This is a genomic window from Marseilla massiliensis (assembly GCF_016899955.1).
Lineage (GTDB): Bacteria > Bacteroidota > Bacteroidia > Bacteroidales > Bacteroidaceae > Prevotella > Prevotella intestinigallinarum.
In genome coordinates, this window is record NZ_JACJJL010000016.1 from 1 (window position 1) to 96,215 (window position 96,215).

The window sequence follows — 96,215 nt, forward strand, 5'->3', positions numbered from 1 at the left end:
CGTCTCTTGCCAAGAGAAACACAACAACAGTTGGCATCCGGCTCTCCGGCAGCCACGGCAAGGCATGAAAAACCAAAATGAACAAGATGGCGACACAGGCCCACCCTCTGCCTGCCGCGAGCCATTCCGCCATGAGGCAGCCACCACACACAATTGCCACCGCTGCTTCTGCAACAATCAGCCTGCACTTGCCGCATGCCATGGCAAGCGTGCACCAAGCGTCCGAAAGCGCACTGCCCTCACGGCGGCAAGGCGCACTGATGAAACCCGCCGGCCACAACCCACGAGCAATGATGAAGATAGAAAAAGACAATGGTGTGCATCGACCGAAATCAATGCACACCATTGCAAACCGAGCCCCGCCCCGACGACACAACGGCGAGGGGGCCGCGGCAAACACAGTCAGTAGACCCGCGGGCCGAAAATGGTGGTCCCGACGCGCACCATGGTGCTCCGGCACTCAACGGCAATGTGGTAATCATGGCTCATGCCCCACGACCGCTCGCAGAAAGCGTCGTCCGACGGGAAATAAGCCTGCTTCACCTCGTCGAAGAAGTCGGCTGCCTTGGTGAACTCGTCGCGCAGCTGACGCTCGTCGTCAACAAACGAGGCCATCATCATCAGGCCGCATATCCGCACATTGGCCAGCCCGCGCCATTCGCCGTCGGCCAGCAAGCTGCGGCAGGCATCGAGCGTAAGGCCATACTTGGTGGCCTCTTCGGCTATGTGAAGCTCGAGCAACACGTCGATGACGCGGCCGCAACGGGCTGCCTGCTTGTTGATTTCCTTAAGCAGCTTGAGCGAGTCGACCGACTCGACCATAGATATGTACGGAGCGATATACTTCACCTTGTTAGTCTGCAAGTGGCCGATGAAATGCCAGCAGATGTCTTTCGGCAGCGCCTCATACTTCCTGGCGAGCTCCTGCTCGTGGCTCTCGCCGAAGATGCGCTGCCCCTCGGCGTAAGCCGCCTCGATATAGTCAGCAGGGTGAAACTTGCTGATGGCCACCAGCCTGACTCCCTCGGGCAGGCTGTCTCTCACCTCGCGCAGGTGTCGCTTCACGTCGTAGTCCATGTCACTGCTGCTCATATTCCGGCTTGTCGTCGGCCTCTTTCTTCTTATACTCAAACACATCCATCAGCTGCGTCTCGGCAACCGAAGCTATGACATAGTCAATCATGGTGCCCCCCATGACCTCGTCTATATTGCGCACGGCAGCGTTGAGCGTGCCCGCGTTGACCAGATAGTTTACGTTTGAGCGCTTTTCCTTGTCGGTCTTCTCGTCGATAGTGATAAACTGCAGCTTCGTCTTATACCATCGGTCGGCCGAATCGTCGTCGCTGAAGAATATCTCCTTGTATGCCGCCTTCTTTATGTCGGCCACCTCAAACTCGCCGCTTATGTAAGCCGACATCTCTTCCATGATGCGCTGCTCGGCCTCGGTGAAGCTCAGCGCGTCTACGGTATAGGTCTCTGTCACTTTCTTCTGCATTCCGTCCTCCATGGTCTTTTCGTAACGGATCTTGCACTCAAACCATTCTGCTGTTCTACTTCTCATATATATATTTGTAAATCAATGTCTTGTCAAGGGCCAACTGGCGCGCTAACGCAACCCGAAAGCCGTAACGGCTTACAAAAGTAACGCATTTAATCGAAAGCAGGGCATGGAGCGGGGAAAAATATGTTAAGGCGCAGTTCTATATTCCATGCCGGACGGACTGAGGCTGCCATGGCCACGAGGCGCCAAGCCACAGCAAGCCCGACACTCATTATCTTAATGCACACAGGCAACCGGGCATTGCCACTATAGGCGCCGACGCCTTGCATGACGCCCGTTTCGCCAAGGCCGGCGGCACAAGCCCGCCCCACTGATGCCAACCGACGCCCCGAACATCATAGGCCCGCGGCAACCTCTGCCGCCACGCCACACAAGGCTCTTCGCCCCGGGGCGCAAAGTAGCTGAGTGCCAGCGGGTTGCCCACACAGGCCGTTCGGCAGCACGAAACGGGTCGTTCGGCATTGCAAAACGGCCCGTATGACGCTGCAAAACGGCCCGTACGACAGAGGCGCCGCCGGCAGTCCGCTGCGCCACACATATGGGCGACATGGGCTGACAAGCGCCCACAGCCCGCCCAAGGGGCTGCTGCGCCACCGGCCGGCAGCCGCCGGGCCGGGGCAAAGGCACCGCCGCAAGGCAAGCTAACTATTTTTATCATTTTGTCCGAAGAAAGTTTTTATTATTCCAATTAATAATATTACCTTTGCATTTAGTTTCTATTTCACAAGAAAGGACAAACAAAATGCCTGACATTTCAATCCGAGGGCTCGAGATGCCCGAGTCGCCCATCAGGAAGCTGGCGCCTCTGGCAGCACAAGCCAAGAGCCGCGGCATCAAGGTATACCACCTTAACATAGGCCAGCCCGACCTGCCCACGCCGCAAGTGGGGCTCGATGCGCTGAAGCATATCGACAGAGACATATTGGAGTACTCGCCGTCGCAAGGCTACCTGAGCTACCGCCAGAAGCTGGTGGGATACTACAAGAAGTACAACATCAACGTGAGCCCCGACGACATAATCATCACTTCGGGGGGCAGCGAGGCTGTGCTCTTCGCGTTCATGTCGTGCCTCAACCCGGGCGACGAGATAATAGTGCCCGAGCCCGCCTATGCCAACTACATGGCATTCGCCATCTCGGCAGGGGCAAGGATACGCACCATCGCCACCACGATAGAAGAAGGTTTCTCGCTGCCAAAGGTCGAGAAGTTTGAAGAACTGATAAACGACCGCACGCGGGCCATAATGATTTGCAACCCGAACAACCCTACGGGCTACCTCTATACGCGCCGCGAGATGAACCAGATACGCGACTTGGTGAAGAAATACGACCTATACCTGTTTTCCGACGAGGTTTACCGCGAATACATTTACACCGGCTCGCCCTACATAAGCGCATGCCATCTGGAAGGCATCGAGAACAACGTGATTCTAATCGACTCAGTGTCGAAGCGCTATTCTGAATGCGGCATACGCATAGGGGCGCTCATAACAAAGAACGAGGCCGTAAGGCGCGCGGTGATGAAGTTCTGCCAGGCACGCCTGTCGCCGCCGCTCATTGGCCAGATAGTGGCCGAAGCATCGCTCGACGCGCCCGAAGAATACTACCGCAACGTCTACGACGAGTATGTAGAGAGGCGCAAGTGCCTTATCGACGGGCTCAACCGCATACCGGGGGTTTACTCGCCCATACCCATGGGCGCATTCTACACTGTGGCCAAGCTGCCAGTAGACGACAGCGAGAAATTCTGCCGATGGTGCCTCACCGACTTCAACTATGAGGGCGAGACGGTGATGATGGCCCCGGCGAGCGGGTTCTACACCACACCCGGAGCCGGCATAAACCAGGTGAGGATAGCCTACGTGCTGAAGAAAGACGACCTGACACGGGCGCTCACCGTGCTGAGAAAAGCCCTCGAAGCCTACCCCGGACGGGAGGATAAAGAACTATAAAACAAATCTGTGACATGACACTGGGAAAGCTGAACCTGCCGCTGTTCTTGGCAAGGAGGATTTACAAAGACAAAGGCGACAAGTATAAGGTGAGCCGGCCGGCCATCCGCATAGCCACCATCGGGGTGGCCATAGGACTGGCCGTGATGGTGGTGACGGTGTCGGTGGTGCTGGGTTTCAAGCACACCATACGCGACAAGGTGGTTGGCTTCGGCAGCCACATACAGGTGGAGAACTTCCTCGCGCTGCAAAGCACCGACCCCTACCCCATCTGCGTGGACGACAGCCTGATGCGGGTGCTGCGGTCAACCGATGGCGTGAAGCACGTTGAACGCTTCGCGCTGACGCAGGGCATACTGAAAACCGACAGCGACTTTCTCGGCATGACGTTCAAGGGCGTGGGCCCCGAATACGACTTCACGTTCATAAGGCAAAACCTCGTGGCTGGCGACATACCTGAGTTCAGCGACCAAAGCAGCCACTACAAGCTGCTCGTGTCGCAGATGACGGCCGACAAGCTGAAGCTCGCCGTGGGCGACAAGGTGTATGCCTACTTCATCAGCAACAACGACGTGAGGGCCAGGCGATTTACCGTCAGCGGCATATACCAGACCAACCTCACGCTGTTCGACCAGAGCCTGTGCTTCACCGACCTTTATACGGCGGTCAGGCTCAACAACTGGCTCGACGGCCAATGCACAGGGGCAGAAATCACAGTGGCCGACTTCGGCAGGCTCGAAGAGACGGCGGCAAACGTGGTTGAGCGCGTAAACAGGACGCCCGACAAGTATGGCGACATACTGACATCGCAGACAATAGACGAGGCTTACCCGCAGATTTTCTCCTGGCTCGACCTGCTCGACATCAACGTGTGGATAATACTGGCACTCATGGTTTGCGTTGCCGGATTCACGATGATATCTGGACTGCTCATCATCATACTCGAACGCACGCAAATGATTGGCACGCTCAAGGCCCTCGGGGCGCGCAACAGCACAGTGAGGCACACGTTCCTGTGGTTTGCCGCGTTCATAATAGGGCGCGGACTGCTGTTCGGCAACATCATAGGCATAGGCATTGTGCTGCTTCAGGAATACACCGGGGTGGTTAGCCTCGACCCGACCTCATATTACGTGAGCACGGCACCGATGGAGCTAAACGTGCCATTCATCGTGCTTCTCAACGTGGCGACACTGCTCATCAGCCTGTTCGTGCTTATAGCACCAAGCTACCTGATATCGCATATCCACCCCGCCAAATCCATGAGGTACGAGTAAATAAGTGCACAGTTTATTTTGAGATGTGCAGGAAATGCCTTACCTTTGCACAAAATAATTTCTTTTGTGCAATGAAAACATTCCAAAGCTTCAATTCATATATTGAGAAAAGCATTGTAGACAACTGGTATAAAGATGCCCTTACCGACTATAAGGGCATCACACTTCAGTACCACGACGTGGCCCGCAAGATAGAAAAGCTGCACATCCTCTTTGAAAACAGCGGGGTGAAACGCGGCGACAAGATTGCCATCTGCGGGCGAAACAGCGCCAACTGGGCCGTCGCCTTCTTCGCAACGCTGACTTACGGCGCCGTGGCCGTGCCCATCGTGCATGAATTCAACGCCGAACAGATACACAACATAGTCAATCACAGCGAATCGAAACTGATGTTTGTCGGCGACGTAGTGGCCAAGACAATCACTCCCAAGGAGATGCCTGCACTCGAAGGCATCATCAACATACCCGACTATTCGCTCATGGAGTCGCGCTCCGAGCAGCTCACGTTTGCCCGCGAGCACCTTAACGAACTGTTCGGAAAGAAATATCCCAACGCTTTCAGGGCCAAACACATCAATTACCACCACGACAGCGCCGAAGAACTGGCACTGATCAACTACACCAGCGGCACCACCGGATTCTCCAAGGGGGTGATGCTTCCATACAGAGCGCTGTGGGGCAACCTCGACTTCTGCCTCGACGCAATAGGCAGCCACGTGGCTCCCGGCTCGCGCACACTTAGCATCCTGCCAATGGCACACATGTACGGAATGGCTGTCGAGTTCATCTTCCCATTCTGCCACGGCTGCCATCTATTCTTCCTCACAAGGCTTCCGTCGCCCGCCATCATTGCCCAGGCTTTCGCAGACATAAAGCCGGCCATCGTCATATCCGTGCCGCTGATCATCGACAAGATTATACGCAAGGCCATATTCCCCAAAGTACAGAACAACAAGATGAGGCTTCTGCTCAACATGCCGGTAATAAGCAAGAAGGTGAAGCAGAAGATTTGCGAGCAGGTGCTGGGCGTATTCGGAGGCAACGCATACGAAGTGGTGGTCGGAGGAGCCGCGCTCAACCAGGAAATAGAGTCGTTCCTGACAAGCATCGATTTCCCCATCACTACGGGATACGGCGCTACCGAATGCGCACCGCTGATCACGTTCAGCGACCACAACGACTTCGCGCCGGGCAGCTGCGGCACGCCCGTGGCACACATGGAGGTGAAAATAGACAGCCCCGACCCTGAAAACGTGCCGGGCGAAATCATCACCAGGGGCACAAACGTGATGCTGGGATACTACAAGAACGAAGAGGCCACACGCGAGGCGCTCGACAAAGACGGATGGTATCACACCGGCGACCTGGCCACGATGAGCAAAGACGGGCACGTATTCATCCGCGGACGCATAAAGAACATGCTGCTTGGCGCCAACGGACAGAACGTTTACCCCGAAGAAATAGAAGACAAGCTCAACTCGATGACCATGGTCAACGAGAGCCTCGTGCTGCAACAGGGCGACAAACTGTTCGCACTGGTCTACCCCAACATGGAAGAGGCCCACTCAATGGGCTTCAACAACGAAGACCTGGAAAGCATAATGGAGCAAAACAGGCAGGAACTCAATGCCATAATGCCCGCTTATTGCAAGCTCTCTGCAATCAGGCTGCACCCTGAAGAGTTTGAGAAAACACCCAAGAAGAGCATAAAGCGGTATCTATACAAGGACATAGAATTGTGACAAACCTAAGCACAAATGGAACAAGCACAGAACTTCAACGCAATCATAGAGAAAGCCATAGTCGACAACTGGGACCTCGATGCACTCACAGACTATAAGGGTGTGACACTGCAATTCCACGACGTGGCACGCAAGATAGAAAAGCTGCACATACTGTTTGAGAACGGCGGCGTGGCCAAAGGCGACAAGATAGCCCTCTGCGGGCGCAACTGCTCGCACTGGGCAGTGGCTTTCCTTGCAACGCTGACCTACGGGGCAGTGGCCGTGCCCATCCTTCATGAGTTCACGGCAGAGCAAATCCACAACATCGTAAACCACAGTGAAGCCAAGTTTCTGTTCGTTGGCGATGTGGTGGCAACCGTCATCGACGAGGCCAAAATGCCCATGCTGGAAGGCATCATCAACATACCCGACTATTCACTGGCAGTGTCGAGGACAGAGAAACTGACGTATGCGCGCGAGCACCTCAACGAGATGTTCGGCAAGAAATACCCGAAATACTTCCGGAAAAACCACGTTAGCTACTACCGCGAGAAGGATGGCGAAGAGCTGGCGATGATAAATTACACCAGCGGAACGACGGGATTCTCAAAGGGAGTGATGGTTCCCTACCGCGCGATATGGAGCAACTACGACTTCGCCGAGGCCGCATTGGGCGACATTGTGAAGCATGGCGACAACACAATAAGCATCCTGCCCATGGCACACATGTACGGCATGGCCTTCGAATTCCTCTTCGAGTTCCTTCACGGCTGCCATATCTACTACCTGACGAGGGTTCCCAGCCCGGCAATCATAGCCCAGGCGTTCACCGACATAAAGCCCGCCATCATCATCTCCGTACCCCTCATCATCGAGAAAATCATCCGCAAAAAGGTGTTCCCGAAGATTCAGAACAACAAGATGAGGCTTCTGCTCAACATGCCGGTAATAAACAAGAAGGTGTTGCAGAAGATTTGCGAGCATGTGACGGATGCTTTCGGAGGCCGGTTCTACGAAATCATCATCGGCGGAGCTGCGCTCAACCAGGAAATAGAGTCGTTCCTGAAGCGCATCAACTTCCCGTATACAGTGGGATATGGCTCGACAGAATGCGCGCCAATAATCTGTTACGCCGACTACAAGACATTCGCGCCGGGCAGTTGCGGGCGCGCCGCCTTGCACATGGAGGTGAAGATTGACAGCCCCGACCCCGAGAACGTGCCCGGAGAGATACTGGCAAGAGGAATGAACGTGATGCTCGGGTATTACAAAAACGAGGAAGCCACACGCCAGACCATCGACAGCGAGGGCTGGTATCACACGGGCGACCTTGGCACAATGGACAGGCAAGGCAACGTCTACATAAAAGGCCGCTCCAAGAACATGCTGCTCGGCTCCAACGGACAGAACATATACCCGGAGGAAATAGAAGACAAGCTCAACTCAATGGCCATGGTTGTTGAAAGCATCGTGGTGCAGAGAGGCGACAAGCTCGTAGGCCTTGTCTTCCCGGATTACGAAGAAGCCAAGGAGATGGGGCTCAACGGCGACGACCTGAAAGACGTGATGGAGGGCAACCGCACGGAACTCAACCAGACGCTGCCGGCCTATGCCAAGATTGCGGAGATTGAATTGGTTGAGACCGAGTTTGAGAAGACGCCCAAAAAGAGCATCAAACGATTCTTGTACAAATAAGCACAAACACAATACGGCGCCAATGATGCAATGTCATTGGCGCCGTAATTGCTTGTGTCAGAAACGCAACACTATTGTCTTGAAATAGTCTTTCAGCACGCCCCCGTACCTATTTTGAGAGTCGCTGACAAGCAACAGCACCCGCTCGCCGCCGGCAAGGCGCGGTCCGAGGCACATGCCCTCATAGTTGGCAAGGTTGTACTTGAAAAGCGACAGGCGTGTCTTGAACTCCAGCAGCTTTGCCTTGGGCAACAGGCATCCCCGAAGGCTGTCGGCAGGACTGACCACAAACAACTTGACATTGACCCAAGAGCTGAGCTTTGATGGCGATACGAAAAACTCGCGCTCCATCACCAGGAGCCTGCCATCGTCGAGAGCACACAGCTCACTGACCCCCATTGCATAATCAGACGGCTTCCTGCCGACCTCGGGCACGTCCATCTCGTAGTAGAAAAACGGCCCCGGCTTCAGGCTGTCGTCGAAACACTGAAGGCGCAGGCGGTTGCGGACAGGGGCTTCATACCCCGCCTGCCGTCCGTCGCACGGCAGAGTGCTCTCCGTGGAAAGCCAAAACCTACGGGTCGAGGTATTGTATGTCAACGCCTCGATACCGTATCTCGACCCGGCCGTGGCATACACCTCGGGCAACGCCAGCTGCTGTCCGGTCAGCAGTCCGGCCGAATCGTATTCCAACACCCTGTTGTCTTTCTCGCCACTGACATACACCCTGCCGCGTCGGGGCTCATAGGCTATGCCCTCCTGGTCGCGGTTGGGCGTGCCGGAGGAGCGGAAGCCCTTGTTGCTTACGCCCCTCACCTTACCGCTGACCGAATCGATGTCGATGTCGAACACATAGAAGCCGTCGCCCGCCGACTTGTCGCTCACCACGGCATAACGGCTGCCTCCGAGCCATGCCACGCCGCTGTAGTTGCCTGCCGGCACCGACGAGCCAAACGACCGCTGCCTGTTGACCCTTACGACTTCGATGCCGGCTGAGCCACTGTCGGGTGACTCAGCCGACTCGACGCTTGCGGGCAACAGCGCCAATGCTGCGATTGGAAGATGCGCCATACTGCCCATGGGACATCACTTTTTGAACGGACGTATTACAAAAGCGAAGTCATAGTCGCCGTAAGGCAAGCGATACTGGCGCAGAGGCTGTGCCCCCCAGCTGTTGACACAGCCCAGTCCGGCCTGGCGCTGCTGTATGTGAACCTGCGTAAGCGGTCTTGCCACCAAGTCGCCGCTGTGGTGCCCCCACACGTGCACCTTCTCCGGGCCGTCGTCAATGTCGCCGACAAGATAGTTGAGCGCGCTGCACTCCATCGGCGCATCAGACTCGAAGCTGAGTCCGCGGCCTGTCTCGGCGTCGTATACGGCAAAGAAGCGTACGTCGGTATGGTTGCCGCTCTCCTGCGGGCGGATATAGGGATAATACTGGCTTGCCACGGTTGTGTCGGCAACGATGATGAACTGGCTGCTCTTTCTGTCTGAGTAGTTCTCCACAGGGCCACGGCCATGATACATCACCCGCGAGTAACTGCCGGGCATCTGCAGCTGCATGCCATAGCGGAACATGTCTGCCACCTTGGCGCTGTCGTCGGCGTCGAGCTTCTGGCGCACCGTTATCTCGCCCTCAGCAGAAAGCCTGTATGTCATGGTAAGCCTTGACTTCACGTCTGGCATGGCAAAGACAGCCACCACACGGACATCGCCGTTGCCGGCCTCAGCCACGTCGAAGCTCACCAGCCTCATCTGCGGGCTGCGCCACACGGCAAGCTTCCGCTGCAGGTTGGCACCGTAATCATTGTCGGTGGGGGCACGCCAGAACTCGGGTTCCACCGAGCGGCGGTCTGCCAGCATGGGCTTTCCGTCGACGTCGATATAGTCTATCCAACCCGTATGCTTGCCTATCGTCATGCTCACCCCGCCGGCACTGAGGCGCACACAGGCCTCGGTCTCGGTCTTGCTCACCTTGCCTGCCGCGCCGGCCTCGGCCTTCTTGCCACCGGCAGTAGCGGCGCCGTCCACCGAGGCAAAGCCGTAGGGCCTTACAACAAACTGCTGCCGGGCAACGACCTGCCCCCTGTCGACGAGCAGACTGTCGTATTTAGATGTGAAAATAAAGTTGGCCACAAGCTCGTCTGACGGATATTTCGACTTGAACTTGCCCACGGCGTCGCGCAAACCGCTGCAAACAAACGACTTGCCCGACTGCGGGGCAATGCCGTCGACACTCACGTCGAAGCTCACCGAGTCGACCTCGCGCCCCAACCTCATCAGCACGATGCGCAGTGAAACGTCGTCGAGCGACTTGAAGAAGTTTTCGTTGAACACCTCAAACTCTCCGCGGTCAACACCCTTGTCCGTCACCCAGATGTTCTGGTAGAAATACTGCACCTCGTAAGCGTGGGGGTTAAGCCTGCGGTCGGGGGCGATGATGCCGTTGCAGTTGAAGTTGTAATCGCTTGGGGCATAGCGGCCATAGTCGCCTCCGTAGGTAAATATCTCACGCCCGGTAAGGGGGCTCTTGTCTCTCAGGCCCTGGTCAACGAAGTCCCAGATGTATCCTCCCTGGTACTTCGGGCAGCGCCTTATCATGTCCCAATATTCCTTGAATCCCCCCATCGAGTTTCCCATGGCATGGGCATACTCACACTGTATGAGCGGACGTGGGTTGTCGCCTCCTGCATATTTCTCGCAGTGGGCGTAGTCGTAGTACATCGGGCAGAAGATGTCGGTCTTGCCGTTCTGCCCGGCCTGCTCATACTGCACGGGGCGGGTGTTGTCGGCCGCCTTCACCCAGTCGTATGCCTTCTCGAAGTTTGGCCCGTAGCCGGCCTCGTTGCCAAGGCTCCACACAATGATTGACGGGTGGTTTCTGAACGACTTCACGTTGGCCTCGTTGCGCTCAAGGTGCATCTGCTCGAAATCGGCACGCTTGGCAAGCGTCTCCTTGCCGTAACCCATGCCGTGCGACTCAATGTTTGCCTCTGCCGTCACATAGAGCCCGTAGCGGTCGCACAGGTCGTACCAGCGCGGGTCGTCGGGATAATGGCACGTGCGCACGGCATTGACATTGAGGCGCTTCATTATCTTTATGTCTTCCACCATGCGCTCCACGCTCACCACATAGCCCCCGTCGGGATCCATCTCGTGGCGGTTGACACCCTTGATGAGCACGGGCTTGCCATTGACGAGCAACTGGCCGCCGCTGATCTCGATGTGGCGGAAGCCCACCTTCTGCTCGACGGCCTCAATCACACTGCCGCCCCGCTTCAACACCACGCCCAGCGAGTAGAGGTATGGCGTCTCTGCCGACCAAGCCTTGGCGCCGGCCACGGTAATAGAGCCGCTGAAGGCGCCCTTGGCAGCACAGCCATGGGCCGAGCCCACCTCGCGTCCGTCGGCATCGCGGAGCACCACCGAGAGCTCGGCTCCCTTGGCGTTGACCACCGGAATGTTGAAGTCGAGCCTGCCATCGCGCATGCCGTTCACAAGGTCTTGGGTGAAGTTGATGTCGGCGATGCGCGTCTTGGGCCGCGAATATAGGTATACCTCGCGGGCAATGCCGGTGAAACGCCAAAAGTCTTGGTCTTCAAGATAAGAGCCGTCGCACCAGCGCATCACCTGCATGGCGATGAGGTTGCGCCCCGGCTTCAGGTATTTTGTGATGTTGAACTCGGCAGCCACCTTGCTGTCTTCACTGTAACCGACATAGCGTCCGTTGACCCACAGCGTGAGGTTGCTCGTGGCCGAGCCCACATGGAAGAATACATCGCTGCCCCGCCAGTCGGCCGGCAAGTCGAATGTGCGGCGGTATGAGCCCACATAGTTTTCGGTCTGGCCGATGTAGGGCGGGTTGCTCTTGAACGTGTTGCACCATGAATAGCCCACGTTCTTGTATGTGCGGTCGCCATAACCGTTTATCTCAAACAAACCGGGGACGGGGAAGTCGGTCCACTTCGAGTCGTCGTAGCTGGGCTTGAAGAAACCTTCCGGGCGGTCATAATAGTTGCGCGCGAAACTGAACTTCCACATTCCTTCCATCGACAAATACCGGCCCGACCCGGCTTTCTGCCCCTCTCTGGCCAGTTGCTGGCTCTCATAAGGGAAGAACGCGGCCCGGCGGGGCTCACGGTTCTGCTGGTTTACGGCCGGATTCTGCCACACAGGGGCATCCGCTGCATAGGCTGACGCAGCCAGCATGCAGGCTAATGATAAAAACAAACGTTTGAACATAATATGTAAAGTTATTGATATCGTGTAACGTTGATGGCCGGCAGGCCGACCGACGTGGCCCACGGGCCTGTCGGCTGGCGGGCCAACGCAACTGCAAATTTACTAAAAATAAACCGAACGTGGGCCGGTTGGCGAAAAAATTATCGGCATGCAGGAAAATACGGAGAATGGTATTTTTTCATGACAACACAGGGGTCGCGGCGCAATACGGGCCGTCTGACACTGCCAAAACGGCCATACAGCGGGGCGAAACGGGCCTTGCGGCCGTCACGAATGGCCCGTTTGGCAGGGCTATAAAGCAAGGCTACGCCAACGCCCTGGCGCTCAGCGCCTTGACGTCAGGCGCGCCATCATGGCCATAATATGTCGCAAATCGTTACAAAATGCGTCCCCCGCCACTAAAATTTGCACGATTGATGCTTGCGTTCTGACTATTTTGATTAACTTTGCAGTAGCCCACGCTGCTGCCTGTCGGTGTGATCGCGCCGCCACGGGGCAGAGGCCGGGCTGCACTACCGCATATTACAGACTAAAACGACCACAGCGATGAACAAAGGATTGATGTGCCTGGCCCTGGCAACGGCCATGGCCGCCGCGACGGCAACAGGTGCTTATGCACAGAAGAAGAAGTTGCAGAAGCGCGAAAACTATGAGTTTACGTTCGACCTGCCGCGATATGTCGAAGAGCTGAAGACCGAACTGACCTACCCGCTCGCATGGGGCAACAGCCCGATTGGCGACTTCGGCGAGTGGAAAAAGGCGGCACGGGCCAAGGTGCTGGAATGCATGATGACCCCGCCGCGCAGGGCCGCGTCGTTCGACATGAAGGTGGTGGGCGAAGAGCGGCGCGACGGCTATACGGCGCGCAAGCTGATGTTCAACGTCAACGGATACTCGCGGGTGACAGCCTACCTGCTGGTGCCCGACGGCAAGGGCCCTTTCCCGGCCATCAACGCCCTGCACGACCACGGCGGCCACCTGTACATAGGCAAGGAAAAGATGATTCGGCCGTTTGATGTCGACTCGGCCGTGATAAAAGACGCCGACCAGTGGGCTGCCAACCTGTATGAAGGGCAGTATGTGGGCGACTACCTTGCCCGCCACGGCTATGTGGTATTCTCAATCGACGCACCCATGTGGGGCGAGCGGGGCCGCGAAGAGGGCGTTGACAGGAGCAAGTATGACATCATTGCCGGCAACATGATGATGCTGGGCCGCGACCTCAGCGCCTTCATGACTTACGACGACATGAGCTCAACCGACTTCCTTGCCACGCTGCCCGAGGTAGACAAGGACAGGATTGGGTGCATGGGCTGCTCGATGGGAGCCTACAGGGCGTGGATGCTCTCGGCCCTGAGCGACAAGGTAAGGGCCGGCGCCGCGGTGTGCTGGATGACAACCACCGACGTGCAAATGTCGGTTAAGGACAAGAAACGCGAATACGGAGGCTTTGCAAACTGCATTCCCGGCCTGCGCCAATACCTTGACTACCCGCACATTGCGAGCTTGGCCTGTCCCAAGCCCATGCTGTTTGTCAACGGCACCAAAGACCACCTGTTTCCCATCGACGGCGTTGAGAAATCGTTTGCCATAATGCACGACGTGTGGAAGAGCCAGGGGGCCGACGACAAACTGGCCACCGAGATTTGGCAGGTGCCCCACTCTTGCGGCAGGGCCATACAGGAGCGCGTGCTCCGCTTCTTCGACAGTGAACTGAAAAATGGCGGCGGCAACACTGCGAGATGAGCCGGGCCGGGCGCATGGCTACACCATGATACAACAAGACGGCGCAACACCGCCGGGCGTTACAGACAGCCCGCAGTGTTGCGCCGTTACCGTTGGGGCCGGCCGGAAGACGGTCAGGCCACACGCATGCGCCTCCAAAGCCAGTCGGGTATAAGCCGCCACAAGGCTGTGACCACGGCCCAACGCCAGTCGATGACCACGCGGTGCCTGCGCCTGTAGACAGCACGCACAGCCATGCGGGCCACGGCCTCGGGTCTCATCAGCATGGGATAGCGCGGCGAGTCGCCGAGCAGGGCCGTGGCCACAAAGCCCGGCCTGATGTCGGTAAACGAGATGTCGAGGTGGCGCATGGCCGCAAGCTGCTCGAGCGATTGCATGTATGTGTTCTGAAAAGCCTTCGTGGCCGAGTATGCCGGGGCCGCCCCGAGGCCCTTGGTGCCGGCCACCGAGGTGATGGCGGCTATCTGCCCTCCTCCGTTGGCTGCCATGTAGCGGAATGCCTCGCCCACCATGCGCACAAAGCCAAGGGCGTTGGTAGCTACAGTTGCCGTCTCGATGGTCTCGTCGAGCTCTCCGTTTTGCTTGCCTATGCCCGACGACATGAAAAACAAATCCATGCCGCCCACCCTGTCTGCCAGCCGCCTCAGCCCGGAGGCCGCGTCGGTCGACGTCACGTCGATGGCCTCGGCCTCGACCATGCCGGGCGCCGACGACTGCAAGGCCTGCAGCAAATCGAAACGACGGGCGGCGATACCTATGCGCCACCCGTCGTTGATCAATATCTTGGCAACCTCGTAGCCCAAGCCCGATGAAGCCCCGATAATTATTGCCTTCTTCATTTTATCTCAACCGTCAATGGGGTCTTGATGCCGGCCAGGGCCGAGTTGACACGCTCCTGCCATTCTGCCTGGCTGCGGCAATCATACTTGCTCCATGCCGAACCGAAGTAGTAGGTGTACTTCTGGCCGCTCTTGTAGTTGCCCACAATGCCGAGGGCATGGCCCGCATTGCCGTTGACTGGGTTGGCGTTCATCACCTTCTTCGTCTGACTAACGCCATTGGGGAAGAGCGTTGCCACGTATATCTGGAAGTTCTGTCCGGCAGGGTTGTCGGTCGGGTCGGCATACTGAATGTAGTCGGCGCCCATCACTACATTGTCTACATCCTCAGAGTGAAGCACGACTCCCGTGGCAAGGTCGGCCGGCACGGTGAGCCCGTCGTACCAAACGGTCATCTTGTTGAAGTTGGAGTTCTTGTCGAGGCTCAGTATACGGTTCTCGACAACGTTGGCATCGGTCTTATACTTCGACGGGTTGTACACCAGTTTCACGGTGAAGCGCAACGGGCCGTTGTCAAGAATCTCGTAATCCTTGTAGCAGTACGGGAACACTATGTTGTCGCCGTCTATCAATGCAGGCGTGCCGCAGCCCAAGGTGGGGCCCACCTTGTAGCAGTCGAGTCCGTTGCCCTGGTCGTAATGATATGTGGTGGCCATCTCGAGAGCCTTTGCCGCGTCGGGGTCGGTCTTCTTCAGCTGGGCAATCTTGGCCTTGCTGGTGTCCTCGATGTAATAGCGTTGCTCAACCACGAGCTCCGGGGTGTTCTTCACCCAGACATCGTTACCGAACGACTTCTCCCCCGTGCGCTGCAGTGCCGGGCCGTAGCAACGGTATGCCGCACGGTCGTTCTCCCAAGCGATGTCGTCAACGCGCTCCGGGTACATGCGGCCGTAGCATGTGTTTACAAATGTCTTCGGGGTGCCCTTCTTGAACGTAAACACGGCTGTTCCATTCGGACGCACGGCAGCATCGATGAGCACCTTGCCGTCGTAAGTTATCTGGTAAGGCACTTGCTGGCCCACAGCATTGTAAACCTGGAACTGCCTGCCGCCGCTGATGCCGAGCTTGGCAAACACGGTCTTAGCGTCGAGCTCTACCACCTCCTGGCGGAAAGAACCGAGCGTGTTGGTGACGTTTACCGTAAACTGCACGGGTGTAGCTGGCATTACGCTGCCGTCATCATACCTTACCTTCTCGCAGGCAGCCAGCAGGAAGGCCCCCGTACCGAAGTTGGTGACGTTGGCGGCTGTCAGTTTCTGGCCTTTCACGGCCTTCTCGCCGATGGGCTGCACGTAGCCCACAGAGCCGTCGTCTTGCAGAGCGACAGTAGAAAGATACGTCCATGCCTTGTCGGCCACAGGGCCGTATACGGCACGGTCGAGCAAACCGTGGTTCATTCCCCACAGCAGGCCATAGGCAAAAAATGCCGTTCCGCTTGTCTCGGGGCCTTCGGCCTGCTTGGCGTCGAGCATGGAGCGGGTCCAGTAGCCATCTTCCTGCTGGCACTTGCTGACGGCGTCGGCCAACTGACGGAAACGCTCTACGAAGAAAGCCCTGTGCCGGTAGCTCTCGGGCATGTCGGCAATGACCTTAGCCAGGCCAGCCAGCGCCCAACCGTTGCCACGAGCCCAGAAGTCTTTCTTGCCCTCGTCGGTCTTGTGTGCAGGGTAGATGTACTTGGCATCACGGAAATACAGGTGCTCGTCTTTGTCGAACATGAGGTCGTCGGCATACTTGAAGTTGGCGTAAAGCTTGTCGAGATACATCACGTCGCCGGTCGCATTGTACATCTTTGTCATCACCGGCATCACCATGTAGAGCGCGTCAATCCACCACCAGAAGTCGTTTTGCGACATGGAAGCCTCGCGGCCCATCACCTCCTTGGCACGTGCAATCTTGTAGGGGTCGGGGTTCATGGCATACATGTCGAGGTAAGTCTGGAAGCAAATCTGCCAGTCGCCGAAGAGAACATGCTGCTGGTCTTCGCCATACGTCTTGTATTGCCACTTCGACGGGTCTTGCTCCGTGGCACCGCTCCATTTGTTGTGGCGCGCCCACTTGTCGCTATACTCAAGATACTTGGCGTTGCCGGTGAGCTTGTATGCCTCCATGTTGCCGGTAAAATAGGCTGCATTGTCCCAGAAAGCGTTCACTTCGGGCTTGTTGGCAGTCTGCCAATGGGTGTTCACCTTGTCAATGATCTCAATCGTAGACAGCTGTTTTTCAGCCTTTTTCTTCTTGGCCTTGGCCCCTGCCGATGCGGGTATGAGCATCAGCGCGGCGGCCATCACACTCAGAATCTGTTTTTTTTCCATTATAGATATAGTTTTACTGTAATTCGCCATTTTCGTTACACCACACTCATTTCATCTCGGCATTGAAGAAGTTGACTATCTGCCGGAACAGGTGATTGCGGGTGTTGCCCCCGTAGATGCTGTGATTGCGGTTGGTGTATATGTTTTCCTTGAAGTCCTTGTCTGCCTGCACGAGGGCCTCTGTGTACTCGGCAGTGTTCTGGAAATGCACATTGTCGTCGGCCAGCCCGTGGCAGATGAGCAACGCGCCGCTGAGCTTGTCGACCCGCGCCATTGGGTTCACCTCGTCATAGCCAGAAGGATTCTCTTTCGGGGTGCGCATGTAACGCTCCGAGTAAACCGTGTCGTAGTAGCGCCAGCTTGTGGGCGGGGCCACCGCCACGCCTGCACGGAACACCGGCCGCCCCTCGCTCATGCTCATGAGCGTGTTCCAGCCGCCGTAGCTCCAGCCCCATATGCCTATGCGGTTCTTGTCTACATAGGGCTGGCTGCCCAGCCACAATGCGGTCTCAACCTGGTCTTTGGCCTCGAGTTCGCCCAGGCGCAGGTAGGTGCATTTCTCAAACTCGGCACCACGGCCGCCCGTTCCGCGACCGTCGACGCACACTACGATATACCCCTGTTGCGCCATGTACTGCTCAAGCAAGGCCCCCTGGCCGCACATGCCAATGTTCCAGCTGTTGAGCACCTGCTGGTTGCCGGGGCCGCCATACTGATACATTATGACAGGATAGCGCCTTGAAGCGTCGAAACCTGCCGGCTTGACCATCCACCCGTTGAGTTTCACGCCCTCGGAGGTGGTAAACGAGAACAGCTCGCGTGTGCCGAGGTCGTAGGCGGCGAGCTTCTCCTTGAGCCCCTTGTTGTCTACCAGCGTTGAGAGCACCTTGCCGGAGTTGTTGTTAAGCGTATATACCACCGGGGTGTTTATGTCGCTCCATGTGTTGATGAAGTATTTGTAACCGGCGCTGAACGTAGCGCTGTTGTATCCCTCGCGGGCCGTGAGGCGCTCGGTCTTGCCATTCTGGTGGGCCACATACACCTGCTTGTCTTGCGGCCCGAGCTCGTTGGCGGCATAGTATACGTCGCCCGTGGCCTCGTCGTAGCCGTAGACATCGGTGACCTCATAATTGCCGCGGGTTACCCGGCGCTTGAGCTGGCCGCCGAGCGTGTAGAGGTAGAGGTGCATATGGCCGTCGCGGTCGCTGGGCATGAGTATATGCCTGTCTGTAATCTTTATGTTGGCCATGGCTTCCTCCTTGAAATACTTGTCAACCTTGTCTTGTATTACCAGCTGGCATACGGTGGAGAGAGGGTTGGCCATGTATATAGACAGGTTGTCTTGGTGGCGGTTCAGTGTGAATATGGCCACCTTCGTGGGGTCGCTCGTCATCTTTATGCGCGGAATGTAGCCGTCGGCATCGAGGGGCAACTGCATCTTGCGCGTCTGCCTCGACTTTATGTCGTAGCTGTAGACGGCCACCTTAGAGTTTTCGCCCCCTGCCATGGGATACTTATACGAATAGAACCCGGGATAATCGGCATATTCGTCCATAGACGGGTTTGAGCCCTTGAACATCTGCATTGAATACTCCTTGACAGCCGACTCGTCGTAACGGATCCAGCAAATCTGCTTGCTGTCGGCAGTGAACACCATGCTGCTGTTGGTGGCAAACTCCTCCTCGTTCACCCAGTCGGGTATTCCGTTTATCACTTCGTTGCGCTTGCCGTCCTTGGTCACCTGGCTCTCGGCATTGTCATAGAGCAACTTGACGAGGAAGATGTTGTTGTCTCGCACAAAGGCAATCTGGTTGCCGTCGGGCGAGAATATGGGAGTCTGCTGCGGCCCGCCGTCAGACAGGGGCACTACCGAGCTGTTGCCTAACGTGTAGATATAGTATTCTGCCGTGAACGAACGGCGGTAGATGCGTTTTGTATGCGTCTGGATGAGCATCCGCCTGCCGTCGGGGCTCATCACATATCCGTCTATGGAACCAATGTTGGCGCCCCTGACAACGTTGGCATCGAATATGACCCCAACCTGCTTGCCGGTCTTGAAAGAGTACTTGACGACCTGTTTGCCGTCTTTACTTATCTGCGCATACGTCTCACCGTCGGCCATTGGCTCGACGCGGGTAAGCGCCTCGCCTGCAAAGTCGCCGCCGGCCACAGCCTTAAGGTCGAGCCGCTCGCCGGCAAGCATGGCCGACGCCGCAAACAGCAACGTTGCACACAAAACTGCCATTCTTTTCATTTCTGAGTTTGGTTTATACTTAAATAATGGGCAAAGTTATACATTATTTTCGTAAATTTGCATTCCGATTGTTTTAAATAATATGAATAACCAGCTATATAACGACTACGGCACATGGATTCGCACGGTGTTTCCATACCGCGTGCAGAAGATTTCGGTAGACGCTGGCTTCTCGTGCCCCAACCGAGACGGGAGCATTGGCAGCGGTGGATGCACCTTCTGTGACAACAACACGTTCAACCCGCCATACTGCAACCCTGCCCACACCATAGCGGCACAGCTGGAAGCAGGCAAGGCTTTCTTTGCGCGCAAATACCCGGAAATGAGATACCTGGCTTATTTCCAGGCATATACCAACACTTACGCCCAGCCGTTGGAACGGCTGAAAAGGATGTACGACGAGGCGCTGTCGGTAGACGGGGTGGTTGGGCTGGTCATCGGCACGCGGCCCGACTGCGTGACCGGCAGCCTGCTCGACTATATGGGCGAGCTTGCCAGGCAGGTCTTTGTCACCGTTGAATACGGCATCGAGTCGGCCAACGACGCCACGCTGGCGGCCATAAACAGAGGCCACGACTTTGAATGCGCTCGACGGGCAGTGGCCGAAACGGCGGAAAGGGGCATCACCACCGGTGCCCACGTCATCTTGGGCCTGCCCGGCGAAGGACGCGAAGAAAGCCTGAGGCAGGCACCCATAGTCTCGTCGCTCGACATCGACGTGCTGAAGATACACCAACTGCAGATAATAAAAGGCACGAAGATGGCCGAAGAATATGCCCGCAAACCGTTTCACACCTACTCGGCCGAAGAATATATAGAACTGATAGCAAGTTATCTGCAAAGGATAAGGGCAGACCTGGTTGTCGAGAGGTTCACCTCGCAGTCGCCGCAAGGAATGGTCATCGCACCAAAATGGGGGCTGAAGAACCATGAGTTTGCCAACCTGCTTGTAAACTACATGCGGAAGAACGGCATAAGGCAGGGGCAACTCGCATGAAAGGGCAAGCGACAGCCACGGCCGACAAAGCGTAACGCCCGGCAACGGGGATGGCCGGCGGCCGACATAACAGCTGGCTGAAAAAGTCAGACGCGGCGTGGATTGAATGCAAAGCGGGCCGTTTCGGATGGCGAAACGGCCCGCTCTATAATTGATTGAGCTACAAACTATTGCAAATGATCAGTTGAAACAATGCGTCAGACTATCTTGGTGGCACAGCGAAAGCCCGGACACCACCCTACTTGGCTATCGAAGCATAGTCGTTGTTGCGCAACAACGTGGCAATGGTCTCGTTTTTGTGGCGCTTCATATACCTGTCTATCATGGCTACATACGAATTCTTGAATGTGCGCTTCGACGTGACCTTGTTGACCACCCACATTATCTTGCCCATGTGAATGTCGCAGTCTGACTGTGACATCTCCTTGTCGTGGGGCATCGGAAACTGGCTCAGTATGTAGAACATCATGCAGTCGGGCACAATCATCGAGCGCACCATCTGCTCGCGCTGCGACTTCGGGTAGTACTTGAGATAGAGCGGATAGTCGGCCCCGAGATATTTGTCGAGGCTTATGCCGAGCGTGTTGTTGCCCACGACGATGCTCTGGTCGAGTGCACCAATCTGCGAGTAAATCTGCGGCACGGCAATCTCGGGCACAGCCTTGCGCAGCCTGCCGAAAGCCTCGGTGAGCTCTTTGTTTATGTCATCCATGTTGGCATATTGCTGCTCTACCTCGTTAATCAGGCTCTGGAGAACAATATCCTGGTAAAACTTCAGGAACTTGGTGTTGATTTCGGGGTCGTTAACCCTGCCTATGCGCAGCACGTCCTCTATCAAGGCACGCGTCTGCATGGGATATTCCGTATTCAATTGCTGCAGTGCGGAAAAGTCGCCGGTGGTGAGATACAGGCTCTGGATGCGGTCATAACGCTCAACAACCACTTCATCCTCCGCACGGTCGCTGCCGTTCGGCTTTAGGTGCCACTCGCATCCCCACAAGGCGAGCAAGGCCAAAGCCAATATGTAATATACCTTACGCACTTAGATAAATAATATTTTGTATTGTTAACTACGATGCAAATATAGCAATAAATATTTTAAAAACCTAAAATTTAAGCTAAAACAATCGAAAATCCTTGAAAAAAAAGGCGTTTTAGTAAGCAAATCAGCCAAAAACGAATAATTTCTGCGTTATTTTAAGTAACTTTGTCGTGAAGGAACTAACTAATAGAACATTTCGACATGAAACGTAAATTTGTCACAATGGCATTCCTGGCAGCAACGCTGTCAATGGCGGCTGCACAGAAAACTATCAGCGTGAGCGTTGAGAACAGTTCAAAGACAGACCGCAAAGCCGCACCGGTGGTGATTCAGCTGGCACAATGCGGCATCGACGTAAAGTCGGCACTGGTAATGAATAACGGCACCGAGATACCCTCGCAGCTCGACGACCTTGACGGCGATGGCAAGTACGACGAGCTTTGCTTCCTGACAGACATAGGCAAGGCAAGCAAGCAGGCATTCAACGTGACGCTCGAAGACAACGGCACGCCACGCTCTTACGAACCGCAAGTGTATGCCGAAATGCTCATGACCAACAAAAAAATAAAAAGCAACAACAAGCAAGACCTTTACATAAGCAGCCTCACCGTGGACAACGGCACCAACCCGTACTGGATGCTGCATCACCACGGCCCGGCCTTTGAAAACGACATGGTGGCCTATAGGATATACTTCGACCACCGACAGACCGTTGACACTTACGGCAAATACCGCAAGGGCCTGGAGATAAAGCAAACGCAATTCTACCCGAGCAAGGAGCAGAAAGCTGCCGGCTTTGGCGACGACGTGCTGTGGGTGGGCGAGACATTCGGACTTGGGGCGTTGCGCGGATGGAACGGCAGCGCTCCGCAGATGCTCAAAGATGTTGACCACCGCACGCTGCGAATTGTCTCGCGCGGACCGCTGCGCACGATAGTGGAAGTGGTTGACGAGGGCTGGAACACGATGAACCCCGGCAAGGAAAAGATTGACATGACCACAAGGTATACGCTGTATGCCGGACGACGCGACTGCTTCGTAGACATAAAGTTTGACAGGCAGGTGGCAGACTACCAATTCGCAACGGGAATAATCAACGTGAAGAACTCGGTGGAACTGAGCGACAAGGACGGACTGCGCGGTTGCTGGGGCACCGACTGGCCTGTGTCGGAAAAAGACTCGGCCGGACACAAGCGCGAGACTGTTGGCCTCGGCATATCAATACCGGCCAAGAACATCGTAAAGGAACTGCCGGCCGACAAGGACAATTACCCATACGTGGTGGGCAACGCGACAGACGAGCTGCACTATAACATCACGTTCTGCTCTGACAACGAGAACTTTGGCTACCACAGCTCAAAGGAATGGTTTGACTACCTGAAGGCCTGGAAAGAGGAACTCAACGCCCCTGTAAAGGTGAGCTACTGACAATGGCTGCTGTTGCGGCCAAAGGAAAACCGGCACGAGCCGCAAACGCCCGTGCCGGTTTTTGCTTACCGGGTTCCGCCGGCAATCAACGTAAAACCTTCCTTGTACACCCTTATTAGGTCACAAATCGGAAAAACGGTGCTTGCCTCTCACATAATACTGCCACAGGATGGAGAAAGGACGGCGCTCGGGTATGTCTGACAAAACGCAACTGCTTTGTATCTTGCGCCTGTCGGCCTCGAAATCCGGTTTCCAGCGGGCAAAGGCACGCCTTGCCTTGCACACAGCCTTGAAGTCGCCCCAACTGTGCTTGAGCAGCAACATCTCGAAAGCTGCCAAATAGTCCAACGCCCACCGCATGCGCATTACGTGCCTCAATTCGCTGTCAGGAAGGCATTTGTACAGCATGGTGAGATTGTTGCGGAAATTTAGGAATGTCTTCATCGGGTTGCCCTTGGGCAGCGTTCCACCGCCAAGATGGAAGACATAGCTCTCGGGTATGCAGTATATCTTCCGGCCCAAAAGGCGCAATCGCCAGCACAGGTCTATCTCTTCGTTGTGGGCAAAAAAACGGCCGTCAAGGCCTCCGGCCTTCCAATAGTCGGCCGAACGCACCATCATGGCCGCTCCCGTTGCCCAGAATATCTCTTGGCGATAGTCGTACTGGCCGTCATCACGCTCAACCGTATCGAATATACGGCCACGGCAGAACGGGTAGCCGTATTTGTCGATGAACCCGCCGCAAGCTCCGGCATACTCAAAACAGTCGCCATCAATGACAGAAAGCAACTTGGGCTGGCATGCAGCCGCATCGCGATGGGTATCCATAAACTCGACAAGGGGCGTCAGCCAGTGGTGCGACACCTCTATGTCAGAATTGAGCAACAGGTAATACTCGGCCTCTATCTGGGCCAAGGCCTTGTTGTAGCCTTCGGCAAACCCCCAATTCTTGTCAAACTTGATTACCTTGCATTCGGGAAACTCGGCCGAAAGCATATCCAGCGAGCCGTCTGTCGAAGCATTGTCGGCTACATAAACGGTTGCATCACCACCTGAATACTTCATCACAGCAGGCAGGTAGCGCCGCATCATCGACGCCCCGTTCCAGTTTAATATAACGATTGCTATCTTGTCCATTTATAATAATGTGGCTTTTAATGAAGTATTGTCATGATTGAAATCGCCGAGCCTTACCTTTATCAACTGGTTGTCAAGCTCGGGCAAGGAGTCGTTGGGCGACAGCTCTACGCGTATGTAGTTGCGCGTAAAGCCATGCATGGCCCTGCCGCGCTTGGCTTTCTCGAAGAGCACCTCGGCCTCGCTGCCAACGAAACGCGAATAAAAGTCGTGGAACTTGCGGTCAGACAAATCAAGCAGCAAGCGACTCCTGCGCTTCTTCTCCGGCTCTTCAACCACATAAGGTATGCTGAGCGCCGACGTACCAGGCCGCTCTGAATATGGGAAGACGTGCAACTGCGACACATCAAGACCCGCAAGGAAGGCGTAGGTCTCGTCAAAGCATTCGGGCGTTTCGCCACGGCTTCCCACCATGACGTCAACTCCTATGAAGGCATGGGGCATGACCTCTTTTATACGTTTTATCTTTCCGGCAAACAGACTGCAGTCGTAATGCCTGTGCATTAACTTGAGCACAGTGTCGCTGCCGCTCTGCAACGGTATGTGGAAATGAGGCATGAACGAGCGGCTTTGGGCGCAATAGTCTATCAGTTCGTCGGTGAGCAGGTCGGGCTCGATGCTGCTTATGCGGTAGCGGTGTATTCCCTCTACCCCATCGAGGGCCTTGACCAGTCCGAGAAATGTCTCGCCGGTGGTCTTGCCAAAGTCGCCTATGTTCACTCCCGTTAGCACTATCTCCTTGCCACCGTCGGCCACCGCCTGCTCCGCCTGTCCGACAAGCGAAGCTATTGTTGGGTTTCGACTGAAGCCACGCGCATAAGGTATGGTGCAATAAGTGCAGAAATAATCGCAGCCATCCTGCACTTTCAGAAAATATCGTGTGCGATTGCCACGTGAACAACTGGGAGCAAAAGAGTTTATATCCTTTGTCTTGACTGAATAATGCTCGTGCAAATGACCGTCGGAAGCATTGCCAACAGCGCTCCAACGCTCGGAAAGGATGCTTATGAGGTTGGCTTTCTCGTTGGCACCAAGCACAAGGTCAACTCCATCCATCGCGCTGATGTGCTCGGGCTTCAGCTGGGCGTAACATCCCGTCACTACGACAAAAGCACCGGGGTTGGAGCGTATCATGCGATGAATGGCCTGACGGCACTTGTGGTCGGCAACCTCTGTAACAGAACAGGTGTTGACCAAGCAAAGGTCGGCCGTCTCGCCTTTAGCCGCTTCGCGCACTCCCATCTCCTGCAAAAGACGCGCAAAAGTAGACGTCTCTGAGAAGTTGAGCTTGCAGCCTAAGGTATAGTAAGCGGCTTTTTTGCCTTGAAAGGCTGATGAATCTATCATATATATACTATTGTTGCGTAAATATTAAACCCTACAAAGGTAAGCATTTTTTTGTAAAAGCACACAAATTGCACCGCCATTAATGCTCAACTACGCTTCAGAGCATATTTTAACACTTGATATCAAGCTGATTATCAATCACTTATAAAAATGTTACAAAAGAGGCATAAAAAAAGTACCAAAAAAAAGAACAACCTATCAAAAAAATATATACCTTTGCAACGTTTTAATAAACAAATGATTGTTTTACAGACTAAAAAAGCAAAGAAAATGAAAAAATTGGTATTTATGTTCGTAGCTGTTGCAGCTATTTCTTTCGCATCTTGCGGTAACAAGACAAACCAGGCTGCTCCCGTTGATTCTGACACAGTAGCAACCGTAGACACCGCAGCTATCGACACAACCGTTACTGACAGCGCTGCTGCTCCTGCTGCTGTTGATAGCACTGTTGCTGAGTAATCAGTTGTAACAACGAACAGAGAGAGAATTACCGCCGGACTTAGTCCGACGGTTTTTTGTTTTGCCCCTGCCGATGTGCGAACCCAACGACACATACACATAAGGCATGCCTGGCTTTGTTACGCAACAGTATGGATAACAATGGTGTTAGCGGCAAAACAAGGACAAGAAAAAGCCCTTCAAAACATTGCAAAAAGCCGGAAACGATTGCAAGAAGGCTGGAACAATGGCTCAACAGCTACAATCAATAGCAGTTGGAGAACCAAGACGCCGTAGTGTAAGCCCGAAACTTTAGGTATTATGTAAATGAAGCTATAGCATGACATTAATTGAGCTATAGCATGACATTAATTGGGCTGTAGCAGTATATGAACGAAGTTAAACTACTATATTAATGGAAATGGAGTAATATATAAACGGTGCTATACTACATACGGGCTGTAGCTGGAAATGAAAAAGGCGGCTCTGCCAGCAACAGAATGCCCGACAGAGTCGCCGTATGCGTAATAATGCGATGTTGAATTACTGTATTCCCTCCTCACGAAGTTTCTTCTGCCAGTTCCATGCCGACCTCAATGTGTCCTCAAGGCTTGTTTCTGCCTTCCATCCAAGCACTTTGTTTGCCTTTTCCGGATTGGCCCAAACCTTCTCAATGTCGCCGGCGCGCCTCGGTGCATACGCCCAATTCAACTTTACGCCCGTAGCCTTTTCGAACGCATCGATGATTTGCTTCGTGCTGACGCCGTGGCCTGTGCCCACGTTAAACACCTCGAGCTTGTCGCTGTCAGTGTCAAGCACACGCTCCATGGCCTTGACATGAGCCTTTGCCAGGTCGACCACATAGATATAATCGCGTATGCAAGTGCCGTCCGGAGTGTCGTAATCATTGCCGAACACCTTCAACTGCTCACGTATTCCGATGGCCGTCTGAGTTACATAAGGTATCAAGTTCATTGGAACTCCGTTGGGCATCTCACCGATGATTGACGACGGATGCGAACCGATGGGGTTGAAATAACGCAGCAGTATAGCCTTGATGTCAGCACCGCTGTTTATATAATCGCGTATGATTTCCTCGTTTATTTGCTTTGTATTGCCGTAAGGGCTCTCGGCCGGCTTTATCGGGGCATCCTCAGTAACGGGGAGGTTCTCGGGGTCGGGCTGTCCGTATACCGTGCAACTCGATGAAAAGATGATTCCCTTCACCCCATGCTTTGGCATGAGCTCAAGCAGATTGAGCAGGCTGACAATATTGTTACGATAATACAAAAGCGGCTTTTCCACACTCTCACCAACAGCCTTGCTTGCGGCAAAATGTATTATACCTTCGATGTCGGGGTATTTGGCAAAGACCTTGTCCATTGCGTCCATGTCACGGCAGTCCACTTGTTCGAAAGCCGGGCGCACGCCGGTAATTTTCTCAATACCGTCAATTACACTCGCCTGCGAATTTGACAGATTGTCAACGATGACCACCTTGTAACCCGCATTTTGCAATTCAACTGTGGTATGTGAACCGATAAAGCCAGTACCACCAGTAACCAAAATTGTCTGTTTCATATTTATCGTTGTTTGTTCTTACATTGCTTCTACAAAGATAATATAAATGTGAAAAAGAAAAGAGGCTGAAAGATAAAAAAAATATAATTTCACCTTTCAGTCTCTTTATATTCAGGCTGTGCGCCGGTCAGTCGATGCCGAACAGCACCCTCAGCCCCCCGTCAACACCGGAGAAGCCCATGAACGCAAGGCTCAGCAGTCCGGCAGTGACCAAAACGATGGCCATGCCGCGCATGCCGCGCGGGATGTTTACCAGCGCCAGCTGCTCGCGCATGCCGGCAAACACCGTCAGTGCCAGGCCAAAGCCCAATGCCGTAGAGAAGGCGTATACTACGCTCTGCAGCAGGTTGTAGTCTTTCTGTATCACAAGTATGGCAACTCCAAGCACTGCGCAGTTGGTTGTTATCAACGGCAGGAAGATGCCCAGGGCCTGATAAAGCGCCGGCGAGACCTTCTTCATGATGATTTCGACCATCTGGACAAGCGCCGCTATGACCAAAATGAACGCAATGGTCTGCAGATACTGTATGCCAAACGGATCAAGCACCCACTTCTGAACCAAGTAAGTGACGATGGTTGCCAACGTAAGCACAAAAGCCACGGCAGCCCCCATGCCCAACGCGGTGTCAATCTTCTTGGATACCCCGAGGAATGGACATATTCCCAGGAACTGCGACAACACAATGTTGTTCACAAATATGGCGGATATAAATATCAGTAAATACTCCATGGCTAAGCTTTTTTGAACTTATTGACAATTGCAATCAGAAATCCCAATGTGATGAATGCCCCCGGAGGCAGTACGAACAGAAGCACGTTGTATGTCTCCGGCAGCAAAACAACGCCGAACACCGAACCGGCCCCAAGCAATTCTCTCACCATGCCGAGCACGGTAAGGGCCAGCGTGAAGCCAAGCCCGATGCCAATTCCGTCGAAAAGGCTGGCCACAGGCCCGTTCTTGCAGGCAAAGGCCTCTGCACGCCCCAGGATGATGCAGTTGACGACAATCAGCGGGATGTAAATTCCCAGCGACTTGTTTATGGAAGGCAGGTAAGCCTCGAGACACATCTGCAATATCGTCACAAACGAAGCGATGACGACAACGAACACCGGAATCCTGACCATGTCGGGGGTAAGGCTCTTGATGAGAGATATCGCCAGGTTTGAACATATCAGCACAAACATCGTGGCCAGACCCATCGACATGCCGTTGACTGCCGATGTCGTGGTAGCCAACGTTGGGCACATGCCAAGAAGCAACACGAACGTTGGGTTCTCCTTGACAATACCATTCATTAATATCTTAAAACAATTCATATATCGTTCGGTTTAATCTGTTATAATACAATGCCCCTAACGTCACTCTTCGCCGGAATGCGCACGCTTCGAGGCACCACTTGAAGCATCGGCATCCTGTCCGGCATATACGGCATAAGCCTGGTTGACTGCCTTGAGGAATGCCCTTGTAGTGATGGTTGACGCAGTGATGGCGTCAACATCGCCCCCGTCTTTGTCGACAACAAGCGGCTTGCCGTCGGAAAGGTCGCGCCCAATGATGTTTCCCTTGCCGTCTTTCTGGAACCACTTGTCGGCCTTGGCCCCAAGCCCCGGTGTCTCGGAATGCTGCAACACGGTGTAGCCGAGCACCTTGCCCTCGGCATCAAACCCAACAAGCAACTTCAGGTCGCCGCCGAAGCCCATGCTTGAGCTTTCCACGGCAGCTCCGATGAACTTGCCGGTGGCATCACTCACCTTGTGCAAGACAAACTCGCAATCCTTGCCGTCGACATTCTCGGTGATGGTGTCTTTCTCTGTCACCGTGATGTCATCGACCCCCATTACGCTCTTGATGCCCTCGGCGAGCACGAGCTCCTTTTGTACCCTTATTGGCTCGGCGGTGAAATTGTTGACCCAAGCCAGAAGCCCGCCGGTAATTACCGCCACAGCGACGAGCACGACAACCATGTTTGTAAGCGATGACTCTAACTTCTTCATTTCTGCAATACCTCCCCAAAGCGTTTTGGTTTCACATAAGTATTTATTAGCGGAGTGAATGCGTTCATAATAAGTATGGCAAACGACATTCCCTCGGGGTAACTGCCCCAATTGCGAATAAGGACGGTAAGAAGGCCTATGGCAACGCCGTAGATTAGCTGGCCCTTGTGCGTCATGGGCGATGTCACATAGTCGGTGGCCATGAATATGGCGCCGAGCATGAGTCCGCCGCTGAGCACCACGGCCACGGGGTCGGCATAAACGGGATTGGCCAGGTGCAGCAACCCGCTAACCACGAACACGGTGGCTATGATGCTTACCGGGATGTGCCATGTTATTATCTTCTTCCAAAGCATGTACACCAGGCCGATGATGAGCGCAAGGGCGCACACCTCGCCAATGGTGCCGGCTCCGCCCATGGCGTTGTTGCCGAGCAACAGGTGGAGCGAGTCTGGAAGGTCGTTGAGCACCGACGCATCGCCGGTCTTTATCGCTGTCTTCATCAGGCTGAGCGGCGTGGCGCCTGTCTCTGCGTCGAGGTAGCTACCGAGCTGCCCCACCACCGGCCAAGACGTCATCTGCGCCGGGAAACTGACCAGCAGGAAGCAACGCCCTACCAGAGCCGGGTTGAACACATTGCATCCCAGTCCGCCGAATGTCATCTTTGCCACCCCTATCGCCACGAGTGCCCCCAGCACTATTATCCACACGGGAAGGTTTGACGGAAGGTTGAAGCCAAGCAGCAAGCCCGTCAGGATGGCCGACCCATCGCATACGGTCAGCCTGTCGCTCTTCAGCACAAACCTGTTGATGAGCCATTCGAAGAAAACGCATGACACTACGCTTGCCGCGCACACCACCAATGAGCCTATCCCGAAGTAAAAGAACGACACTATCAGGGCAGGCAGCAATGCTATTATCACGCCATACATATTGCGCTCCACGCTATCCGTGCCATGCGCATGTGGAGACAAAGATACTATTAACTTACCCATTTTTGTTTACTTTTTAGCATTACGGGCCCTAATGATGCCCATTACTTTTGACTTTCCGAAGCGTATGTTGTCCAATATCGGCCTGTGCGACGGACATGTATACTGGCATGAGCCACACTCTATGCACGAAGTGATGCACTCGGCCTCCACCTTGTCCCACATCTGCTTTGCCGAAGCCGTTGCCAGCAAATATGGCTCCAGCCCCATGGGGCACACGCTCACGCACTTTGCGCACCTAATGCACGGGTCGGCGGGCTTGCGCCTGGCCTCGCTGTCACTTATCACAGTCACGCTGTTCGTACCCTTGCACACGGGCACGTCAACCGAAGTCAGCGCCTTGCCCATCATCGGGCCGCCGGCCAAAAGCTTGTTGTCGCCCTCAGGCATGCCGCCGCAAAGGTCGATGAGCTCTCTCATCGGGGTCCCCATGCGCACGAGGAAATTGCCCGGGTGGGCCAGGCGCTTGCCCGTGACGGTGGTGTAGCGCTCGAACAGCGGCTTGTGCTTCATCACTGCCTGGTATACGGCGAACGCCGTTCCGACGTTTTGCACTATTGCGCCGACATTGACAGGTATGGCGGGCGGGGCCGGAACCTGGCGGCGTATTACGGCGTCGACAAGCTGCTTCTCGCCTCCCTGCGGATAGCGCTGCTTCAACGGGACAACCTCGATGCGTGGGTCGGCTTTCACTTTCTCTGTCAGCAGGGCTATGGCCTTGGGCTTGTTCACCTCTATGCCTATGTATCCCCGGTCTACCTTGGCCGCCTTCATGAGCAGTTGCAAGCCCACGACAATCTCGTCGGCGTGCTCCATCATCAGGCGGTAGTCTGACGTGATGTATGGTTCGCACTCTACAGCGTTGATTATTACGCATTCGGCCTTTGCCGTCGGCGGCGGGCACAGCTTGACAAACGTTGGAAAGCCGGCTCCGCCCATGCCGGTCACGCCGGCCGCTTTAACGCTCTCCACAATGCCCTCCGGCGTCAGTTCGGGGTGGGCCTCAACGGTCTCGAGCTTGTCGGAGCGGTCTATGCCCTCTTCCCACTCGTCGCCTTCTACGTTGACAATTATCACGGGGGTACGGTAGCCGGTGGCGTCGACAGCAGCGTCAATCTTGACCACCGTGCCCGAAACCGACGAGAATATCGGTGCCGACACAAAACCGCCGGCCTCGGCTATCATCGTTCCCACCTTCACCCGGTCGCCTTTCTTCACCACGGGCTTGGCCGGAGCGCCGATATGCTGCGACAATGGGAATATGGCTTGCTTTGGCAGGGGGGCCGCAACGGTCTCGACCTCGTGTGTCAGCTTGTTTTCTTCCGGATGGATTCCACCTATCCTAAATGTCCTTATTATGTTCATTGCTTTGCCTCTCCTTCGTTTACAGGTTCCACATTGGCCGCGCCGACGCTGGCGGCAGGCTGGGTTGCCGGCTTCGGGGCGGGGAAATTCACCGACACGATGGCGTGGGTCGGGCATGCCTTCTCGCACTTCCTGCACAGGCGGCACTTGGCCGGGTCGATGTATGCCACGTTGTTTGCCACTGTGATGGCATCAAACTGGCACTCCTTCTGGCATTTTCCGCAACCTATGCAGGCTGCCTTGCACGCCTTCATGGCCACCGGCCCTTTGTCGCGGTTGACGCAGCTCACATAAATGCGCCTGCCCTTTGGGCCTTTCTTGCGCAACTCGATGATGCCCCGCGGACAGGCTTTCACGCATGCCCCGCACGAGGTACACTTGTCTTCGTCGACCTCGGCGATGCCTGTCTCGGGATTGACCGAGATGGCGCCAAACTGGCACGCAGCCACGCAATCGCCGCAACCGAGGCAGCCATAGCCGCAAGCCGTCTCGCCGGCACCGCACGCGTGCATGGCGGCGCACGTGCGCAAGCCCGAATACTCGGCTATGCGCGGACGGTTGGCGCACGTGCCGTTACACCTCACAACGGCAACCATGGGTTCGGTGTTGACAACGGCCATGCCCAAGAGGTCGGCCACCTTTCCCATCACTTCCTGCCCACCGACAGGGCAAAACAAGCCTTCGATGCTCCCGGCATCGGCACCCTTGACCAAGGCGTCGGCCAGGCCGGCGCAACCGGCGAAACCGCAACCGCCGCAATTGGCTTGCGGCAAGAGCTCGGCAACCTCGCCTATGCGGGCGTCTTCCTTCACGGCGAACTTCTTGGAACACACATACAGGACGGTGGACGACACCAGCCCGATGGCACCAAGAGCTATTACCGCGACCAAAACAAGATCCATAATAAATTGTTTGTTTTAAGTTATAATTTAATCTTTCTCTATGCGAAACGTCATCTTGCTGCGCATCCTGCCACGCAGGAAGTAAAGCACAAGATAATAAGGTGCCAGCGCTGCCATGCCCGATAGGGCCCCGACGGTCTCGTCGGAAGTGGCCGCCACCACCGCAAAGAGCACGGCCACCAATATAATGAAAGGCACCCCAAACGCCCACAGCAACGCCTTGAAGGCCACCTCGCGCGAGGCTGTCACCACCACGTGGTCGCCAACTTTAACAGTTGCGGCATAGGCCGTGCCGTAGACATCTATCACTTTCTCCTTGCTCTCCGATGCGTTGCAATATCCGGCCACCTTGCACGATGCGCAAGCTGAGGTCTGGAGTATGCGCACCCTGACGCAATCATCGCCAACCGAGTCTACTATACCAGAATGCCTGATGCTGTCTGTCATGTTATTCATACGCCGGAGGAAATGCAAACCCGACTTTACATTATGCAAAGGTAGCATTATCTTTCGAAAACGCAAATAAAAACAACAACATTTTTCAAAAAACATTCGCAATCGTTTGCGGCTCTTCAAAATATTTTATACTTTTGTATCGCTGTGGATATAAAGCCAAATGAACATAAGGACTATAGATATGAAAGCAACAGAACAAGCACTGCAACAAATCGAGCGCACAATAAAGAAAGTCGCCGACAAGTTTCCGCCAACCGTAGAGGCCACCCTCATGACCGACATACACTTCAGGGCAAACCAGGAGACGGGTGAGCTTGTGGCCTTCGACGACAATGACAAGGAAATAACGCGAACGGTAATCGAGCCGTGGATAAACAATGTTGACGACGATTTCTACGAATCGATAACATCGACAATGCGCAAGTCGCTCGAAAAGCTGAGGTCTACGATAGAGGGGATGTCGCTGATAAAGCCGTTCTCGTTTGTGCTCGAAGACGAAGACAAGGAGGCGGTGGCCGAACTGTACATCGTCGACGGCGACACGGTGATAATAGACCCCGACATGATGCCCGACCTCGACAAAGACCTCGACGACTTCCTCAAGAAGCTGCTCGACGAGAAATGACCGGCGCGGCCCTTGCCCATGGCCCTGGCGGGGCCACCGGGCTAAGCCTCCTCGCCGTAAATCCTGTCGAACACTGCGCGCAGCCTGACCGGGTCAGCCAGGCATGAGCGCACCTCGTTGAGCTTGCGCTCATTGTCAGACCCCGGTATCCACAGCTTCATGTAGCCGTGCGACGAATACTTGTTGTCGAGGTGCTCGCGGAACCGTTGCCACTGCCGCTCCTTGTCCAGTTGCGGGTAATTGGACAGGCCAAACTGTATGGTGCGCCTGAAAACGGTGTCGGGCTCCAAGTCACGGTCGGCCTCGGCCACTATCTTGCCGTAGATGCTGCGCGGCGAGTGTGAGGCCGAAGCCCTATGGTCCTCAACAGCCTCTTTCATTATCTTTATCTGCTCGGGCGAGAACCACCGCCTGAGCCGCATGTCGCGCGCCAGTATCTTGCCGCCGGTGATATGGTGGACGGCCCTCGGGCCCGACATGCCTATATCGTGGTATGCGGCCACGACATAAGCCATGTCGATGTTAGCGCCCACCGACGAGGCCAGTTCCAGCGAACGCTTTATCACCCTGTTCACATGCGCAAGGCCGTGGGCCTTGTCAAAGTCGGCGTATGCCGGTAGTATGCTCGTCTCGATGAATTCGACCAAGTCAAGGCTTGCAGTGTTGCCAATCATAATAACGATACCTATTTTCTTGCCGGCGGCCCGGGCGGAAAAACGCCCCTGCCAACTGCCGCCGGTCGTTTTTTGTGGAATATTTTTGCAAATATACATAATAATGCCTACTTTTGCAAATATATTTTGAAGAAAATCATGGAAAAGGAAACGGTAAGACAAAATTCGGCCAAGGCCTGGATGCTGGCGGCAAGGCCCAAGACACTTTCGGGAGCGGCCGTGCCGGTGATGATAGGCCTGGCCTTGGCATACAGCGATGCGGCCGGCTCGGGCCTGGCATTCGACTGGACTGCCGCGGCGCTGTGCTTCCTGTTTGCGATGATCATGCAGATTGACGCCAACTTCATCAACGACTACTTCGACTTCATCAAGGGCACCGACGACACCGAAAAGCGCCTGGGCCCCCGACGCGCCTGCGCCCAGGGATGGGTGAAGCCCCGGTCTATGAGATACGCCATTGCCCTGACCACCATCGCCGCATGCGTTGCCGGCCTGCCGCTGATATTCTACGGCGGTGTAGAGATGATACTCGTGGGGGCCGTGTGTGTGGTTTTCTGCTTCCTATACACCACCTACCTGTCGTACGTTGGGCTGGGCGACGTGCTCGTGCTCGTGTTCTTCGGCCTCGTGCCGGTGTGCATCACCTACTACATTCAACTGCACACGTGCACGTGGGAGGTGCTGGCTGCATCGGTATCGTGCGGCCTGGTCATCGACTGCCTGCTGCTCGTCAACAACTACCGCGACCGCGACACCGACCGCGAAGCAGGCAAGAACACGCTCGTGGTAAGGCTCGGCGCCCACTGCGGGCGCATGCTCTACCTCAGCAGCGGCCTTACGGCATGCCTACTCGGGGCCGTATCGGCCTTTGCCGGCCACCCGCTGGCCTTCGCCATGCCGCTGCTGACCTACCTGCCGCTGCACGTGCTGACCTACCGCAGGATTGTGCGCATAAACAAAGGCAAGGCCCTCAACGCCTGCCTCGGCGAGACTGCAAGAAACATACTCGTCTACGGCATTGCCGTGAGCGCCGGCGTGCTCATCATCTGAAGTAATGGTAGTAAAGGGCGGCGAGCAGGGCCAGCAACACTATGGTTACAACTGTCCTGACAAGGCATCCCGCCACTTTCTTGATTATGACTATGCCGATGATTATCATCAGCAGCGCCGCTCCATAATATACTAAGTTTTCCATTCAATTACAATTAAGATGGCCCATGCCCACTGCCGACGGCATTTCCGTGCGGAGCGCATGGGCTGCTGCATTTTATCAATATATTTCGCCAAATATGGCCTGGCGAGCCAACTGCCTGTGGGCAAGCGTGTTGCGCAACGGCGCATACGGCCGCGCCAAACGGCCCGTCCGGCAGTGCCAAACAGGCCCCGCCACCATGCCAAATGGCCCGTATGACAGAGCCGTGCGGCCCATGCCGCATGGCAGGCGGGCTATTGTCGGAATGTTTTACCAATCATCTGAACATGCTCCTGAACGCAGACGGCACCGGCATCTCAAACTCCATGCGCTCGCGGGTGACGGGGTGGAAGAAGCAGAGCACGTAGGCATGCAGGCACAGGCGGTGCAGCGGGTCGTCGCCGTTGCCATATTTCACGTCGCCGCACACCGGGTGGCCAATGTCGGCCGAGTGCACTCGAATCTGGTTCTTGCGCCCGGTCTCGAGCTTAAACTCAACAAGCGAGTGGTCGGTGGTGCGGTCGAGCACACGGAAATGGGTCACGGCATACTTGCCTCCGTTGTCCACGGGCGACGAATATGTGACGAAGGCCTTGTTGTCCTTGAGCCAGCTGGCCACGGTGCCGCCCTCCTCTACTATCTCGCCGCTCACAACGGCCACATACCTGCGGTCGTAAACAATGTCGTGCCAGTTGTGCTCAAGTATCTGCTCGGTCTCCATGTCCTTGGCGTAAACCATCAGCCCGCTCGTGTCGCGGTCAAGCCTGTGCACCACGTGGGCCCGGCAGTTCTGCCTTGACTTGTGGAAATAGTCGTCGAGCACAGCCTTGACGTTGAGCGACGAATGGCCCGCAGCCATCGAGAGTATGCCCGGAGCCTTCTCCACCACAACCAGCCAGCGGTCTTCATACACAATCTTTACAAACCTGTTCTTCAGCACATTCTGGTTGCGCTTGGTCTTGCTGACAGACACCTTCATGCCGGGCATGAGCCTGAAGTCGAACTGCGTGATTGTCTTGCCGTCCACCTTGACCCCACGGCCCTTTAGCGTAGCCTTCACCTTTGTGCGGCTCTCCTTGGCGTTGGCCAGCAAGAAGTCGAGCAGGCCCTGCTCTTCGTCAACGCCAAAATGCCAGTATTCATCTTTTTTGTTATAGTCGGAATAATGTCTCATCTGCTATGCCTGTTTTTAATTCGGGTGCAAAGATAGCGCAAAAAAATCGATTATCCACAACCATTGGCGCAATAATGAGGAGCGCAGGCCGCTGTTTTTTGAACTGACGGCGGCCGAGCCAATATGCCCCGGCACCCCACGCGCACGGCAGGCGCACAGAAACGGGCGCCCACCACAGCAAGACACGGCAGCCGGCAGGCCGCCACCCCACCCCACAATTGGCGCACAGACAGGTCTGCATGGCGACAAAAGCATCAAAACAGGCAAAATATTGCACTGTGCATTCGCACAATTCAAAATTTATTGGTATTTTTGCCGAAGCATAAATGACAGATTATGGACATGATTCCAGAAAAGATTAGGATAAAGGATATAGCCGAACTGTCGGGCGTTTCGGTCGGCACAGTCGACAGAGTGCTCCACAACAGGCCCAATGTATCTAAGACAGCGAGGGAAAAAGTGGAAAAAGCCCTGAAGGAAATGGACTACCACCCCAACATGTACGCAAGCGCGCTGGCATGCAACAAGAGTTACAACTTCTACTGCATCATACCCAAACACGAGGCCGAGGCATACTGGGACGAGATTGAGGAGGGCGCCATGAGCGCACGCGACCACAGGCGTGACTTCAACATCAAAGTCAAGATGATGTACTACAAGAGGTTCAACCTCGAAACGTTTGCCAAAGTCACGGAGGAGTGCCTTAAGCAAGAGCCCGACGGAATAATAATAGTGCCGTCGAAGCTCGACGCTACAAGGAAGTTTACCGACGCCCTGCACGAGCGAGGCATACCCTTCATACTGCTCGACTCTTACATGCCCGACCTCAAGCCGCTGTCGTTCTACGGGCAAGACTCGTTCTGCAGCGGATACTTCGCGGGGAAAATGCTAATGCTGATTGCGGGCAAGGAATCGAAGATAATGCTGATGAAGCAGACCAAAAACGGCAACGTGGCCAGCAAGCAGCAGGAAAACCGGGAGACGGGATTCCGCCACTACATGCACGACCACTTCCCCGACGTCGACATAATAGACGTAGACCTCCCACTCGACGGCGAGCGCGAGGAATACGACACCATACTCGAGGAGTTCTTCGACTCGCACCCCGACGTGCACCATTGCATCACGTTCAATTCCAAGGCGCACATCGTGGGCGAGTTCCTGCTGAGGAGCAACAGGCGCAACGTGCAGATAATGGGCTACGACATGGTGAGCAAAAACGCGGAGTGCGTGCGCCAGGGCTCAATATCGTTCCTCATAGCGCAGCACGGCTACATGCAGGGCTATGCCTGTGTGCAAACCCTTTTCGACGCCATTGTGCTAAAAAAGAAAATCAACCCGGTCAACTACATGCCAATAGAGATACTGACCAAGGAGAACGTAGACTTCTACAGGCGCACCCAACTGTAGGCTCCGCAAACTGCAAATTATTAGTTTTATTACATACAACAAACATTATGGAAAAAACATTCATAAAAATTAATCCGGCCGACACTGTCGTCGTGTGCCTGCAACCCATGGCAATGGGCACAACAATCGATGTTGACGGCACTCAAATCAAAGTAAACCAAGATACGCCGGCGGGCCATAAGATACTTATCAAAGACACGCCGCAGGGTACAAACGTCATCAAGTACGGATACCCGATAGGCCACGCAAGGCAAGACCTGAAGGCCGGCGACTGGGTAAACGAGAACAACCTGAAGACCAACCTTGCCGGCACGCTGGAGTATACTTACAGCCCCGTCGACGAGAAACTGGACATCGAAGACGAGAAACTCACGTTCAAGGGCTACGTGAGGAACAACGGCGAGGTAGGCACCCGCAACGAGATATGGATCGTTCCAACCGTGGGCTGTGTCAACGGCATTGCCGAAAAGCTGGCAGCCATGCTCCGTGCCGAGACCAACGGCGAAGGGATAGACTCTGTATATGCATGGCACCACAACTACGGATGCTCGCAACTGAGCGGCGACCACGAGAACACACGCAAGATTCTGCGCGACATCGCCCTGCATCCCAATGCCGGCGGTGTGCTCGTGCTCGGCCTGGGATGTGAGAACAACCAGCCGGAGCAATTCGAAAAACTGCTCGGCGACTACGACCGCGAGCGCATCAAGTTCCTCGTTGTGCAAAAGGTTGAGGGCGACGAACTGCAGGCCGGCATGGAAATACTGCGAGGCCTCTACGCCAAGGCCAAGGCCGACGAGCGGGTGGACGTGCCCGTAAGCAAGCTGCGCGTGGGACTGAAATGCGGCGGCAGCGACGGTTTCAGCGGCATCACAGCCAACCCGCTCGTTGGCGAATTCTCCGACTGGCTCGTGGCCCAGGGCGGAACGACTATACTGACCGAGGTTCCCGAAATGTTCGGGGCCGAGACAATACTGATGAACAGGTGCGAAAACGTGGAACTGTTCAACCAAACCGTAAGCATGGTAAACAACTTCAAGGAGTATTTCCTCAGCCACGGCGAGCCCGTGGGCGAGAACCCTTCACCGGGCAACAAGGCCGGAGGCATCTCCACTCTCGAAGACAAAGCGCTCGGATGCACACAGAAGTGCGGCAGGGCACCGGTAAGCGGGGTGCTCGAATACGGCGACCGACTGAAAGCCAACGGGCTCAACCTGCTCTCGGCACCGGGCAACGACCTCGTGGCTTCTACGGCACTGGCCTCGGCAGGCTGCCAGATTGTGCTGTTCACCACCGGGCGCGGCACGCCGTTCGGCACCTTCGTGCCTACCATGAAGATTGCAACCAACCCCACACTCGCCGCACGCAAGCCCAACTGGATTGACTTCAACGCAGGCCAGCTCATCGAGGGCAAGCCGATGAAAGAGCTGACAAGGGAGTTCATCGGCAAGATTCTGTCGGTGGCAAGCGGCGAGAAGGCTCGCAACGAAATCAATGATTACCGTGAGATAGCTATCTTCAAAAATGGCGTGACGCTCTGATGGACAGGAAAGGCTTCATCGCATTAAGCCCCCTACTGGTGTTCATCGGCCTCTACTTGGTCACCTCTATCATTGCAGGCGACTTCTACAAGGTGCCAATAACCGTAGCTTTCATGATATCGTCGATATACGCCATTGCCGTGAGCGGAGGCATTCCGCTCCGACGGCGCATCGACATCTTCAGCCGCGGGGCCGGCACGGGCAACATGATGCTCATGCTATGGATATTCATATTGGCCGGGGCATTTGCCAACAGCGCCAAGACGATGGGCAGCATCGACGCCACTGTCAACCTGACTCTCGACATTCTGCCAGGAGGAATGCTCTTAGCGGGGCTCTTCCTGGCCGCTTGCTTCATCTCGCTGTCCATAGGCACGAGCGTGGGAACAATCGTTGCGCTGGCCCCAATAGCCGCCGGCATAGCCGAATCCACGGGGGCAAGCGTGCCGATGCTGACGGCCGTTGTCGTGGGCGGGGCATTCTTTGGCGACAACCTGTCGTTCATCTCCGACACGACGATAGCCGCCACGTCGACACAGGGGTGCAAACTGAGCGACAAGTTCAGGGTCAACGCTTTCATAACCATCCCCCCTGCCATCGTCATTCTTGCCTTGTATGCTGTCTTGGGCCACGGCATCGAGGCGCCGGGCAACATCCCCGAGGTTCAATATGCAAAGGTGATACCATACATCGTAGTGCTTGTCACAGCTCTGCTGGGCATGAACGTCATGGCCGTGCTCACCGTTGGGATAATGCTCACAGGAGCCATCGGCATTGCCGACGGGGCTTTTGACGTCTTCGGATGGATGCAGTCAATGGGCAATGGCATAGCCGACATGGGCGAACTGATTATCATCACCATGATGGCAGGAGGGATGCTTGAGCTCATAAAAGAGAAAGGCGGCATCGACTGCATAATCAACGGCATCACGCGACACGTCAACGGAAAGCGTGGCGCCGAGCTTAGCATAGCGGCACTCGTGAGCCTTGTCAACGTGTGCACTGCCAACAACACTGTTGCCATCATCACTGTCGGTGGCATAGCAAAGCGCATCGGCGACAGGTTCGGCATCGACAGCCGCAAGAGCGCAAGCATTCTCGACACCATGTCGTGTTGCACCCAGGGGCTGATACCATACGGGGCACAGATTCTAATGGGCGCCGGACTGGCCTCTATAAACCCGGTCAGCATCATGCCCTACCTCTACTACCCGGCTGCCATTGGCATAGCCGCGGTCTTGGCAATATTGTTCAGATTCCCACGCAGATTCTCATGATGGTAATGGAAGTGATACAGCGCAATTTCTTCCGCCTGTTGCGCGGAGGCGCCTTCGGTTGCACGGGCGAGGCTATCGAACCCATGTCGCCATGGAAATGGAACACGCTGTACAACATATCGTTAGTCCACGGAGTGGCAACGCTCGTATATGACGGCATAAAGCTATACGGCGACGACTTCTTCATGCAAATTCCACCAGGCCTGAAAGCCAAATGGGAAAAGACCAAAGACCAGACTGTCAAAGCCTACACTGAAGGCCTTGACGGCCTGGCCAGGCTCTTCGACGCGATGAACCACGAGCAGATGCGCCCCATACTGATGCACGGGCAGAGCCTGGCAGCTCTCTACGACGAGCCGTCGCACAGAACCAACGGCGACGTAGACATCTTCCTGCCCTACGCCCCGCAAGCCAAGAAGGCCGAGGCATGGGCAAAGGCCAACGGCCAACAGGCATGCAAGACCGAGCGAGGCACACTGCAATACTCTTACAACGGCCTTGAGGTGGAACACTACACGCAGGCCATCAGGCTCACCAACTTCTTCTTGAACAAGAAACTGCAGGGCATCATCAACAGGGAGGTGCGCTGCTGCGACTCTACCTACATATACATAGGCGACTCAAAGATTGAAACGCTGCCGCCAACGCTGGGCCTGCTGCTCACAATGTTGCGCATAGCTCACTACACCATCATTGAGGGCATCAGGCTGAGGCAGCTCGTAGACCTCGGTATGACGCTGAGAAAAGCCGGCAACAGCATTGACTTCGTGAAGCTGCAAAAATGGATTGACCAGCTACACTTCAGGAGAATGGCCCAGTTGGAGGGCGCCATGCTAGTTGAGTTCTTCAAATTTGAAGAAGACGAGATACCGTTCATGGACGCCAAGGGCAGCAAAGACACAAAGAAAGTGAACGACGACATATTCAGTTTCAAGGCCGGACACAGCGACGACTGGTACTTCACCCAAGGCAAGAACATATTTGTGCGCACGAGCGACTCGGGGGCGATGACATGGCAACTGAAGCATGTGGCGCGCTTTTTCGGCTATTATCCCGCTGAGTCAATCACGGCCTTGTCATCGTCGTTTGCCCACTCTCTGTCGCACATCGAGGAATAGCCCTGCCGGAAAACGACCTTGGCAAATGCCTGCACGCACATTGGCGATTTCATCCGTCAACCATACAAAACCCGGAAACAAACAAAAACCCGGAAACATCGAGATGTCTCCGGGATTAGAAAGCTATGATATAACGCGCCTTGCGGCGATGAATCATTCTGCAGCCTGTGCCTCTTCCTGTGCAGGTGCCTCTGCGGCAACCTCCTGTGCAGGAGCTTCCTGAGCGGGAGCCTCCTCCTTCGGAGCGTTCTCTGCAACCACCTTTACAGGCAGCTCAACGGCAACTTCCTTGTGGAAGTGGATTGTTGCAACATAGTCGCCAACCTTCTTGATGTCGCGCATCACGATAATCTTGCGGTCAATGTCGTGGCCGAGCTTCTTCAGTTCGGCAGCCACCTGGGCGGCATTGACAGAGCCGTAGGTAACACCGGTGGCGCTCACCTTTGCTGCTATGGTCAGGGCAACGTCCTTCAGTGCCTCAGCCTTCTTCTCAGCCTCGGCCTTCAGGGCAGCCAGCTTGTGAGCCTGCTGCTTGAGGTTTTCAGCCAACACCTTCTTTGCCGACGGCGAAGCGATGACGCCCTTGCCTGTGGGGATGAGGTAGTTGCGGCCGTAGCCAGACTTAACGTTTACAATATCGTTCTTGAATCCCAGACCGATAATATCTTCTTTCAGTATTATTTCCATTCTGTCTCCTCCTTATTATTTCATCAAGTCAGTTACATAAGGCAGCAAAGCTATCTGGCGTGCACGCTTGATAGCCTGGGCCACACGGCGCTGATACTTAAGTGAAGTGCCCGTGATGCGGCGGGGCAGAATCTTTCCCTGCTCGTTGAGGAACTTCTTAAGGAACTCGGGATCCTTGTAATCAATATACTTTATGCCACTCTTCTTGAAACGGCAATACTTCTTTTTCTTCGTATCCACTGAGGGTGGAGTCAAATATCTAATCTCTGATTCTTGTGCCATGGTTTAAGCCTCCTCTTTTTTAGCAAGTTTGTTTCTTCTCTTCTCTGCATACTCAACGGCATACTTGTCGAGCTTTACAGTGATGTAGCGAATAACTTTCTCGTCACGACGATAGCCGGTCTCGAGCTTCTTAACGATTGTTGGCTCTGCCTTGAACTCCAACAGGCAATAGAAACCCGTTGATTTCTTCTGAATAGCATAAGCCATTTTCTTCAGTCCCCAGGTCTCTTCGTTCAGAATCTCCGCGCCATTGTCGGTAAGGAGGCTCTTGAATTTTGCGACCGTTTCCTTCATCTGTTCATCAGACAAAACGGGAGTCAAAATGAAAACGGTTTCGTATTGATTCATACTTGAATTGAATTGATTAAATTATTATTTTTGCAAAATGCGGTGCAAAGGTACTGCTTTTCTGCGAAACGGCCAAACTTTTAATGCTTTTTTGCCTGCAATATTGTAAAAAACAGGGCGCCGACCCGCCCGGCACTGCCGCAGGCGCTACGCAATGGGCGGCACGGGGTGACGCCACAGCACGTCAACAGGCCACCCCGCCCTGCTGCCTGAAGCATGCCGCCACAACCCGCTGACCTGCAGGACGTTGAGAAACGGGCCGTATGGCAATGCAGAACGGGCCGTATGGCAATGCAAAACGGGCCATGCGGCAATGCAAAACGGCCCGAATGACAGGATGACTCACCGGCTGCCATTCCGTGACGGGCGGCGCGGCATGCCTTGCCACAAGCCTTCAGCATCAACGGCAGCCCTGCCGAAGCAAGTCAACGGCAACACAAAGCCTCAGCGTCGGATGCAAACGAAAAACAAACGATGGGCTTGGCCAATCTGCAAAATAGCATTATCTTTGCAGCCGGTTGCGCCCGGTGGCAAGACGGCGGGCGCAGGAGAACCATCACTAAAATACGTCAGTGAAATGAAGAATCGGCTGAAAGACATCGGCATAGCCCTCGTGACCATTGGGGCTCTGCTGCTTGTGGCAAGCTATTTTGCCGGATGGACCGACAACAACAAGGTGCTGTTGTCTGGCCTCGGCTTGATAATGGCGGGCATAATAATGCACGTAGCTGCAATAAAACACGAGAGCAAGTATTGACCGACGGACCGCCCCGTGGCGTGTGCCCCGGCATGTGGAAACGAAGCAAGCCTGAAACCCGGCAGTTGCCAGTACCGGTTTCAGGCTTGCATCACATCGTGCGCTTCCGTCCGTCAGCCTTGGCTGCTCCACAATCTGCCATGTGGTGCATGCCACGGGACTTCGGGCCGCATCACGCCATCAGTCTTCCTCGGGGGCAATGAGCTTGTAGCCCTTGCCATGAATGTTGATGATTTCAATTTGGTCGTCGTCCTTCAGGTGCTTGCGCAGCTTCGTGATATACACGTCCATCGACCTGGCGTTGAAATAGTTGTCGTCAATCCAGATTGTCTTCAATGCAAAGTCACGCTGCAATATTTCGTTGGTGTGGCTGCAAAGAAGGGCCAGCAGCTCGTTCTCCTTGGTTGTCAGCTTGGTCTGCTTGTCGCCGATGGTAAGCAACTGCTTCTGTGTGTCGAACGTGAAACGCCCTATGTGGTATATTGTGCTCTCCTTGTTCTTCTTGCCGCGCACGCGCCTCAGTATGGCCTCTATACGGAAAACAAGCTCTTCCATTGAGAATGGCTTGGTGATATAATCGTCGGCTCCTATCTTGAAACCCTCAAGGATGTCTTCCTTCAGCGTCTTGGCAGTGAGGAATATGATAGGTATCTCAGCGTTGGCCGCACGTATTTCCTGCGCGAGAGTGAAACCGTCTTTCTTCGGCATCATCACATCGAGCACGCAGATATCAAACTTGCTCTTGAGGAAAGCCTTGTAACCGGCTTCACCATCGGGGCAAAGCTCAGCCGTATAGCCCTTGGCAGCAAGGTATTCCCTAAGCAGCATGCCTAAGTTCTCGTCGTCTTCGCAAAGAAGAATCTTCAGGTTCTCGTCCATAATCTAAAATTTTTAAGTGTTAATATTTTGTTTGCCAATCAGTCTTTTATCACCGGGAGCGTGATGACGAAGCACGTGCCCTTGCCGTATTCGCTGTCAACGCGTATCTCGCCCTTGTGCAAGTCTATTATCTTCTTCACGTAAGCGAGCCCCAGGCCGAAGCCCTTGGCGTCGTGGCGGTTGCCTGTGTGCACCCTGTAGAACTTCTCGAAGATTTTCTTCAGGTTCTCTTTCTTTATGCCTATTCCCGTGTCGCGCACCGAAAGGTAAAGGTGCTCGTCGTCATCCCAGGTCTTGAGGTATATGTCGAGCGGCTTGTCGGGATTCCTGTACTTGACGGCATTGTCCATGAGATTGAAGATAACGTTCTGGAAATGCATCTCGTCCACATATATCTTAGAGTTCACCGCCTCGATGTCAGTGTATATCTTGCCGCCCGTATGCTCCACCCTGAGCGAGAACGAATGGGCCGCCCCCTCTACCATCTCGTTGAGGTCGAGCTCCTTTTTCTTGAAGACGGCCTTCTCTTTGTCGAACATCGACATCTGCAAAACCTTCTCGACAAGGAACCGCAAGCGCTTCGACTCGTCGTTGATGACGCCTCCGAGGTGTTTCATCATCGTGGGGCTCTTTGTCACGCTGTCGTCGTTGAGCATCTGCGAAGCCAGCGAGATGCTGGCGATAGGCGTCTTCAGCTCGTGCGTCATGTTGTTGATGAAGTCGTTCTTTATCTCCGTATAACGCTTCTGGCGGAATATAACGATTATCGTAAACAGGAAGGTGATGAGCAACACTATCGTAAACACCACCGAGGGTATCATGAAACGTATGCTCGAAAAGATATAACTGTTTATGTCGGGGAAATGTATCTTGAGCACACCCATCTTGGATGAGGGGTCGTTCCTGAACAGAATCTGCGAGTAAGTGTACGCCTCGCCCTCGTCGGTATAGTCCGGGCAGCGGTACACCTCGCGCCCGTCGGTTGTCGACACCGTGAAGTGGTAAGGTATGTTGATGCCGTTGTTGAGCAGCTCGGCACGCAGGTCTTGGTCCAGCAGGCGGAAGTTGATGCGCTCCTTCAGCGGGCGGTCGCTCGCCGTGTAGAGTATGTTGTAAACCACTTCGTCGAGCAGTGTCTTCTGATACACATACCTGTTGCGGACAATCTCCTGCAAAGACTTCGACGCTTCGCTTATGGTGTTCTTGTCTGAACGCAGTATTATCGCCTTTGGCACGGCAGAAGGCTTGGTCGTTATGGTCTTTAGCTGGAACGAGGAATACACGGTTCCGTCCTTGCCGGACACCGCATACTGATGCGAATGCTGCACGACATCATTCAATTTACCGGACCGGGTCATCACCGAATCCTGCCTGAAAGCGCGCCGCTCGGTCTCGTTGACGTCTTTCTCCAAATATCGGAGCGTCTCGTTAACCTCAAGGTTCCTCGACGCTTGATACAAACTGCGATTGACAGATTCATCGAATTGCTCCTTCTTCATCTTCGCCATCTCTTCGATGTACGACAGTTGCATGAAAAGCAATCCCAAGAATGACAGGCCCATCACAATTGCTATCGCCCATATCGTTGATTTTTTCATGTCGGCAAAGATAACTTAAAACCTGAAACTTTAACCCTAATCAGTTAATTATTTCAGCCCCATTTAACATTATTAACCCAAAAGCGAGTTTTTACTTTCATATATTCAATTATAAAGAACAGCATCAAGGCAAGGCCTGGAACATTGTCCTGCCACCACGCGCCCACGCCCGCGGCAGTGCGGCAAGGCCATGCCGGACCAGCCGCGTTGCCCCACAAAGAGACCGTGGCCACCCGGGATGCCTCTGCCATCAGTTGAATGTGACACACTCCCGGGCCGCCACGGCTCGTAATATCCATCAAAACCAGTCCGGCCTGCCGCACGTATGCCGCAAGGCCATGGCTTCGTCAATCCTCACTTGCCAGCTCGGCCTCGTGCTCCTTGACAAGCTGCTGCTGTATGTCGTTGGGCACAAGCTCATAGCTTGCGAACTTCGTTGTGAACGAAGCGCGCCCGCCCGTGATAGAGCTGAGTGAGATGCTGTAGTTCGACAATTCCTTCAAAGGAATCTTAGCCTGCAGCTTCTGGTAGCCGGCCTCGCTGTCCATGCCCATTATCATGGCCCGGCGGCCTTGCAGGTCGCTCATGACGTCGCCCATGAAATCGGCCGGCACATATACCTCCAGGTCGTAGATAGGCTCAAGAATCTTCGGGCCTGCCTCCCTGAATGCGGCAGCAAAGGCGTTGCGGCCGGCAAGCATGAACGACAATTCGTTGGAGTCTACCGGGTGCATCTTGCCGTCGTACACAATGACACGCACGTCGCGGGCATAGCTTCCGGTGAGCGGGCCGCGCTCCATGCGCTCCATCACACCCTTGAGTATGGCCGGCATGAACCTGGCATCGATGGCGCCACCGACAACGGAGTTGATGAACACGAGCTTTCCGCCCCACTCCAGGTCGATTTCTTCTTTGTTCTTGACGTTGATGCGGTACTCCTGGCCTCCAAACTTGAACACTGTCGGGTCGGGCATGCCGTCGGCATAGGGCTCCACAATGAGGTGAACCTCGCCAAACTGACCGGCTCCGCCCGACTGCTTCTTGTGGCGGTAGTCGGCACGTGCAGCCTTGGTGATGGTCTCGCGGTAAGGAATCTTCGGCTCCTCGAACTTGACCTGTATCTTCTCGTTGTTCTCCATGCGCCACTTCAGCGTGCGCAGATGGAACTCACCCTGCCCGTGCACAATCGTCTGGCGCAGCTCTTTGCTCTGCTCCACCACCCATGTCGGGTCTTCCTGGCGCATCTTTATCAGCGAAGCCATCATCTTTTCGGTTTCCTGCTCGTTGACGGCCTTGATGGCGCGCGAGTACTTCGAATTGGGGTATTTTATGAAATCATACTTGTATTCACAGTCCTTGCCGTTGAGCGCATTGCCAGTCTTCACGTCCTTCAGCTTCACCGTGCAGCCTATGTCGCCTGCACACATCTCGTCGACCTGTATTCGGTTGGCCCCGGCGCAGGCAAATATCTGTGCCAGACGCTCCTTCGAGCCGCGGTCGGCATTGGTCAGGTCGGCACCGGCCTTTACCGTACCGCTCATCACCTTGAAGTAAGACACCTCGCCGATGTGCGGCTCCATGCCGGTCTTGAAGAAGTAGAGCGACGTCGGGCCGTTGCTGTCGGCAGCCACCTCCTCGCCTCTTGTGTTGTGCACCTTGGGCATCTCGCTCACAAACGGCACCACGTTGCCAAGGAACTCCATCAGCCGGCGCACGCCCATGTCCTTGCCTGCGCACACGCAGAACACCGGGAAGATGCTCCTGGTCACAAGTCCCTTGCGTATGCCCTCGCGCATTTCGTCTTCCGTGAGGGCCTCTTCCTCGAAGAATTTCTCCATAAGGCCCTCGTCGTTTTCGGCCGCCGCCTCCACCAAAGCCTTGTGCAGCTCCATGGCCTTGGGCATCTCTTCGGCCGGTATGTCCTCGATTATCGGTGCGCCGCCCTCGGGCTTCCACGAGTATTTCTTCATCAGGAGCACATCTATGAGCGAATTGAAGCCCGGGCCTGTTGTTATAGGATACTGTATCTGGACGCACTTCGGGCCGTAGATGTCTTTCATCGACGACACGATGGCATCGAAGTCGCACTTGTCGCTGTCGAGCTGGTTAACGAGAAAGATTACCGGCTTCTTCAGTTTCTCCGTATATCTGAAATTGTTCTGTGTCCCTACCTCGGGCCCGTACTGCCCGTTGATGAGTATCACGGCCTGGTCGGTCACATTGAGTGCCGTTATCGCGCCGCCCACGAAGTCGTCGGCACCGGGGCAGTCGATGATATTCAGCTTCTTGTTGTTCCATTCTACGTGGAACACCGTAGAGAAAACAGAGTATCCATACTCCTGTTCCACGGGGAAATAGTCGCTTACGGTGTTCTTTGCCTCAACGGAGCCGCGGCGCTTTATGATGCCGGCTTCGTAGAGCATTGCTTCGGCAAGAGTTGTCTTGCCGCTACCCGCACTGCCAAGCAGTGCAATGTTTTTAATCTCGTTTGTCTGATATACTCTCATATCGTCATAGATTTAAGTTGGTACTTAAGATATAATCGGCCTCTAAGGTAATGTTTTTCTTCGAGAAAGGCAATTAATACAAGGCAAAGTTTTCTGCGGTTAAGCAAAATTAGTATTTTTGCATTAAAATTCAAACTATGCCAGGATTATACGTACACATACCTTTTTGCAAAAGCCGCTGCATATACTGCGGGTTTTATTCGACCACCGACTCGTGTGCCGCAAGGCGATACGTCGACGCCCTGTGCGGCGAGATTGAGTTGCGCCGCGACTATCTCGGCGAGGCTCCGCAAACGATATACCTCGGCGGAGGCACCCCCAGCCAGTTGTCGCCCGAGTTGCTGAGCCGGCTGTTCGGGGCCATCGACACCGGCAAGGCCGAGGAAGTGACGGTGGAGTGCAACCCCGACGACGTCACCCCGCAACTGGCCCAGGCACTGGCCGGGCTGCATGTCGACAGGGTGAGCATGGGGGCCCAGACGTTCGATGACGCCAGGCTGCGCTTCATCCGCCGCCGCCACAACGCGGCGGAGGTGGGCCGGGCCGTCGACACACTGCGCCGGGCCGGCATCGGCAACATCTGCATCGACCTGATGTATGGATTCCCCGGCGAGACGCCCGGGCAGTGGGCGGCCGACATCGAACGTGCGCTGGCCCTCGAGCCCGACCACATATCGGCCTACTGCCTGTCGTTCGAGGAAGGCACGCCGCTGTACTCCATGCTGCGGCGGGGACTCGTGGCCGAGGCCGACGAGGAGACCTGCCGGCAGATGTACGATGACCTGGCGTGCAGGATGGAGGCTGCGGGATACGAGCACTATGAGATTAGCAACTTCGCGCTGCCGGGCCGACGCTCAAGGCACAACGGAAACTACTGGCGCGAGGTGCCATATATGGGAATCGGGGCGGCAGCCCACTCGTATGACGGGGGCAGCAGGCAATGGAACGTGGCCGACGTCGACAAGTACATCGAGGCCATCGGGCGTGGCGTGGTGCCTATGGAAAGGGAGGTGCTCGACGAAAGGGCGCGATACAACGACAGGGTGATGCTGTCGCTCCGCACATGCGAGGGCATTGACCTCGACAAGCTCTGCAGCGACTTCGGCCGCCACTACCTGTCGGTATGCCTGCAGGCTGCCGGCAAATACATTGCCGACGGACTGCTCGAACGCTGTGGCGGCCGACTGAGGCTCACCCGACGCGGCATCTTTGTGAGCGACATGATTATGAGCGACCTCATGGACGTGTAGGCAAAGCCGTAGCAGAGCCTGCGGGCCATTGGCTTGGCAAATGCCCCGCCGCGCCGCTGACACAGGGCTGCAATGCCTACATTATGTAAAGACAAGTCAAAAGGCGGACTTGCACGTGGCACGTTCGGCCAACTGCCTGACAGCCAGCCGGTTGACAAGAAGCGCATGACTGTGATTCAAAACGGCCCGTTCCGCATTGCCATACGGGCTGTATTGAGGTGCCAAACGGCCCGTCCGGGCCGCCATAACGGCCCCGGCCGCATCGCCGGGCACGATTTGTAAGGAAAAGGCACCGCCCGGCCGGGCTTATTCCCACGGCAACCCGGCGTGGCCAAACGGCAAAGGCCGCCGGCATTGCACCACTGTACAATACCGGCGGCCATCCTCAGCATTATCCCAAATACCTATCTAAGCCTTTGGCGCATGCCTGTCACCTGACAGGCACGTAGCCGCTTTTCATCACAATCCTCTGCCCTGCGTCAGACAGCAAGTAGTTTATGAACGGCTTGACCACATTGTCCTTGTCTGCCGTATAATAGTAATACAGCTCGCGGATGATAGGATAAGTGTGGTCTCTGCCCGTCGCCATGCTCGGATAGACGAAGCGCTTGCCGTCGTACGACACCTTTATGGCCTTGACGCGCTTGTTGACATAAGCCATGCCAACGTAGCCGATGGCGCCGCGCGTCTGGCTCACCGACTGTATCACGGCTCCCGTGGCCGGCATCGAGAGCACTCCGGCCATGTAGTTCTTCTCGTGCAGCACGCTGGTCTTGAAAAACTCATACGTGCCCGACGACGTCTCGCGCGAATAAACAATTATCTTCAGGTCTTCGCCGCGCTTGCCGGTCACTGCGTCGCGCACCTGGCTCCAGTTGGTTATCTTGCCCCTGAAAATGTCTTCCAGCTGCTGGCGCGTCAGGTTTGTCACCGGGTTGCCCGGGTTGACAACCACAGCCAGCGCGTCGTATGCCACCACCGCCTCGCGCAACTGCTTGCCGCTCTTCTTCAGTTTCATCCTCTCGCTAAACTTGATGGAGCGCGAAGCCATCGCTATGTCTGTAGTACCGTCGAGCAAGGCTGATATGCCCACACCCGAACCGCCACCTGTCACCGTGACACGTGCACCCGCATGTTGGTTCATGTATGTCTCGGCGGCTTCCTGTGACACAGGCAGCACTGTGTCGCTGCCCTTTATCTTCTGTGCGTTGGACAGTTGCACACAAGCGGCCATCACTGCAATGGCAATCAGTCTTGTAAATTTCATGTCGTTGTGAGTTTATGAATGTCTTGTTGTTTCGTTTACGCCGCGAAATAACAACTAATATGTTACGGCGAATATACACATGTGTTACAATTGCATTACAGCCCTCGCGCCGGCCCACATGTAACACAATTGTAACCTCCGTGTCATTGTTTGTTCATTTGCCATGCCTACTTTTGCGGCCGAATGAAGTAAACGGCAATACAAAACAATGAAAAAGGTATTTGAGAAAATTATCAGCGGGATTATCACCTGCAGCGGATTCCTCACCAGTGTGGTGATTCTGCTCATCGTGGTCTTCCTTTTCTCTGAAGGCCTGGGGCTTTTCTCACAAAAGACTATAGAGGAGGGCTACACGCTAGTTGTGAACAAGAGCAACCCCGTTGAGGAGCTTAACGCAAAGCAAATCAAGGAAGTGTTCGATGAGGACGTCACCAACTGGGAGGAGGTAGGCGGCAAGCCGGAGCCGATAATGGTGTTCCGCTTCGAAGACATGCAGAAGTATTTCAGCGAAGAGGAGCTCGGCCCGAACTATGAGAACGCCACGGCCTGCATCAACTCGCTGGTCGAGAAGAACCCCGGCATAGTGGCCTTTGTGCCCGAAGAGTTTGCCGGCGGCGACGGATTCTGCGGCAAGCGGCTTAAAGACCACACTATATCTGCCGGCGAAGTGTTCGGAGGCAACGAATGGTTTCCGACGGCCACGCCCGCAGCCCAGTTCGGATTCATGCCCCTGATACTCGGAACCGTGTGGGTGACTGTGTTCGCCATTCTCTTCGCTTTGCCTTTCGGACTGTCTGTGGCCATATATATGTCTGAGGTGTCTTCGGCCAGGATGCGCGCCATACTGAAGCCCGTCATCGAGCTGCTCAACGGCATTCCGTCGGTTGTCTACGGCTTCTTCGGGCTTATCGTGGTCGTGCCGCTGCTACAAGATGTGTTCGGGCTGCCTGTGGGCGAGAGCGGACTGGCCGGAGCTATCGTACTGGCCATCATGGCGCTGCCCACCATCATCACCGTGAGCCAGGACGCCATGCAGAACTGCCCGCGCTCGCAGAGAGAGGCAAGCCTGGCTCTCGGCGCCTCGAAATGGCAGACTATATATAAGGTGGTGATGCCGTATTCCATCTCGGGAATAACCTCGGCAGTGGTCCTGGGCATAGGCAGGGCCTTCGGAGAGACCATGGCCGTGCTCATGGTTACGGGCAACGCGGCGGTCATCCCGCTGTCAATCACCGACCCGCTGCGCACCATACCGGCCACCATAGCGGCCGAACTGGGCGAGGCACCGGCCGGCGGGCCACACTACCAGTCGCTGTTCTTGCTCGGCGTGGTGCTCTTCTTCATCACACTGATCATCAACTCGAGCGTTGAATACATTTCATCCAAAAACAAGTAATCATGGACAACAAGAACATAAGCGTAAACAACCACGCACGCAAGATGCTCGCACAAAACGTGGCCTTCACCACGTTCAGGATACTGAGCGGGGTCATCGTCACCATACTTTTCATCATTCTGGCCTTCATCATCATAAAGGGGGCAAGCGTGCTCAACTGGGACTTCATCACCACTCCGCCCACCGACGGCATGAAGGGAGGCGGCATTTGGCCGGCAATAGTGGGAACGTTCTACCTGATGGTGGGCAGTGCGCTCTTCGCTTTCCCCCTCGGCATCATGAGCGGAATATACATGAACGAATACGCTTCGCACGGAAAGATTGTCAAGTTCATCAGGATGATGACCAACAACCTGGCCGGCATACCTTCGATAGTGTTCGGTCTGTTCGGCATGTCGCTCTTTGTCAACTTCTTCGGCTTTGGCGACAGCATCCTCGCAGGCTCGCTCACGCTCGGCCTCCTGGCCCTGCCGCTGGTGATTCGAACCACCGAAGAGGCCCTCAAGGCCATCCCCAACAGCTTCAGGGAGGGCAGCCTTGCGCTTGGCGCCACCAAGCTCCAGACAATATGGCACGTCATACTGCCCATGGGAATGCCCAACATCATTACCGGACTAATACTTGCCCTCGGGCGTGTGTCGGGCGAAACGGCCCCTATCCTGTTCACCTGCGCGGCCTACTTCCTGCCGCAACTGCCCGAGAGCGTGTTCGACCAGTGCATGGCTCTGCCCTATCACCTGTACGTGCTGGCCACGAGTGGCACCGACATGGACAAGCAAATACCAATAGCCTACGGCACGGCGCTGGTGCTGGTGATCATCATTCTCTTTGTAAACTTGCTGGCAAACGCGCTCCGCAACTATTTCCAAAACAAGCTGAAAACGAATTAATACAACATAGAACCGACTTATGAGTAAGATTGAAGCACAACACGTCGACTTCCACTACGGCTCTTTCCATGCCCTGAAGGACATCAACATGAGCATCAAAGAGCATGAGGTAGTGGCTTTCATCGGCCCGTCAGGATGCGGCAAGTCCACTTTCCTAAGGCTGTTCAACCGCATGAACGACCTGATACCCGACACAAGGCTTGACGGGCAGATCACCATCGACGGACAAAACATATACGACCGCTCTGTCAACGTAGACGAACTGCGGAAGAATGTGGGCATGGTGTTCCAGCGCCCCAACCCGTTCCCGAAGAGCATTTACGAGAATGTGGCCTACGGACTGCGCGTCAACGGCATCAAGGACGAGGCGTTCATTGCCGAAATGGTTGAGGAATCGCTGCGCGGGGCCGCCCTGTGGGATGAGGTGAAAGACAAGCTCAAGAAATCGGCCTACGCTCTCTCAGGCGGGCAGCAGCAGCGGCTCTGCATAGCAAGGGCCATGGCCGTGTCGCCATCAGTGCTGCTGATGGACGAGCCGGCGTCGGCACTCGACCCTATATCGACGGCCAAAGTGGAAGAGCTGATACACGAAATCAAAAAAGACTATACCATCATCATCGTGACGCACAACATGCAGCAGGCCACGCGAGTGAGCGACAAGACGGCGTTCTTCTATCTCGGCCAGCTGATTGAATACGACAACACGAACAAGATTTTCACCAACCCGTCGAAGGAGGAAACGCAAAACTACATCACAGGACGATTCGGATAATAACTTTTAAAGACTGAAGCTATGGTAAAATTTGTAGACGAAGAACTCGTAAAGATACGCAAGGAGATACTGGACATGTGGACTCTTGTCTACGACCAGATGAGAAACGTGTGCGAGGCCATACCCACCTCTGAGAAGGAGAAGGCGTGGGATGTGCTGATAAGGGAGAAGAGGGTGAACGCCAGCGAACTGAAACTGGACTGTGACGTAGAGGACTTCCTGGTGCTGTACAACCCTGTTGCCATCGACCTGCGCTTCGCCCTGGCAATGCTCAAGATAAACACCGACCTGGAACGCATAGGCGATTTCGCCGAGAACATTGCCAGGTTCATCATCAAGCAGGACGGCAAGCACATAGACCCCGAGCTGCTCAAGCGCATCAGGCTGCAAGAGATGGTCGACGGGGTGCTCGACATGCTGGTCACATCGAGGCTCGCCCTCGAGAAGGAAGACATCTCAATGGCCAACAGCCTGTTTGAAAAAGACAACCTGCTCGACGAAATCAACGCCGCGGCTACCGACGTCCTAGCCGAGTACGCAAAGGAACACCCCGACAAGGTGGCGTTCTGCATAGACTTCAAAGGTGTGTTCCTGCGCCTCGAGCGCACGGGCGACCACATCACCAACCTGGCCGAGGAGATTGTGTTCTACATCGACGCCGAGGTGCTCAAGCACTCGTCGGACAAGACAAAGATGCAGATGGCCATAGCCAGCCGCATGAAAGAAGGCCAGAACTGACCGCCGCCACAATGAGCGCCACACCCGCCGCGGGCCCCTGCCGGGTCGGCGGCGGGTGTGGCTTTTGTGCGCCCGGGCCATGGGCGAGCCTATTCTTTCCGGGGCATGGCCTCCCAGCAGCGCCCCAGTTCGGCCAGCAGGCTCTCGTAGTCGCTGTCGGTGAAAACGCTGTCTGCCGATGCCAGCATTGTATATGCCACCCCGCTGAAGGTGCGCTCCAAGCCTGTGTCGCGCAAACCGTGGCGCAGGTAGAACGCATGGCGGCGGCGCCTCTGCTCCAGGTTGGCACATTGCTGCCGCGGCGACTCTATGTCGAGCACGAGCACCCTGCCCGAATAACGCGCCATGACGGCCTTGAGCACCATGCTGCCGTAGCCCCTGCCGCGCATGCCGTCGGCCACGGCAAAATACCAGAACCAGTTGGCCGTGGGCCATTCGCACACCAGCGTAAGCCCCACAAAGCTGTCGCCGGCATACCATGCCGAGTAGGCTATGGGCATAACAGGCAGAAGCCTCACCAAGTCGTGGTAAGGTATCTGCTCCTCTACAGGAAACGCCGTCTCATACAGCCGGCGCAACTCCGGCATCAGGGCTGCATCGCTGTCCACCCTCACTTCACGTATCATGCTTTCTCCGCTCATGTGCCTATTATCCGTTCTATCTTCTTTTTGCCTGCCTCAGGGAACAGTCCGACCATGTGAGCCGCCATCAGGTCGAACGACTGGCGCGGTGTACGGCCGCCCGCTGCCTCAGCCCAGTCGGTCTCGTACATGGCCTCGGGGGTGCAGTAGCGCGCCACGCCCCACCCGTAGGGCTCGCCTTTCTTCGACAGAAGATACTCGAAGTCGGCTATGCACACGTAGGTGCCCATCTGCAACGCCGCAATGAGCGAGTCGAAAGCCGTGCCGTTGCGCCTGTTCTCTATGGGCGAGGCTGGGTCATCGGGGTTGAACCGCGTGCGCTTGCGGCTGAGGGTGAACCCGCTGGCCACCTTCAGTTGCTTCGACAACATCGACTCATGCTCCACAAGCACGTCGAGTATGTGGTTGGCATCGGCGCCCATGCTGTCTATTGGATACAGCGACCGCCGCCAGTTGATGAAGTCGGGCAGCCACCTGAGGCTTACAAAGCCCGCCTTTCCGCAGAAAAACTTGCCATAGGCACACTGCCAATGGCTTATGATGGGGCCTTTCCACTGCCATGCGCCCTGCTCGCCGTGCTCGCCGAACAGCAGGTCGGGCGCCACCTGCTCCTCTATAGAAAAGCCCTCTATGCCGTTTTTGAAGAATGGCATAAACCCCCACTCTTCTATGAGCGACTCGAGTTGTTCTTGTGACTCAACCATGATGATGCCGTTGTTTAGTTAATGCCTGCCACCCGCCGCCGAAACACGGCCGCCGAAAGGCAAACTGCCAGTCAGCCACCATGCAGCCCGCTGCCAGCCGGATTGCACCCGGCCATGATGCCAGACGCACAAAGTTAGCCATTTTTTGCGACATTTCCACCATGCGGAACGATTATTTTCCGCACCGGCCCCTGTGCCGGCTCGTTACCGGCACACGCAATGCAGACCACAGCACCGCTACCCGCCGGCAACGGCCGATGCAAGGAGAGGTCGCAAAACGGCCCATATCGCACTGCAATACGGGCCGTTTCGCATCATAAAATGCGCCGTTTCGCTAAGCAAAACGGCGCACGCTCATAAATCATTGTCTTCCAAACGGTTAAGGCTGCCGGCCAAACCGGCCAGCCATAGCTGAGATGCATCACGGCCGATGGCGGCCCGGCACAATGCTGCCGTTAGAAATGCATCGATAGGTCAAGCCCGACCTGCAGCGGATTGCCACGCTGGGCAAACGAGCGCTGTACGCGGTCGACGGAGCTGTTTACGAGAAATGTGTTGTACTTGGTGTCCGTAAGGTTGCGCCCCCAGATGTTGACGGTTGCCTTGCCGAGGTCGAACTGCACGTGGGCACCGAGCAGAGCGTAGAACTTCTGCGAGTTCTCGTTGGCCACATCCCAGTATGTCTCGCCGTTGCCGGCAACGTCGGCACCCACCGTGATGGCCTTGACAAAGCCGTCGCGCGAGAGCATGAAGCTGTAGTCGGCCACCACGCTGAATGTGTGATTGGGCACAAACGGCACGCAGTTGCCCTCGTAGTTGCGGAGCACATTGCCCGAGCCGTCGGCAGCCTTCACGCTGTCTGAATACTGGCTGAACGTAGAGCGCGTGTAGCTGTAGGTGGCGCTCCACGCAAGCCTGTCGGCCGCCGCCTTGCCGCGCAGCGCGAGCTCTACGCCGCAACTGCTGCTCTTGCCGGCATTGACCATCATGCGGCCGTAGCCATAGTTGCCTGCCATGACCGAAAGCTGCTGGTTGCTGATGCGCGTGTAGTACACCGATGCGTCGGCGTGCAGCTTGCCTCCGAAGAGGTTGAGGTGCGCTCCGAGCTCATAGTTCCAGCTCACCTCGGGCTTGTATGTTATGGTGCGGTTGATGTTGTCGTACTCGGCGTCGGTGTGCGTCAGCGTCATGTCGCCCTTCATCAGCTGCATGAGCTTCATGCCGAGCGCGCTCTGCTCGCTCTTGAATATGTCGGAGAACATCTGAAGGTTGTAGCCTCCGGCGCGGAAGCCCTTGCTCACGGTGGCATAGACGTTTGAGCCGTCGTCGCTTATCCTGTATGTCAGCGCGAACTTGGGCAGCAACTGGTCGTAGCTCTCTGCCGTGCCGCCCTGCATGACAGAGCGGAAGTGGCTGCTCACGGCCGGCCGCGGCGGCATGTTGAGGCCGAGCAGGAAGTGTGAGTATGAGTCGTAGTTTATCTTGACGCGCTGATGGTCGTACCTCAGGCCGAGCGTGAGCATGAGCCTGTCGGCAATGCTGAAGTTCGATTCGTGGTAAACGCCCACGTTGAGCTGCGGCGTCTTGAACTCACCCGGCACGTAGTTGTCAGTCAGGGTCATGGCCGACGCCACCGTGGGCGGCATGCCCATCGACGACAGTATCTGCTTGTTCATGGCCTCGCCGAAGTAAACCGGGCCGTCGGTGCGCAGCCATTGGTAGCTGAAGAAGGCGCCCGAGGTGTGCTGCCACCGCCCGTTGCCGGCACTGCGCAGCGTCACCTCCTGTGTCAGCACGTTGAGCTTCTGCATCTGCTCCAGGCGCATGTAGTCGGCAGGCAGGTAGTCTTGGTCCATCTGCATCATGTCGTCAAGGAACTGGTAGCCCGTTGCCAGGCTCAGCAACAGTGCATCCCACTTGTACGAGATGCTCAACCCGGCGTTCACCATCTGCCTGCGGTATCCGTTCATAAACGTGGTAGAGGGGTCGGCAAAATCGCCTGTCTCACTGTTGTACTCGCCATACGGGAACGCGTTCTGGTTGACATACTGGTAGTCGGAGGTAAGGTCGAACGTCAGGCGGCTGTTGGGCGTAAATACAAAGCGCATCCTTCCGCCTGCCTCGTTGCTCAGGTCGGCTTTCTCGCCAAGGTTTGTATTGTCGAAGAATCCGCGCTGCCCGCTGTAGAAGGCAGCTGCCGAGAAGGCGAAGTTATTGCTCGGGCGGTGGTAGTGGGCCACCTCTGTCGTGGCCGCCATGCCCGTGCCGATGCTCACGCTGACGTCGGTTCCCTGGTATTTCATTGGGTTCTTTGAATACATTCGCACTATTCCGCCCTCGGTGTTCATCCCGTAGAGCGTGCCCTGCGGCCCGCGCAGCACGTCAACACGGTCGAGCATGTAGAAGTGACGGTTGTATGTGCTCTTGTTTACAAGCGGTATGTTGTCGAAATATACGCCCATCGCCGGGTCGCCCGAGCGCGAACCGATGCCCCGCACGTATATCGACGACGTGAACCTTGAGCCGTAGGCCGGCACGACAAACGACGGGACGTAATATGACAGGCGGCTGAGGCTATGCACGCCGAGGCGCTGCATCTCCTTGTCGGTGAACACCGTACTGCTCAACGGCTGTCGCCTCAACCGCAAGTTTTCCTTCGGTTGGGCCACCACTACTACCTCGTCGAGGTCTACCACTCGCGATGTGTCGGCCGCAACTGATGCAACCGGCACGGCAACCATAGCGCCACCGCGCTCACCTGAAAAGTCTGTCGCCCCACCGGCAGCCCACATCTGGGTTGCTGCGGAGGTCACGACGACGCACAAAGCCATTCTAATCATTTGATATAAGTTTTCTTGTTTGAGTGTGCAAAGGTAGGCAATAACGCCCACCCCGGCAATCCTCATTTATATGGATTTGGGCTGCCGGCCCGCAAAAACATCATTCGTTGTATGCGCCGCAGTGCGGACAGACGCCCTTGTCGAGCATCTTGGCACCGCAATTGCCGCAGATATAGCGGCAGCGGGTGTTGCGGAAGTAACGGCGTATGGCAAATATGGCATACGCGACAAAGAGCGGATAGCCCACGTAATACAGCGTAGAGATGCTGAAAACCACGTAATCTATGGCGCACACTGCCGCCAGTCCGCACAGGTAGAGCAGCGTATCGACAAACGAGAGCTGCCGTGCTATCTCCTCGACGGCTGCCAGCGACACTATGATGATGGCCCAAACAAGCGATATGAACAGGCCGAGGTGGGGCGGAAGGGCAAACGGGTTTAGCGACGGATGGTAGTAGAAATGGCGCCACGAGTCGGGCCCGAACAACTGTATCGACGCATACAGCGTGGCAGCCCCCGCCACAAGGAGGGTGAGTAGCGTCGGGTAGAACGAGTCGATGTCGTGGAAATGCACTATCATGGCATTGCGTTTGAACAGCGAACGGAGGCCGTAGGCGGCGCCTACCGACACCACCAAGGCGAGGAAAAGCAGCAGATGTACGTCAGAGAATGTGTCGATGAACTGCGAGATGTAGTTGTCGGGCTCCACGCCGGGCAGCATGGCACGCTCGCGTATCCACCCCTGCGTGATCTGGTCGCGGGCAATCTTCACCCACACCGAGTCGATTGTGTCGCCGGGCATGGTCATGAAGTCGGCCACAACGACGTAGTCGCCGTTGTAAACCGTGACGGAATCGAATGGCAACTCGTCGGGAGCCTGGCACACCAGGCGCAAAGAGTCGGCCTTGACCACGAAGTTGTAGTTCTGCGAATAATGGTGGGTGGTGGAAAACGAGATTGAGTCTATCTGCCGCTTGGTCAGGTCCCAGGCATCGGGCGTGGCGCTCGACTGATTGTAACAAGACGAAAGCATGGGCGCAAACAGCAGCAACACTAACCACGGCAGCAGCGCCGCGGCAAGATTTACGGGCGACTTGCCCACTGTCTTTTTGGCTTTTTCCATGCTTGATATCGGTTTATGGTTGTCTTCTTCCTTTCGTGCCGCTACCCTCGGCGGCATAAACGTTCATCTGGCAACGGCTGCAATCGAACTCCAGCCTGAAGCGCCTGCCGTCAGGCAGGGCCAGAAACAGCGGTTCTTCCCAATGCGGGTCTGTGCCGCCGCGCCTCACGCAGTGGCCTAACGCGTGGCGTATGCAATAGCGGCACTGCATCAGCAACGCCCCGCCTACGGGCTTCTGCTCGAACGACGGGGCCACCCCGGGCACGCCGTGGGCCGCATAGAAAGCGCCCGCCTCGGCGTTGGCCACGTTATAAAGATATTGGAAGCGGCCGCACTGCGGGGCATCGGGCTCAACGGCAGCGGGCCTGACTCCCACTGGTATCATGCCCGCCACGGTGCTCTGCTCAAGGGCCTCGACCGCGCTGCGGCGCAACTTGGCCAGCACGCTCGAGGGTATGAAGCAGTCGAAGCCTTCGGGCAGTTCAACGCCGGAGCACTCGTATACCGTGGTGCCGAGCTTCGTGAGCTGCCTTACGATGTTCTCGCGCTGGTCTTGCATGGCGGCCTGGTGGTCTACGGCGGCCTCGACACGCGCCGAAGGGCCGCCGTCGATGGCGGCGGTCAGGGCCACGCCGGTGGGCGTTGGCTCCAGTTTCATTGTTATGGCTATCTTCCTTACGGCGCTCTGCCGGCCGAGCACCCGCTCAAACTCCTGGTCGTTGTTGCGGTAGAGGGCCATGCCCGGTCGTAGCCCGGCAGGCATGCGCAGCGGGAAAAGGCGGTTGTTGTCGGCCCGGTTAACCCTGAAGCCCTCAAGCCGCCCGCCGTCGGCCACGAAGCAAAGGCCGTCGCCATTGGCAAACGCAGCCAGCCCAGAGACCGTGAACGACGCGCCGCGCACCTCCTTGACGTGACCAACAAACTCGCCCTTGGCCTTGGGCGTGTCCATCGAGGCCATGTCGGCCTTGCGCCCTTCAAGGAAATAGGTGGTGTAACCACGGTTGAAGGTCTTGCGCAGGTCGGGGGCGAACGAATAAGAGCAGTGGCCGAGCGAAGCCCTGCGATACTTGCCGGGGTGGCGTCGTATCACCTCGTCGAGCCGGCGGCTGTAAGCGGCAGTGACATTCTTGACGTAGGCAGCGTCTTTGAGCCGCCCTTCTATCTTGAACGACGTTGCCCCCGCCTCGGCCAGCTCGTCCAGAGAGCCTTGACGGCACATGTCTTTCAGCGACAGGAAATAGCGCCCTGGCTCAATCACCCGTCCGCCGGCGTCCTCGAGGTCGAAGCGAAGGCGGCAGAACTGTGCGCACTCTCCCCTGTTTGCCGAGCGCCCGAAGCAATGCTGCGAGGCATAGCACTGCCCGCTGTAGCTCACGCACAGCGCCCCGTGCACAAACACCTCGAGCTCTACATCGGGCACGCGCTCATGTATGGCGGCAATCTCCGACACTGACAGCTCGCGGGCCAGCACCACCCGGCTGAACCCTATGTCACGCAGCCAGCCCACTTTCTCTGCCGTGCGGTTGTCGGTCTGGGTGCTTGCGTGGGCGGCCATGCGCCCGCCGCGGAGCATGCCCAGCACCGCCATGTCCTGCACGAGGATGGCGTCGGCGCCTGCCGCGTCGAGCTGCCCGAGCAGCTGCCTGGTGGCCTCGAGCTCACCGTCGTATATTATTGTGTTGACCGTCACGTATACACGAGCCCCGAAACGGTGGGCGTAACGGCACAGCTCGGCTATGTCGTCCACCGAGTTGCCGGCAGCGGCGCGTGCGCCGAAGCTCTCGGCCCCAATGTAAACGGCATCAGCCCCATGGTCGATGGCTGCCCGGCCGCACTCAAGGTCGCGCGCCGGAGCAAGAAGTTCGAGCGTTGTCACTATTCAATCCGGTTTATGTCGTAAGGCGTCTCTTGGTATACGTAATAGTTTATCCAGTTGCTGTAGAGCAGGTTGGCGTGGGCCCTCCAGGTGACGAGGGGCGGGTTGTCGGGGTTGTCGCCTACGTAGTAGTGCCTCGGCAGCTCCACGTCGTCGCGCACGCCACGGTCGCGCCTGTATTCCGTGTCGAGCGTGTTGGGCGCATACTCCAGGTGGCCCGTTATGTAGAACTCACGGCCGCCGCGCGCCATGACCATGCTTACGCCGCACTCCGGCGACTCGGCAATGAGCTGCAGGCCCGGGCATGCCAGTATGTCCTCGCGCCTAACCTCGGTGTGCCGGCTGTGGGGCATGTAGAAAACGTCGTCGAACCCGCGGAATATGGGCAGCAACGGGTCGAGCGGCCGCTGGCTGAACACGCCGAACATCTTTTTCTCGAGCGGGTATTTCGGTATGCCGTAGTGGCAGTAAAGCCCGGCCTGCGCAGCCCAGCAGATGTACAGCGTCGACGTGACGTGGGTGCGGGCCCATCGCAATATGCCGCTCACCTCGTCCCAATAGGTCACCTGTTCGTAGTCGTATGTCTCCACGGGGGCTCCGGTCACTATCATGCCGTCAAACTTCTCGCCTGCCATATCCTCGAAATCGCGGTAGAACATCATCATGTGCTCTATCGGGGTGTTCTTCGGCGTGTGGCTCTTCAGCTTCATGAAGCTCACCTCCAGCTGCAAGGGGGTGTTAGACAACAGCCTCACGAGGTCGGTCTCGGTGGTTATCTTCAGCGGCATGAGATTCAGTATGACTATCCGTAGCGGACGGATGTCCTGCGTGGTGGCCCGCGTGTTGTCCATCACAAATATGTTCTCTTTCTTCAGCAGCTCTATTGCGGGCAGCTTGTCTGGTAGTCTTAATGGCATTGTGTGATTCTATTTTAGCCCCACAAAGATAAGCATTTTTATGGAGAAGACAAAATTATGGATTCAGAAATGAAGCAACGGGCCACGTCGCAGCCACGGCCCAACGCCGCCCGAGGCCGGGCCGCGGCCCACAAAGGCGTGCCGCCCACGCTGCTCCGGCGGCCGTAGACCAACTTTGCCGCGATGCTGAAAATACGCTACAATGGTGAGCCCGCGCACCGGCAAAGGCCTTGTGGCATGGCGGAACGGCCCGTTTCACGCCCCGAGACGGGCCCGGTTGCGGCACTTCAAGACCGGCGGCGCAACGCTCTGAGTGACAGACTGTTGTAGCAAAAGCACCATTCGGTAAAAGCGATTTACAAAAACAGCCTTGCCACGCCTTGGCCACCACCACGCCCCATGGGCTTCATGGCTGCCGCCTCGGGCAGGCACAAAACAAGGGCCGCCATCGGCTTTGATGCCAATGGCGGCCCTGAATGGTCAGTCACGTGGCCTTGCGGCACAGATTACCACAGCTCGAGGCGCTCGGACTTGGGTATGAACATCTTGTCGCCCGGCTTCACTCCGAAAGCATCGTACCACATGTCGATGTGAGGCAAAGCCCCGTTGACACGCCACTTGTTGATAGAGTGCGGGTCGCTCTTGGTGCGGTTGCGTATGTCTTCGTCGGTAGAGTTGGCCGACCACACCCCGGCGTAGGCCAGGAAGAAGCGCTGGTCGGGCGTAAATCCGTCGATGGTCTTGAGCGGGGCGTTCTTGGTTGCATTTTTGTAAGCATAGAAAGCCACCTGCAGTCCGCCGTGGTCGGCCAGGTTCTCGCCCAGCGTCAGGCGCCCGTTGGCGTTGAGGTCGGGCAGCACCTTGATGGCCGAGAAGAACTCGGCGTACTTGTCGGCGCGCTCGGTGAAGTTCTTGGCGTCGCTCTCAGTCCACCAGTCCTTCATGTTTCCGTCCTTGTCGTAGTGGCGTCCGGAGTCGTCGAAGCCGTGCGTCATCTCGTGGCCAATCACCACGCCTATGGCACCATAGTTGAAAGCGTCGTCGGCAGTTGGGTCGAAGAACGGCGGCTGGAGTATGCCTGCGGGGAAGCAAATCTCGTTGGTGGTCGGGTTGTAATATGCGTTAACCGTCTGCGGGTACATGAACCACTCGTCGCGGTCGACGGGCTTGCCGGCCTTGGTGTCAACGCTCCACTTGGTCCAGAAGCGGTTGCACTCTACAATGTTCTCGTAGTACGACTTCGAGGGGTCGATGTTAAGGTCGGTCATGTCTATCCACTTGTCGGGATAGCCAATCTTTACGTAGAAGGCGTTGAGCTTGTCGAGCGCGTTCTTCTTGGTCACGTCGCTCATCCAGCTCTGTGCCTTGATGCGCTCGCCAAGTGCCACCTGCAGGTTGTGCACGAGCGTCTTCATGCGTTCTTTCGACGATGCGGGGAAATACTTGTCGACATAAATCTTGCCCAAGGCCTGCCCCATCATGCTTTCCACCTGGCCGGTTGCGCGCTTCCACAGCGGGAAGTTCTCCTTGCGGCCTGTCAGGGTCTTTCCGAAGAAGTCGAACTGTGCCGCAACGATTTCATCGCTCAGGTAGTTGGCAGAGCTCATTATCTGGCCCCACTCCATGTAATCGCGGTATTCGTCGGGAGTGAGCGAGCCGATGAGCTTATCAGCCCCGGCCACAAACTCGGGCTGGCCCACCACGAGTTCCTGTATATACTCGGTCTTGACGCCGGTGGCGTTCATCACCTGCACGAGCTTGACGTTGGGGTACTTGGCGTTGAAGTCGGCCAGGGTCATCTTGTGATAGTTGGCCTGCGGGTCGCGCAGCTCGGTGGTCGACTTCGACAGGCGTGCCAGCTCGGTCTCGAGCTTCATCACGTTCTGCATCTTCTTCTGTGCCTGCTGCTCGGTGAAACCGTAGAGACAGAACATGCGCACGATGTGCTTCTTGTAGGCTTTGCGTATGCCTGCCGTGGTGGAGTCGGTGTCGAGGTAATACTCTTTCTGCCCGAGTGTTATGCCACCCTGCGAGATGTTGAGTATGTTGTGGCCGGCATTCTTCTCGTCGGCGCCTATATACATGCCCATGAACTCGCTGTCGCCCTTGGGGGCAAGCTCAAGCTGTATTGCGAAAAGCTCGCCTACGGTCTTGGCGGCCTCCATCTGGCGTATCACCGGCATGGCCGGCTCAACCCCGAGCTTGTTGCGCCTCACCGAGTCGATGGCGAGCTTGTAGAGGTCGCTCAGCTTGCGCTCGGTGGTGCCGGCGGCAAACGAGCCGCTCTTGAGCTCGTTGAGGATGGTGTTGATGCGCTTGTCGTTGTTCTCGGCCAACTGGTCGAAGCTGCCGTAACGCGCATAAGCGGCGGGCAGCGGGTGGCTCTTCATCCATCCGCCACAGGCAAACTCATAGAAATTCTCAGCCGGGCTAACGCTCCGGTCGAGGTTGGCAACGTCGATGCCTGACTTAAGGTCGCCCTGTGCCAACGCCACGACGGACATCGATACAAAGGCTACTGCTGGGATAAGTCTTCTGATTCTCATAATTGTATATTTTAGTTTGTACAATGTATCCATGCTGATGCGGCCGAGCGCCGCCCCGGGCTGCCGCCGGCCCCGCCCCGTGGCGAATCGAGGCTGCGGCCGGCCAACGCCAAGGCCGGCTACTGGCTGACCGACTCGAGCTCTTCTGACAGCCGCTCCCACCGCTCAACCTCGGCGTCGAGGTCTCTCTTTACCGACGTGTATTCGGATATGAGCGCCATGTCGGAAGCATTCTCCGGACGGCACAGTATGTCGTCGAGCTCCTTCAGGCGGGCCTCCATCTTGCCTATGCGCGCCTCAGACTCCTGCACGGCCCTCTCTGCCTTGCGTATTCGCTTCTGGGCCTCCTTGCGCTCGGCGTAGTCCATCTTGGCCGCCTCGGCAGGCTTCTCCTGCTGCGCCGGGGCTGCAGCGGGCTCGGCCTGGCGGCCGGCCGAAGGAGCCAGGGCGTCGAGGCTGTCGATGTTGCGCTCGCGCAGAAAGTCGTAGATGCCGCCCAGGTGCTCGCGCACACGGCCCCCGCCAAACTCGTAGACCTTTGTCACAAGGCCGTCGAGGAACTCGCGGTCGTGGCTGACAATGATTGCCGTGCCGTCGAAAGCCTTGATGGCCTCCTTCAGCACGTCCTTCGACTGCATGTCGAGATGGTTGGTGGGCTCGTCGAGGATGAGCAGGTTGACAGGCTCGAGCAGCAGCCTTATCATGGCCAGGCGGCTGCGCTCGCCGCCGCTCAGCACGCTGACTTTCTTGTCGGAAGCCTCGCCCCCGAACATGAAGGCGCCCAGAATGTTCTTTATCCTGAGCCGTATCTCGCCCCGCGCCACCCTGTCGATGGTGTCGAACACGGTGAGGCTCTCGTCGAGCAGCTGCGCCTGGTTCTGCGCGAAATAGCCTATCTGCACGTTATGGCCTATCTTCAGCGAGCCGGTGAAGGGTATCTCGCCCATTATGCACTTAACGAGCGTCGACTTGCCCTCACCGTTCTTGCCAACGAAGGCCACCTTCTCGCCGCGCTTTATTGTGAGCGTCACGTGGTCGAACACGGTGTGCGCACCGTAGTCCTTGCGCACGCCGTCACATATCACGGGGTAGTCGCCGCTGCGCAGGCACGGCGGAAACTTCAGGTGCATGGCCGAATTGTCTACCTCGTCGATTTCGATGGGCACAATCTTGGCCAGCTGCTTGATGCGGCTCTGCACCTGCACGGCCTTGGTGGGCTTGTAACGGAAGCGCTCTATGAACTCTTTCATGTCGGCAATCTCCTTCTGCTGGTTCTCGTACGCCCTGAGCTGCTGCTCCCGGCGCTCTGCGCGCAGTTTCACATACTCGTCGTACTTCACCTTGTAGTCGACCACCCGGCCGCAGCTTATCTCGAGTGTGCGGTTGGTTACGTTGTTGATGAATGCCCTGTCGTGGCTAACCAGCACCACGGCCTTGGCACTCTGTGACAGGAATTGCTCCAGCCACTGTATGCTCTCGATGTCGAGATGGTTAGTGGGCTCGTCGAGCAGAAGCACGTCGGGCTTCTCAAGCAGTATCTTGGCCAGCTCGATGCGCATGCGCCAACCGCCGCTGAACTCGCTCGTGGGCCGGCCGAAGTCGGTGCGGGCAAAGCCCAGGCCCATGAGCGTACGCTCCAACTCGGCCTCGCAACTCTCGGCCCCTAGCATCATGTAGCGCTCGTGCTCGGCCGTGAACCGCTCGACCAGCTTGAGGTAGTCGTCGCTCTCGTAATCGGTGCGCTCCGACAGCTCGCGGTTGAGCGCATCGACGCGCTCCCTCATCTTGGTGACAGAAGAAAACGCCTTGCGCGTCTCGTCTATCACGGTGGTGTCGTCCTGCAGCTTCATCACCTGCGGCAGGTAACCTATTGTGGTGTCGTTGGGAACAGCCACCACCCCATCGGTGGGCTTCTGCATACCACAAAGAATCTTCAGCATGGTGGACTTGCCGGCTCCGTTCTTGCCCACAAGGGCTATACGGTCGCGTTCGTTGATGACAAAACTCACATCGCTGAACAGCGGCTTCACACCAAACTCAACCTTAAGTCCTTCAACGGAAATCATCTGTATCTCTTTTCTCCTTAATCGTCTGTTAGGTGCAAAATTACTCTTTTTTTGCATATCACACAAGCAAATCAAGGATTTAGAGCCAATAATTAAGATTTTATGTGACTTCGGGGGCGGTAGGCGGCACAGCCAGGGGACGGCTGCACCACCGGAGGGCATGCCGGCGGGAGGCCCGCTTGCCGTGGTAACAAATCGCAACAAAACAGGCGCGAGCCGGACGTGCAGCCCCCGGAAAGCCGCCACCCGGGGCGAACAAGAAGCCGAAACGGCCCATATCGGAGTGTGAAAGGGGCAGAACCGCGACGTAACGGAGGCCGCCACATAACACCCTGTGGCCCAGAGGATTGCGCAGCCATGACTAAACGGTAACAAAAACTTACAAACCCGGGCTGTGGCATGCCCCCGGCGGCGACCGCGGCCTGCAACTGTGGCATAACGAACAATATTGCAGAAGTACGCATGAATTATGGTTTAATCATGTTAAAACCTCTGTATTAGTGTAAAATAAACACTACATGGGCAAAAAAACAGGCAAATTGCTTTGCAATGTCAGAATTAAGCAGTAAATTTACAGCCTGTTAAACAAGAGGCAATATCTATAAACAATAACTAAAATACTATTTTTAAATGAACAACCTTAAGGTATCTATTGCAGGGCTCGGCATTGCTGCGGCAATGTTCACGGCCTGCACATCAGAGCATCAGACGGCTGTGACTGTCTCCGGACTGAACCCCGCCGCCTTCGACTCTGTAATCAACGGCAAGAAAACAGCCCTGTACACACTGACAAACAAGAGCGGCATGGAAGTTTGCATAACCAACTTCGGCGGCCGGGTGGTATCGATTGTCGTGCCCGACAAAGACGGCAACCCCACCGACGTGGTGCTCGGCTATGACAACCTGGCCCAGTATGCCGACACGGTGAACTCGCCAAGCGACTTCGGCTCGTCGGTAGGACGCTACGCCAACCGCATCAACAAGGGCCGGCTGACCGTTGAGGGCAAGGAATACCAGCTTCCGCAAAACAACTTCGGCCACTGCCTGCACGGCGGGCCCAGCGGATGGATGTACCAGGTGTATGACGCCGAGCAGCCCAACGACTCGACACTGAAACTGACCATCGTTTCGCCCGACGGCGACAACGGATTCCCCGGCACAGTAACAGCGACAACCACTTACACCTTATTAAATAACAACACGCTCGACATCAGCTTTGATGCCACGACCGACAAAGAGACCGTGATAAACATGACAAACCACAGCTACTTCAACTTGAACGGCGACCCGTCGACCGAAGGCATGGACATGGTGCTCTACATCAACGCCGACAACTACACACCGGCCGACTCTACCTACATGACTACCGGCGAGATAAGCCCAGTTGAAGGCACGCCGATGGACTTCCGCACACCGAGGGCACTTGAGCAGACCGTGAACGACACCACCTTCGAACAGATAAGGAACGCCAGCGGCTACGACCACAACTGGTGCCTCAACACCTACAAGGACGGGAAAGGCGACGACAAGACCGTTGCGGCATCGCTCTACTCACCCAAGACGGGCATTTTCCTCGAAATGTTCACCAACGAGCCAGGCGTGCAGGTGTACACCGGCAACTTCCAGGGCACAGGCGTAAGCTGCAAGCACGGCGTGAAATACCCGAAGCACGTGTCGGTATGCCTTGAAAGCCAGAAATACCCCGACTCGCCGAACAAGAAAGACTGGCCGTCGCCCTACCTCAAGCCGGGCGAGAAATACCACAGCCACGTGGCATACAAGTTCAGCGTAAAATGAAAGACACCAACAAACAGAAGCATAAAACACATACATACAACTTAAGGAAATGAACTGGAACACAAACGAATTCATTTGGCTCGACTGGGCTGTGCTCGCCGTAGGAGTGGTGGCCATAGTATGGGCAATATACCGCAGCATAAAGAAAGACAGGGAGAAAATGAAGGGCGCCGACAGCCAGGACTACCTCTTTGGCAAGGGAGAGCCATGGTATATCATAGGCGCGGCCATCTTCGCGGCCAACATCGGCTCCGAACACCTGGTCGGACTGGCCGGCACCGGAGCGAAAGACGGCGTGGGCATGGCCCACTGGGAGATGCAGGGATGGATGATACTAATCCTCGGCTGGCTTTTCGTGCCGTTCTACCAGCTGCTCAACACCAAGATGGGCAAGATCATCACCATGCCCGACTTCCTGAAGTTCCGCTACACACAGCGCACGGGTTCGTGGCTGTCGATAATCACCCTGATTGCCTACGTGCTCACAAAGGTGTCGGTGACGGCGTTCACCGGCGGCATATTCTTTGAATACCTGCTCGGGCTGCCGTTCTGGTACGGCGCCATCGGCCTCATAGCCATCACGGCCGTGTTCACCGTGTTCGGCGGCATGAAGGGCGTGATGACGCTGTCGGCCATACAGACCCCCATCCTCATCATAGGCTCATTCCTCGTGCTCTTCCTTGGCCTGAGCATGCTCGGCAACGGCAGCATAGTGGAAGGATGGTCGCAGATGATGGATGTGTGCAACGCAGCCCACGACGGATTCGGCACGACACACATGTTCCACACCAATCCCGACGACCCGATGTACCAGCAATTCCCGGGCTACGTGGTATTCCTCGGCGCTTCGATAATCGGTTTCTGGTATTGGTGCACCGACCAGCACATCGTTCAGCGTGTGCTCGGACAGACCAAGGGTGAGGACAATACGACCGTGATGAAGCGCGCGCGCCGCGGCACCATAGCAGCCGGCTACTTCAAACTGCTGCCCGTGTTCATGTTCCTCATACCGGGAATGGTGGCTTTCGCCCTGTCACAGAAAGCAGGCAGCGGCATCATCATGGACATAACCAACTCTCACGACACCGACGGCGCGTTCGCAATGATGGTAAAGAACATCCTGCCGGCAGGCGTCAAGGGCCTCGTGACCATCGGATTCATCTGCGCGCTGGTGGCATCGCTGGCCGCATTCTTCAACAGCTGCGCCACCCTCTTCACCGAAGACTTCTACAAGCCAATGAAGAAGGGCATGAGCGAAAGCCACTATGTGTTCGTTGGCCGCGTGGCCACGGTAGTGGTGGTGCTGCTCGGACTGGCGTGGATGCCTATAATGATGAACATGGGCAACCTGTATTCTTACCTGCAAGACATCCAGTCGCTCATAGCCCCGGCCATGGTGGCGGTGTTCACCCTGGGCATATTCTCGAAGCGCATAACGCCGAAAGCCGGCGAGTGGGGCCTCATCGGCGGCTTCCTCATCGGCATGCTCCGACTGCTGACCAACGTGCTCACCAACTCGGGCAAGGCCACCATGGAGGGTGCCTTCTGGGAGAACACCACATGGTTCTGGCAAACCAACTGGCTCATATTCGAGGTTTGGCTGCTCGTGTTCATCATTGTGGCCATGTTCATAATCTCGTGCTTCACGCCGAAACCCAGCAAGGAGCAGATTGAGGCCATAACTTTCACAGGGAGCTACAAGAAGGCCATACGCGACAGCTGGAACGTATGGGACGTCGTGGCATCGCTCGGCGTAGTGGCCCTGTGCGCCGCCTTCTACATCTACTTCTGGTAAGCAACATGCCACCGGGCCGGCACGGCACTTACGCCTGGCTGCCCCGGTGGCATCAATACAATCAAAAGAATACTGATGACAACATATTACGAAGAATATTCCAAAGTACTTGTGTCTGTCGACTGCATCATCTTCGGCTTCGACGAGGGTGAGCTGAAGATACTCATCGGCAAGCGCAAGATGGACCCGGGGCGCGACCAGTGGTCGCTCTACGGAGGGTTCATCCACGACGAAGAAAGCGTTGACGACGCAGCCAACCGCGTGCTGTTCCAGCTAACGGGCTTGAGAAACATATACATGAGGCAGGTGGGGGCCTTCGGCAACGTAGACCGTGACCCCGGAGAGCGGGTAATATCAATTGCCTACTATGCCCTGATAAACGTGAAAGACTACGACAGCAACCTGCAGGAGGAGCACGGGCTGAAGTGGGTGCCGGTCAATGACCTGCCGCAAATGTATTCAGACCACAACACCATGGTGGCCAAGGCCCACAAGATGATGCAGCGCAAGATATCGCACGAGCCTATAAGCTTCAACCTGCTGCCTAAGCTGTTCACGCTGACGCAACTGCAAAAGCTCTACGAAGCCGTGTGCGGCGAGAAGGTCGACAAGCGGAACTTCCGCAAGAGGATAAAGGAAATGGACTTCATCGAGAAGACAGAACTGATAGACAAGACCAGTTCGAAGCGTGGGGCCTATCTCTACAGGTTCAACAAAATGGCCTACAACGAAGACCCCAACTTCAAGCTGTAAACAAAACAAAAGCATACAATCATGTTAGAAGAACTGAAAGAAAAAGTATTCAAGGCCAACTTGGACTTGGTGAAGCATAACCTGGTGATATTCACATGGGGCAACGTCTCGGCGATAGACCGCGAAAAAGGCCTCGTGGTAATCAAGCCGTCGGGTGTGAGCTATGACACGATGAAGGCATCAGACATGGTGGTGGTTGACGTAAACACGGGCAAGGTGGTGGAGGGCGACCTCAACCCCTCGTCAGACACACCCACACACCTCGTCATCTACAGGGCCTTCCCCGAGATTGGCGGCATTGTGCACACCCACTCTACCTACGCCACGGCCTGGGCGCAAGCCGGCAAGGACATACCCAACATAGGGACGACACATGCCGACTACTTCCACGACGACATACCCTGCACCGACGACATGACCGAAGCCGAGGTGAAAGGCGACTATGAGCTGGAAACGGGCAACGTCATCGTGCGCCGCCTCAACGAGGGGGGCATCAACCCCGTGCACACACCTGGCGTGCTGGTGAAAAACCACGGGCCGTTCGCATGGGGAAAAGACGCCGACAACGCCGTATACAACGCCGTGGTGATGGAGCAGGTGGCCAAGATGGCATTCGTGTCGTTTGCCGTCAACCCAGCCACAACCATGAACCCGCTGCTCGTCGAGAAGCACTTCAGCCGCAAGCACGGCCCTAACGCTTACTACGGACAGAAGAAAAAGTAAAACCGGAACAAAAGACATAACAAAACATTTCATAACTAAAAACAGACAGACAACTATGGTTAAAGCATTCGAGAACTTAGAAGTATGGTTCGTAACAGGAGCTCAGCTCCTTTACGGAGGCGACGCCGTCGTACAGGTTGACGGTCATTCAAAGATAATGGTCGACGGACTCAACGAGTCGGGACGGCTGCCCATAAAGGTGGTTTACAAGGGAACGGCCAACAGCTCTAAGGAAGTGGCCGACATCTTCGCACAGGCCAACAACGACAAGAAGTGTGTAGGCGTCATCACATGGATGCACACCTTCTCGCCTGCAAAGATGTGGATTCACGGCCTGCAGATACTGCACAAGCCGCTGCTCCACCTCCATACACAGTTCAACGCAGAGATTCCATGGGACACCATGGACATGGACTTCATGAACCTGAACCAGAGCGCACACGGAGACCGCGAGTTTGGCCACATCATCTCGAGGATGCGCATACGCCGCAAGCTCGTTGTGGGATACTGGAAAGAGGAGAAGACGCAAGACCACATAGCCGTATGGGAGCGCGTGTGCGCTGCTTGGGCCGACGCACAGGACATGCTCATCATCCGCTTCGGCGACCAGATGAACAATGTAGCAGTGACCGACGGCGACAAGGTGGCCGCCGAGCAGGTGATGGGATACCACGTTGACTACTGCCCCGTGAGCGAGCTGATGGAATGCCAGAAGCAGGTGAAGGACGAAGAGGTGAAGGCTCTCGTGGCCGAATACTTCAAGCTCTATGACCACGACGCCGCCCTCGAGGATGAGAGCAACGAGAACTACGCCGTCATCTGGAACGCCGCCAAGGCCGAGCTGGCCATACGCGCCATACTGAAAGCCAAGGGCGCCAAGGGATTCACGACAAACTTCGACGACCTCGGACAGACCGAGGGCAGCCACTTCGACCAGATTCCGGGTCTCGCATCGCAGCGCCTGATGGCCGAAGGCTACGGCTTCGGAGCCGAGGGCGACTGGAAGTCGGCCGCCCTCTACCGCACCCTGTGGGTAATGAACCAGGGCATGGGCGGCGGATGCTCGTTCCTCGAGGACTACACCCTCAACTTCAACGGTGAGCAAAGCGCCATCCTCCAGGCACACATGCTCGAGGTTTGCCCGCTCATAGCCGCCGCCAAGCCACGCCTGGAAGTACATTTCCTCGGCATAGGCATACGCAAGAGCCAGACCGCACGCCTCGTGTTCACATCCAAGGTGGGCAAGGGCGTAACGGCAACAGTGGTCGACATGGGCAACAGGTTCCGCCTCATTGTCAACGACGTCGACTGCATCGAGCCCAAGCCTCTGCCCAAGCTCCCTGTGGCATCGGCACTCTGGATACCGCAGCCCAACTTCGAGGTGGGAGCCGGATGCTGGATATATGCCGGCGGCACACACCACAGCTGCTTCTCTTACGACCTTACCGACGAGTATTGGCAGGACTATGCCGAGATTGCCGGCATAGAGTGTGTCATCATCAACGACAAGACCACCGTCGACGACTTCCGCAAGGAACTGCGCTTCAACGAGGTTTACTACATGTTGAACAAGGCGCTTTGCTAAGCCCCGCGGCCTCAACATAAGCTAAAAGGAGTTCCAGGGCTGTCTCGACAGGCAGCCACGGAACTTCTTATGGTTACTTTCATCACCATACATTATCAACTTATAATTACCAATATGAATACTGACGCTAAATCAATTATAGAAAACGGCAAGGCCATACTCGGCATAGAATTTGGCTCAACACGCATCAAGGCCGTATTGATAGACCCTGAAAACAGACCAATAGCACAAGGAAGCCACACTTGGGAAAACCAACTGGTGGACGGATTGTGGACTTACAGCATCGAGGCAATATGGTATGGGCTGCAAGACTGCTATGCCGACTTGCGGAGAAACGTAAAAGAACAATACGACATAGAAATAGAAACCCTTGCTGCAATAGGCGTGAGCGCAATGATGCACGGATACATGGCATTCAACAAGCAGCAAGAGATACTGGTGCCGTTCCGCACATGGCGAAACACCAACACGGCCAAGGCTGCCGCCGAACTGTCTGACCTCTTTGTCTTCAACATACCGCTCAGATGGAGCATATCCCACTTGTACCAGGCCATTCTCGACAACGAGGAGCACGTGAAAGACATCGACTACCTCACAACGCTGGCCGGATACATCCACTGGCTCATCACCGGCGAAAGGGTGCTGGGCATAGGCGACGCATCGGGAATGCTGCCCATCGACCCGCAAACAAAGAACTACTCGGCTGCAATGATAGAAAAATTCGACAACCTGGTAGCCGACAGGGGATACCAGTGGAAACTGGCCGACATATTGCCAAGGGTGCTGCCGGCAGGCAAAAACGCAGGCTTCCTCACGCCCGAGGGCGCCAAGCGCCTTGACGTGTCGGGGCACCTGAAGGCAGGAATACCCGTTTGCCCGCCCGAAGGCGACGCCGGAACAGGCATGGTGGCCACCAATGCAGTCAAGCCGCGCACGGGCAACGTGTCGGCAGGGACGTCGTCGTTCTCGATGATTGTGCTCGAGAAAGACCTGTCAAGGCCCTACGAGGTGATAGACATCGTGACCACACCCGACGGCAACCCGGTGGCGATGGTCCACTGCAACAACTGCACGTCAGACCTCAACGCGTGGGTCAACCTCTTCAAGGAATACCAGGAACTGATGGGAATGCCCGTCGACATGAACCAAGTCTACGAGAAGCTGTACAACCACGCGCTCAAGGGAGCGGCAGACTGCGGCGGACTGCTGTCGTACAACTATTTTTCCGGCGAGCCTGTCACCGGCATGGCAGAAGGCAGGCCGATGTTTGTGCGCTCGGCAAACGACAAATTCACTCTGGCAAACTTCATGAGGGCCAACCTCTACGCAGCCGTCGGCGTGCTCAAGATAGGCAACGACATCCTGTTCAACGACGAGCACATCAAGGTGGACAAGATAACCGGGCACGGTGGTTTGTTCAAGACCAAGGGCGTGGGACAGCGCATCCTGGCAGCAGCGCTCAACTCTCCGATATCCGTAATGGAGACAGCCGGCGAAGGCGGACCGTGGGGCATGGCCATCTTAGGGTCGTATCTCGTCAACAACACGGCAAACCTGTCTCTGCCTGAATTCCTCGACGAGAAGGTGTTTGCCGGTAACCAAGGCACCGAGATTGCGCCGACACCAGAGGATGTGGCCGGGTTCAACGCCTACATCAAGAAGTACAACAGATGCCTGCCTATAGAAGAAGCAGCAGTGAAATACAACTGACATACGTATTATTAATAGAACATATCGACGAATGAGCAACAAACTCTTTGCCTGTGGACTGTTCCTTGCCGCCAGCCTTTATGCCTCGGCCGGCAACACAGCCCAAATCACCATATCGACCGACGGTGGGAAGAACATTATCCACAAGGAGATATACGGACAATTTGCCGAACACCTCGGCTCTTGCATCTATGGCGGACTGTGGGTCGGCGAGGATTCGCCCATACCCAACATCAAGGGTTACCGCAAAGACGTATTCGACGCGCTCAAGCAGCTGCAAGTGCCGGTGCTGCGCTGGCCCGGCGGATGCTTTGCCGACGAGTACCACTGGATGGACGGGATAGGCCCAAGGGAACAGCGGCCAAAGATGCAGAACAACAACTGGGGCGGAACGATAGAAGACAACTCGTTTGGCACACACGAATTCCTGAACCTTTGCGAAATGCTGGGCTGCGAACCATACATCAGCGGCAACGTCGGCAGCGGCACGGTAGAGGAACTGGCCAAGTGGGTTGAGTATATGACAAGCGACGGTGACACCCCGATGGCCAACCTGAGGCGCAAAAACGGGCGCGACAAGGCGTGGCGCGTAAAATACCTCGGCGTGGGCAACGAGAGCTGGGGATGCGGCGGCAACATGAGGCCGGAATACTACTCAGACCTCTACAGGCGCTATTCGGTTTACTGCCGCAACTACGACGGCAACAAGCTCTACAAGATAGCGAGCGGCGCAAGCGACTACGACTACAACTGGACTCGCGTGCTCATGGACAACATAGGCCACCGCATGGACGGCGTCTCGCTGCATTACTACACCGTGACCGGATGGAGCGGCAGCAAAGGCTCAGCCACCAAGTTTGACAACAATGACTATTACTGGACCATCGGAAAGTGCCTCGAGATAGAAGACGTGATTGAGCGCCACGCGCAAATCATGGACAAGAAAGACCCAAAGAAGCAAATCGGGCTGCTCGTAGATGAATGGGGAACATGGTGGGACGAGGAACCCGGCACCGTAAAAGGCCACCTCTACCAGCAGAACTCCATGCGCGACGCCTTTGTGGCTGCGCTGACGCTCAATGTCTTCCACCGCCACACCGACCGGGTGCGCATGGCCAACATCGCACAGGTGGTCAATGTGCTGCAGTCTATGATTCTTACCGACACCAAGGGAACCGGTCACATGGTGCTCACACCGACATATCATGTGTTTGAGATGTACAAGGGATTCATGGGAGCCACCAGCCTCCCCCTCACGCTTACATGCGACAGCATGGACGTCAGGGGCGACAGCCATGCCAAGGACGGGCGCCGCATACCCTTGGTGAGCGCGTCGGCAGCTAAACAGGCCGACGGTTCGCTAATCATCTCGCTGGCCAATGTGAGCCTGGACGAAAACCAAGACGTTGAGATTGCGCTCGGAAACAACGCTCCCAAGGCAGTTAGCGGACGGATATTAAGCTGCAAGTCGATTGCCGACTACAACGACTTCGACCACCCCAACGTCGTTGCGCCTCAAGAATTCAAAGGGGCAAAGCTCAAGAAAGGAACGATCAAGATGCAGATACCTGCCAAATCCATCGTGGTAATAAACGTTAAGTAACGCTCAACGGCATGAACAAAATCACCAACAAGACCATACTTGCCGCAACGCTTATGCTGTGCACGGCAGCCATTTCGGCTGCCGGAGCACGCAAAAGCCACAGGCAGACATCGCCATACAAAGGATACATATTCGCTTACTTTGAGGGAACGGGCGACGCCGACAAGCAGGAACACCTGAGGTTTGCCGTCAGCGAAGACGCGAAGAACTGGTTTGCACTCAACAAAAACCGCCCAGTGGTAAGCTCAGACACCATCAGCGAGAGCGGCGGAATACGCGACCCGCACATCCTGCGAGGAGAAGACGGCCACACGTTTTACATCGTTGCCACAGACATGAACACCAGGAAGCATGGCTGGAAGGAAAACCCGGGCATCGTGCTGATGAAGTCCGACGACCTCGTCAACTGGACGCATGCGAAGATTAACCTGTCTAAAGACTACCCGGAGAACTTCGGCGACGCCTACTGGGTATGGGCTCCGCAGACCATATACGACAAAAAGGCCGGCAAGTACATGATATACTTCACGCTGCAACGCAACGACCGCAAGTCGCTCATAACTTACTACGCTTACGCCAATGACGACTTCACAGGGTTTGAAGGCGAGCCCAAGGTGCTTTTCAGCGCCAAGTATGGCAGCATTGACAACGACATCATCTACAAAGACGGCACCTACCACCTCTTTTATAAAGGCAACACAAAGAACGAAGAGGGCAAGGAGGTGAAGAACGGCATACAGCAGACCACCTCGCGCAGCCTGCTCGGCAAATGGAAAGAAGACTTCAAGTATGTAGACTCTTACGCCGGCACGAAGACTCACGTGGAGGGTTCAAGCGTGTTCAAGCTCAACGACCGCGACGAATACGTGCTTATGTACGACCTGTATTCCAGCGGAAGGTATGAGTATCAGACATCAAGAGACCTCAAGACGTTTACAAGCAAACCGCAGTCTTTCAGGAAAGACTTCTTCCCAAGGCACGGAACGGTGACTTCGCTCACCGCCAAAGAACTTGAGCGGGTGCAGTCAAAATGGGGCTATGTGCTCAAACACGACATCGAGAGCAACGGCAACCCGATATTCAAGCACAAGTTCACGGCTGACCCGGCGGTATTAGTACACAACGACACGCTGTGGCTCTTCACCGGCGAGGACTTTGCCGGCAACCAGCGCGGCTACACCATGAAAGACTGGCTGGTGTTCTCAACCACCGACATGAAGCACTGGACCGAATACCCCGTGCCGCTCCGCCCCACCGACTTCAGCTGGGCCAAGAACAGACCTGCCTATGCCGGACACGTGGCAGAGCGCAACGGCAAGTTCTACTGGTATGTGAGCACCAACTCTGGCGGCATCGGCGTGGCCGTGGCCAACCGCCCCGAAGGGCCTTACACAGACGCCTTGGGCAAGCCTCTGCTCACAAAGAAAGACTGTTTCGCCTCAACCCACGGATGGGCATGCATCGACCCGGCTGTCTTCATCGACGACGACGGGCAGGCTTACCTGTTCTGGGGCAACCGGGAATGTTACTATGTGAAGCTCAAGGAAAACATGATTGAGACCGACGGCGACATACACCAGGTGGCCATCGACGCCTCACACCCCTTCACCGAGGCTCCTTGGGTACACAAGTACAACGGCAAGTACTACCTTACTTACGCCTCAGAATGGCCTGAGAAGATTGCCTACGCCATGGCAGACAAGGTGACCGGCCCATACGAAGTGAAAGGCATAATATCCGAAATTGCCGGCAACAGCAACACAACCCACCCTGCCATCGTAAACTTCCGCGACAAGTGGGTGTTCTTCTCCCACAACGGCGGCCTGCCTGAAGGCACGAGCTACAGCCGCTCTGTGGTGGCCGAACCGATGGAATACAATCCCGACGGAACGATAAAGAAAATCAATCCATCAACAGAAGGCATGCAGTTCAAGGAGTGGAGCGGCAACCCGATACTGCCGGGCATGCACGCCGACCCCGAGATACTGTACTCTGAGAAAACCGGGCGCTACTATATCTACTCCACCACCGACGGACATCCAGGATGGGGAGGATGGTATTTCACATGCTTCTCGTCCGACAACCTGGTCGACTGGCGCGACGAAGGCATAATACTCGACGTGTGCAAAGACACCAAGTGGGCAAGCGGCAACGCCTGGGCACCGGCAATCATCGAGAAAAAGGTTGACGGACAATACAAGTATTTCTTCTATTACAGCGGCAACGCAGGCAACGCCAAGGCCATCGGAGTGGCCGTGGCCGACAGTCCTACAGGGCCTTTCGTCGACTTGGGCCACCCCATTGTCAACAAAAGGCCGGCCGGACTGAAGAACGGCCAGCAGATTGACGTAGACGTGTTCAACGACCCCGACACCGGCATCGACTACCTATACTGGGGCAACGGCTACATGGCCGGAGCCAGGCTCAACCCCGACATGACGTCGATAGACACAACCACGCTGAAGCTGATGACCCCGCGGGGCGGCAGCCTGAGCGACTACAAATACCGCGAAGCCCCTTACGTGTTCAAGCGCAACGGACTCTACTACTTCCTTTGGAGCGTCGACGACACAGGCTCACCCAATTACCACGTCGTCTACGGCACGAGCAAGTCGCCGCTCGGCCCCATTGAGGTGGCTAAAGACCCCATCATACTAATCCAAGAGCCCGAATCCGAAATCTACGGCCCGGCGCACAACAGTGTACTCAAGGTGCCGGGGAAAGACGAATGGTACATAGTATACCACCGGATAAACAAAAACTACCTGCCCAAGGACAAAGGGCCGGGCTACCACCGCGAGGTGTGCATCGACAAGATGGAGTTCAACGCCGACGGAACGATAAAGCGCACGATACCTACCCACAAAGGAATCAAGGCAATCAAATAACCACATAAAAAAACAAACAATCATGAACGACAAGAAAGTTATGACACTTGCAGCCGACAACATACGCATACTGGCTGCATCAATGGTCGAAAAAGCCAAGTCGGGCCACCCCGGAGGAGCCATGGGCGGAGCCGATTTCATCAATGTGCTTTTCTCGGAATTCCTTGTTTACGACCCCGAAAAACCGTCATGGGAAGGCCGTGACCGCTTCTTCCTCGACCCGGGCCACATGTCGCCAATGCTCTATTCGGCACTCGCCATGCAGGGCAAGTTCTCGCTCGAAGAGCTGAAGCAGTTCCGCCAGTGGGGCTCGCCCACCCCGGGCCACCCCGAGCGCGACATAGAGCGCGGCATAGAAAACACGTCGGGTCCCCTCGGACAGGGACACACGTTTGCAGCAGGTGCCGCTATAGCAGAGAAATTCCTTGAGGCCCGCCTGGGCAAGGAGGTGATGAAGCACAAGATATATGCCTACATCTCCGACGGCGGCATAGAGGAAGAGATATCCCAGGGCACGGGCCGCATAGCAGGCATCCTGGGCCTCAACAACCTCATCATGTTCTACGACTCCAACGAGATACAGCTCTCAACCGAGTGCAACGTGGTGATGAACGAAGACACCGAGGCCAAGTACAAGGCATGGGGATGGAACGTTATCAACATCAACGGCAACGACGCCGACGAAATACGCGAAGCCATCAAGGCTGCACAGAAAGAAGAGAAGCGCCCGACGCTCATCATCGGCAAGACCGTAATGGGAAAGGGAGCGCTCAAGGCCGACGGCACGAGCTATGAGCACAACATCGGCACCCACGGCGCACCGCTTGGCGGCGACGCTTACATCAACACGATAAAGAACCTCGGCGGCAACCCCGACGACCCGTTTGTGATTTTCCCCGAGGTGGCCAAGATCTATGCCGACCGCCGCGAAGAGCTGAAGAAGATAGTCGCTCAGCGTCACGCCGAAGAAGCAGAGTGGGCAAAGGCCAACCCTGAGAAAGCCGCCCTCATGAAAGAATGGTTCAGCGGCAACGCACCAAAGGTAGACTGGAGCGTGCTCACCCAGAAAGAAGGCGCTGCCACCCGCGCTGCCAGCGCAGCATGCCTTGGCGTGCTGGCCGAGCAGGTGCCAAACATGATATGTGCCTCGGCCGACCTGTCAAACTCCGACAAGACCGACGGTTTCCTGAAGAAAACCCACGCGTTGCAGGCCGGCGACTTCAGCGGTGCGTTCTTCCAGGCCGGCGTGGCCGAGCTGACCATGGCCTGCATGTGCATCGGAATGTACCTGCACGGCGGCGTCATACCTGCATGCGGCACGTTCTTCGTGTTCTCCGACTACATGAAGCCTGCCGTTCGCATGGCTGCCCTCATGGAGGTGCCCATCAAGTTCATCTGGACACACGACGCCTTCCGCGTGGGCGAAGACGGCCCAACCCACGAGCCTGTTGAGCAGGAAGCCCAGATACGACTTATGGAGAAACTCAAGAACCACCACGGCAAGGACAGCGTACGCGTGTTCCGTCCGGCCGATGCCGACGAGACAACGGTATGCTGGGCCATGGCCATGGAGAACACCGAGACGCCTACTGCCCTCATCTTCTCGCGCCAGAACATTGCCAAGCTGCCCGCCGGCAACGACTACGAGCAGGCCCGCAAGGGTGCATACGTGGTGGCCGGATCAGACGACGATTACGACATCATCCTGCTGGCCGACGGTTCCGAGGTGTCAACACTGGTGGCCGGCGCCGAGCTGCTGCGCAAAGACGGCGTCAAGGTGCGCATAGTGAGCGCCCCGAGCGAAGGCCTGTTCCGCAGCCAGAGCCGCGAGTATCAGGAGAGCGTGCTGCCCCACGGCGCCAAGGTGTTCGGCATGACAGCCGGGCTGCCTGTGACCCTTGAGGGCCTGGCAGGGGCCAACGGGCGTGTGTTCGGCATGCCGAGCTTCGGTTTCTCGGCACCCTACAAGGTGCTCGACGAGAAACTCGGCTATACGGCCGAGAACGTCTACAAGCAGGTGAAAGACTTCCTCGCAGAATAATGCAGCCATGGAGACAAAGACAATAGGTCTGGCATCAGACCACGCCGGATACGAACTGAAGCAGTATGTCATTGAATACTGCAAGGCTCACGGCTATGCCTACAAGGACTACGGCACCCACTCTACCGACAGTTGCGACTATCCCGACTATGGGCACGCACTGGCCAGGGGCATTGAGGCAGGCGACGTTTATCCCGGCATTGCCATCTGCGGGAGCGGCGAAGGCATAAGCATGACTCTCAACAAGCACCAGGGCATACGCGCCGCCTTGTGCTGGATGCCTGAGATTGCTCACCTGGCACGCCAGCACAACAACGCCAACGTTCTGGTGATGCCCGGGCGCTTCATCGACAACGCCATGGCAAAGAGTATAATGGACGAATTTTTTGCCACCGAATTTGAAGGAGGGCGCCACCAGAAGCGCATCGACAAGATTCCGGTAGACTAATGGCAAACTCTGTTTATAGGGGCCGCGACGGTTGTCGCGGCCCCTTATTTGTTTAAGCATGCCATGAGACGCCTTGCCATCAAATTGAAACAATTAAGCCACCTCGCCAGCATGCCACCCCTACACGGCGGGCGCAACGGCTGCCAACCGCCCCCACGGCACTCAACCCAGACCTGGCTTCATGTTCCCAGATGCAATGCCTTTAGCAAATCACCACATTTGGGTATTGCCCGACGGCCACATTACCACTACCTTTGCATCGTGACAAGCCATCAAGGATGCAAGTAACAAAAGACCATATAAGGAATGACATAATGCAGGCCTCGGCAAAGTTGTTCTTGGCCAAGGGCTTCGCAGGGGTGAGCATGCGCGAGATAGCAGCTGCCGCACACACCGGAGTGGGCAACATCTACAACTACTTCCGCAGCAAGGACCATCTGTTCTGCAGCCTTGTCGCCCCGGCCGTCAGAGACCTCGAGACCATGCTCGAGGAGCACCATGGCAGTTGTGGCCGCGACATAATGGACATGTGCGACAAGAAATACCTCGACTGCATGGTCAGCCAGTACACCGAACTGATTGGCAACCACAGCCACCGCCTCGCCTTGCTGCTTTTAAAGTCGCAAGGCTCGTCGCTCGCCACATTTCGCGACCGCTTTACCGACAGGGCCACGTCACTGGTCAAGGCCTACTTCGCCGACATGAAGAACCGCCATCCCGGCATTTGTTCAGACGTGACCGACTTCTCGTTGCGCATCCACACCATCTGGATGTTCACCCTGTTTGAGGAAATCATCAGACAGAGAGTGGCGGCACAAGAACGCCGAAAGGCCATTACCGAATACCTGACCATAGAAATTGCTGGATGGAGAGAGCTCATGAAGATATGAGCTCTCTCCTTTTTTGTGAACAAAACCGCCGTACGTTCATTATTCAGCCTGACCGACCTACAGTATATAAACATAAACAACAAACAAAAATGAGAATGAAACTGATAAGCAGAATCTTGCAAAACACGCGCAAGCCCCACGGCTTCTGGGGCCGGATGATGCTGCGCGGAATGAACTGCGGCCACGCCAGAGTGGCCGAATGGGGCATGAGCATGCTGGAGTGGATGCCTCAGTGGGATGCGCTCGACATTGGCTGCGGAGGCGGGGCCAACATCAGCCGCATGCTGAAACTGTGCAGCCGGGGGCGCGTGTGTGGCGTCGACTTGTCGCCGGAGAGCGTGGCCTTCGCCCGGAAGAAAAACCGCCACGCCTTGGGCCGACGCTGCGCCATAGAGCAAGGCAGTGCCGACTTGCTACCCTACGCCGACGCTTCGTTTGACATTGTGACTGCCTTCGAGACCATTTATTTCTGGCCAGACCTCAACGTGGCATTCCGACAGATAGACCGTGTGCTAAAAGGCGGAGGCCTGTTCATGGTGTGCAACGAGGCAAGCAACCCCAACAACACTTTCTGGACCAACCGTATAGAAGGCATGACCGTACATTCGGCCGAAGAAATAGGCCACGTGCTGACAAACACCGGCTTCGATGACATAAGCATCAACTATGGCCGTGGCGAGGAGATATGCATCATCGCCCGCAAGCCACATGCCCGCACCCAGGCCGAGAAGTCCCGTCGCCAAGGAGCAACAGCCGGTTAGACGTCAGCCAAATAGGCTGCAGCTGCCGTGGCCGCCCATACTTAGCGCAAGCCGGAATCATCCGTTCGGCCGCACCGAACAGCCGGTATGGACGAGCAGACAGGGCAAGGCTGCATTCCGACTTGCCGACGGCATTGTCATGACACGGCAGACAACATACTTTGTCGTAAACCAAACTACACCATAAATGAAGACATTAAACAAACTGACTCACTACATGGGCAACCGCAAAAAACTATTCCCGGTTGCCATCATCCTGTCGGCCGTGAGCGAGCTGGCAGGCATCGCGCCATACATACTGATATGGCTTATAATGCGCGAACTGCTTGCCGGTTCGCCGGTGCAAGCCAACGGCAACATCGCGGCATACGCCCTGTGGACTGGCATTGCCGCCGTGGGCAGCGTGGCGCTCTATTTCGCCTCGCTTGCATGTTCGCATCTCGTGGCCTTCCGCGTGGAGACCAACATCCGCAAGGAGTCCATGGCCAAGGTGGTGGCCATGCCACTCGGCTTCTTCGACACCACAACGAGCGGCCGCATACGCAAGGTCATCGACGACAACGCCGGAGTGACCCACTCGTTTGTGGCCCACCAAATGCCCGACCTCGCCGGAACGGTGCTCGTGCCGGTGGCCTCAATAGCCCTGATCATGTTTTTCAACGCGCGGCTGGGCCTGGCTTGCCTCATCCCCGTGGCCATTGCCATGGCCATCATGGGCCACACCATGAACACGCGAGGGCGTGAGTTTATGGCCGCCTACATGAACCTGCTCGAAAAGATGAACACCGAAGCCGTTGAATATGTCAGGGGCATACCTGTGGTCAAGGTTTTTCAGCAGACGGTTTACTCTTTCAAAAACTTCTACAACATAATAATGGAGTATAAGCATACGGCCTCGCGCTACACCGGACTGTGGCAACTGCCCATGTCTCTTTACACCGTTGTCGTCAACAGTTTTGTCTTTGCCCTCATACCCGTGGCAATATTGCTCTCCACGGGCGGCGAGAGCCTGGCCGGAGTGATGCTCGACATGCTGCTGTTCATACTCATCACTCCCGTATTCTCACAGAGCATAATGCGCAGCATGTACATAGGGCAGGCCGTGGGCCAGGCAGCCGAAGCCATAGACCGGCTCGACAGCATGCTCGCTTTCAGGCCGCTTGCTCAAAGCCGGCAGCCAAAGCGCCCCACTTCATTCGACGTCCGGTTCGACAACGTGACGTTCCGATACCCAGGCATGACGGTCAATGCCGTCAGCTCTGTAAGCTTCTGCATACCAGCCGGCAAGCGGGTGGCACTGGTCGGTGCCTCTGGCAGCGGCAAGACCACCCTGGCCCGCCTTGTACCAAGGTTCTGGGAAGCGTCGTCGGGCAATGTCCTCATCGGGGGAATCAACGTCAAAGACATTGCGACCGACGAACTGATGCGCAACGTATCGTTTGTTTTCCAAAACTCGCGACTGTTCAAGACCACTATACTCGACAACATTCGTTACGGCCGCCCTGACGCCACCATAAGCGAGGTGAGCCGGGCTGCGGAAATGGCGCAGTGCAGCGAGATAATAAACCGGCTGCCGCAGGGACTCAACACAAGGATAGGTGCCGGCGGGACTTACCTGTCGGGCGGCGAGCAACAGCGCATAGTGCTCGCAAGGGCATTCCTGAAAGACGCCCCTATAATAGTGCTCGACGAGGCCACGGCCTTTGCCGACCCGGAAAACGAGCACCTGATACACGGCGCCCTGCGACGCCTGACGCGCGGCAAGACTGTGCTGACCATTGCCCACAGGCTGAACAGCGTGACCGATGCCGACGAAATAATAGTGATGGATGGCGGCAAGGTGGCCGAAAGGGGAAGCCACGACGACCTGGTGGCTGCCGGCGGACTGTACAGCCGCATGTGGAATGAATACCGCCAATCGGTTAGATGGACTTTGAACGGAAAGGAGGCAAAACGATGATTAAGATGCTCATGGCTCGCCTGGCCCTGTCGGAACAGGGCGCGAGAGACTTGCTAAAAGGCGTATGGTGGACGACGCTGTTAGACATTGCGCTCATGCTGCCGGTGGTGCTTACGTTCCTCTTTCTTGACGATTGGCTGGGGCCGGTGCTCGCCCCGGGCTCTGACACCGCCCACGGACTGGCATACTACTCTGCTATGGGCCTGGCTTTCATGGCCGTGATGTATGCCATAGCCGTCAAACAATACCGTAGCACGTACACGTCGGTCTACGGCGAGAGCGCCAACAGGCGCATTGCGCTGGCCGAGAAACTGCGCAAGCTGCCGCTGGCTTTCTTCGGCGAGAAAAACCTTTCTGACCTCACGGCCACGATAATGGACGACTGCACCGACCTTGAACACACATTCTCTCACTCTGTGCCGCAGCTGATGGCCTCGCTGATAAGCATAGCGCTCATCACCGCCGGGCTGATGGCCTACGACTGGAGGCTCGCGCTTAGCCTTGCGTGGGTGGTTCCAGTGGCCTTCGGGGTGCTTGCCGTGGCGAAGGGGCAGATGAAACGCTCAAACCAGACGAACTATGCCAACAAGAGGAAAGTGAGCGAGCACATACAGGAAGGCCTCGACCTTATGCAGGAGATAAAGGCCTACAGCATGGAAAAAGCCTACACCGACGAGCTGGACCGCAAGGCCGACGCCTATGAGAAGGCCATGACGCGAGGCGAACTGCTGCTCGGGATGACGGTCAACGGGGCGCAAAGCCTGCTAAAGCTTGGACTGCCGAGCGTAATCTCCGCAGGGGCCTGGATGCTGGCCACGGGCCGGACTGACGTCATGACCTACCTGATGTTCCTTGTCATAGGCTCGCGCATATATGCCCCTCTCAACGAAGTGCTCAACAACCTGGCTGTGCTGGTGTTCCTCGACGTGCGCATTGACAGGATGAAAGAAATGGAGTCGATGCCCGCCCTGCAGGGCAGCAGCACCTTCAAGCTGGCAAACTTTGACATCTGCTTCGACAATGTGACGTTCGCATACGAAGAAGGCAAGCAGGTGCTGAGGGGAGTTTCGTTCACGGCCAGGCAAGGAGAGACGACGGCGCTCATAGGTCCATCGGGCGGAGGGAAGACCACCGCGGCCAAGCTCGCGGCCCGTTTCTGGGACCCGCAGGGCGGACGCATAACGCTGGGCGGCACCGACATCAAGACGGTTGAGCCCGAGACGCTGTTAAAACACTTTGCCGTGGTGTTCCAAGACGTGGTGCTTTTCAATGCCACGGTGATGGAAAACATACGCATCGGGCGCCGCAATGCCACCGACGCTGAAGTGGTCAGAGCGGCACGCCTCGCACGCTGTGACGAGTTTGTAAGCCGTTTGCCCGACGGATACGCCACCGTCATAGGCGAAAACGGCGAAACCCTTTCGGGCGGCGAGCGCCAACGCATATCCATTGCGCGCGCCATGCTGAAAGACGCGCCCATCATACTGCTCGACGAAGCCACCGCGTCGCTCGACGTTGAAAACGAGACAATGATACAGGCGGGGCTGTCTGAACTCGTAAAAGACAAGACAGTAATCATCATTGCCCATCGGATGAGGACAATAGCCGAAGCCGACAGGATTGTAACGCTGGAAAACGGAACCATCACCGAGAACCTTACGGCCGTGGAGCGGGGCAAGAGCAACGGTTATTTCGCCCGCATGCTTAAGCAGCAAGTCACCGACGCCGTTTGACGGTATGCCTCGCCATGACGCCCCACCGGCCGCTTGCAGGCATGCAAGGCCGGCCGCACCACAAGCCGGGCCCGGCTGGCAAGCTGCCGGCAGTGGCGCCACGCCTTGGGCGAGTCATGCCTGACACCACAACGCCGGTGGGCCATGGCCTGCAGATATTGCAAGCCATGGCCCACCGGTCTATGCCACGACGAGTGCCTGGCGACGCCTGTCAGGCGTTGGGCAGATGCACCTCGCCCGAACGCTCAAACACATCGCGCACCTTGTTTATTTCAAGGAACGACGTGCCTCCGCCGACGGCGAAGCTGCCGCTGAGGTGCGCAATCTTGTCGTCCATGCTCAGATAGCCTTTCTGCCTGAGCATGCGCAGGGCAGCAAGGAACTGTTCCTTCTGACCTATCTGCTCGTGCTGTGCCACCGAAATCACTCCGTAGCTCAACGCCAGCCAGCGCTGCACCTTGTCCTTATAGCAGATGGCCAACACGGGGTTGGGCCCGCGGAAGGCAGCCAGGTTGCGGGCTGTCTGTCCCGTCTTGCTGTCGGTAATGATGCCTTTCACCCCCAGGCGCTCGGTAGCCTCGATGGCGTTCCAAGCAAGAAACTCCGACACATCGCAGTCGGCCCTGAGCGGCACCGCAATGTCGTTCTCCTTCATCTTGTCTTTCTCGGCCTGCTCGGCAATGGCAGCCATAGTCCTGACTGCCTCGACGGGATATTTGCCCGAGGCTGTCTCGCCGCTTAGCATCAGCGCGTCGGTACGATAATATATGGCGTTGGCAATGTCGGTCACCTCGGCACGCGTGGGCCTCGGGTTGGTAATCATGGTGTGGAGCATCTGCGTGGCCACAATCACAGGCTTCTTGGCCTGTATGCACTTGTGTATTATCCTGCGCTGTATGCCCGGTATGCGCTCTATTGGCACCTCGATGCCAAGGTCGCCACGGGCAATCATGATGCCATAAGAAGCCTCGATAATCTCGTCGATGTTGTCAACTCCCTCCTGGTTCTCTATCTTCGATATTATCTTGATGTCGCTGCCGCGGCTGTCGAGTATCTCCTGCACCGCAGCAACATCTGACGCGCTCCTCACAAACGAGTGGGCTATGAAGTCTATGTCTTCGTCGATAGCCAGGTTGATGTTGGCCTTGTCCTTCTCGGTAAGCGCAGGCAGGTCGATGTGCACCCCGGGCACGTTGACGCTCTTGTGCGAGCCCAGCACCCCGTCGTTCTGTACCTGTGCAATGACGGCCGGCCCGTTGATGCCTATCACCTTCATGTCGATAGCTCCGTCGTCGAAGAGGATGTCGTCGCCCACGTGGACATCATTGGCGAAGTTGACATACGACAGGTTCACTATGTCGTGCTCGGTGTCCATTTCCGGCCGCCCGAATATCTTCACCACGTCGCCGGCCTTGTAGCTGATAGGCTCCTGGCAGCCGGTAGTCCTTATTTCCGGCCCTTTGGTGTCAATCAGTATGCCTATGTGATGTGACACCTTGCGGGTATTCCTTATTATCTGGCGTATGCCATCGGCCGATGCGTGCGCCGTGTTCATGCGCACTACGTTCATCCCTGCATCGAAAAGCTCACGAATGAAGTCTACACTGCATCTCCTGTCGCTGATGGATGCCACAATCTTTGTTTGTTTCATCATTTGTTTTATCCGGATTTGTTGTAAACACAATGCAAAGTTACACTATTTTTGCGAGACCGCAAAATAAATGCCGAAAAGCTTTAACGGCCAAACATGCATAGCTGCCCCACCCGATGGCTGCCCGGCATTGGCCGACGACGGCCACCACCCACGTCCCGCAGCTACGGCGGCCCACGGCAGACACACATTTTTTCTGCCAGTGTGGCACATGTTTATCATTTTTTCCTTACCTTTGCACCTGAGAATATAAACTACAAGTTTTAAATATTTCTATTATGCTTACACTCAAACTCATCACTGAGGAGACCGAACGTGTGATTCGCGGACTTGAAAAAAAGCACTTCGACGGTGCCAAAGAAACTATCGAGAAGGTAATCGAAATAGACAGGAATCGCCGTGAAGCGCAGCAGAAACTTGACAAGGCCAAGCAAGAGGCCAAGCAACTGGCCGCGCAGATAGGCAGCCTCATGAAGCAGGGGAAGAAAGACGAAGCCGAAGAGATAAAGGCCAAGGTGGCCGTGATTAAGCAGGCCGACAAAGCGCTACAGGAAACCATGGAAAACGCCGAGAAGGAGCTCCATGACTTACTGTGCACCATCCCCAACGTGCCCAACGACGACGTGCCCGAGGGCAAGGACGCTTCCGACAACGTGGTGGTCAAGGAAGGCGGCGTGATACCCGAACTGCCTGCCGACGCCCTGTGCCACTGGGACCTCTGCAAGAAGTTCAACCTCATAGACTTCGACATGGGTGTGAAAATCACCGGGGCCGGTTTCCCCATCTACATCGGCAAGATGGCCCGCCTGCAGCGCGCCCTCGAGGCTTTCTTCCTCGAGGAGGCACGCAAGAGCGGCTACCTCGAGGTGCAGCCGCCCTATGTGGTCAACGAGGCATCGGGCTACGGCACAGGCCAGCTGCCCGACAAGGAGGGGCAGATGTATCATTGCAACCTCGACAACCTTTACCTCATACCTACTGCCGAGGTGCCGGTGACCAACATCTTCCGCGACGTCATCCTCGATGAGAAAGACCTGCCCATAAAGCGCACGGCCTACTCTGCCTGTTTCAGGCGCGAGGCAGGCTCGTATGGCAAGGACGTGAGGGGGCTCAACCGCCTGCACCAGTTCGACAAGGTGGAAATTGTGCGCATCGACACGCCGGAGCACTCATACGAGAGCCTCAGGGAGATGCTCGACCACGTGGAGGGCCTGGTCAAGAAGCTCGAGCTGCCCTACCACATACTGCGGCTGTGCGGAGGCGACATGAGTTTCACCTCGGCCATATGCTACGACTTCGAGGTGTGGAGCGCCGCACAGAAGCGCTGGCTCGAAGTTTCGTCGGTGTCTAACTTCGAGAGCTACCAGGCAAACCGCCTGAAGTGCCGCTACCGCCGCGCCGACGACAAGAAGATTGAACTATGCCACACGCTCAACGGCTCGGCCCTGGCCCTGCCGCGCATAGTGGCCACCATACTCGAAAACAACCAGACGCCCGAGGGCATAAGGGTGCCTAAGTGCCTCGTGCCCTACTGTGGCTTCGAAATGCTCGACGACAAGAACTTCTAAGCACAATGCTACGCCCGCCGGCAAGGCCACACACCTGCCGGCGGGCTGATGCAAGCGTGCGAAACGACTACACGCAACACATCAGAAAAACTAAACAATGAACAAAATCATCCGCAAAGAACAGTTCTCGGAAAACGTATTCCTGTTCGAGATCGAAGCCCCGCTGATAGCCAGGAGCCGCAAGGCGGGCAATTTCATAATCGTGAGAGTCGGCGAGAAGGGCGAACGGGTGCCACTCACCATTGCCGACGCCGACACCGACAAAGGCACCATCACCATTGTGGTGCAGCGCGTGGGCCTGTCGTCTGTCAAGCTGTGCAGGCTCAACGCGGGCGACTGCATCACCGATGTTGTGGGGCCGCTTGGCAATCCCACACACATCGAGAAGTTCGGCACGGTGATCTGCGCCGGCGGAGGCGTGGGCGTGGCCCCAATGCTTCCCATCATAAAGGCGCTCAAGGCGGCCGGCAACAGGGTGCTGTCGGTGCTGGCCGGACGCACCAAAGACCTCATCATACTCGAGGATGAGGTGAGGAAAAACAGCGACCAGACCATCATAATGACCGACGACGGCTCCTACGGTGAGAAGGGCGTGGTGACCGTGGGCATAGAGAAGCTCATCAACCAGGAGCACATCGACAAGGTGTTTGCCATAGGCCCGCCTGTCATGATGAAGTTCTGCTGCCTGCTGACGCAGAAATACAACATACCGACCGACGTGTCGCTCAACACCATCATGGTCGACGGTACGGGCATGTGCGGCGCCTGCCGCCTCACCATCGGGGGCAAGACCAAGTTCGTGTGCATCGACGGGCCTGAGTTCGACGGTGCCCTTGTCGACTGGGACGAGATGTTCAAGCGAATGGGTACGTTCAAACGGGCCGAGAAAGAAGAGATGGAGCACTTCGAGGAGCACATCGACGCCGTGTCGGCCGGCAGCAGCCGCAAGGCCGTGGCCACCACTGCCGACGAGCCGCAGGGCAGCGACACCATTGAGACGCTGACCGACCGCAACGCACAGTGGCGCCAGGAACTGCGCAAAAGCATGAAACCCAAGGAGCGCACGGCCATAGAGCGGGTGGCCATGCCGGAGCTCGACCCGGCCTACAGGGCCACCACCCGCACCGAAGAGGTGAACATCGGGCTCACCCGCGAGATGGCTGTCAGAGAGGCCAAGCGCTGCCTCGACTGCGCCAAGCCTACATGCGTTGAGGGCTGCCCGGTGGGCATAGACATACCGTCGTTCGTAAAGAACATTGAGAGAGGCCACATACTCGACGCCGCCAAGGTGCTCAAGCACACGTCGTCGCTGCCTGCCGTGTGCGGCAGGGTGTGCCCACAGGAGAAGCAATGCGAGAGCAGGTGCATTCACCTGAAGATGAACGAGCCGGCCGTGGCCATAGGATACCTGGAGCGTTTCGCAGCCGACTACGAGCGCGAGAGCGGCAAGGCCGTACTGCCCGAGATGGCCCCGTCCAACGGCATGAAGGTTGCCGTGGTGGGATCGGGCCCTGCCGGACTGAGCTTTGCGGGCGACATGGCCAAGAAGGGCTATGATGTCTACGTGTTTGAGGCTCTCCACGAGATTGGCGGAGTGCTGAAGTATGGCATACCTGAGTTCAGGTTGCCCAACAGGATTGTCGACGTAGAGATTGACAACCTGCGCCGCATGGGCGTGCATTTCCAGACAGACTGCATCATCGGGAAGACTATCACCATCGAACAGCTGGAAGAAAGCGGATTCAAGGGGATATTCATAGGCTCCGGAGCTGGCCTGCCAAACTTTATGGGCATACCAGGCGAAAATTCTATCAACATAATGTCGTCAAACGAATACCTCACGAGGGTCAACCTGATGGACGCCGCCAACCCTACTGCCGACACGCCGATAAACTTCGGCAAGCACGTGCTCGTGGTCGGCGGAGGCAACACGGCCATGGACTCGTGCCGCACTGCCAAGCGACTGGGCGCCGACGTGACGCTTGTCTACAGGCGCTCGGAGGCCGAGATGCCTGCCCGCCTCGAGGAGGTGAAGCACGCCAAGGAAGAGGGCATAAACTTCCTGACGCTGCATAACCCTATAGAATACAAGGCCGACGAGAACGGGGCCGTGTGCCAGGCAGTGCTACAGGTGATGGAGCTCGGCCAGCCCGACGAGAGCGGACGCCGCAGCCCGGTGCCGGTGGTGGGCAAGACGGTAACGCTCGACGTAGACCAGGTGATTGTGGCCATAGGCGTTTCGCCCAACCCGCTGGTGCCTAAATCGGTGAAAGACCTTGTGCTCGGCCGAAAGAACACCATCGTGGTAGACGAGAACATGCAGAGCTCGCGCCCCGAGATTTATGCCGGAGGCGACATCGTGCGCGGCGGGGCTACCGTAATCCTGGCCATGGGCGACGGGCGAAAGGCTGCCGCCAGCATGGACATACAACTATCAACCAAAGGCAAGCAATGAACGGTCTGTACACTATTATACTGCTCGTAATGAGCAATGTGTTCATGACGCTCGCCTGGTACGGCCACCTCAAGCTGCAGCAGTCGGGCACGTCGGCGGGCTGGCCACTCATAGGGGTCATCGCTTTCTCGTGGGGCATAGCCTTCTTCGAGTATTGCTGCCAGGTGCCGGCCAACAGAATAGGATTCGAAGGCAACGGCGGCCCCTTCAGCCTCGTGCAGCTCAAGGTGGTGCAAGAGTGCATAAGCCTCGGTGTGTTTGCCGTCATTGCCAACATTCTGTTCCAAGGGCAGACGCTGCACTGGAACCATATCCTGGCGTTCTTCCTCATAATATGCGCCGTCTACCTTGTTTTCATGAAGTAAGCGAACAGTGATGACAGACGCCGAAAAGCACAAACTTGAACAGAGAATACTGAAAAGGTTTCACAAAGCCCTTTCCGCCTACAGCCTCATCGAGGACAACGACAAGGTCCTCGTGGCGCTGTCGGGCGGGAAGGACTCCCTTTGCCTGCTCGAACTGCTTGCAAGACGGATGCGCATACAGCGCCCATTGTTCAAGGTCGAGGCCATACACATAAGGATGGAAAACATACACTACGAGACTGACACTGCCTACCTGCAGAATTTTTGCAGCGGCCTCGGCGTGCCGCTCCATATCGTCACAACACGGTTTGACGCCTATGCCGGAACAAAAAAGCCGGCCTGCTTCCTGTGTTCGTGGTACAGGCGGAAAGAGATATTCAACAAGGCGCAAGAGCTTGGGTGCAACAAGATTGCACTGGGCCACCATCTCGACGACATTGTGCAGACGGCACTGATGAACGTATTCTCGCAAGGCCACTTCTCTACCATGCCGGCCAGGCTCACCATGCGCAAGATGCCGCTTACCATCATACGGCCGCTCTGCCTCGAGACCGAAGCCGACATACAGGCGCTGGCCGAGATAAGGCAATATGAGAAGCAACTGAAGACGTGCCCGTATGAGAAGGCTTCGAGCCGCGCCGACATAAAGCTGATGCTGGCCGAGGCCGAGAAGATTAACCCCGACGCAAAATACTCCATCATGAATGCCCTCGATGCTGAAGGCAAGCTGGTGGAATGACGGCCTGCCAAGAGGTCTGGCAAACACTGTCTGCCTGCCGTATAGGCCTGCTATCCGTACTTTACTACATCACAAAACGCACCGAATCGCAAGCCCGAACAGATTGTTTCGCACGAAGGTTCTTAATTATGTGTAATTAATTTAGCACCAAAGAATTACAAAATACCTGCTCTTTGATAATACATTCTTACCTTTAGCTACTTGAAACATCAAGTCAACAGCCTGGCCGGACGCCTGTATCGGACGATTGACAAAAGCAATACTGACATGAAACAATAAGTAAACCAACGTGAGTTCGACGAATTCAAAACAAAGCAAGCTGTGTGTCAAATGTACGTTGTACATTGATACACGGCTTTTTTGGAAACATG

The 96,215-nt window shown here is 56.1% G+C and carries 74 protein-coding genes and 2 pseudogenes; 39 read left to right on the plus strand and 37 right to left on the minus strand.

What is annotated here, in order from left to right:
* Positions 1–402: 402 nt before the first annotated feature.
* Both H6B30_RS10045 and H6B30_RS10050 read right to left on the minus strand, forming a co-directional pair.
* Positions 403–1,077: a YggS family pyridoxal phosphate-dependent enzyme gene (locus H6B30_RS10045; protein WP_205110322.1), complete on the minus strand. Its 675-nt coding sequence runs from the start codon at positions 1,075–1,077 to the stop codon at positions 403–405.
* 1 nt (position 1,078) lies between these two features.
* Entirely contained in the window at positions 1,079–1,561 is a 483-nt protein-coding gene (locus H6B30_RS10050; protein WP_205110191.1) for a DUF4494 domain-containing protein, read from the minus strand.
* 742 nt (positions 1,562–2,303) lie between these two features.
* On the opposite strand from H6B30_RS10050, the gene H6B30_RS10055 reads away from it, so the two are divergent.
* The 4 genes from H6B30_RS10055 to H6B30_RS10070 all read left to right on the plus strand — a co-directional run bounded on the left by H6B30_RS10055 (position 2,304) and on the right by H6B30_RS10070 (position 8,208).
* Entirely contained in the window at positions 2,304–3,512 is a 1,209-nt protein-coding gene (locus tag H6B30_RS10055) for a pyridoxal phosphate-dependent aminotransferase (RefSeq protein ID WP_205110194.1), read from the plus strand.
* A gap of 29 nt (positions 3,513–3,541) precedes the next feature.
* Positions 3,542–4,789 carry an ABC transporter permease gene (locus H6B30_RS10060; RefSeq protein ID WP_205110324.1) on the plus strand — a complete coding sequence of 416 codons (1,248 nt, stop codon included), beginning with the start codon at positions 3,542–3,544 and terminating at the stop codon, positions 4,787–4,789.
* A 71-nt stretch (positions 4,790–4,860) separates the two neighbouring features.
* Positions 4,861–6,531, plus strand: a complete 1,671-nt coding sequence (locus H6B30_RS10065) for an AMP-binding protein (protein WP_205110196.1) — start codon at positions 4,861–4,863, stop codon at positions 6,529–6,531.
* 15 nt (positions 6,532–6,546) lie between these two features.
* Positions 6,547–8,208: an AMP-binding protein gene (locus tag H6B30_RS10070; RefSeq protein WP_205110198.1), complete on the plus strand. Its 1,662-nt coding sequence runs from the start codon at positions 6,547–6,549 to the stop codon at positions 8,206–8,208.
* A gap of 57 nt (positions 8,209–8,265) precedes the next feature.
* Here H6B30_RS10070 and H6B30_RS10075 read toward each other — a convergent pair whose 3' ends face one another.
* The gene (locus H6B30_RS10075; protein ID WP_239483866.1) at positions 8,266–9,288 is read right to left on the minus strand and encodes an esterase-like activity of phytase family protein; all 1,023 of its coding nucleotides are present in this window, start codon (positions 9,286–9,288) and stop codon (positions 8,266–8,268) included.
* A gap of 6 nt (positions 9,289–9,294) precedes the next feature.
* Positions 9,295–12,450, minus strand: a complete 3,156-nt coding sequence (locus H6B30_RS10080) for a glycoside hydrolase family 2 TIM barrel-domain containing protein (protein ID WP_205110200.1) — start codon at positions 12,448–12,450, stop codon at positions 9,295–9,297.
* Between the two features lie 546 nt (positions 12,451–12,996).
* On the opposite strand from H6B30_RS10080, the gene H6B30_RS10085 reads away from it, so the two are divergent.
* Positions 12,997–14,196: an alpha/beta hydrolase family protein gene (locus H6B30_RS10085; protein ID WP_205110202.1), complete on the plus strand. Its 1,200-nt coding sequence runs from the start codon at positions 12,997–12,999 to the stop codon at positions 14,194–14,196.
* 113 nt (positions 14,197–14,309) lie between these two features.
* On the opposite strand, the gene H6B30_RS10090 is transcribed toward H6B30_RS10085, so the two are convergent.
* Genes H6B30_RS10090 through H6B30_RS10100 form a run of 3 tightly spaced genes read right to left on the minus strand, consistent with a single transcriptional unit; the run spans position 14,310 to position 19,604 of the window.
* Positions 14,310–15,035 carry an SDR family NAD(P)-dependent oxidoreductase gene (locus H6B30_RS10090; RefSeq protein WP_205110204.1) on the minus strand — a complete coding sequence of 242 codons (726 nt, stop codon included), beginning with the start codon at positions 15,033–15,035 and terminating at the stop codon, positions 14,310–14,312.
* Positions 15,032–17,350 (minus strand): BT3233 family polysaccharide utilization protein, encoded by a 2,319-nt coding sequence (locus H6B30_RS10095; protein WP_205110206.1) that lies wholly within the window; start codon positions 17,348–17,350, stop codon positions 15,032–15,034. Before H6B30_RS10095 ends, H6B30_RS10090 begins: the two co-directional genes overlap by 4 nt.
* Before the next feature lie 46 nt (positions 17,351–17,396).
* Positions 17,397–19,604 carry a S9 family peptidase gene (locus tag H6B30_RS10100; RefSeq protein WP_205110208.1) on the minus strand — a complete coding sequence of 736 codons (2,208 nt, stop codon included), beginning with the start codon at positions 19,602–19,604 and terminating at the stop codon, positions 17,397–17,399.
* Between the two features lie 82 nt (positions 19,605–19,686).
* On the opposite strand from H6B30_RS10100, the gene mnmL reads away from it, so the two are divergent.
* Positions 19,687–20,601 carry a tRNA modification radical SAM protein MnmL/YtqA gene (mnmL, locus tag H6B30_RS10105; protein ID WP_205110209.1) on the plus strand — a complete coding sequence of 305 codons (915 nt, stop codon included), beginning with the start codon at positions 19,687–19,689 and terminating at the stop codon, positions 20,599–20,601.
* Between the two features lie 238 nt (positions 20,602–20,839).
* Here the strand turns inward: mnmL and H6B30_RS10110 are convergent, their stop codons facing one another.
* Positions 20,840–21,643 carry a gliding motility protein GldB-related protein gene (locus H6B30_RS10110; RefSeq protein WP_205110211.1) on the minus strand — a complete coding sequence of 268 codons (804 nt, stop codon included), beginning with the start codon at positions 21,641–21,643 and terminating at the stop codon, positions 20,840–20,842.
* 201 nt (positions 21,644–21,844) lie between these two features.
* On the opposite strand from H6B30_RS10110, the gene H6B30_RS10115 reads away from it, so the two are divergent.
* On the plus strand, positions 21,845–23,071 hold the full coding sequence (locus H6B30_RS10115) for a DUF4861 domain-containing protein (protein ID WP_205110213.1): 1,227 nt from the start codon (positions 21,845–21,847) through the stop codon (positions 23,069–23,071).
* Between the two features lie 120 nt (positions 23,072–23,191).
* Here H6B30_RS10115 and H6B30_RS10120 read toward each other — a convergent pair whose 3' ends face one another.
* On the minus strand, positions 23,192–24,208 hold the full coding sequence (locus H6B30_RS10120; protein ID WP_205110214.1) for a glycosyltransferase family 2 protein: 1,017 nt from the start codon (positions 24,206–24,208) through the stop codon (positions 23,192–23,194).
* Positions 24,209–25,555 (minus strand): tRNA (N(6)-L-threonylcarbamoyladenosine(37)-C(2))-methylthiotransferase MtaB, encoded by a 1,347-nt coding sequence (gene mtaB / locus H6B30_RS10125; RefSeq protein WP_205110216.1) that lies wholly within the window; start codon positions 25,553–25,555, stop codon positions 24,209–24,211.
* Between the two features lie 150 nt (positions 25,556–25,705).
* Here mtaB and H6B30_RS16360 point away from each other — a divergent pair, with 150 nt between their 5' ends.
* Positions 25,706–26,014, plus strand: coding sequence for a PG1828 family lipoprotein (locus H6B30_RS16360; RefSeq protein ID WP_239483868.1), 309 nt, complete (start codon positions 25,706–25,708; stop codon positions 26,012–26,014).
* 522 nt (positions 26,015–26,536) lie between these two features.
* On the opposite strand, the gene galE is transcribed toward H6B30_RS16360, so the two are convergent.
* The 8 genes from galE to H6B30_RS10170 all read right to left on the minus strand — a co-directional run bounded on the left by galE (position 26,537) and on the right by H6B30_RS10170 (position 33,284).
* Positions 26,537–27,574: a UDP-glucose 4-epimerase GalE gene (galE, locus tag H6B30_RS10135; RefSeq protein WP_205110218.1), complete on the minus strand. Its 1,038-nt coding sequence runs from the start codon at positions 27,572–27,574 to the stop codon at positions 26,537–26,539.
* Between the two features lie 127 nt (positions 27,575–27,701).
* On the minus strand, positions 27,702–28,304 hold the full coding sequence (rsxA, locus tag H6B30_RS10140) for an electron transport complex subunit RsxA (RefSeq protein WP_205110220.1): 603 nt from the start codon (positions 28,302–28,304) through the stop codon (positions 27,702–27,704).
* A 2-nt stretch (positions 28,305–28,306) separates the two neighbouring features.
* Positions 28,307–28,891, minus strand: coding sequence for an electron transport complex subunit RsxE (gene rsxE, locus H6B30_RS10145; protein ID WP_205110222.1), 585 nt, complete (start codon positions 28,889–28,891; stop codon positions 28,307–28,309).
* A gap of 42 nt (positions 28,892–28,933) precedes the next feature.
* Entirely contained in the window at positions 28,934–29,569 is a 636-nt protein-coding gene (locus H6B30_RS10150; RefSeq protein ID WP_205110224.1) for an RnfABCDGE type electron transport complex subunit G, read from the minus strand.
* Entirely contained in the window at positions 29,566–30,564 is a 999-nt protein-coding gene (locus H6B30_RS10155) for an RnfABCDGE type electron transport complex subunit D (protein ID WP_205110226.1), read from the minus strand. Before H6B30_RS10155 ends, H6B30_RS10150 begins: the two co-directional genes overlap by 4 nt.
* A 6-nt stretch (positions 30,565–30,570) precedes the next feature.
* On the minus strand, positions 30,571–31,917 hold the full coding sequence (rsxC, locus tag H6B30_RS10160) for an electron transport complex subunit RsxC (protein ID WP_205110330.1): 1,347 nt from the start codon (positions 31,915–31,917) through the stop codon (positions 30,571–30,573).
* Positions 31,918–31,922: 5 nt separating this feature from the next.
* Positions 31,923–32,828 (minus strand): Fe-S cluster domain-containing protein, encoded by a 906-nt coding sequence (locus tag H6B30_RS10165; protein ID WP_205110228.1) that lies wholly within the window; start codon positions 32,826–32,828, stop codon positions 31,923–31,925.
* Positions 32,829–32,855: 27 nt separating this feature from the next.
* A complete protein-coding gene (locus H6B30_RS10170; RefSeq protein WP_205110230.1) occupies positions 32,856–33,284 on the minus strand; it encodes a SoxR reducing system RseC family protein in 429 nt (142 codons plus the stop codon).
* Between the two features lie 181 nt (positions 33,285–33,465).
* On the opposite strand from H6B30_RS10170, the gene H6B30_RS10175 reads away from it, so the two are divergent.
* Complete coding sequence (locus H6B30_RS10175; RefSeq protein WP_205110232.1) at positions 33,466–33,909, plus strand: hypothetical protein; 444 nt, start codon at positions 33,466–33,468, stop codon at positions 33,907–33,909.
* Positions 33,910–33,950: 41 nt separating this feature from the next.
* Here the strand turns inward: H6B30_RS10175 and H6B30_RS10180 are convergent, their stop codons facing one another.
* The gene (locus H6B30_RS10180) at positions 33,951–34,583 is read right to left on the minus strand and encodes an HD domain-containing protein (protein ID WP_205110234.1); all 633 of its coding nucleotides are present in this window, start codon (positions 34,581–34,583) and stop codon (positions 33,951–33,953) included.
* A gap of 138 nt (positions 34,584–34,721) precedes the next feature.
* On the opposite strand from H6B30_RS10180, the gene menA reads away from it, so the two are divergent.
* Positions 34,722–35,633, plus strand: a complete 912-nt coding sequence (gene menA / locus H6B30_RS10185; RefSeq protein WP_205110332.1) for a 1,4-dihydroxy-2-naphthoate octaprenyltransferase — start codon at positions 34,722–34,724, stop codon at positions 35,631–35,633.
* On the opposite strand, the gene H6B30_RS10190 is transcribed toward menA, so the two are convergent.
* A complete protein-coding gene (locus H6B30_RS10190) occupies positions 35,626–35,778 on the minus strand; it encodes a hypothetical protein (protein WP_205110236.1) in 153 nt (50 codons plus the stop codon). The genes menA and H6B30_RS10190 overlap by 8 nt on opposite strands.
* Before the next feature lie 274 nt (positions 35,779–36,052).
* Entirely contained in the window at positions 36,053–36,949 is an 897-nt protein-coding gene (locus tag H6B30_RS10195) for an RluA family pseudouridine synthase (RefSeq protein WP_205110238.1), read from the minus strand.
* Positions 36,950–37,294: 345 nt separating this feature from the next.
* On the opposite strand from H6B30_RS10195, the gene H6B30_RS10200 reads away from it, so the two are divergent.
* From H6B30_RS10200 to H6B30_RS10215, 4 genes are read left to right on the plus strand one after another with little or no spacing between them, the layout of a single operon-like run.
* Positions 37,295–38,359: a substrate-binding domain-containing protein gene (locus tag H6B30_RS10200; protein ID WP_205110334.1), complete on the plus strand. Its 1,065-nt coding sequence runs from the start codon at positions 37,295–37,297 to the stop codon at positions 38,357–38,359.
* A gap of 47 nt (positions 38,360–38,406) precedes the next feature.
* Positions 38,407–39,900: a UxaA family hydrolase gene (locus tag H6B30_RS10205; protein ID WP_205110240.1), complete on the plus strand. Its 1,494-nt coding sequence runs from the start codon at positions 38,407–38,409 to the stop codon at positions 39,898–39,900.
* A complete protein-coding gene (locus H6B30_RS10210; RefSeq protein WP_205110242.1) occupies positions 39,900–41,177 on the plus strand; it encodes a Na+/H+ antiporter NhaC family protein in 1,278 nt (425 codons plus the stop codon). The genes H6B30_RS10205 and H6B30_RS10210 overlap by 1 nt, the downstream gene beginning before the upstream one ends.
* Complete coding sequence (locus H6B30_RS10215) at positions 41,174–42,295, plus strand: nucleotidyltransferase family protein (protein WP_205110244.1); 1,122 nt, start codon at positions 41,174–41,176, stop codon at positions 42,293–42,295. The genes H6B30_RS10210 and H6B30_RS10215 overlap by 4 nt, the downstream gene beginning before the upstream one ends.
* Positions 42,296–42,448: 153 nt before the next feature.
* Here H6B30_RS10215 and rplI read toward each other — a convergent pair whose 3' ends face one another.
* The 3 genes from rplI to rpsF are packed head-to-tail and all read right to left on the minus strand — an operon-like array spanning position 42,449 to position 43,612.
* Complete coding sequence (gene rplI, locus H6B30_RS10220; protein ID WP_205110246.1) at positions 42,449–42,982, minus strand: 50S ribosomal protein L9; 534 nt, start codon at positions 42,980–42,982, stop codon at positions 42,449–42,451.
* A 15-nt stretch (positions 42,983–42,997) separates the two neighbouring features.
* Positions 42,998–43,264, minus strand: a complete 267-nt coding sequence (gene rpsR / locus H6B30_RS10225; RefSeq protein WP_104368783.1) for a 30S ribosomal protein S18 — start codon at positions 43,262–43,264, stop codon at positions 42,998–43,000.
* A gap of 3 nt (positions 43,265–43,267) precedes the next feature.
* Positions 43,268–43,612 (minus strand): 30S ribosomal protein S6, encoded by a 345-nt coding sequence (gene rpsF / locus H6B30_RS10230; RefSeq protein WP_205110248.1) that lies wholly within the window; start codon positions 43,610–43,612, stop codon positions 43,268–43,270.
* 577 nt (positions 43,613–44,189) lie between these two features.
* Here rpsF and H6B30_RS10235 point away from each other — a divergent pair.
* Complete coding sequence (locus tag H6B30_RS10235) at positions 44,190–44,369, plus strand: hypothetical protein (RefSeq protein WP_205110250.1); 180 nt, start codon at positions 44,190–44,192, stop codon at positions 44,367–44,369.
* A gap of 180 nt (positions 44,370–44,549) precedes the next feature.
* Here the strand turns inward: H6B30_RS10235 and rprY are convergent, their stop codons facing one another.
* The 3 genes from rprY to fusA2 all read right to left on the minus strand — a co-directional run bounded on the left by rprY (position 44,550) and on the right by fusA2 (position 49,353).
* The gene (gene rprY, locus H6B30_RS10240) at positions 44,550–45,248 is read right to left on the minus strand and encodes a response regulator transcription factor RprY (protein ID WP_205110252.1); all 699 of its coding nucleotides are present in this window, start codon (positions 45,246–45,248) and stop codon (positions 44,550–44,552) included.
* Between the two features lie 38 nt (positions 45,249–45,286).
* Positions 45,287–46,846, minus strand: coding sequence for a sensor histidine kinase (locus H6B30_RS10245; RefSeq protein ID WP_205110254.1), 1,560 nt, complete (start codon positions 46,844–46,846; stop codon positions 45,287–45,289).
* Between the two features lie 347 nt (positions 46,847–47,193).
* A complete protein-coding gene (gene fusA2 / locus H6B30_RS10250; RefSeq protein WP_205110256.1) occupies positions 47,194–49,353 on the minus strand; it encodes an elongation factor G2 in 2,160 nt (719 codons plus the stop codon).
* 137 nt (positions 49,354–49,490) lie between these two features.
* Between fusA2 and hemW the strand changes: the two genes are divergently transcribed.
* Complete coding sequence (gene hemW, locus H6B30_RS10255; protein ID WP_205110265.1) at positions 49,491–50,603, plus strand: radical SAM family heme chaperone HemW; 1,113 nt, start codon at positions 49,491–49,493, stop codon at positions 50,601–50,603.
* Between the two features lie 430 nt (positions 50,604–51,033).
* Here the strand turns inward: hemW and H6B30_RS10260 are convergent, their stop codons facing one another.
* Positions 51,034–51,870: a PstS family phosphate ABC transporter substrate-binding protein gene (locus tag H6B30_RS10260; protein WP_205110267.1), complete on the minus strand. Its 837-nt coding sequence runs from the start codon at positions 51,868–51,870 to the stop codon at positions 51,034–51,036.
* Positions 51,871–52,078: 208 nt separating this feature from the next.
* On the opposite strand from H6B30_RS10260, the gene pstC reads away from it, so the two are divergent.
* From pstC to phoU, 4 genes are read left to right on the plus strand one after another with little or no spacing between them, the layout of a single operon-like run.
* On the plus strand, positions 52,079–53,266 hold the full coding sequence (gene pstC / locus H6B30_RS10265; protein WP_205110269.1) for a phosphate ABC transporter permease subunit PstC: 1,188 nt from the start codon (positions 52,079–52,081) through the stop codon (positions 53,264–53,266).
* Between the two features lie 2 nt (positions 53,267–53,268).
* Positions 53,269–54,156: a phosphate ABC transporter permease PstA gene (pstA, locus tag H6B30_RS10270; protein WP_205110271.1), complete on the plus strand. Its 888-nt coding sequence runs from the start codon at positions 53,269–53,271 to the stop codon at positions 54,154–54,156.
* A 19-nt stretch (positions 54,157–54,175) separates the two neighbouring features.
* On the plus strand, positions 54,176–54,928 hold the full coding sequence (pstB, locus tag H6B30_RS10275) for a phosphate ABC transporter ATP-binding protein PstB (protein WP_205110274.1): 753 nt from the start codon (positions 54,176–54,178) through the stop codon (positions 54,926–54,928).
* A 21-nt stretch (positions 54,929–54,949) separates the two neighbouring features.
* Positions 54,950–55,666, plus strand: coding sequence for a phosphate signaling complex protein PhoU (gene phoU / locus H6B30_RS10280; RefSeq protein WP_205110276.1), 717 nt, complete (start codon positions 54,950–54,952; stop codon positions 55,664–55,666).
* Between the two features lie 89 nt (positions 55,667–55,755).
* On the opposite strand, the gene H6B30_RS10285 is transcribed toward phoU, so the two are convergent.
* From H6B30_RS10285 to H6B30_RS10320, 8 genes are all read right to left on the minus strand, one after another.
* Positions 55,756–56,307, minus strand: a complete 552-nt coding sequence (locus H6B30_RS10285) for a GNAT family N-acetyltransferase (protein ID WP_205110278.1) — start codon at positions 56,305–56,307, stop codon at positions 55,756–55,758.
* Positions 56,304–57,011 (minus strand): AlkZ-related protein, encoded by a 708-nt coding sequence (locus tag H6B30_RS10290; protein WP_205110280.1) that lies wholly within the window; start codon positions 57,009–57,011, stop codon positions 56,304–56,306. The genes H6B30_RS10285 and H6B30_RS10290 overlap by 4 nt, the downstream gene beginning before the upstream one ends.
* Before the next feature lie 455 nt (positions 57,012–57,466).
* Positions 57,467–59,851: a TonB-dependent receptor gene (locus H6B30_RS10295; protein WP_239483872.1), complete on the minus strand. Its 2,385-nt coding sequence runs from the start codon at positions 59,849–59,851 to the stop codon at positions 57,467–57,469.
* 100 nt (positions 59,852–59,951) lie between these two features.
* Entirely contained in the window at positions 59,952–60,974 is a 1,023-nt protein-coding gene (locus H6B30_RS10300; protein ID WP_239483874.1) for a TFIIB-type zinc ribbon-containing protein, read from the minus strand.
* 13 nt (positions 60,975–60,987) lie between these two features.
* A complete protein-coding gene (locus tag H6B30_RS10305; RefSeq protein ID WP_205110282.1) occupies positions 60,988–62,850 on the minus strand; it encodes a U32 family peptidase in 1,863 nt (620 codons plus the stop codon).
* On the minus strand, positions 62,850–63,767 hold the full coding sequence (metA, locus tag H6B30_RS10310; protein WP_205110284.1) for a homoserine O-acetyltransferase MetA: 918 nt from the start codon (positions 63,765–63,767) through the stop codon (positions 62,850–62,852). The genes H6B30_RS10305 and metA overlap by 1 nt, the downstream gene beginning before the upstream one ends.
* A gap of 506 nt (positions 63,768–64,273) precedes the next feature.
* Positions 64,274–66,313: a M13 family metallopeptidase gene (locus H6B30_RS10315; protein WP_205110286.1), complete on the minus strand. Its 2,040-nt coding sequence runs from the start codon at positions 66,311–66,313 to the stop codon at positions 64,274–64,276.
* A gap of 119 nt (positions 66,314–66,432) precedes the next feature.
* A complete protein-coding gene (locus tag H6B30_RS10320) occupies positions 66,433–68,379 on the minus strand; it encodes an ABC-F family ATP-binding cassette domain-containing protein (RefSeq protein WP_205110288.1) in 1,947 nt (648 codons plus the stop codon).
* 630 nt (positions 68,380–69,009) lie between these two features.
* Between H6B30_RS10320 and H6B30_RS10325 the strand changes: the two genes are divergently transcribed.
* The 15 genes and pseudogenes from H6B30_RS10325 to H6B30_RS10390 all read left to right on the plus strand — a co-directional run bounded on the left by H6B30_RS10325 (position 69,010) and on the right by H6B30_RS10390 (position 89,066).
* Positions 69,010–70,176 carry an aldose epimerase family protein gene (locus H6B30_RS10325; protein WP_205110290.1) on the plus strand — a complete coding sequence of 389 codons (1,167 nt, stop codon included), beginning with the start codon at positions 69,010–69,012 and terminating at the stop codon, positions 70,174–70,176.
* A gap of 49 nt (positions 70,177–70,225) precedes the next feature.
* Complete coding sequence (locus tag H6B30_RS10330) at positions 70,226–71,971, plus strand: sodium:solute symporter (protein ID WP_205110292.1); 1,746 nt, start codon at positions 70,226–70,228, stop codon at positions 71,969–71,971.
* 75 nt (positions 71,972–72,046) lie between these two features.
* Positions 72,047–72,724, plus strand: a complete 678-nt coding sequence (locus tag H6B30_RS10335; RefSeq protein ID WP_205110294.1) for an NUDIX hydrolase — start codon at positions 72,047–72,049, stop codon at positions 72,722–72,724.
* A gap of 21 nt (positions 72,725–72,745) precedes the next feature.
* Positions 72,746–73,447 carry an L-ribulose-5-phosphate 4-epimerase gene (locus tag H6B30_RS10340; protein WP_205110296.1) on the plus strand — a complete coding sequence of 234 codons (702 nt, stop codon included), beginning with the start codon at positions 72,746–72,748 and terminating at the stop codon, positions 73,445–73,447.
* A gap of 55 nt (positions 73,448–73,502) precedes the next feature.
* Positions 73,503–75,032, plus strand: a complete 1,530-nt coding sequence (araA, locus tag H6B30_RS10345) for an L-arabinose isomerase (RefSeq protein ID WP_205110298.1) — start codon at positions 73,503–73,505, stop codon at positions 75,030–75,032.
* A gap of 114 nt (positions 75,033–75,146) precedes the next feature.
* A complete protein-coding gene (locus tag H6B30_RS10350) occupies positions 75,147–76,742 on the plus strand; it encodes a xylulokinase (RefSeq protein ID WP_205110300.1) in 1,596 nt (531 codons plus the stop codon).
* A gap of 31 nt (positions 76,743–76,773) precedes the next feature.
* Positions 76,774–78,345, plus strand: coding sequence for an alpha-N-arabinofuranosidase (locus H6B30_RS10355; RefSeq protein WP_205110302.1), 1,572 nt, complete (start codon positions 76,774–76,776; stop codon positions 78,343–78,345).
* A 53-nt stretch (positions 78,346–78,398) separates the two neighbouring features.
* Positions 78,399–80,228, plus strand: a pseudogene (locus H6B30_RS10360) (family 43 glycosylhydrolase); the annotation flags it as partial.
* Between the two features lie 63 nt (positions 80,229–80,291).
* A pseudogene (locus H6B30_RS16365) lies at positions 80,292–81,233 on the plus strand (family 43 glycosylhydrolase); the annotation flags it as partial.
* Positions 81,234–81,255: 22 nt separating this feature from the next.
* Entirely contained in the window at positions 81,256–83,274 is a 2,019-nt protein-coding gene (locus tag H6B30_RS10365) for a transketolase family protein (protein ID WP_205110304.1), read from the plus strand.
* 7 nt (positions 83,275–83,281) lie between these two features.
* Positions 83,282–83,722, plus strand: coding sequence for a ribose 5-phosphate isomerase B (gene rpiB, locus H6B30_RS10370; RefSeq protein WP_205110306.1), 441 nt, complete (start codon positions 83,282–83,284; stop codon positions 83,720–83,722).
* A 278-nt stretch (positions 83,723–84,000) separates the two neighbouring features.
* Positions 84,001–84,612: a TetR/AcrR family transcriptional regulator gene (locus tag H6B30_RS10375; protein ID WP_205110308.1), complete on the plus strand. Its 612-nt coding sequence runs from the start codon at positions 84,001–84,003 to the stop codon at positions 84,610–84,612.
* Positions 84,609–85,373, plus strand: a complete 765-nt coding sequence (locus H6B30_RS10380; RefSeq protein ID WP_205110339.1) for a class I SAM-dependent methyltransferase — start codon at positions 84,609–84,611, stop codon at positions 85,371–85,373. Before H6B30_RS10375 ends, H6B30_RS10380 begins: the two co-directional genes overlap by 4 nt.
* Before the next feature lie 187 nt (positions 85,374–85,560).
* Positions 85,561–87,333 (plus strand): ABC transporter ATP-binding protein, encoded by a 1,773-nt coding sequence (locus H6B30_RS10385; protein WP_205110310.1) that lies wholly within the window; start codon positions 85,561–85,563, stop codon positions 87,331–87,333.
* Positions 87,330–89,066: an ABC transporter ATP-binding protein gene (locus tag H6B30_RS10390; protein ID WP_205110312.1), complete on the plus strand. Its 1,737-nt coding sequence runs from the start codon at positions 87,330–87,332 to the stop codon at positions 89,064–89,066. Before H6B30_RS10385 ends, H6B30_RS10390 begins: the two co-directional genes overlap by 4 nt.
* Positions 89,067–89,277: 211 nt before the next feature.
* Here the strand turns inward: H6B30_RS10390 and pyk are convergent, their stop codons facing one another.
* On the minus strand, positions 89,278–90,717 hold the full coding sequence (pyk, locus tag H6B30_RS10395) for a pyruvate kinase (RefSeq protein WP_205110341.1): 1,440 nt from the start codon (positions 90,715–90,717) through the stop codon (positions 89,278–89,280).
* Positions 90,718–90,995: 278 nt separating this feature from the next.
* Between pyk and serS the strand changes: the two genes are divergently transcribed.
* The 4 genes from serS (at position 90,996) to H6B30_RS10415 (ending at position 95,844) form a co-directional block, all read left to right on the plus strand.
* On the plus strand, positions 90,996–92,285 hold the full coding sequence (gene serS, locus H6B30_RS10400; protein ID WP_205110314.1) for a serine--tRNA ligase: 1,290 nt from the start codon (positions 90,996–90,998) through the stop codon (positions 92,283–92,285).
* A gap of 97 nt (positions 92,286–92,382) precedes the next feature.
* Complete coding sequence (locus tag H6B30_RS10405) at positions 92,383–94,740, plus strand: bifunctional dihydroorotate dehydrogenase B NAD binding subunit/NADPH-dependent glutamate synthase (RefSeq protein ID WP_205110316.1); 2,358 nt, start codon at positions 92,383–92,385, stop codon at positions 94,738–94,740.
* Positions 94,737–95,105: a DMT family protein gene (locus tag H6B30_RS10410; RefSeq protein ID WP_205110318.1), complete on the plus strand. Its 369-nt coding sequence runs from the start codon at positions 94,737–94,739 to the stop codon at positions 95,103–95,105. The genes H6B30_RS10405 and H6B30_RS10410 overlap by 4 nt, the downstream gene beginning before the upstream one ends.
* Before the next feature lie 10 nt (positions 95,106–95,115).
* Complete coding sequence (locus H6B30_RS10415) at positions 95,116–95,844, plus strand: tRNA lysidine(34) synthetase (RefSeq protein ID WP_205110320.1); 729 nt, start codon at positions 95,116–95,118, stop codon at positions 95,842–95,844.
* The last annotated feature ends 371 nt before the right edge of the window (positions 95,845–96,215 follow it).

Coding starts and splice junctions, on each gene's coding strand:
- fusA2 (WP_205110256.1), bottom strand. CDS start 49,353: ATGAGAGTATATCAGACAAACGAGATTAAAAACATTGCACTGCTTGGC.
- H6B30_RS10045 (WP_205110322.1), bottom strand. CDS start 1,077: ATGGACTACGACGTGAAGCGACACCTGCGCGAGGTGAGAGACAGCCTG.
- phoU (WP_205110276.1), top strand. CDS start 54,950: ATGGTAAAATTTGTAGACGAAGAACTCGTAAAGATACGCAAGGAGATA.
- H6B30_RS10375 (WP_205110308.1), top strand. CDS start 84,001: ATGCAAGTAACAAAAGACCATATAAGGAATGACATAATGCAGGCCTCG.
- rplI (WP_205110246.1), bottom strand. CDS start 42,982: ATGGAAATAATACTGAAAGAAGATATTATCGGTCTGGGATTCAAGAAC.
- H6B30_RS10115 (WP_205110213.1), top strand. CDS start 21,845: ATGAAACGTAAATTTGTCACAATGGCATTCCTGGCAGCAACGCTGTCA.
- H6B30_RS10405 (WP_205110316.1), top strand. CDS start 92,383: ATGAACAAAATCATCCGCAAAGAACAGTTCTCGGAAAACGTATTCCTG.
- H6B30_RS10095 (WP_205110206.1), bottom strand. CDS start 17,350: ATGGAAAAAAAACAGATTCTGAGTGTGATGGCCGCCGCGCTGATGCTC.
- H6B30_RS10205 (WP_205110240.1), top strand. CDS start 38,407: ATGGAAAAAACATTCATAAAAATTAATCCGGCCGACACTGTCGTCGTG.
- rsxE (WP_205110222.1), bottom strand. CDS start 28,891: ATGAATTGTTTTAAGATATTAATGAATGGTATTGTCAAGGAGAACCCA.
- H6B30_RS10385 (WP_205110310.1), top strand. CDS start 85,561: ATGAAGACATTAAACAAACTGACTCACTACATGGGCAACCGCAAAAAA.
- H6B30_RS10325 (WP_205110290.1), top strand. CDS start 69,010: ATGAACAACCTTAAGGTATCTATTGCAGGGCTCGGCATTGCTGCGGCA.
- H6B30_RS10050 (WP_205110191.1), bottom strand. CDS start 1,561: ATGAGAAGTAGAACAGCAGAATGGTTTGAGTGCAAGATCCGTTACGAA.
- H6B30_RS10120 (WP_205110214.1), bottom strand. CDS start 24,208: ATGGACAAGATAGCAATCGTTATATTAAACTGGAACGGGGCGTCGATG.
- H6B30_RS10235 (WP_205110250.1), top strand. CDS start 44,190: ATGAAGAATCGGCTGAAAGACATCGGCATAGCCCTCGTGACCATTGGG.
- menA (WP_205110332.1), top strand. CDS start 34,722: ATGGAAAAGGAAACGGTAAGACAAAATTCGGCCAAGGCCTGGATGCTG.
- H6B30_RS10300 (WP_239483874.1), bottom strand. CDS start 60,974: ATGGAAAAAGCCAAAAAGACAGTGGGCAAGTCGCCCGTAAATCTTGCC.
- metA (WP_205110284.1), bottom strand. CDS start 63,767: ATGCCATTAAGACTACCAGACAAGCTGCCCGCAATAGAGCTGCTGAAG.
- araA (WP_205110298.1), top strand. CDS start 73,503: ATGGTTAAAGCATTCGAGAACTTAGAAGTATGGTTCGTAACAGGAGCT.
- H6B30_RS10190 (WP_205110236.1), bottom strand. CDS start 35,778: ATGGAAAACTTAGTATATTATGGAGCGGCGCTGCTGATGATAATCATC.
- H6B30_RS10260 (WP_205110267.1), bottom strand. CDS start 51,870: ATGAAATTTACAAGACTGATTGCCATTGCAGTGATGGCCGCTTGTGTG.
- pstB (WP_205110274.1), top strand. CDS start 54,176: ATGAGTAAGATTGAAGCACAACACGTCGACTTCCACTACGGCTCTTTC.
- rpiB (WP_205110306.1), top strand. CDS start 83,282: ATGGAGACAAAGACAATAGGTCTGGCATCAGACCACGCCGGATACGAA.
- H6B30_RS10355 (WP_205110302.1), top strand. CDS start 76,774: ATGAGCAACAAACTCTTTGCCTGTGGACTGTTCCTTGCCGCCAGCCTT.
- H6B30_RS10195 (WP_205110238.1), bottom strand. CDS start 36,949: ATGAGACATTATTCCGACTATAACAAAAAAGATGAATACTGGCATTTT.
- mtaB (WP_205110216.1), bottom strand. CDS start 25,555: ATGATAGATTCATCAGCCTTTCAAGGCAAAAAAGCCGCTTACTATACC.
- H6B30_RS10075 (WP_239483866.1), bottom strand. CDS start 9,288: ATGGGCAGTATGGCGCATCTTCCAATCGCAGCATTGGCGCTGTTGCCC.
- mnmL (WP_205110209.1), top strand. CDS start 19,687: ATGAATAACCAGCTATATAACGACTACGGCACATGGATTCGCACGGTG.
- H6B30_RS10215 (WP_205110244.1), top strand. CDS start 41,174: ATGATGGTAATGGAAGTGATACAGCGCAATTTCTTCCGCCTGTTGCGC.
- rsxA (WP_205110220.1), bottom strand. CDS start 28,304: ATGGAGTATTTACTGATATTTATATCCGCCATATTTGTGAACAACATT.
- H6B30_RS16360 (WP_239483868.1), top strand. CDS start 25,706: ATGTTACAAAAGAGGCATAAAAAAAGTACCAAAAAAAAGAACAACCTA.
- pyk (WP_205110341.1), bottom strand. CDS start 90,717: ATGAAACAAACAAAGATTGTGGCATCCATCAGCGACAGGAGATGCAGT.
- pstA (WP_205110271.1), top strand. CDS start 53,269: ATGGACAACAAGAACATAAGCGTAAACAACCACGCACGCAAGATGCTC.
- serS (WP_205110314.1), top strand. CDS start 90,996: ATGCTTACACTCAAACTCATCACTGAGGAGACCGAACGTGTGATTCGC.
- H6B30_RS10415 (WP_205110320.1), top strand. CDS start 95,116: ATGACAGACGCCGAAAAGCACAAACTTGAACAGAGAATACTGAAAAGG.
- H6B30_RS10245 (WP_205110254.1), bottom strand. CDS start 46,846: ATGAAAAAATCAACGATATGGGCGATAGCAATTGTGATGGGCCTGTCA.
- H6B30_RS10365 (WP_205110304.1), top strand. CDS start 81,256: ATGAACGACAAGAAAGTTATGACACTTGCAGCCGACAACATACGCATA.
- H6B30_RS10285 (WP_205110278.1), bottom strand. CDS start 56,307: ATGAGCGGAGAAAGCATGATACGTGAAGTGAGGGTGGACAGCGATGCA.
- H6B30_RS10055 (WP_205110194.1), top strand. CDS start 2,304: ATGCCTGACATTTCAATCCGAGGGCTCGAGATGCCCGAGTCGCCCATC.
- H6B30_RS10080 (WP_205110200.1), bottom strand. CDS start 12,450: ATGTTCAAACGTTTGTTTTTATCATTAGCCTGCATGCTGGCTGCGTCA.
- H6B30_RS10090 (WP_205110204.1), bottom strand. CDS start 15,035: ATGAAGAAGGCAATAATTATCGGGGCTTCATCGGGCTTGGGCTACGAG.
- rprY (WP_205110252.1), bottom strand. CDS start 45,248: ATGGACGAGAACCTGAAGATTCTTCTTTGCGAAGACGACGAGAACTTA.
- rpsF (WP_205110248.1), bottom strand. CDS start 43,612: ATGAATCAATACGAAACCGTTTTCATTTTGACTCCCGTTTTGTCTGAT.
- H6B30_RS10330 (WP_205110292.1), top strand. CDS start 70,226: ATGAACTGGAACACAAACGAATTCATTTGGCTCGACTGGGCTGTGCTC.
- H6B30_RS10380 (WP_205110339.1), top strand. CDS start 84,609: ATGAGCTCTCTCCTTTTTTGTGAACAAAACCGCCGTACGTTCATTATT.
- H6B30_RS10335 (WP_205110294.1), top strand. CDS start 72,047: ATGACAACATATTACGAAGAATATTCCAAAGTACTTGTGTCTGTCGAC.
- galE (WP_205110218.1), bottom strand. CDS start 27,574: ATGAAACAGACAATTTTGGTTACTGGTGGTACTGGCTTTATCGGTTCA.
- H6B30_RS10070 (WP_205110198.1), top strand. CDS start 6,547: ATGGAACAAGCACAGAACTTCAACGCAATCATAGAGAAAGCCATAGTC.
- H6B30_RS10340 (WP_205110296.1), top strand. CDS start 72,746: ATGTTAGAAGAACTGAAAGAAAAAGTATTCAAGGCCAACTTGGACTTG.
- H6B30_RS10350 (WP_205110300.1), top strand. CDS start 75,147: ATGAATACTGACGCTAAATCAATTATAGAAAACGGCAAGGCCATACTC.
- H6B30_RS10155 (WP_205110226.1), bottom strand. CDS start 30,564: ATGGGTAAGTTAATAGTATCTTTGTCTCCACATGCGCATGGCACGGAT.
- H6B30_RS10410 (WP_205110318.1), top strand. CDS start 94,737: ATGAACGGTCTGTACACTATTATACTGCTCGTAATGAGCAATGTGTTC.
- rpsR (WP_104368783.1), bottom strand. CDS start 43,264: ATGGCACAAGAATCAGAGATTAGATATTTGACTCCACCCTCAGTGGAT.
- H6B30_RS10290 (WP_205110280.1), bottom strand. CDS start 57,011: ATGGTTGAGTCACAAGAACAACTCGAGTCGCTCATAGAAGAGTGGGGG.
- H6B30_RS10180 (WP_205110234.1), bottom strand. CDS start 34,583: ATGATTGGCAACACTGCAAGCCTTGACTTGGTCGAATTCATCGAGACG.
- H6B30_RS10100 (WP_205110208.1), bottom strand. CDS start 19,604: ATGAAAAGAATGGCAGTTTTGTGTGCAACGTTGCTGTTTGCGGCGTCG.
- H6B30_RS10210 (WP_205110242.1), top strand. CDS start 39,900: ATGGACAGGAAAGGCTTCATCGCATTAAGCCCCCTACTGGTGTTCATC.
- H6B30_RS10150 (WP_205110224.1), bottom strand. CDS start 29,569: ATGAAGAAGTTAGAGTCATCGCTTACAAACATGGTTGTCGTGCTCGTC.
- pstC (WP_205110269.1), top strand. CDS start 52,079: ATGAAAAAGGTATTTGAGAAAATTATCAGCGGGATTATCACCTGCAGC.
- H6B30_RS10320 (WP_205110288.1), bottom strand. CDS start 68,379: ATGATTTCCGTTGAAGGACTTAAGGTTGAGTTTGGTGTGAAGCCGCTG.
- hemW (WP_205110265.1), top strand. CDS start 49,491: ATGCCAGGATTATACGTACACATACCTTTTTGCAAAAGCCGCTGCATA.
- H6B30_RS10170 (WP_205110230.1), bottom strand. CDS start 33,284: ATGAATAACATGACAGACAGCATCAGGCATTCTGGTATAGTAGACTCG.
- H6B30_RS10165 (WP_205110228.1), bottom strand. CDS start 32,828: ATGGATCTTGTTTTGGTCGCGGTAATAGCTCTTGGTGCCATCGGGCTG.
- H6B30_RS10295 (WP_239483872.1), bottom strand. CDS start 59,851: ATGATTAGAATGGCTTTGTGCGTCGTCGTGACCTCCGCAGCAACCCAG.
- H6B30_RS10065 (WP_205110196.1), top strand. CDS start 4,861: ATGAAAACATTCCAAAGCTTCAATTCATATATTGAGAAAAGCATTGTA.
- H6B30_RS10085 (WP_205110202.1), top strand. CDS start 12,997: ATGAACAAAGGATTGATGTGCCTGGCCCTGGCAACGGCCATGGCCGCC.
- H6B30_RS10390 (WP_205110312.1), top strand. CDS start 87,330: ATGATTAAGATGCTCATGGCTCGCCTGGCCCTGTCGGAACAGGGCGCG.
- H6B30_RS10175 (WP_205110232.1), top strand. CDS start 33,466: ATGAAAGCAACAGAACAAGCACTGCAACAAATCGAGCGCACAATAAAG.
- H6B30_RS10315 (WP_205110286.1), bottom strand. CDS start 66,313: ATGAGAATCAGAAGACTTATCCCAGCAGTAGCCTTTGTATCGATGTCC.